The following is a 115,343-nucleotide window of genomic DNA, read 5'->3' as shown; positions in this document are numbered from 1 at the left end:
AATAAGGACTTGCCAAATCGTCTCGGCCGAGCAAGGAAAAAATTTCCAACCTGGCTTGCCAAATCATAAACCTTATCGGTTTTGTCAACATAGATCTGTCCTACCCCTCTTAACTTCGCAAATGAGGATGTGCCAAGAGGCAAGCGTTTCATCAGGTTAGTTTTCATGGAGGTTCCTTACGTTTCACTCCTATTATAAAAGTACGGGGTAAAGCGTACAAAGAAATATTGAGAGGAACAATCAGCGTTGCTCCACACATAGATTACAACCTGACAGCAGAAATAAAGCTGGCACTGTAAAAGATTATGGTCTTCAAAAAAGAAGGGCTGTCCACTGCTGGGCAACCCTATATTTCTACTTAAAAATTAATTACTTTTGTTTTGCCGCGGAATTTCCCGCAATTCTTCCGAAAGTAAAGATATCAGCGATAGCATTTCCGCCAAGACGATTGGTTCCGTGAATACCACCTGTAATTTCTCCGGCGGCATAAAGACCAGGAATTACGTTGCCTTGTCTATCAAGCACTCTAGTTTCCGGATCGATTCTCACACCGCCCATAGTATGGTGAACCGCCATACTGGACAATGCTGCCCAATAAGGAGCCTTTCCAATCTTATGCGTCAAATTTCTAGGAGCTTTTCCGAAGTCAGGATCCTTCTGCTTATCCACCATGGCATTGTATTCAGCCACTGTCTTCTTGAGCTGATCTGCAGGAACATCCATTTTCTTAGCCAGTTCATCCAAAGTATCAGCGGTGAAAGCATCTCCTGTCTTCAGGCCTTTCATTGCATCATCACGAACAATTTGGTTGTAGCTATTAAATCCGTCACTATCGACAATGGCATAGCCGAATTTTTCCGGAAGATTAAGAATGGCATCTCGAAGGACATCTCTGCGGGCATCTTCGGAGACAAATCTCTTACCTCTCTTATCCACGAAAATATAGCGAGCCACGTCAAGATGGAGAGCCTGCCGGGAAGTATGTCCCGGAGGGCAGCCAGGGTTGCACTGGATGTAGTCCAAGCCAAGGAGATAGGCTCCAGCCTCGTTAGCGGCCAGCATCACTTCTCCGGTTGAACAGGCACTATTATTAGTTGTAGTCAACGTTAACATGCGTGGATCATGCAATGCACGAAGTTTTGGATTTGCTGCAAATCCGCCAGCTGCCAATACAATACCTTTAGTTGCTCTGATGTAGAAAGGTTTACCATTTCTTATTGCAAGAACCCCCAGAGCTCTGCCTTCATCAAAGTTTTCACGGATGATCTTTTCTAATTTTGTTCCGGTGAGAATGTCAACGCCAAGAGCTTTGCACTTATCAGAGAGAACGCGAATAAAGCCAGTTCCTTTAGGTTCAGTTGCCAAATGTGAGCGCGGCCAAAGTGCCCCATAAACTTGCATCACGTCTGGACGGAATTTAAGTCCCATTCCTTCGAGCCAATGCAATGTTCCAAGTGCATTGGTACAGAGAATTCTCACTAATTCGGGATCCGCCCTTCCATCGCCGCCAGCCAAAGTCTGCTGAATATGCTTTTCAATGCTATCTTCAATGCCTTGTTTCTTCTGGCGTTCCGGGTCAACAGCATTAAAGTAACCGCTGGAAATCATAGTATTACCGCCAACAAAGGCTAATTTTTCTATGACTGTTACTTTGGCCCCAGCTTCAGCAGCAGAGACTGCAGAAGCTAATCCGGCACCACCTGAACCAACAACCAAAACCTCGGTTGTCAAATCCCACTTTTCAGGCACCAGACCTGTTTTCTTTTCTTGCGCATTTGCACCGGAAACAATCGGAGAAACGGAAAGCACTACACCAGCAGAAAGCAAACCGCGTCTTGAAAGAGTTAACTTACTCATAACATCTCCTTTTTTGAGGTTCATAAAACGGACTTGTTATGAAAATGATAACTAGAGCGGGTTTCCCTCCATATCAGATGAATATCGGATGGTTATTATCGTGCAGCCATTTCACCGGCAATTCTTCCAAATACGAAAGCATCGAGCAGCCCGTTTCCTCCAACTCTGTTGGTCCCATGCACTCCGGTGGTTACCTCTCCTGCCGCATACAGTCCTGGGATCGGATGATTAGAAGTATCTAACACTTGGGCCTGTGGATTGATAGCTATTCCTCCCATGGTGTAGTGAACTGCCATCTTCACCCGAGCAGCATAAAAAGGAGGATTCTGAATCTTTTGTACCAGCATCCAGCTCTCTCTCCCAAAGCTATCCTTTTTAGTATCAACAGCTTCGTTGTAAAGGCGAACTGACTTCAAAAGATTATCAACCGGCACTTTCATTTTTTGTGCTAATTCCTCAAGAGTGCCAGCAGAAAAATGCTCACCTTCTCTTTCGCCCAAGATACCTGCCTGTTGAAATAAAGAACTTAAGTTTTGAAAACCTTCCTTATCCACTACGGAAAAGACCACCTTATCGGGTTGACTGAGTACCGCATCTCTTATGTGATCTCGAGTATCATCCTCCGCCACGAAGCGTTCACCCTGGTTGTTGACGAGAATATGTCTGGTAACGTCCAAATGAAAACCAGACCGATGTACGTATCCGATGTCGGGCCCTAAATTACATTGGATATCCTCAAGTCCGGCTAACTTAGCCCCAGCTTGCTGAGCGATTTTCAGCATTTCTCCCGTTGCACTCGGACTTCCTGTGTATTTCATGCCCGCCAATCTCGGATCTAATGCAGAACACATCTCAAGATTGGCAGTAAAACCTCCGCTTGCAATAATTACGGCCTTCTTTGCAAAGAATGTCTCTTCTTTTCCTTTGTGGAGCGTTTTTACACCTACCACTTTGTCGCCGTCCTTTACTATCTCCGTCACTTGTGCATTAGTAATGATAGGAATGTTTAGTTTCCGACATTCTTCAGAAAGAGCAGCAACGTATCCTCTTCCGTGAGAAATAGAGGGATAGTGACTCCTTGGCCAAAGGCCGCCGTAAACCTGAAAAACTCTCTTTTTAAATTTAACGCCTATGCTTTCCAGCCAATCAAGCGTCGGCTTGGCATTCTGAACAAGAGTCTTTAATAGTTCGGGATCTGATTTATTTTGACCCGCTTGGAGAGACTGTTCATAAAACAGCTCTTCCGAATCCGATATCCCTTGCTTCTTTTGACGCTGGGGATCAGGAGCATTCAAAATTCCGCTGGAGATTAAAGTATTTCCTCCTATTACGGCCATTTTTTCTAGAACTGCGACTCGGGCTCCTTTCTTTGCCGCAAAAATAGCCGCAGTCAAACCAGCAGCTCCCGACCCAATAACGATGACGTCAAAATCTTCTTCCCGAGGGTTTGGTTGATTTTCGGCCTTAGCCACAGAGCTAAACAAGGGAAAAGCGATCAAAAGAAGCAGTCTCTTAAGAAAATCCTTTCTGGAAAACATCATCGTTGATTTCCTTTTAATTTCCTTAAAAAATCAGCTATCTCAACAGCATTTATCAGGTTTAACTTTCGGCAAGCCGACCCTCTGTGCTGCTGAACTGTCTTTTCAGATATTTGAAGAACATCGGCAATATTCTTATTCATCATTCCTTTACCGACGAGTACCACGACATCTTTTTCTCTTTCGGTTAACGAATCAAACCGCTTTTGATCGTAGGCCATTTGGTCGTCTTTGAACTTTAAATCCGAAGACAGGCGCAAAGCTCTTTCGATAACGTCAATCAACTCTTTTTCTTCCGGCGACTTTAATAAGAAATCAAACGCTCCGTCTTTCAATGCATGAACCGCCATCCGAACCTCTCCATGGCCGGTAAGAAAAATCACTGGCAATTTATTTTTTTGTTCCTTTAACTCCGCAAATACTTCCAACCCGTTTTTTTTAGGCATGCGTACGTCTAAAACAATGCAGCCTATCTTATCCAAAGTCGGGTACGTCTCTAAGAATTCTTCAGGATCATTCCAAACTTTGGTTTCATATCCCAAAGATTCGCAAAAGAAAGCCAAGGATTGTGAGGTCATCTCATTATCATCGACGATGTATATACATTCTCCCAAGGTCATTCTCCTCTCTCTTTGATTTCCGAAATTTTAGGGAGTTCTAACTCCATCACGAGACGATTCTCTTCATCAAGAAAAGCTTTAAGGTTTCCGCCATGGGCTTCCGCTAGTCCTCTGCATATAGACAAGCCCAAACCCAACCCATCTGATTTCGTAGAAATTCCCGGAACAAACATGGACTCTACCAGCCCCTGATTTACTCTAGGACCGTTATCAGTAAAGCGAATAAAGACATTCCGGCCTGAGGCTGAAACATTAATATTGATTTGAGGTTCATTCTGATCCTTACACGCTTCCCAGGCATTTTTTAGCAAGTTATAAAAAACCAAATCCAGTTCCATAGCATCGGCTTCAACCAGGTACTCTTCTTTACCCGAAAGCACAATCGGAATTTCTTTTCCTTTAATTTGTTGGAATTTTTGTATGGAAGCTTTTAGCTGAGAAAGGACTCCCAGAATCTTATGTTCACTTTGTCTTTGTTTAGCATAGTTTCTTACTTTGCCCACAATTTTAGCCGCTGTCTCGCTTTGTTCAGTGATTTTAATGAGAGTCTCTCTGAGCACATCTTCCCTGAGATTTCCTCTTTCCTCCCTGATACGCAAACCGCGTGAAAAATTTGTAATAGCATTCAAGGGCTGCTGCAGTTCATGAGCAATAAGGCTTGAGAGCTGGGCCGCTATGCCAGCTCGTTCCATAGATGAAATTTTTTCTTGCTCCGAATTAACTTCCTGCTGTAAATCATGAGCTTTTTTCATAGAAGCAGTTAATTGGGAGGTTCTTTTTCTTACTAACCAAGAAACGTAAAAACTATGGACAAGTATAAGGACAAGAAAACCCAGGAACCCTATAAACCAAGGGAAATACTTTCTCAAAAAATTTTCCCAGTGCTCTTTGCCCTTATTTTGTTCTTCAACATCATTTAGCAGAGTCATGACAACTGAATTATCTGCGGGTTCCGTCCACTCCATTAAGCCCGGAAGCTTGGGGACGGTTTGGAGAGCAGAAGTCACTTGAAGAATTAAGTCTCTTTCTTTTGCGGTTAATAGATTAGACGGCTTTGAAGCCGCTAAAACCCATCCGGGATACAACTCAGTTGAATGTTTGCACTTAAGATCTTTACTGTCTTTCGCACTAATAACCTTTAAGGCTCCTTGAGGAATGTTACCATCTTTCTCCATTCTTTCCAGAAGACAGGCATCAACTATCCCCACATCCCCTTTTCCGGCAATTATTTGATGAATAACTTTTTCAACCGGTGCGCCAGTGTATTTAACATCATTTGGACTAAAAGAGGATCCAAACAATCTTTGAAGCTCTTTTAAGCCTATGAGAGTGCTTAAAGAGGCTGCTTGGGACATTCCTATAATCGTTTTGTCCTTGATGTCCATTAAAGAAGTTATGTCTGAACGCTCCTTTCGCGCAACAAAAGCCGCACCGCTTGTATGGGAGGAATCAATAGCAAGAGGATTTTTCATTGCACCTACAGCCCAGGCTCCATAGTCAATCAAGGACGCAAAAGTAGCAGCATCGGTGATAAAAAAGAAAGCCGGATTATCCTTCCTCCCAATCAACTCCTCTCGGCTAAGATAACGTAATTCAAAGTACTCTTGAGAAATTTCTTCCCGCAAATGGTCTAAGGTCGTTGCAATCGTCTCGACGATACTTTTATCCTCATCGACCACTTGGGCATCTACAGTAACGGCGTTTACTGGACAAACAAAAAACAACAAAAGAAAGGAAACAATAGGCTGCTTCCAAAGACATGCTCTGTCTGTTGTTCTATTTTTACTTGGCATCCCGATAGTATGAGCGCGTAAGGTTGGATTAAGGAATTTGGGTTTGAGTGTTGAGCTTATTGTAACGGTCCTTCGATTGTCAAAAAACAAATAGCTGCTAGGAACCCTTTATTTTTAAGATGACGCACAGACAAGGAGATTGAACCTCCGGCCTCTTGAAAGAAACTCTATAGAAAAAATTGAACCTCAAAAACCAGATCCCTTCGAAAAGTTTTTCATTAGTGAAGAGAAGAGGATTGGTCTGGAGAAAGGTTTCTTGCTAAGAAGAGGAGCTCCATTACTGACTGAAGCCCAAAAAGGCACTAGAAAATCAGAAATGAAAAAGGAATCGAAGTTGCGGTGAAATGTTACGATGAGCATAGTTAATTTTTCTTTTATAAAAGAAAAATTAGTTAACTTTGGATGAAAATTCTTTTATAGAAGAAATTTCAGAGCTTCTGGAGATTCATTCTCAAAGAGGAAAACTCCATCTTCTCGAGACGCTATAGAAACCTAATCAATGGAAAAACGAGCTGGGTTTAATCCAAAGCACACCAGCTAAATCAAATAACCGCCTGTCTTTTTGATAGAGATTTTCGAGATTAACCCGCAAAATTTTTTTAGCGCTTCCCTGTAAAACCTCTCATTCCAAAAAGTTGGCAAAAATGCCATTTTTTTGAATGGCGCATTTAAAAGCAAACTTTATTTATTTGTGTATTAACAATATAGGTAAAAAACTTTGATTGACAAAAGAAGAAACAAGGAAATCACTCTAACCAATTGATTTCCGTAAAACCTACCGGACTCTACGGAATTATTCCAATAAGGCTATATCTGTTCATGGAACCTCCACTACACTTATAGTCATGGACTTAACCACAATTCCCAAGACTAAAATCCGTAGACAACAAGATGCTTCCAGACGCTTTTCTGAGAAAATTGATGTTTTTTGCGGCTGCTATCCTCTGCAGCACTGTCTTGGTCTGTTCTGAAGCTCGCCCTTCTGACGCTGTAAGTAAACAGCATGTCAAAATAGGAGTAGTTCAACTAGAGGATCCTTTCTTCTATTTGGACTGTTTCGGCCCAACCATGGAATACCTGCGCAAAAAACACCCGGAAATTCGATTTTCTACTGAAGAAATTAATCTCAATATTTCACCCGAAGACTTAAACAAAAAGCCATTTGATTTTCTTATATCTCCCAGCGGTTTCTTTGCGGCTCATATGCTTCCAACGGGACTAAGACAAATCGTTACTCGGAAACCGGAGTTTTCTAAGAATCCATCACGTTCCGTCGGCTCTCTTTTTGTGACAACCAAAAACTTTCCAGGAAATGATGTCGGTTCTCTCTTGGGGAGAAAAGCGGTTTCCTATGAGAGTTCTGCTTTAGCCGGTTGGCTCAGCGGCCTTCATGAAATTACTTCCCATGGCTTCAACACAGAAAAGTTCTTTTCAGAGATTCTTTTTACCAATTACAGTTCCCCTGGACCATTGAGTTACTTGTTAAGCCACAAGGCGGATGTCGCTATTATTCCGACCTGCGAATTTGAACAATTGGCAAAGAATCGGCGCATTAATCCTGACAACTTCAAGTTAATAGGACTCAAACCAACGGATTTTGCATGTAAAACATCTACAGAGTTATTTCCGGACGTTGTCTTTTCATCTTTCCCGAAGGCAGAGCCGGAGATAGTAAGAACTCTCACGATCTCACTCCTTACAATGCCGAAAGAATTAACCAAATCAGATTGGAGCATTGCCAGTGACTTTCTTGGCGTTCAAAAGCTGTTTGAAAATTTAAAACTGGGTCCTTACTCCGACAAGGAAGTCTCTCTGCTAGCCTTAGCGAAACGCTTTCAAAAAGAGCTGTTTCTGGTATTTCTGCTTATCTGCGGACTGCTTTTCCATATCATTCGTGTCAACCAATTGGTGTTCAAACGCACGGAAGAACTTCGCACTGCTATTTCCCAGCGTGATGCCATGTCAGAAATTGCCAAGAAACGGCTGAAAAGGTTAACGCAATTAGAGAAAAGAGGCATGGTCTCTCAAATATCTTCAGTTCTTGCTCATGAACTTAAACAGCCCATTTCTTCAGTTGCCAACTACGCTAAAGGTCTCTCAAAATACCTAAGCAAGACCAATAATTCGGATGAGATCCTTCACGAGGCAGTCAGAGAAATAGACCGCGGGATCAGACGCGCTGGAGATATCGTCGAAAAAGTCAGAAGCTACAGCAAGTCCTCGAAAGATCAGCTCTCTGTTATTTCGCTCAAAGATTGCGCCCAAAAAGCAATTGATTCCATCAAGGCTTTTGCACCGAGCCAGCTTAAGATTTCCTCTAATCTCAATTCAAATCCGCAGATCGAAGCCGATCCTTTAGAAATTGAATTACTCATATTCAATCTGCTTAAGAATGCCGCCGAAGCAGCAGAATCATTAGGTGAGAACGGAAGTATCATATGCACCGTCGAAAATTCGGAGACTCAAGCAATCGTATCGGTAAAGGATAACGGTCCTCGAATTTCCTCCGAGCAATTAGAAAAAATGAAATCTGCTCTCCAAGAATCCGTGAAACCGGACGGGCTTGGACTAGGACTCAGCATTATCCTGGCCATCGCTGAAAAATACCGAGCCAGAATCGATTTTGAACAGCTTGAACTTCAAGGCCTTCAGATCTTTATAACTTTTCCCAAGCAACAAAAATGAAAACCTATAAAAAGCTCACACCGTTAATACGTCTTATCGATGATGACGAGATGGTCCTGGGAAGCGAAAGCTTTCTGTTGAGAATGGAAGGCTGGCAAACAGCACAATATCTTTCTGCTGAAGAATTTCTCTCTAAAGATGACTCGGAAAGACCAGGATGCATCATTTTGGATATCCGTATGCCCGGACTCAACGGAATGGAACTTCAGTCATTAATGATGGAAAAGAATATTGATCTGCCGATCATATTCTTAACCGGCCACGGCGATATTGATATGGCGGTATCCGCCTTAAAGAAAGGAGCAGTAGATTTTTTAGTTAAGCCGGCTAATGACGAAAGACTTCAGGAAGCTGTCAAGAATGCAGTTGAGAAGAATATTCTTTCCCGACAAAAGAATATCGAGCATGACAATATGCTGGAACTATACGAACAATTGACAGAACGGGAAAAAGATATAGCTCCGATGGTTGCAAACGGAACAGCCAATAAAGTCATTGCCATTGACTTAGATATTTCTGAGAACTCCGTTAAGAAATACCGTTCTTCCATCTTAGAAAAACTTCAGGTTCGGACTATCGTTGAACTCACCGATTTTTTACGTCAAATCGGAAAGGATTCCGTGAAATGATTAGAAGAAAGTTCCTTTACGCATTAGGCGCAGTCTCTCCCTTCCTTCCCGCTTCTTCCTTTGCCTCTTTCTTCAATAGAACAGAAGAAGCAGGCATCGTCATTGTCGGTGCCGGAGGAGCAGGACTGGCAGCGGCCGCCCGTGCCTCCGAACTTTATAAGGGAAAAATCATTGTTCTGGAAAAGCAGAGCAAAATCGGCGGCAACACCTTAATTAGCGGCGGCTACTTGGGAGTAGTTGATCCGAAAAGACAAACACCTCTTCAGATTATCGACAGTGAGGAAAAACACTTTCAAGACATTTACGTTAAAGGAGATTGTCGAGGAGATCCGGAACTTATCCGAACTCTGGTTAGAAATGCTCCGAGAATGTTGAAATGGATTGAGTCCCAAGGTGTCCAATTTCAGAATTCCGTCATTGAAATCTATGGCTCTCACTTTCCAAGATGTCATATCCCAAGCCTTCCCAACGGACTTGGCTACATCAATACGCTCAGTGAAAAAGCTATGGAACGAGGAGCGGAAATTAGAAAAAACTGTCAAGTAACCGCACTCATTCGCGACAAAAGCGGGAGACTCTCGGGACTGCAGTATCTTGACGCAAACAACAAACTGGTCACTCTTCGGGTCAAGAATGCCGTTATTCTTTCCGGAGGAGGATTCGGCTCTAATCCAGACCTCGTCACAAAATATGACCCACGCCTATCCCATCTAACCCATAACACGGGACCCGGTTCAACAGGAGAGCTTTTATTAGCAGCCGAGAAAGTCGGATGCGAACTCATCCAGATGGAAAATATCCAATGTCTGCCGGGCGTCCATCCGACAGGCAAAATACGAGTCAGATTTCATAATGATGTCTCCCGCTTCATCTTAGTCAATTCCGAAGGCAATCGATTTACTGATGAAGGCGCCAGACGAGATCTCCTTAAAGAAGCTGTGCTCGCGCAACCCGGAAAAATGTGTTTTTCCGTCATCGACAACGATGGTTTTGAATCCTATGACCTTCTGATGAGAAGGGATGCCATTCGAGGAATTGAAACAGGAGACGCCTTTAAAGGTGAAACTCTTGACGAGCTGGCTTTAAAAATGGGTGTTCCCGGGGAAAATCTAAAAAACGCAGTCAACGCCTACAATAAAGCTATTGAAGGTACCGTCAATCACCCGATTATCCAGCCGCCTTTCTGGGCGGCTCGAACCTCCATGTCAATTCATTACACCATGGGCGGCCTGAAAATCAATTCAAGGGCGCAATGTCTTGACGCGCAAGGAGAAGTTATTTCTGGTCTTTATGCGGCAGGAGAATGCACCGGAGGAATTCACGGAAACAATCGAATCGGCGGCAACGGCATTTGTGATGCATTAACTTATGGAATGATCGCAGCAGAATCAGCTATTAGCACAAACTAATTCAAAAATCAATACCACATGAGGTGTCAACGGAAGAAAAGCTATTCTGTAGCATTCTCCTTAAGGTATCAAACCTTCCAAGGAGAAAACAAATGTCAAAATTATCACGCAGAAGTTTTTTAGGAAGCACCGCAGCCGGTCTTCTTACTTCAATTGCTTTGCCCTCTGCTGTTCATGCAGCTGATGCAGCCCCTCAGAAATGGGATCAGACCGCCGACCTTTTAGTTATCGGTGCAGGCGGTGCAGGCTTAGCCACAGCTGTATCCGCATCTCAAAACGGCGTCAAGAACATTCTTATTCTTGAAAAAATGCCGTTCGTAGGAGGCAATACTTCTATTTCCGGCGGCGGTTTCAACTCCGTAGACCCTATTCGTCAGAAGAAACAGAATATTCAGGACAGCCCAGAACTGCATGCCGAACAAACTTTAGCCGGCGGCGACGGACGCGCCAATCCGGAACTCGTTAAGACCATGACCGCAAACTCCTATGACGCCGTTAAGTGGCTTCAGGACATGGGTATGAAGTTCAAAGATGACGTCTACCAAATTTACGGCGGTCTTTATCCACGCTGCCACGCACCTTTCGGTTCTTTAGGCAGTGACTACATCAAAGTTCTCAAACCTCAGTGCGACAAAGCAGGTGTTCAGATCCTTACAAATTCCCGAGTTGTCCGCTTATTCCGTGAAAACCAACTGTCAGGCAAAGTTATCGGCGCAGAATATGTTGACAAAGACGGAAACCACAAGACAGTCAAAGCTAACAAGGCTGTTGTCGTTGCCACCGGAGGTTACGGTGCAAATCCTCAGATGCGTGCCAAATATGATCCTCGCATGCTGAATCTCACAACAACCAACCTGCCATGCTCTACCGGCGATTTGATTCCGTTGATGCAAGATATCGGTGCCGACACCGTTGGTATGGATTTCATCCAGTGCAATCCAGGCTGCCCTCCGGGAAGAAAACAGAGAATCATTCTTCACTTGTATGCAAAGAACTTCATTATGGTTGGTCCGGACGGCAAGAGATTTATTCGTGAAGACGAAAGACGCGACAATATTCGTGACGCCGTTCTCGGCCTTCCGAAACAAACCGGCTATGCCATCGTTGACTCCAGAGGCTTCGGCGATTTGAACCCAGGACACCAAGACATGGCCAAGAAAGGTCTGGAAACGGGCGATGCTTGGACAGCCAATACTATTGAAGAGTTGGCTCAGAAAATGGGCGTAGATCCTAAGGCTTTGAGAGCAACAATTGATGAATTTAATGCCGGTGTCGATGCTCAGAAAGACAAGTTAGGCAAAGCTCCGCGCAACCTGACTAAGATTGAAAAAGCTCCGTTCTGGGCCGGTTATTCAGGCATGAGCGTTCACCATACCATGGGCGGCGTTGTCATCAATCCGCACAGCCAAGTAATTGACAGATACGGCAAACCGATTGACGGCTTATATGCAGTCGGTGAAGTGACCGGCGGCATTCATGGAACCAACCGACTCGGCGGAAATGCTATCTGCGATATCTTCACCTTCGGCAGACTTTGCGGTATTCAGGTTTCTAAACTGTAGTCTCCTAATATAGCCTTACTCAAGAGGTCCTTTGGGACCTCTTGCTGTTTCTTCCTTCGGACTTGAGCTTGGAATAGGATATGTAGCAACGAGCAATAAAGCAACTTCAAATGCTAACTAAAAAAACTTCATTAGGCCGATACTGGCATTTTTGAAAAGCCGTAATTCGTTTGCAAAAAACACAAAGCGATTAAAGGCAAGCGTATTGAATTTGAATGATGAGGTCTCATCTACAAAAATTACCAAATTTGCTTTTTTTACAAGATCTACTCACACCTTTATAATGCCCTCTCTTGTGCAACAGGCTCCTCTTTAAGTCTGTAACTTTTTCTATTTCAGAATTCTGTACCAATAGGATTATACAAATCCAAGAGAATCAACCTGTCATAAAGGAAAATTTTCGTAAAGCTATTTTTATGATGGTTTTACCACTAAAGATAAGTTTATGAACCAAAGCTTAGAATTCATTAGTAAAGCGGTCTTAAGCTTTTTTCTGAGGGAAAACTTCTATTTTTAATACCAAAAACAAGGATTTTTCTAAGGGTTAGTTTTGATAGAAGAGTAAATGATTAAAAGTTAAACTTCCTGCGGGTTAACTCTGTTTATGGTTCATAGTTAACCCGAATTACATTTAACTAGTTAAATCGGAGTGTCTTCAAATGTCCTATAAAAACTTCACCCGACTCACTTTATCCCAAGTGATGTTGGCTGCTTTAACTTTTTTACCCCCCCCCAATAACAGCACAAGCTGCTGAACCAGTCATCGTTGTTGCCGATGAAACAAAAACATTTAATGGTTTTGAGGTAACAAAATTCATCGAGTTCAATACACCCATTGATTATGAACATAATTTCCCTCTCAGAATCGGTGGTGTTTACTCGTTAGGCAAAGCCACAATTAATGGTAATTTATCTATCAACCTCCCAGAAACGACAGAATTTCAAGATTTTGGAGATTTTCTTTTTGGAGCCGGCCCTGGAGGTTCGCTAGAAATCGGCGACAAATCTTCTACGATTAACATCAATGTTTCTTCTCACAATACTCAAGAGCTTGTTGCTTTTTCCTCCCTTGGAGACGGCTCCAAACTCAATCTGAATGCTGGAAATATTACTCTGTCTCTTTATGATCAGAACAGTTCTGGCAATACTCCTGTAGGACTGTGGGCAGAAGCAGATCGAAATGGCACCGAAATCGCTGAAATCAATGTTAATGGGAACTTTTCTTTTATTTCCGGTATTGATCGCGAAGGCAATAATGAAAACGGTAGCTACGGAGCAATAGCATCGAATAGAGGGAAAATAACATTTAATGGCGATACAACAATTACCGCCAATGAAGTTTTCACAACTGCCGGGAACTCGACTATTTTAGTGAATCCGTCAAAAAATAGGACGGTTAAACTAAAAGGCAACATGAGTTTCATGTTCAACGGTAAAGCAAATGGCTCAAATCCTAACGGCAACATTACTGTCTACCTAAGCAACCCTGAGTCTAAGTGGGAGGGAGACTTCGTTATGTCTTATTTTGGCGTGACAAAAGATGAGTTAAAAGATGTCGAGGAAAGTTCTCTGAAAGTCACTGGAGCCCAAATTAATCTTTCAAACGGGGCTACGTTTACCTACAATCCGGCCGATCCATGGCAAGACCAGGAACGTTCCGGAGTGCTGGAGGGAGCATTTCCGATTGCCGTCTCATCCCTCGCTTTGGACAACGGAAACATTGTTATCTCCAATCCTAATGATATGCTTTTGGTCAATAAACTTTCCGGAAAAGGAAAGCTTCAACTTGCAGCTGAACTTCAGGAAGGCAAGCTGACCTCTGCAAGGTTCATCGTAGGAACAAGAAAAGATCCGGCCCTATTGGTCACCCCAGAAGGAGAAAATTCTCTCCGTGCTGTTAGCTCTGAACCCATGGCTCTAGCAAATGATGCTAGTACCGCTGTCACAATCCCGACAGAAAATCATACAGAAAACTATGTTGCCAATCCGGATGGTGCAAAAGGTGCGTTTTTGAACGTTTCATACACTGGAGCAGGAATTAATTCGGATAATATCTCCCCAACGCAGTTTACAGAGTTAGCCAAGGACAGTGTTCAGATACTTGGAGGCACAGCCGAGTTCACCATTGCCGAAGGCTCGGTAAATGATGCTATGGTCCTTGAGATGAACCAGGACGGGCAAACAGGTGATGTTTCATTCGTATCCCCAATTCACTTTGAATCAAATACAGTTAAGGAATCGTTGAAAGATATTTCAGGAATTACCTTCCTTTCTATGCGTTCGACTATGAATGACGTTTCTAAACGTTTGGGTGACCTCCGCTCTTATGAAGGCTTGAATGGATTATGGGCTCGTTATATAGGCGGTCAGCAACGATACGACGGTATAAAATATAAGCACAACGGTTTCCAGATGGGTTTTGACCACCGCATTAACGATTGGTATGTCGGCGCATTGTTCGGATATACGGATGGAAAAGGGAACCTTAACAACGGCAGTTCCAAAAATGATTATTGGAACTTCGGTCTGTACGGCGGCTGGCTTGGATCTAAAGGTCAATTCGTAGACGTTGTTATTAAACGCATGCGTTTTAATAACGACTTCAATCTGCACTACACAGGCGGCGAGAGAATCAAAGGTTCTTATAACAATTGGGCGACTTCTTTCTCCATTGAGGCCGGTTGGAGGCTTTCAAGTAATCGCGGCTACTTCGTTGAACCACAAACGGAGTTCTCCTTCGGTCATCTTGAATCTGGCTCGTTTAGGACCGATAACGGCGTAAGCATCAAACAAAAATCTGCAAACTCCACTGTCGGACGTCTTGGCGTTGCTGTTGGCTATTCCTTCCCGGAAAAGAAGGGAGATGCTTACTTAAAGGCATCTGTACTGCATGACTGGTCTGCCAAAATCAAAGGAACGATGAGTAAAGACTCCAACACCAACACCTTTGAAAAGAAGCTAGACGGAACATGGGGAGAATTTGGAGTTGGAGCAACATACAATCCTACCAAGAACCTGTCTGCTTATGCTGAAGTATCTACTAGCGCAGGCTCTCCGGTTCGTGCGCCTTGGAATGTTTCTGCCGGACTTCGTTACAACTTCTAATTTAAGTACAAGCATTTGTTATGCTGCAATGGGAGAGTTTCCCAACGTCTCTCATTGTCTTTAGAAACATTCCCCTTGAGCATAGAGTTCTTGAAAAAAGAACTCGCTCAGGGGGTTTCTTAATTGTTTCGACTAATACAATTTAGAAGAACAAGAAAAGAGAACTTCATTACGGCTGGAAGGCATAAATCTTCCCTACCGCAGTTTCTGATAGATAATTCGGCTCTTCTTTAAATTGCGTGTTAAAGACTGGGGATTATCCCGAGGAAGCAAACCTCCCGGTTATGGTGCAGGTCTGAACTTTTCCTGTCAAAATCCCCATCTCATCTGTTAAATAGTTCCACGAGTCGATGTCGTCTCCAGACAGGGCGCCTTTAACCTTTAAGAACAAATACTTCATGTCTCGGAAGCCACAGCCAGATCTTTTTATATTCTTTTCTTAATTGTCGCAGTGGCCCTCTCCAAACGTTTGGTTCCAAATCCTTTGAATAAACAGGCCATGACAATCTCTTTAGCTCTTTTAGTTAACATCCTTTTAAACTTATCGGCAGCTGGAAATTTAAATTTCTTTTGGGCCTCATCGAGCAGTCCAGCTACGCCATCAAGCCTATTGGACGCTTCGATCTCATTTTCTGCTTGCCAAATCCCTCTCAATAAATCTGCAATTGGCTGCAGCATAAACAGCAGTTCGTTATCTCTGATTATTTCTTCATAGTATGTTTTACTGTCGGCGTGTTTTAAAAGGGAAGAATCACTAGCCAGAATAAACCAGGATGACTTTCTCAATTGTCTTCTGTAGCCACGGACCAACTTCTGTTGGTGATTTTGGCTAAAGCTGCGGGCGCATGAACTAACAGCAGCTTTGAGGACATCTTGTCCAAAGTGCTGCATAACATGGAAGAGGTCATAGATAACTACCGCCTGCGGCAGATATTCTTTGACTAATGAATGGTAACCGGCATGCATATCCACACAGACCATTTGAATCTGGCCCTCGAGTCCTTTATTGATTAGATGCTCAAAGAAATGACAGACTTTCTCTACTGTGCGTCCTTCGCAGACGTGAATAATTCTTCCGGTTTCTAAATACATAAAAGCAGTGGCATAGGCATGACCTTTCTTAATAAAGAATTCATCAATGGCAAGATAGCGAACTTCTGAAGGTCTATACCGTCAAAGTAATATTCAAGTTGTTGCTTATCTAGATTTTTTATTGTTGTCCAAGGAAGATTGTGTTTCAAGGCCAAGGAGGAATTGGTTGTCCCTGAGACTCTTAACTGAGCCTGCAGATAGATGGCAAAGCGTTTGGTCAGGCAAGTCATGTTTGCAACCCAATCCAACCGCTCTTGCTTTCGGCCTCCGCAATGAGTGCATTTAACTCCGCGGATATCAACATGAACCGTGCTGTAGAGTTGCCCCGGCAGTGGCACTTCCCTTATTGACCGAGGTATCCGTTGATGGACTTTGGAGCATTCTCTTCCAAAATCCGGACAAATCGCCTCCGTTACAGGCTCCAAATAAGTATTGCCTTGCCCTTGAGTACATTCAATGCGTTTTACTGAATAATTCGGATACAGTTGTTGAAAATATTGTTCAACGGCAGGGTGGTTTAGCGATAAAATGGAGCCCATAGCACTGAGTTTTTTCTTTGGTTTCGTAGCTTTTAGATTAAACGAAAGTGCTATTTTTGTTTGTTAGACTCTGTGAAAGTTCTTCTTTCCTTGAGAATCCAACACGCAAATTGATGAAGGACCAAAAGAATTAATAAAGGAATTACCATGACCATTACATTCGCTCCTTTTGATCCTGCTGAATACTTAAAAAGTGACGAAGCAATTCTTGCTTTTCTCTCTGAAGCTTTTTCAAGTCGCGATCCACAGCATATTGCCGATGCAATCGGAATCGCGGCTAAAGCCAAAGGCATGAGCGACATTGCTCGCCAGACCTCTTTAAGTCGAGAAAGCCTGTACCGCTCTTTAAGTGACAAAGGCAATCCCACACTTCAAACAGTTATCGCTGTCCTCAATACTTTAGGAATTGACCTCACGGTCTGCGCTCAGCCGTCTTCTGCCAGCTGAGAGAGATAAGCATCCGTTTTACCGTTTTTGCAGAGTTGAAAAACTTGATCCTTGCAAAAATCACAAGTCGTTCTTCCCCACTTCGCTTTCATAAAGTTGAGTCTTGAACGAAAACGGTGGTGCTTTAGGCACTTCGAAGCCTCGTTGCTACTGCATCCTCAGCATCTAAAATCCTTTCTCGGCCAGAGCATACAGTGGTATATCCCCGCTTCGTCTGCGCAATATTTTCATCGCAGCCCACGTTTCAGCATGCCCTGGCTCTAATAAACAGCGCTAGCAATTGAGAAACAAAAAACTAGCAGGCAGCAAATTCCTTTAACTATTTTTCCGAAGCTGACTGAAATTTTTCGTTTATATTCCACCCCTTATTAGTCTGTAAGCGGGAAAGCCGCTTCTTCTTCGATCAGACGGATTGTCAAAGCCTGCCTTGACGAGATCGATTCATGCTTCGCTATACACTCATCGGACAATGAACTGAGTATAGGGCCGAGCGGTACCGGGACTTTATTCGGTACTTACTTCTTCCCCGATAGTAGAAATACACGGATAAAGCTGTTCAGATAACTTAGTTGAGCTGACAGCGGAGAAAACTCACTTAAATTATTGCCGCACAGACGGTGCAAACTAATGCTTCGTGGGAGGCGGAGCCTCTCACCATCTTTTATGACGAACCCGAATTTTTTAGAACAGCAGAGACAAAACAACCGAAGAACTCAAACTCATCAGTACCACAGGAGAAAGTGGAAAGGATTTTTTCCGCCAAACCAATCCTGTCTTCCGGGTATTACCAGAGGCAAGGACCGTTGGGAAACCATCATCGAAGAACTTTGCTCCTATTACAACTCTTTTCATGCAGTTAAATCTAAGAATTGTTCCGTTTTAACGAGCAAGAAAAGAAAGTCTTTTTATCGCGAGTTCTTTCAGGCGATTAATGAGCAGTTCGGTGCTGATCCAAGGAATCTCAAACCTAAACACATCCACTGGTTTCTTAACGAAAAAATCCAGGCCAGAAAAGAATCAGAAGAACCTCACGGTTCCATCGTGCGCTACGTTGAAAACTCCGTTTCCATGCTGAAATTTTTTGAGTTATGGATCGGCAAAAAAGGAATGGTTAGATCTTCCGGCGCTTATTTAACCTTACTCGCTCCGGATGTCGTCAGAGGCAAACCTCCGATGAGCCGAAATACCGTTATGAATTCGGAGCAAATTTTTGATGTCCTGAAAAGAGCCTTCACCCGTGACTTAATGTTTGGTATTCAACTGCTGGCGATGGCCGCTTTTGGATTACGAGATAAGGAGGTCTGCGGACTTGATCCTCATCATTGTATTCATCTTAAACAATACCTTCATCGAGATCTTGACGCACTCGGGAAAGTGGAAATAAAAGCAAAGTCCGGTTCTAAGGGAGGACGGCCGAGAACCATTCTGCTTCATGAAGAAACACAAGTTATGTGTGCACAGATTATTCAGCAATTTGCTTCCATCAATGAACTCCGCACTCTAAAGTCCAATGAAGATAATCTTGAGACGGCAACACGCAAGCTTATTACCAACGCAAGAAGCTGCGGCATCTGTAATGCAGACTTTAACGGCTCTGTTTACAGTTTTCGGCATTCTTTTGCTCAAACTTTTCTTAGAGCCGTTGCTGAGGCTGACGTCAGCTTCAAAAAACTGTCGGCTGAAGAAATGCACGAAAGCGTTTCTTTAGCATTAGGCCACTACAGAAAAGACGTCACCGGCGTCTATGCCGGAGGATTTGAACCGGTAGGAAAAGAAGCCGCACAAGGACTCGTCAAAAGACTGGCGCATCCCTTGGCAACATTGAGCTCGGCCCCTACTCTTTTACTTTGCTGGCTGAGGGAGTATTTTCAGATTGATTCCAAAGGTGCTGTATTTATGCTGATTTGGTTCCTGAATAAAGACGGCCAAATTCATAATCCCGCTCTGTTGGGATTTCTCAATTATTACGAAATTCAAAAGAAAGCGACGCCATCATCGGATTACCTGATTGAAAGATGTGTAAAGGCTTTTGAACTGAGTCCTGAGCTTTACCGAGACATTCTGGTTAAGTATGAAGGCTGCCTCAAAGAAGAATTCATTGAGAAGCAACTTCTGACACCATATGTCACGAAGCTTTTCTACAAGCATTTTTCATTAAAACAGAAAATAGAGGACGGCACATATAACGCCTCGGCTAAAGAGTAACGGGATTACACCATTTCCTCAAGGTCCCATTACACAGATGCCATCGGCATGAGGACAAAGATTCATCATGCCTTCAACGGATTCGCAGAAAACTTCCAAGAAATCTTTTAATAATCTTTGAGATTCGTTCTCTGTCACTTCTACTTTATGGTAAAAAGCTCGGACGGCCCACTGCAATACTTCTTTCTTCTCCTCTGCAGTTAATGTGTTGGAATTGAGCTTTTCGATGCAATCACGTACGTCTGAAACCACTCGGCGCATATTTTCATATGGAAATAAATTTTGCCCATAAAACTCAAATACCGGCTCGGCGTCAGTCCATGATTCCTGATTAAGCACTTTATCTAGGTGTTTGTCAAAAAGTTCACACAAGCACATCGGGAGAGCTTCTCCGTCAACACACACCTCTCCTCCCCACCAATTATCCAGAATAAAGGTCTCTAAGGAGGAGGTAGGCGAGAAATCCGACTCATTGATGTCTTCATGAACATATGGATAAAGATTGACGGCACCACCAAAGGAATCAATCTCCCAGCTTATGTGATTTACCGGTTTTGTTTTGAGTTGCGAATAAAGGATTGAGCCTTCCCAGTTCCGCTTAAAAAAGACCTCGTACTTTCTCCTTCTTGTTCCGCACCTAAACTCAAAACAGCAATCATTTTCGAATTTAAAGCGATACAAAATTTCGCATTCTTGGTTTTCTTCTGGTTGCGCCCTAAGAGGAAACGTTATTTTACTATGGTCAATATTGACGACCTCCACGTTTTTAAGTGCGTATCACCGCCAACGCTCTCCAAAGATCTCTACAAAGTATTCCTGAGAAAGAGGTGAACATGGAGAGAGGCCGTCTTTAATATCGTCTGGAATGGTGGAACATGCTAAGCGAGCGTACTTTTCCAAATGAGGCAAAAATTCCAACGAAGTCCCGTCCTCAAATTCAAAAATAAATGGTTCCTGAGCTACGAAAGAATTTACCTTCATTCCTTCACCGGGTACTTGTTGCGATTTTTCGATGAAGAAGCTCGGAGTGGCTTCTCCGATAATTCTTACGGATTTGAGCCTTTTGCCAATGACTGCGGATTTTTTTATAGCTTCCAGAACTTCTTCGGAATTCTCATAGATTGGCGCGGACCATCGATACCAACTGAAACGCTTGTCAAAATTATTTGTGCTAGGAACCGGAATCATAAATAAATCTCATGGTAAGAAAATTTTAACTCGCATACGTTCCACTTGAGTCAATCGTTATTCTTTGAGCGGAGGACTGTCAAATGATTATCTGGTTAATGTAAGTTGAATTACGGTTGCTAACCGTCCTATTTGAACAGTCTTTTTTGGCGCTGCTGCACTCCTTACGTCCTTCCTCCGTGTAAACGCACATTGTGAAGGCCGTACCCACTTCGTTCGCAAAACCTTGTCAAGGCGTATCCACGACCCACTGTGAGCTATTGATAATTAAAACATGAAGTTAATCTTTCTCTTGCGAGAAGTATCTGTTTTTCGGTAAATTGAGCCTTGTGCACATTCCAATTGTGCACTCTAGCGACTAATTGCTTCTCTGAAAACTCCTTATTTTGATTCATTAGCAAATCCACTGTTGATAGAATCTCCATGCCTTTAGGAGACTCGAACCCATCAATCAATTGTTTTAATTGGCTCATCTGGCCTTGGAAAGAGTTTCTTAATTCTTGGCCCTCCTCAGAGTCGTCAGTCTTTATAAGAGTTAGACACTTATCTGGAGAATCTCCGGCGTCGGCATATCTTTTAACGTAATTCCCTTCAATTCTATTTAGAACAAATCTTAAATCCTTACAATAAGGCCCGGAGGTACATGCCTCAAAAGTAAATTTAGGTTCTATTCCAAGTCGTGTGGCGAAATAAACCATTTTTTGGAGCTCTAACAAACTTATCATTGGATCCAATAAACCTCTCTGATAAGTTTCCATTAACCACAGAACTAGATTAATAGCCGGCGTAATTTTAAGCCCCTTCCGGGAAATGGTTTCAAAAACTTCTGACTTCGAGGCTGGCTCAAAAATAAGTATTTGGGAATCCAGATTACCTAACCTATTAATAATTTCTTTTTTTACGATATCCCATTCCAGTCCTCCTAATCCACAGCCCAAAGGAGGAACTGCGATGGAGGTGATTTTGAGCTTTTCTATCGCATGGGCCAAATCATCTAGACCTTCGGTTATGTACGAAAGTTTGCTCTTCTCTCTCCAGTGGAGTTTTGTTGGGAAATTGATAATATACTGGGGATTAGACAAAAGATCTTGCCGTTCAAAAACTAATACTTTTCCAGGACTAACCGTTTTATTTTTACAAGCCTCATGATAGAAACTGTAATTTTCGGGGAAGGCGTTCTTGAACTGCAGAGCAATTCCTCTACCCATAACACCTACGCAATTTACCGTATTCACTAATGCCTGAACATCTTGTTCAAGCAAGTTGCCCTTTACAGTCTTAATCATTGTAATACCAATCTTTTCTAATTGTTACTGATAAAGAGGATTGCCTTTTTTCCAGAATGTGCTTTACTTCGTTATATATTTTTTGATTTTTTACTCCGATTTGGGTAAACAACTCAATATCAGTATGGTCTTCAATAAGAAATTCTGCTTGCTTATATTCTCGTCTCGGACCAGCCCAGAAGTTTGACTTAATAATCTCTCAATCAGCAAAATTAAAAATAGACATCCCTTTATCATTTTTTGCCTTCCCGTATTCAAAGATGTCAATGTCGCCGGCATTGCAGTTTTATGGTTGCATCATAGGACACATAGATACACTGTCGACGGTCTTGTGCAACGTTCCAGTCATCGGAAAAGCAAATAATCTGGTCAGTGGAGACTTTTTGATTTCACTTTCGCTTTTAAGAGCTCCGGTGAACATTTTTACCTTCAACCCGCGGAATATTTAGAAAGAAAACTTCACCAAAATTATCTTCAAAATTTTAGAAGTCTATGCCTCGTGCCTGGAGGCACGAATTCAAGGGTTCCTGATTTGATGCTACATCAAAAGCGGACGCTTATGTGTCTGAGACAAAAGAGTTAGAGGGGTATAGTATAAATCTCCAAGAGGTAATTGCCAAAGTCTGAAATGAAAGCGACTGAAACGGAGCCGCAATAAAGAAAGCATAGGGAGCTGTCAAAAAGCTGTTCATAGAAGAATTAGAAAAGAATATTCTTTGGAGCTTTGGCAATCCCGAAACTTGAGAATTCTGTTCACAGTATTTGTGGAAATAGCCAAAACTTAACCTCTTTCATTAGTTCGGGTCTTTTTTCAGGTGCTAAAGGAGATACGAATTTCTTTCCAACTTAAAAAACTATTAAATAAACTAATTTAACGAGGTTGAGTTGTCTAGCAGAGTTCTTCCGAATCTACCACTCCTTCTTATGATGTTTTAAGAAGAAAGGTCCAAGCTGACCTTGCAGACCTTTCCTCGTAAGGGACTAGGTGATCCTGTTTAAGTAGCTTCTTGGAATGCTGCTGGCAAGTTGCAAAACTAAACAGAACTTGTTATTGCTGAGCGACTTCTTTTCCAACAACTTGACCAAAAACCAAAGCATCGGTCAGCATTGCTCCGCCTCTATTGAGGCCGCAAGCAATTTCACCGGCAGCGTATAAACCTTTAATCGGCTTATTATCCCAACCCATGACTTGGTGCTCAGCATTTGTCTTGAGACCTCCCTTGGTATTAGAACCGCCGGCAAATAATGGGATGGCATAAAATTTTTGCCCTTCAAGCGGTTTAAGTGACTTTGGATTTCTTCCAAAATCTTCGTCCTTTCCCGCTGCGCTAATTTCGTTGAAACGCTTTAAGGCATTGCCTAGTTTCTCCGGATTCATTCTGCCTTTATTTTCCGGAGTATCGGCGATCTTTTTGGCTAGGTCCTCTATAGAATCAGCCTGCAAGATCCATCCTTTTTTCAAGGCATCGCTGTTATCGGGAGCTCCGTAATCAACAAATCCGTATCCGACAGTTGAACGGGTCAAATTTGCCAGCGGACGTGATTTGAAGATATTTTCTTCAAATATCTGCCAAGCCGGCATATTGTCATAGGTCATGGTATCCAGATTCTGCTGAGAGGCTTTTTCGTAGACACTGTTATTGGTAATACCGCCCATGATCTTGTTTTCAGCGATAAATCTATCCCCGAGAGCATTAACAACAAATGAACCCGGCGACCCCACTCCGGCTGTTGTGACACCGATTCTCATGCCCTTGTGATAAACGGGAGGAGCCCAAATCATGCGTGCCGCACATGAAGAAACCTTCGATAGCGCTGCGCCGGCTTTCAATCCCATGCGTATACCATCGCCTTCGTTGTAAGGTGTACCGTAGAAAGCAAATCCTTCCACAGATGGTCCCGGTAAGAAAGCTTTTCTCATTTCGGCACTATACTCATATCCACCTGAAGCAAGGATCACTCCTTTTTTCGCTTGAACTCGAATAGGTTTCCCATCTTTTTCGGCGATTACTCCAATCACTCTTCCATCCGGAGCAGTAATGAGCTCGGCTGCCGGTGTGCTGTCCATGATTTTTATCTTTGCTTGTCGATCAGCAATGCCTTTTTCCAAAGCACGCCAAAGAGCTTCTCCTTCTGTCGCTTCGTTCTTAGGTTTGTTATACGATGGAGTTTTTCCTATCCTTTCCGGATACATTAGATGGAAAGAGGCATAGGAGCTAGTTTTAGCGCCCGGGAAATTGACATACTGAGCCGGACCGCTGAATTTCTTTCCTTTCAGTTCTGGGTCAAGAGACTGAAGCCAAGTTACCAGCTCAGGCGTATATTGAACCCAATATTCCGCCATACCGTTAGAAACATCGTCCTCCTCACCAACTGACGGTTTATCATCATATTTTGCAGAAAACAAAGCTCGGAAGTATTTCCTTAGTTCTTCTTTATTTCCATCTTTATCGGGACAGTGAACCCATCCGCCCGACATTCTGGTATTCGAACGCAAAGAAGATAAAGGCTGCTTCTCAAGTATGATTACCGAAGCATTGTTATCAGCAGCTGTGATTGCCGCAGCAGCACCAGCACCTCCTAATCCAACCACAACAACGTCAGCCGAAGCATCAAATTTATCTTCTCCAGATGCTGCCATAGTAGGTAAAGAACAAAGTGCTATTGAAGAACCAACCATAAAATTACGGCGAGATAGAACAGTCATTTTGAACTCCTTGGTTAGTACGTTAATTATTAAATCAAGTTTTGTTAAAGTCAATGTTTTTGAACTTTTTTGTCGAAGAGAAGCTGTGTTTAGGCGGCATCTTCACCCTGCCCTCATTTCGGCTCTACCTGAAAAAGATAACTGAGACTTTTAATGAATAGACTTCAAAAGTTTTATTGACAGCGAAAATTCGAACGGCAGCCTTACATGACTTGTCGTGGACGGCTTTCACCTTGAAGATTTTCTTCAAAACTTTATAGATCAGACAAATTTTCTAATTAAAAAATTGAGGAACGTCGCTTTTATTTGTGTCCTAAAAGAGAAAAATAGAGCGAAATCTCAGCCGAAGGATGTAGGCGCCCTGTGCTACCAAAGACAAATCCAATACCGAAACAAGGGAAATTGTCTGAGATAGTAGAGTAAGAAAAATCTAGAGCCAGGGCCTTTCGTTGGTGAAGTTGTGCGAAAGAGGCTTTGTAGCTGAAAGCTCCAAATTCAACCCCCTTATAATTGAAAAAATCAATACTCAATTCTTCTCTTTCGGAAACTCTTTATTTAAAGGCAAAATGAGGAGATAAGTTCCGAGGTAAAAGAATGCTTATCGCTTTTTCAATTAAAAATTGGAAGTCTTTCAGAGATGAAGTCTGCTTCACCATGGAAGCCGGTAAAGAAAGAAACCATTCCGACACCGTCGCAAAGTTTAATAAATTTGGACTCAATCTTTTACCAATAACGGGAATCTTTGGCCCGAACGCTTCCGGAAAATCTAACTTCGTAAAAGCCCTCTCTTTTCTTCAGAACTTAATTGTTGATCCAAGCAGAAACTTTATGTCATCTGAGCCTGATAGTTTCCGACTGGATCCAGCCACTAAATCAGAACCTACTAAATTTGCAGTAAACCTTATGCTGCAAAACGGTATCTACTCCTATGCCATCCTTTTTAACCGGCAGAAAATTTTGGAAGAAAAACTTTCTTTTCAAAATACAAGAACAGAAAAGATCTTATTTGAGAGAAAAGCTGAAAGATTGACACCAGGAGACTCTTTGAAGAAAGACGTCTCTCTGAAGATGCAATCAAGTTCTTAACTCCTTTTCTTCTTAAGAATTATCCAGCACTAAATCTTCTGGGCGCCGCGAATATTGGCAAAGTAGTATCAGTCTTCAATTGGTTCTCAAATTCGCTGAAAATTATCAGGTCGGACTCTCCTTTCATTTCTAGATTAGAAACAGAGGAAACTTCAGTTAAAGAAAGACTTTACGGGCTTGGCACCGGAATTTGTTCCATTAAAGCCCTCCCATTCTCCCGCCCCCTCTCTAAAAATGTGGAGCGCCTTGCCCAAAGCATAAGCGAGGATTCTTCCATGGTCATCATGGATCCTAAAGAAGGCGCTATGAGGATAAGCAACACATCAAGTGCCGGAATCAAAGCAGAGAAATTATTTCGCCCTTCATAAAAATTGCCGCGGAGAAGAAGAGCTTTTCTCGTTTACTGATGAGTCTGCAGGCACCAAAAGACTCTTCAATTTAATCAATATGTTAGACAAGTCGAATCCTTCTGACGATTCCATCACCTTTGTAATTGATGATATTGATAGAAGTCTTCACACCAAACTCACATCGTCCTTAATCGCTCAATTCTTAGAAGGATGTGATGAACTGTCTCGAAAACAATTAATTTTCACGGCACACGATGTCCAATTAGTTAATGAAGATCTTCTCAGACGCGATGAGTTTTGGATTTGTGACAGAGCATCTGACGGCTCCACGACTCTTTATCCTGTCACTGATTTCAAAGGTCTAGGAGCAGAGAGACCTTCAAAGAAGTTATTTGCAAGGAAGGTTTGGAGGTTTGCCGAATTTAACAGCATCTTGCATCCGACTTAAGGAAAGCTATCTGTATGACTAATTAGTAGAGGGACGTGTCAGAGGACTACCGTTCTGATTAAACCTCTAAACCGCGACCGCTACGCCAACGATATTCAATTTAGAAAAGTGCAAACCTTGTAAAACGACAATAACAATCGACTCATCTTATTCTTGTAACGGATTCTCGGAGAAAATCTCTATTCACGCCAGCTTTACACGTATGACGGCTTTCATTGCATTAAGCAGGCCTTCGACAATTTCGCTCTTATCTGAATCTTTGGGAGTAAAAGAGGAAAAAGGAATTGTCAATGAGCTTCTTAGTTTCTTTCTGACCAGCCCAATAGCCTCATTTCCTGCCAAGGCATCTGTGACATGAATACCTAAACCTTCTGCGGCCATTGATAAGGCCAGGTCAGTATTCGATACCGTTAAAGTTGAGGACGAGCCTTTGATATCCGGCAAAGCATTCAAGCAAAAAGATCCAATTTTTGTGTCGGATGGAAGAAGAATCGGCTTTCGGTCATAGACTTCCTCCGGGGTTATTTCTTCAGTATCTATCCCTTCAAAGATTTCTCTTGTTCCCCAGGCATAAAGACCAATATGAGCCAAAGGTAAAATTTCGAGGTCAGAATGTTGTCCAATCAAACATCCGAACCCTATATCAAAAGGATGGCTCATTTTTGAGAAATAAAAATCCCGATGATTGTGAACATCGAAATGTAAACGACAAGATTCAAAATCAGGATAGGACTTTTTAAATTCTTTAACTAATAGTGGAATTAAAGGCGCTGCGTGTCTGGCCAAAATCGCCACCCTTATTGGTTCTTCTGCTTGATTGTTCGGCGAAAAAGACTCCAATTCTTTCCAAAGACTTAATCCTTCCCTTGCTTTTCTATAAAAGTGCAAACCTGTAAAGTTCGGAACCAAACGCTTTTTGACTCTATTGAAAAGAGAACTGCCTATTTTATCTTCGATGTCGGCAATAACTCGGCTGACCGCGGAAGGAGTCATAGCTACTTTATCTGCCGCAGCAACAATACTCCCAGTTTCAATGACGGCACAAAAGACGGAAAGATGTTTGGGTTTTAGTTCCATTTTGGAATCATATCCTTCAGGAATTGAACTTTATGAATGTTATTTGTCAGTTTAGAGTAAATCATCCTCAATCATTTGGAGATTTACCATGAAATTAAAACTTATCTCTTCCCTTATGTTTTCAATTGCTTTAAGTTCCATGGCTTTCGCAGAAACTCCTTCTTTGCCAACGGCTCAAAGCTCTTCCTCAAACACCATGAGTGTGTTTGACTCAAAAATTTATGAAGGCCTGTTCGGAACAAAGGAAATGAGAGAAATTTATAACGATCAGAGGCTTATTTCTTATTGGTTGAAATTCGAGGCTGCATTAGCAAACGCCCAAGCAAAACACGGATTGATTCCGGAAGAAGCGGCACAAGAAATTTCTAAAGCCTGTGTTTTAGATAACGTAGATATTCAAAAATTAACTGAGGCAACAAGGAAAGTTGGCCGCCCGGTTGACGGGTTAGTCAAACAATTAAGAGCTTTGAATCCGACAGTTAAAGCCTATATTCATTTAGGCAGCACGACTCAGGACGTCATGGATACCGCCACCGTTCTGCAGATGATGGATGCTATTGACGTAATAGAAAAACAGTTAACTAAACTTATTCTGAGGTTGGCGGACCTATCGGAAAAATATAAATCAACTCCGATGGTTTCTAGAACCAACGGTCAAGATGCAATACCCACAACGTTTGGGATGCTTACAGCTTCCTACATGGCGGAATTGAACAGAAATTTAAGCCGGATGCGTGAAGCTAAAGAACGCTCTCGTGTAGGCCAATTAGGATCAGCCGTCGGAACCTTAAGCTCTTTAGGACCAAAGGCCTTGGAGATTCAAAAATCTGCTCTTAAAAATCTCGGACTAAAGGTTCCCGATATGTCATGGAACGCAAGTCGAGATAATTATGCAGAGGTAGTTCAGGTTTTAGCATTGATCAACGGGACATTAGGCAGAGTTGCAACAGATATCAATTTATGGTCGCGCACTGCGGACAACAGCGTCAATGAAGGAGAGGGAGGCGCCAGCTCAACTATGCCTCAGAAGCGTAATCCGAGGGCAAGCGAGTTCTTAGGAGGATTAGCTGCGATGTCTCGGATTCGTGCTTCCGGAGCACTTGAAATGCTTAATCAATCAGAAACACGCCAGGGGGCTCCTTGGATTTCTGAATGGTCAACAATTCCGGAAATGTTTATGACTACAAGTACAGCACTGGATCGAGCAAATCGTTTATTTGACAAAATCATTGTCAAACCGGAAGTTATGAAGGCTCGGTTCAATGACTCTAAACAGTTCGTGATGGCCGAGGCTGTCCAACAGTCTCTGGCTTCAAAAGTAGGATTGGGACAAGCTCATAGTCTTGTAGTCCAAGCTATTAAGAAAGCTCCAAAAGATACAGACTTCCGGACTGTATTAGTTAATGATCCAGAAATCAAAAAATATATGAATGAGAAAGAGATTGAGCATGCCCTCGAACCAACTAATTATTTAGGACAGGCATCAGAACTAGTCAATAGAGCCGTCAGAATTGCGAGAAGTAATACTCTTAAATAAGCCGGTTTCTAGAAATACTTATCTGGTCATCAATGAGGAGAATAATCTGAGAGAGAAGAAATTGTGACCCCAGTTCATCTCCTCTCCTTCTTCCTAAATGATTAATGATAGTTTGGAAATGCCTTAACCATCTTTGGTGTTAAGGCATTTCGTTTTTGGTCAAAGCAGAAAAATATAAAAGGCAAGCTCTTTTCTGTCTCTGAAGATATAACTATTGAAGACAATAAAAATGCCCCATAGTTTGTTGAGTATTCTGATAGAAGCAGGCGACGGAACTATTTTCACGGACTCTTAAAACACAGCCACTTTCTTCGTATTCAAATTTATCGAAACAGTTTTTGAGCTGAGCAAGATGGCGTTCCTAACATTGAGCTACTGGGCACTTCCTAGAGGAGAAGAAGGATCTTTTAGTCAGTGTTGTCTCCGTAGAGCCAAATCATACCTCCCTCTATAATTTTTAGGAATGAGTGAAATAATTAACTGATATGTTAAAAAAATACGTTCTAATGAGCGCGTGTCTTTTGCTATGCACTTCCTGCGCCGCGCCTGATCCGTTTGAAGCTTTCTCTCCCGAAGCTCCTAACGATAAAGCAAGATATTTTCGTAAGGATTTGATGAAGGCCTTGTACGTGAATCCTCCTTGGGGAGCCCCTCATTCAATGCCCCTGCCACCATGCCATGCAGATAATTTTCGACCGAAAGAAATAATCAGATGTTATTCTCTTTCACCCGATTACCTTCACGAGATAATGAAAGTATTTGAAGTTACGCCTTCAAAACTCATCAAAGAAGAAAAGAAAACCACCTATGTTTACGACCTTTCATCAAAAAAATGTCCTTTAGTCATTGTCCGTGAAGAGGAGATGGGAGAAAAATCTTGGATTGAACAGATCATGGATACCTTTCAGCTGAAAAGTTGGGCACCCGTCTCTACTCGCTTTCTTTTTTATAAAGATGCACCGGGAGACTGTTCCGAACTTCAGAGTTTGTTGGGCTATCTCGAACAATCCAGAAGCTTTAAAGAAGATCATCCAGAAGCCAAACAGTGCAAAAGGCCCAAAAATGCCGCAGCAGAGGAATGTCAAGTCGAATGTCGTTACCGCACTAAAGCTCAGGTAAAGAATGCCATCAGTGTAGAAGATGCTTATGCCGACTGGGCGGCATTCCATCGCCGACAAAGGGAGGAGAACTTGGCGAAAGATCCGTTATATGAATTCACAATACAAGACAAGAACGGAAGAACACTTAAATGCGGGCGACCGTCGCCCTACTATCCTGTTAAGTGCGATGAATAAATAATCATTCAAAATACAATTTGATTTAGCCAAGTTCGAAGGAATTTCAACTATTAGAGAATTCCAGATAGTTACTTTTAAAATATACCTTCTGACACCCACCCTACAATTTGGACGCAATCAGAGCAGAAGACCGGAGAAGCAACGTCATATAGATCCTAGCTCCCAGGATGGTGCAACTGAAATTCTGAGAAAGCTCAAAATTAAGCTTCTTGATTGTTTACCAAGTTTCTCTTTAAAGAGAGTTACGGTATAGTTGATTACAGTTCTAGTGAAAATTGTAGTTTTCCTGGGTCAGTTCGCTCCCCGAAGTATCAGGAGAGATAGTTGAGAGCTTCCGTCGGTCTAGGATTTTTGCCTTATACACTTCTTTGTGTATTCGTTAATGATAGATGTCTAAAATGAACTTTTGGCTTTGGATGGCTACATTGGGTGTGGGTGTAGGAGTCTTTCTTGCAATGACCGCTGTGACTATCTACTTCGCCCACAAAAAATAGGTGAATCAGAATACCCAATTAGTGCGGACGCGAAGCGTCCTGAAAGACTTTTAGGGAGATGGACACTCCGCTTAATAAAAGACATATTCCGACGACAAGCGTCCATCCGGGTGCTTGTTGTTTATAAATAAGCGCGTAAATGACCGAGAAGTTCGTCTCGAAAACAATCATCTGACCGCTTAGGGCAACCGGAAGCCGAGCGCTCATCATGTTCCACAGTGCCATTCCTCCCCAGCCACAGGCAAGTCCCGCGATCAACATTACACAGATAAACACAACAGGGTCGGGACCAAAAAATGAAGCTCCATTCATCCAAGAGTCCAAATTAACGGCTGAAAAGCAAAGAACTGCTGCCGGGAAAATTGAACCTCCCTGAGCACAAGTCCAAACCACCGGTGAGACCTTAGGATGCGCAATTAGCCACTGACTATTGCGGATCGGAAACCATGTCCAAAGTGCCATCGCAGTGAAACTACAAAAGAATCCAAGCCAATACTCTTTAGAAGAAGTTTGAGAAGAAATTTCAGAAAATTCGTCAATATTGCCAATCCACAAACCGAGGAGAATCACGAGAAGCGGAAGCCATAGACGGCGCCAAGGAACCACGACACTTGTCCTTGCGCCGGGCCGATTTGTCAAAAGTGCTACATTAAGCGGAATAAGCGCCATCAGCATCCCCGAGGTAGGGACGCCTGCCCAGCGAATACCTTGCGTAAGAAAAATATAGTAGACGGCGTTGCCGAAAAAACCAAGGCAAAATGCTTTCAACCAGTCAGAAGCCTTCAGCGTAGATAACTCTCGTCTATAGTACCAACAAAGAACGAGACTGCATGCACCGTAGACAGCAAAACGTCCCATGGCGATAGTCGTTGGAGAGTAATCCGGGAGCAAAAGCGGAACAATATAGATAAGACCCCATAGCGCACATCCGAGCACACCGAAAAGGACGCCAAGAAACATTTTTAATTATCACCTGTTTTTCACTGCTGCCGGAGGTAAATTTTAATCAATATCAGAGCGTTCGGTTCCGGGAAGAAACTGCCCGGAACGGTTCCACATTTTAGTGCGGCGAAGTCGCCAACTACCGAACCTTGTAACACGCCTCAAAAAAGGATTTTTCAAAACGGCATCCGGAAACAAAAGCTGCGAGCATCTCCTTTCGTGTCGCAGGAGAAGAGCTGTCGGCCAATCGATTCAAAATACTTCCAAATTTTTTAACTTGCTCGTCATAAGCGGTATCTGAGTAACCTGCCAGCCAATCGGAATAAGGATTGTTTTCCGTTGCTTTTTTCATTTCTCTATACCACATTCCTATTTGCCAATACATCCAAAAACATGGATACATGGCCGAAGCTGCCACCGCTAGATCTGAGAAGGCGCAATGAGCCGCTTCAAAATTAACGTAATCGAGAACCGTTTTCTCTGGTTTTGCTAAGACCGGCATATCTTTTTGGTTGACTTTTTGATAAGTCTCTCTACTGTAGGAAATCAAATCAATAGTCACGGACGCGTGATGAGAGAAGAAACGGATTTCATCTTCTGTGGAAAATCTGGAGGCCAGCAGACTCAAAGATCTTGCGTAAGCCTTTAAATAGAACACGTTCTGCTCAAGATAATAATTGAAGCTCGCCTTTGATAAAGTTCCGTTAAAAAGTTCCTTCAGATAAGGCTGACTCACAAGACCGTACACATAATCTTTGAGAGCTGTCTCTGCCTCATCGGTCCATTCTTTAGGATAGGAAGCAAAAACGGACGGGGACACAACACAAGTGCCTAATGCAAATACAAAAGCTCTTCTATCAATCATTTCAGTTGCTCACGAAAAAATGAATTTTACAGTGGCCAAGATTATCTGGCGCAGTCAGCTTTCGAATTCAGATGGTATGCGAAAAAACACCTCAAAAATTTTGTCGTTGCAGGTCTGTCTAAAGGCCTTTAATTTTTATAATTCTTACCGAAAAAGAAAATCCCTTAAAAATTTTAAATTTCAATGAGTTATACGTTTTCATTTCCTTATTTGACATGATTTCATTTCCTTATTTGACATGATTTCGCTTTACCGAAGACGAAATATTGCAAATGAAGAATCATTTCAAAGACGGAAAAACTCACACAAGAACATTCCTTCAGACAGTGCTTATGTCTTTCTCTAAGTTCTATTAAGAAAGATTGCTTCCAAAGAATTTTGGTTTACTTTTGCCATCCGAAAAATTCACATACGGTGTGCCAAGCAACCTTCTGGAGAAATTCTGCTGTTTTCGGATCGACTTTTTCGATTCCGTAATATTTGAGTCCTACCGGAGAACGATGAAACATAGTGGCAAAAGTCACACAAGCTGCTAAATAAGTGCCCTCCGGCGAAGGATGAGTTGTATCTGTGCGATGAAGCTCAACCGAAGAATCTGCCTTGATTGCTTCAGCAAAAGCTAAACCAACAGGAACAACCATGGCATTAGCTTCATTGGCTACTTTCGTCGTAGCCTCGGCAAGCTGTGCGGTCATTTCCGGTTTATTCTTTCTCGCCCAAGTCATCATGATTAGAGGCTGAATGCCAAAACATCTCAAATCATAGGCATGCTGCTTTACGTATATTTTAAGAACTTGTTGCCTTTGAGGTTGAATAAAACCCCGGCTATTGTCCTGGAGAATAACAGCGTCAAATACTTTTTCCTTCGTAAAGTCAAAGTTCTTAATTTTTCCGCCGTCACTATGATCTACATAAGTTGATGCCATTCCTGACGGCCTGACCAGATCCCAAACATTGAACCATCCAAGACCTGCTCCTCCTATTGTCACCATTCGATCGCGCTTAACTTTAATGCCAGCCGCTTCGATTAGACCGTTAATGACTCCATTTAATCCGCCGGAGTAATAAGTGTAGGAGTTGCCAACCAGCATATATGAAGAAGGAGCTTCCATGCTTGTTACCGCAGATTTCACACTGGTTTCAAGAGCTGAAACGGAAGATGCAATTAAAAGAAAAGAGGCCGAAAGAACAGAGAATTGAAAAAGCTTGAACATGTCAACTTCCTTAGTTTTAAAGAGCTAATGAGCATTTGGATGGCACTTCAGATGATTGACTGAGTTCAAGGAGGAAATCCTTTAATGAATGCTTCGCAATCGTATAGGAGCTTTCTTTCCTTTTCCGAACAATCTGATCGTTCACAAGATAAAGCTCAAAGCAGCAAATGTCTGTTTTTTTTTTAAATGATAGCCAAAGATTCATGGTCAGCAACAGTAATCATGGCGGTAATGGCGATAGTAGCGGCAGTTACTAAACTTCACCTACGCCTCTTAGGATAACGTCTGCGGAGGATTCAAATTTTTCTTTTCGAGCGGACAAATTAGAAGACCGCGAACTCAATTTCTTCGAGTAACTTCTAACAAATGAGGAAATAGGAAGATCGAGGTAAGAGTGTAGAAGATACTAGACTTACTTCTAAAAAGTGTTGACCTTGTTTTTCCACAAGGCCGGCAGGAAGAACTCACAAAAACGCCCTTCCCGCCAACCAGTTTTCAAATCTTTCTTCAAGCTCAATTAAGAAAGACTAGTTCTAAGTAATTTCGGTTTACTTCTGCCATCCGAAAAATTCACATACCGTTTGCCAAGCTACCGTCTGGAGGAATTCAGCTGTTTTTGGATCGACTTTTTCGATTCCGTAATATTTGAGTCCTACAGGGGAACGATGGAACATAGTAGAAAAGGTTACGCACGCCTCCAAATAGGTACCTTCCGGCGAAGGATGAGTTTTATCCGCACGATAAAGTTCAAGCGAAGGATCCGCCTTAATAGCCTCGGCAAACGCTAAACCAACAGGAATAACCATGGCATTAGCTTCATTAGCAACTTTCGTCGTCGCATCGGCAAGCTGGGCTGTCATTTCCGGTTTATTCTTTCTAGCCCAAGTCATCATGATGAGAGGCTGAATGCCGAAACATCTCAAATCATAAGCATGCTGCTTGGCGTATTTTTCGAAGACTTCTTTTCTTTGCGGATGGATAGGACCTGTACTGTTGTCCTGAAGAATAACAGCGTCAAAAACTTTTTCCTTAGTGAAGTCAAATTTTTTAATTTTGCCGCCGTCACTATGGTCTACATAAGTTGAAGCCATTCCGGACGGTCTTACCAGCTCCCAAACGTTAAACCATCCAAGATCGGCGGCTCCGATTGTCACCATACGGTTGCGTTTAACTTTAATGCCCGCGGCTTTGATTAATCCATTAATGGCACCGTTCAATCCACTGGAGTAGTAAGTATAGGAATTGCCCACTGTCATATAAGAAGTAGGCGCCTCCATGCTGGTTATCGCTGGTTTAACGCTTGTCTCAAGAGCGCAAACAGAAGAGGCAATAAGAAGGAAAGATGCTGCGAGAGCAGAAAATCGAAAAACTTTGGTCATGTTCACTTCCTCAGGATTAGAGAAATAATGGACATTATGAAGCCAAGGAAGCTAAATGAGTATGCTGATATGGAAAAGCCTTTTTGCAGGATATGCAATCTTTTGAAAATCTAATCTGTGTCAAGCGACTAGTTTAAATCCCCCATAAACAACAAATTTTCGGATCCAGTAAAAATAGAAACTTCGCAATGGTTCTGTTTGGTGAGATGGAGATAGTTGAGGATGTAAATAGTTTTGTGCCTTACATGATTTAAAAATTTTCGCTGGTTTTAAGCGTGCTTTTCTCATAGGAACGTGAACTCTTACCCCTTTAAATACTGGTCCCGCTCTACCCTTCTCAAGGTTCTTTTGTTTTTAATTCCTGCCCTTTTGTCCATTCTAAGAACAGATCTCTAAACCATTTATGAGCAGGATCTCTATGTCTCAGATCGGACCAAATAATGGCCATTTTGGGGCCGTTAAGTTTGAGTCCTTTAGGCAGAGGCAGTGTTGTCAAACCAGGATACAAAGAACAAGCAATATCCGCACTTCCTGTGGTACAAATAAGAAACAAATCACTTTCCGTCATCGCTTTCCAAGCCATGTCCGGCCGGTCGGTTTTAAAGAATATGTTTGAGTTTTTATTTCTTCCTGAAAATATTTCGTCATCCGGAGAGAGCCAGTCTTGTTTTCTTCCGGAAGAAAGAGAAACACGCCGGAACTCTGCTAAGTCGTCAACAGTTAGTACTTCCAATTGATTTTTCTTTACCAAAGGGTGTTGTTTTCTTAAGAGGATGCATCTTTTCCCAGTTCCCAAATCCGAGAAGTGAGCCTGTGGAGGAAGGCCAATGGCTCTTCCAATTAACAAGTCAATTTCTCCTGCCATGAGAACGGATAAAGGATTGTCAGCAATGCTGACATGCTCAATAGAACAGAGAGGAGCTTCCTTCATCATCCTTGGAAGAACATAAGCCATTAATGAGGGAGCAAATCCAGGAGAGCAAGAAAACTTGAAATGTTTTTGGCATCCTGCTAAGTCGAACTCTTTATTCCTAATGTTTTCTGATAAATGAAGAAATTCTTCCAAGCGAGGTTTGATTCTCAAAAAATATGAAGTTGGAAGAAGGACTCCTTTAGATATCACGAAAAGCGGATCCGCGAAGTATTTCCGATATTTCTCCAACAGTCGACTAGCTGCTGATGGAGATAAATCAAACTTTTCACCGCTTTTTGCGATAGCGCCAGTTTCAGAAATTGATAAAAGAAACAATACGTGACGGGAATTAAAAGGATCATCTCTTTTTGACATAGCGACTTAACAAAAAACGCAATTCTGGTCTTGTGACGTTTGCTATTTTCTATTGTAACAATTATTCATACAATTAGATAAAACCTCTCACTCATCCTTTCTAGGAGTCAACTATGACAATTAAAGCCTTGCCCTTATCTTTACTTTCTGCTTCGGTTTTTTTAGCCTTTTGTTCCCTTTCCTATGCTAAGACGTCCTCTCCTGAGGCAGTCGTCTCTGCCTCTCAACAGGTTGAAGCAATCTCAGGCGCAACTCAAAAACGTGAAGCCACTTCCGGAGCATTCGTTCTGACAAAAACTCCTGAAGGCAAGAAGTTATTGGCAGATATGGCCGCGGACTTTCTGTATACAGGACCCAGCACTTTTGACGGAAAGAAGATCAGCGGCGGAAGAAATATGTATGCCATTGCTACATCGTATGGCAACCGTCCTGAAAACATTACGGCTGAATTAACTACCGATTACAACCCAAAGACCGGTAAATTTATTTTCTACGGTACAACTGCAAAAGACAGTGGCAAAATCCTTCGCGCAAGCAAATCAGGTACCGGAGTTTCAGTTGCATGGGTTAAACAACTCAGAGAAAGCGAGATCAAAGATCATGGTTACAACTACTACGATAGCTATGGTGTCCAATTTGATGGTCCTGTTGAAGTCCTTACCTCAAAATCCATAAACACCGGAGATCCTGAGAAAGATGCCGCCGCTCTCAAACGTTTAGAAAACATCATGAGCAAGTCCTTAACAACTATTAAGGAGTGGAACCTGTTATGGCAATTTGATCCAAAACTAAGCCCTAAAGAACTTGCCAAAGCGAAAGAACAAGCTATCAGAGATTTTATGTCTTATGAGGACGTATATGTTGTAGATCCTAAGAAGATGATCATCATCGGCTACTTCTACCGACCATTAATGGTTAATCCAAAGAATGCATTTGTCTATGGCGATTACGGCATTGATTCTTCCAAGCCAGGATTTAAACTTGAAGAAGCTCCCGGATATCAAAAAGCTTTAAGAGATACAAACTGTGCATTCACAGTCAGCCAGCAAGGCCGAGCTGCATATCCTTTCTTAGATGCCAAGCATCCTGCTTCCTCCCCGGACAATTTGATTAACAGGTTAGTTTCTCACAAAAATCAGCAGGTTTTCGGACAGTCTCATCCTCAGCAAGGTGCAAAACCACTTACCTCAGCTTTAGAGAAAATTGAAAAAATGTACAACGGCGGCGGGAAGATGGTCACTAAGGCTGAGGCCGAGAAACTCGCTAAGGAAGCAAACGGCAAACGGCAGGCTATTTACTGGGAAGATCCCAGCAAAGCCGAAAACATGCCAGACAGGTACATGATTACTTACACAGGTGTGGATTCCAACGGGAAAAACTATGTAAGTGTCCAACCCAACTGGAACAGATACTTCATGCTTCAGCCCAATAATATGTGCGGCATTGCAACCCGTCATTCTCTGTACTGGGATTAATTAATATTCGGAGGAAGCATCTAATGACTGCTTCCGCCTGTTATCACGGAGCAAGATTATGAGAAAGATTTTATGGGGAGTATGTTTGCTGCCGGCCATAGCAATTGCCACACCAAGCAACGTACAGATCTATGGTGTTATCGATGCCGCAATTACTTCTTACAAAGCTAAGGGCCAAGATACCATGTTTGACTCCACCTCCGGCTTCTCCATGGGAAACCGAGTGGGTATTAGAGGCAGAGAAGATTTAGGCAACGGCTACTCTATTGGATTTGATCTGGAGCAAGGATTTCTTCTAGACACCGGTGCCCAATTCAATACTTGGAGCAAAGACGGGGTTGTACAAAACGGCGCTTTTAACCGGCAAAGTTACCTAGACATCACGGGACCATTCGGGAAAGTCGCTTTCGGAAGACTTGTCTCCCTTTCCGGAGGTACGGGCGACTTTAACCTTTCGAAGTTCAGTGTGTTTGGCATTGGGTATGGAACCGCTTCTTTCTTAGCTTATACATTCAATCAGAGCCGTCTTAACAACGCTATTGTCTATGTCAGTCCGTCCCTAAGTGGTCTCAAACTTAGTGCAATGTACTCGAATGGAACAACGACGGATGAAGAGAAATGGTCGAAAAACAATCATTACTATGGCATCGGAGGTATGTTCGACCAAGGCAAATTAAATGCAGAAGTGATTTTTGAGGCTATTGACAATAAATCTTCAGCAGCTCTAAAGCCTGCGTACGTTGTAACCGCCGGCGGTTCGTACAACTTCGGCATCACTAAAATTTTTGCCGGCTATCAGTACGGAACTCAGGAAGATAAACGACATCAGCACGTACTTCTTCTTTCTTCTGCGACACCATTAGGCGGGGGCATCTTAAAATTCGGCGGAAAGATACTGTTTGGAAAACTTGACGGAAAAGCCGTAAAGAGCGGTCAAGAGAGTAAGTACAACTCGTGGAATATTAATGCCGCCTATGAATATCCATTGAGCAAACGCACTTATGTTTACGGGATGGCGGGGTATGCTGATGGAGGTAAACTTTTATCTTCATCTGCTTCGCTTAAGGCAAGCGGTCTTCCATTCAAAGCCAATTTGGTAAATGCTTGGCAGGTGGCTTTGGGAGTCAATCATAAGTTTTAATACTGTTCTCATATGAAAAGCCGGAACAAAACACCGAACTACAGTTTGTTTGTATTACTGTCCGGCTTTTTCTCGGCTTGTGTCACCTGCTCTATTAAATTAACTGACGGGACCTTAGAGCTCGGACAAATATTGTTTGTTCGTTATTTTCCGCTTGCTGTACTTTCTTTAGCCTGCCTTTTAATCAAAGGAATTGGACTCAAAACTTCTTGCCCAGCATACTCAAGCGCTCGATCCATTTCCGGCATTCTAGCGGTAGTCTTTTTTACACTAGCCGCGCAAAAAATCCCCGTAGCCACAGCGCAAGCCTTATTCTATTGCTCTCCTCTTTTCACGGCTATTCTCTTTTGCTGGGTTTCCCTTAGAAAAGGGAACCCTGTCGCATTAAGAATCCTGCCGTTAATACCGATCTGCTTAGGAGGAGTATTCCTAATTAATAAACCTCACTTAATATCGTCAGAACTGCCATACATTAGTTTAGGATTTGCGAGTGCTTTTTTTCTCTCCTGTGCCAGCTTATCTCTCAAGAAGCTCGGGGCTCTCAAAGAATCCCCGCTCAGAACGATTTTTTATTTTGCCAGCGCATGCACCTTAACCGGAATTATTATCAACGCTATACAGAAGACAGATCTGCTTGCCGGCTTCTTCTCTCCAATTAGCTGGGCTTTATTTTTGTTCACTCTACTGCAACAATTGACGGTAACCCTGGGCTGGGGACGAGGGTCAACTCTCTTAAATTGTGTTTTTCAATTTTTTGGTGTTCCTTGCGCCATATTCATTGGACTAGTAATTTTCGAAGAAAGTCTTTCCTCTTCTGAACTTACCGGTATAACTATACTTGTGACCACCGAGGCAAGTGCCCTATGGATGATGAGAGAGCGAAAAGATTGATACCTCATTCTGGCAAAAATTTAGTTGCTTTCCTCTTTTGGTTTCCTGATCTTTAGTCCTTTAACAGTTCAAAAGATTAAAAGGATAGCTAACGGACTGGAGGTATCTGGCGAGGAAAGGAAAGTCTGGGCTTTCTTTCCATTCAGTAAGGATAAGAACTCATCTATGTATCAGTGGAGAAATTCTTATGAAAAGCACGAATGAATTTATTTACCAATGCTAAGGTCCTTTGCTCTATCTTTTAACTTCATACAGAGCCACCTTCTTCCAGCTTAGTTTTTGTTAACGAGGCTAGCGTCCTTCCGTGTTTAGTTATTAAATTCTGAGGGAGTTTTTTTCATCAACCGGTATAACAAGGCGTAACTTTTTTATTTCACATTGAGCGTCTTATCGGCCTCTACGGACAGATAAGACGCTTTCAAATACGAACCTTCCGGATTTGACGTCCGGGAGGCATAAGGGTCAGTCCAAAGCCAAGAGAATTTGGATTTTTTAACTTGTTATCTCATTTCTTGGATAGCTGTTTGAGCTGCTTTTTTACCAAATACGATATTGCCGGTCACTGCGTTACCGCCATATCGATCCATACCGTGCCACTCGCCAACAACCTCACCTGCCGCTAGTAAATTGTTTATAGGTTTACCGTTCTTGTCAAGCACATGCATATCGGCATCTGCCTTTAAGCCACCAAGTGTTCCTCCGATGCCCGGTATAACTTCGATGGCGTATAAAGTTCCACGCATATCGCTCATTAATTCCTTTCTGCCAAAATCGGGATCTTTTTGTTCGTCAGCATATTTTCCATAGGTTTCAATAGTCTGAACAAAATCCTTTTCCGGCAACCCTAATTTTTGCGCCATTTCTTTGGCATCAGAAGCTGTATTCACAAAACCCAGTTTGACGTACCCTTCATGGACTTTCTTGCGTTTTTGGACAACTTGATCGTTGTAAATTAAAAACGCAGAACCGCCTTCTTGCTTGAGAATTTCAGGTCCTAATTTATTTCTAGGGGCTTGGTCATCGACAAAGCGTTTTCCTGAACGGTTTACCAGAATACCTCCATTATTTCGAATAGCCTGTGTGATCATGATTGTGGTGCCGGCTGCGGCATTCGGATGGATTTGTACTCTCTCCAAATGATTAACTTGTGCTCCAGCCTTAGAAGCCAATTGAAGGCCGTCACCATGAGAACCAGGCTGAGCTGTAGTGATAATGCCTTTGAACTGAGGCAACTTCTGTGCTATTAGTTCGCCGTTATTGGCGTAACTACCAGTAGCCAGAATTACAGCGTTAGCTTCAATCGCATAAATGCCGTTATGTTTTCCTTTTACCAGAACGCCCTTAACATTTCCATTTGGATCTTGAAGCAGCTTAACCACTTTTGAATTCACTCTGACGTCGGCCCCGGACTGTACGAGAGCCGGCTCAATAATATCAACCATGTATCTGCCGATCCCACCGGTTGGGGTATAAAGCTGACGAGGATAGGTCGTACCGCCGGTTCTACCTTTCTGCAGTTCTAAATGACCACCAAGATCCTTAAACCACTGGTACGCATCTTTGGAATTTTCTCCAAGTATGCGAATTAAGTCTTTGTCGTTAGCACCTTTGCCAATGTGCAGAGAATCCTTCACGAAAGTATCAACATTATCGGCAACACCATTCTTCTCCTGTAAATCTGATCTGACCACATTCATGCCACCTGTAGCCAACAAAGAGGAGCCTCCTAGAATCGGCATTTTCTCGAGAAGGATAACGTTTTTTCCTGCCTTTTGCAGTTCAATCGCAGCCACCATTCCGGCTCCGCCTCCACCGACAATAACTACATCGGTCTTTTCCGTAAGGCTCTGTTCAGAGTAAGTATTGATCTTTGAGTAACGGCAATGGATCCCGTTTAGAGATATTTACCGAAAAACTTCTTTCCTCAACTCCGATAGTAAAAATTTCATTCTTCAGGATCTTAATTTTTTCCATGAAACTCTCTTTGGCAAAGGTCACAAAGTTGTTGTAAACGATGTAGTTGTTGAGATACTTAGTGGCAACCCCTCTAAACCGGATATTTGTCATTGCCTTGAGGGCGGAGTGGTAATAATTAATCAGCTGGATATTGAAGATTCCTTTCTTGTGTTTCTTTGACGGAATTTGAACATGTTTAGCCTTGCAAGATTCGGCTAGCAAGGGGTAACCTCCAAGACTGTCCGTTACAAGAGTGGAACCGGGAAGAATCTTGCACCCTAAAGCAGTTTTGAGATTCGCGGTTGTGGGTTTCCCAAGATTGCAAACCACGCCTGTGCTCTTTCCCTCTAGGTTTACGGCTGTCGGCACGCAAACTTTCTCATCAGACAGGCCTCTTTTCGTGGAACGCATTCCTCTTTTTTTCGGTTCTCTGCCGGCGGGCTGAGCCGAAAATTTTCTTGATCCTTTGTAGCTGATCGAAAAGTAGACCTCGTCAGCTTCGACGACGCCTGTCAGTTTTACCGAGTTGTGTATCTTTTGTAAGCCGTCTAGCAGCCGATGGCGCCACTTGAAAGAGGTATCCAAGGAAATTCCGCACCTTCGTGCGCACTCTCTGAGAGGAAGCCGGTCCATGAAGCACTGGACGTATTTGAACCATTGAGAAATTTCTTTCTTGCAATGGTTGAAAAAGGACCCGCTGCTCCAACCAAAGCTTTTGCTGCAATCTCGACATATAAAGCGTTGAGTCCCACAGTGTCTGCCGTTTTTTACAACTTTTAATGAGCTGCAGTGCGGACAGGCGGGCCGACCTGACCGGCTGACATCGAGCCTCTTGCTTAGAAAGCTTTCGACTCCATCGGAGTTGTTAATGGGTTGGCTATCAACGAGAACTTCCAGAATGCAAGATCTTTCTTCAGCGCTTAAGGCAAAAAACTGCGAAAGGAGCTTATCTACTGCTGTGGTAAACATAGGGTACCTCCTTAACTTAAAAATACCCCTTAAATGGAGGCGCGACAACTAATATCAATACTTACTCTGAACAGAGCCTTCCGTAAAAGCCGGAGCGGCATTGTCATACTGTCCGAGGTCTTCTGGAAGATAAGGAATCTTTTGCCGGCCAAATTTCATCGGCATATCAAATATATGACAGTTATTACAATAGGCGAAGCTTTCCTGATGACCTTGGTGACAGGTTGTGCAGGAAGATATGGATAAATGTCCTTTATGCGCCGATATCGGTTTTCCTCTTTGTGTGTCCTTCTCTCCTAAGGATCTATAACTTCCGTGACAACTTTGACAAGAAACATCAATCTCTCTTTCTGAATCAGTCACTTTGTCTGTCGGGTGGCATGTCGAACAATTTACCCCCATTTTATTTTGATGATAACCGGCTAGGTAAGTTGATTTTTGACCTTGAACGTATTCTTGTTTATTAGCGTTTTCATCCATCGACTGAGCTTGCACAGAACCAAATGCAAGAAGAATTGACAAAGCAACCAACTTAATTTTGTTTTTCATAGAGCTTCTCCTAAGGAGTTTGATTTGAGGCTTTCTAATGAAAACATTCTAAGGTTCAATGACTATTATTAAAATTGATAAAAATCTATAAATACATAAAATTAATTTATGAAACTTGCCTCCTATCTCAAACAACTTAGAGTCTTCTATGCGGTAGCTATTAATGAAAAAATGACTAAAGCCGCAGCAGAACTTTGTTTGACTCAGCCGGCTGTCAGCCACTCCATCAAAGAATTAGAGGATACTTTAGGGTGCTCGTTGTTTCTGAGGGTAAGAAAATCTTTGCAGCTGACAAAACAAGGAGAAATTCTATTCAATAGCTGCAGGAAAATTTTTTCTGAACTCGATCAGGTAGAAAATGAAATTGATCTGAGTAAACAAAATAGTTCGGAAAGCTTTTCCTTTAGTGCCACTCAAACAATTGTTAAATACTTTCTTTTCGACTCTCTCAAATCATTCGTCGAACAAAACCCAAAAACAAAATTAAGGATTCAATCAAGTTCAAAAAAAGAGACTTTAGAGTTAATCAAGAACGGAGAAGTGGATTTTGGATTCATCACTTCTCCCGTCCCAGAGAACCTGGATAATTCACTAGAGTTCATTGAACTTTTTACCTTCACAGATCAGTTTATTGCCGCAGACCGCTTTCCTTTAGATACGACAAAGCCATTAAATTGGCATACTCTTTCTACCCTCCCTATCATCACATTAGGAAAGAATTCCCTAACTCACCGGTATCAGAAAGAATTAATGGCAAAGGCCGGATACGATCTGAAAACCGCACTGGAGTGTGACAATCTTGACCTTGTTGTTGAATTTACTGAACTAGGACTTGGCATTGGTTGGGTTACTGATAAAGTTTTCTCCAGAGTCTGTCAGGAAGGCAAAAGAATTAAGGCTATAAATTTTGAAAGCTCGTTTCCCCTCAGATCCGTTGTTCTAGTAAAAAACAAATATTATCCGGTCAGTAAAGCCGCTGATAGATTTCTTGCTTTTGTGGCAGCCAGAGGCAAGAAAAGTGATTAAAAATTCTTTTTGGCTCCTCGCAGCAGCATTTTTCACATCATGCGTCACCGTCACCACCAGATTAACCGGAGGTCAATACCAATTTTTTGAAATTATGGTGGGGAAGTACCTGTTTATTTCTCTGATTACAGGCTTTCTTCTGATTTACCGAAAAGAATCTTTTTTCCCGCACAATCCGAAACTTTTGATGTTGAGGTGCTTATTTGGTGTCGGCTCTGCTGTCGCCAATACCATTCTTATTCTGAATGTTCCGGCGGCACTTTCTCAAGCCGTTAACTACACATCTTCAGTCTGGATAGTTTTGATTTTAAGTTTAATAACGGTTTCCTTCTCAACAAAAAGCTTTGTCGGTTCTTTCGTCCCGGTAATTATCGGACTTGCAGGAATCTTTATTATCTTCAATCCAAATCTAGATAAGTTCTCAGACGTTAGCATCGGGATTGCAGTTGCATATGGCTTAAGCTCGGCATTAGCTTCAATCTTTTTAAGAGAACTTGGCAAGCACAACGAATCCCCCCGTCTTTAGCCATGTAAATTCTTCTCCAACCCTTGTGAATGCTTAATTGTTCCCACTTTTTATAGAAGACAAATTTAACTTATATTTGATTTATATTATACTTAGTTTTTACTTTTGTGGTATAATTAATAAAAATTAGATTCTGGAGAGGATATGCCTACTATTGCTCTGCAGCACTACAAACGAGGATCGCACTATTACGCCAGCATCATCGAAACCTTTCGAGACCCGGTTACCCGTAAGAACTCTTCTCGGACTTTGGAAGCTTTAGGAGATATTTCTGAAAAAATGAAGGAGGATCCGAACTACCTTCAATCTTTAAAAGACAGAGTCACAGCTCTGCGCTCGGATGCCTCACGTGCAGAACAGCTCCAAGAGGCTGCGGTTCGGCGGATTGCGCCCGCGGTTTTTAATTCTTCGGCAGACGCCTCATCTCCTCGGCTCCATTACGGAATGGCGCCCATACGAAAAGTCTGGGAAAAGCTTGGATTAAACGCGTGGTTCCGTAAGGCCGGATACAACAGAAAACTTTCCTGGGATTTAGATTTAGCCGTGTTCTATCAAGTGGCCAGCCGTATTCTCAGTCCCTTGAGCCGGCGAGGAATGAGGCGTCAATGTCCCCGTCATTTGTTCAAGTTTGACTCTGTCTCACTGGATCATCACTACGAAGCTTTAGACATTCTGGCTGCTTCTAAACCGACTATTATCAAAAAACTTGATGAAGCCGTATGCAAAGAAATTTCGCGGGACTGTTCCTTAGTCTTTTATGACGTAACCACTTTTTACTTTGAGAGCTTTGAACCTGATTGTTTACGTGAAAGAGGCATGAGTAAAGAACACCGGACTCATGAGACACAGGTTCTGCTCGGTTTATTAATTGATCGTTGCGGCATTCCTCTCGACTATGAAATCTACCGCGGCAATACGGCAGAAGTTAAAACTTTAATGAAAGTTGTTGAGTCGTTCCGAGAAAAATGTCCGCAGGGCAAACCCATTGTTGTAGCCGACAGAGGACTCAACAGCAAAGACAATCTCTCCAAACTGATTAAAAACGACTGTGCTTTTATCGTGGCGCACAGTCTTCAGCGGCTCAGCAGCAAAGAGTTGGGAAGCTTGTTTAGCGAGGACGGCTGGAAATATAAATTTGATTCAGAAACAGGAGAGATGTCATGGAAGATGAAGACAATGGACTGTCCTGATGCGGTTAAGCAAGAAGAATCACAAGAAGCTGTTAAACCGCGTTTGATAGTGACTTGGTCGGCTAAGCGGTATGCCCATGACATGAAGGAATTAAATTTGCAATGGGAGCAAGCCAAAAAAATGGTAAGTGCCGGCACCGGCAGAATTGATGCCTCTTTTAAACGAGGCTCGAGACAATTTTTGAAAAGAGTAAAGCAGTCAGATCCAGATGAAAAGGCGCCGGAGGAGCGTTATGAATTAAACCGTGAGCTTTATGAACGAAAAATAAGGTTTGCAGGTTATTACGGTTTGATTACTTGCTGCGAAGACTTGAGTGATGAGGAGATTTACTCGAGACTAAGAGAATTATGGAAGATAGAGAACTGCTTCCGAGTAATGAAATCAGTACTGTGTACGAGACCGATTTATGTAAGAACAGAAGCACATATCCGAGGTCACTTTGTCGTTTGTGTTCTGGCACTGGCTTTGGAGAGGTTCATGGCATTTAAGCTGCGAGAGCAAGGCATAGAGTACTCTGCGGAGATGATGGTTGAACTGCTGATGTCTCCGACAGTCTCTCCGATTGAAGGGGTAAAAAACAAAGTGAAGCTGTACCTTAAAACAGGAGAACAAGAGCTGGAGAAACCGGAAAGCAGCTGCTCGAAGAGCGTGGATCTAAACCAAGAAGCGGAAAAAGTGATGGCTGTCTTTGGAGTTGAGCCGCTTCCAACACTCACCACCGTGGTTGATATTACGAAGCGTCTCGGAGTTAGATTGCCAATATAAGTGACTTTTGTCTGCTTCAAAAATTATATAACTCTCTGAATTAAGAGAGTTTTGTTTTATTTTTACAAGCTAAAGACGGGAAGAACGGTTTCCTTCTCAACAAAAAGCTTTGTCGGTTCTTTCGTCCCGGTAATTATCGGACTTGCAGGAATCTTTATTATCTTCAATCCAAATCTAGATAAGTTCTCAGACGTTAGCATCGGGATTGCAGTTGCATATGGCTTAAGCTCGGCATTAGCTTCAATCTTTTTAAGAGAACTTGGCAAGCACAACGAATCCCCTTTACTGGTTACTTTTTATTTCGGAATATCTTGCTTACTGTTAGGCGCGGGATTTTGCGCAGCATGTAACTCTCAAAACCTTGGCCTGATTTTTTCGGATCCTCTGCTTTATCTCATTGTAATTTTTGCTCTGCTTTATCAAATCACCCGAACAATCGGTTGGGAATTTGGCAATCCTTTCATTAACTCTTGTCTTTTATTCACTGGAGTACCATTTGTCATTGCCTTGGGCTATCTGTTCTTGCAGGAACTTCCCGGCTTAACAGAATTAATAGGAATATGCTTAATAGTGGTATCGGCCCTTTTAAGTTTTAGGTTTCAGAGAAGAAAGTCACACAGTTTCGAATAAATTTCAAGTGGTAGGATTCGTGCCGTCGTTGCGAATCCGTCCCCTCCAAACATGCTGGCAGTGCGGTGGCTGCGTTCAAAGACGGAGAGCCAGGTTATAAAAACTGCTCCTTTTACGAATAGTGAACCTAACAACGCATCTTCTTCCTCTATGTAGGGAAAAAAATTCTCCTCCACTTTGTGTTTGGTCTGGCCTTAGGGCTGCAACGGGCGAACAAAACGTACTGCCGGTTGCTACAAAATTTTAACTATCTTAAGAAATGTTATTTCTTATAGAACACTTGAATGAAAAGGAAAATCGGAATAGTTTTTTCACATAGGCAAGTATTTTTTGTATTTCAAATAAGAAAGAAAAATACTTTCAAGAAATCAATTAGTTATTCAGTTCATTCGTAGTATACTTCCTGTAAAGCGTAACTTTACAGTTAACAGGTATTGCTATGAACGAGAACCAATCTTCTCCGATCCATCCCGGACTATTTATTCGTGAACATTACCTTAATCCGCGAAATCTAACAGTAACGAAAGCAGCTGAAATAATTGGAATAAGCCGACCAAATCTGTCTAACTTTCTAAACGGTAAAATTTCAACCTCTCCTGAGATGGCTGCAAAGTTGGAAGCCGCCTTCGGAGTACCCGCTGCAAAATTGTTGGAATTACAAACTTCGTTTAACATGGCCCGGTTATCACTACAGGCCGTTACCTCAGAGACTCGTCCCTATGTGCCGCCTTTTTTAAAGATTCTGGCAAAGGATATTGTTACTTGGAGCGATACAATTTCTTCCAGAACGCACCTTCCTGTTTTGCTTAGAACGCTAGTTCACTCAACCGGAAAAGGCCTGCAAAAGGTAGATTTTCCAGGAAACGATGATGGAGAAAGACGCGGTAGTGACGGAATTATCGTGGCTGAAGGCTGCACGCCATGGATCCCCGCAGGAACCTCTACTTGGGAATTAGGAACAAAGAAAGACTTCAAAACGAAAGCCGAAGAGGATTTTCAAAAAAGCATTAACGCTTTTCGGCATAAAAGTCCAGAGAATGTAACTTTTGTTTTTGTGACTACTCGCAGGTGGCCCGGAAAAGATGCTTGGGTCGAGGAAAAACAGAAATTAAAACTATGGCGAGATGTCAGAGCCTATGATGCCAGTGATTTAGAGCAGTGGATTGAGCAATCTCCGTCAGCGCAAGTATGGTTCTCGGAAGAAACCTCTCGTCCCTCCGAAAACATTCGAACTTTAGAAAGATGCTGGCACGATTGGGCGGACTCAACAAATCCAGAGCTTGACTCTTCTCTTTTCGATCAGGCAAAAGAAACCTGGAAACAAAAGATAGAAACTTTTTTATCCGATCCTGATAACAAATCACTAAAAGTCTCAGCCGATTCTATCGAAGAGGCTCTAGCCTTTTTACATCAATCAATCTCGTTTTCATCTTTTCAAGAAGCCGCCGATAAAACTTTAGTTTTTGATAAGACAGGCACTCTTCCAAGGCTAGCTCAAGCAAATCTCGATTTCATTGCTGTGACCTATCATAAAGAAGTCGAACTGGAAGTTGCGCCGTTCTCTTCAAAACTTAAGCACATTGGCATCTATACCAAAAATGCGGTTCATACTAAAGCCGATATCATCCTACATCCTCTTACTTCTGGGAGACTCTCCAAATCTTTAAAGAAGATGGGCATTGAAGAAGACGAGATTAAAAGACTCGAGAAAAAAAGCGGTCACTCTTTAACTGTCCTCCGCCGTCAGCTCTCTCCAAATATTGCCCTTCGATACCCTCAGTGGGCACGTGAGATAAATCCTTCTTCCCCCATCATTCCTCTTACTTTAATCGGCGTCTGGTGCACTGAAGACGAAAATGACAAAAGGCTGTTAACAAAATTATGTAAATGCTCTTATGAAGAGCTAGAGAAACAAATCAGAGCCTATATGTTTCTCAGTGATTCGCCCATCTGGTCGATCGGAGAATACCAAGGAATGGTTTCTGTGTTTGATGCCCTTTTTGCCATTGCTCCTTTTATTACAAAATCAGAACTTTTCAACTTTCTCGATGTGGCGTTTGAAGTTCTCTCGGAAGACGACCCAAGCCTTGACCTTCCAGTTGATAAGAGATGGCTCGCTTCCAGCCATGGCAAAACACGGCATTGCTCCAGTGCAATGCGAAAAAGCATTGCCGAGTCGCTTATTTTGATTTCCGTTTATGGAAACGAGCTTTTCAGCCATCTTGCATATTTTGATGCTGAATTTGAAGTCGCTAGAATTATTTGCAAAATACTGAATCCCTTGACACTCAGAAAACTTGAGGCCCAAGCCGATTGTTTAAGCTACTATGCAGAAGCAGCTCCAAGAGCTTTTATTAAAATAATTAAGGATGACCTTGAGCAAGAAAAGCCGGCGGTTTTTGAATTATTCAAACCCCGCCCCACTACGCTCTTTTCTCCTTGCTATTCTTCTGGCCTTCTCTCCGCACTAGAAATCCTTGCTTGGAATCCAGATATTTTTCCAACCATAATCCAGCTCCTTGCAAAACTGTCTGTGTCAGTGATGGGCAACGGCTCGTCTTCCCCTCTGCATTCTCTTTGCTCAATTCTAAAACCGTGGATGCCCCAGACAAGTGCAGATTTAAAGTTAAGAGTCTCTACTATTGGAAGACTTTTCAAAGATAATCCGGAAGCTGCATGGAAGGTATTTTGTCAATTGATTGAGTACCTCCATCAAGAAGTTGGGAACTTCACACGAAAACCCCTATGGCGAACAGACGCTGTCGGTTACGGGAATCCTCTTGAAGACATCATCCCAGCAAATAACTTCAGGAGACATTTAATTGATTTAGCATTATCTCAATCTAGCTATAACTCTCAAATGTTTTGCGACTTAATTTGGCGTCTCCCGAGATTCTCTGAAGAACAGCAAAGCAATTTTTGGTCTGTATTAGATAAATGGGTAAAGGAGAAACCAACTCAAGATGAGCTCGCCAAAGTCAGGGAGGAGATCCGACTAAGGTTTTTTAATTCTCACGGATTCGTCCACCGCATTCATGACGTGGGATTCTCTTATTCCAAAGAACAAGCGAGAATCTTTTATAAAAAACTTCAACCCACTGACATTTACCAAACACACATGTGGTTATTTAATTTTGGCTTGGTTGACATTTCCTCTGAGAGTGACAAGCCAGAAGAGTGGGATCTACTAGACCAAGGAGAGAAACTTCTTCAGTTTCGTGTCGAAGCTCTCTCTGAAATCACGTCTTGCTATGGACTTGAGGGAATTTTTCATTTTGCAAAAATAGCTAAATGTCAAAGTTTAATTGGTGAGATCGCAATCAAGAGTGTAGTCAAATCCGAGGAGCTTGAAGATTTTTTCATTTATTGTCTTAAAAATCAGGAATTCCTTGAGTTAGCCAGAGGTGCTTCATACAACTTTAATGACGACCAAAAATGTTCATTATTTAAGCGTATAGCTCCGAAAATTGAAGAAACACTTGCAGTGGATTTATTGCTGCTTTTCCCATACCGCCAAAAAACTTGGAATTTATTAAATTCTCTTTCAGATAAAGCGTCTGACCGCTATTGGAAAAATGTGTCTTGTCTCCCACTCTTGAAAACTCAAGAAGAGGCCGTAGAGAGCATCAACAAACTGATCAGTGTAAAAAGGGCAAAAGCGGCTTTCCTTTCAGTTCAATTCCAACTCCAAAAAATTGATACAAAAGTTCTTCTGAAGATTATGAGAGCTATGTTGGAAGAAGAAGTAGGAACGTTGAATGAAGGCCCTTTGGTTCCCGATAACGTTGTTGAAGCATTAGCGTTGATTTCTTCGGACTCCACAATTCCTCTTGAAGAAAGAGCCATACTTGAATTTCAATATATAGAATTTCTTACCAAACTACCTCGCTGGCAAAAAGAACCACAGCTTCCAAGTCTAGAACAATATGTATGGGCTCATCCAGAAATCTTCGTTGAGGCCGTAGTTGGTGTCTTTAAAAGAAAGCACGGAGGAGAAGATCCTCCGGAAATAATGCAACGACCAAAAAATCCAAACATTGCCAGAAAATATTACCTATTATTGGAACATTTACATGGAGTACCTGAAAAAAACAATGGTAAAAGGAACCTGCTGTATCAATATCTAATGGGATGGATAAGCACTATAAGGGAGCAATCCAGAACACTTGATAGGATTGGGGTAACAGACGAAAAACTGGGAGAATTATTTGCTTCAGCTTTGTTGTATCAAAGTTCCGATATAAAAACAACCCTGCTAGACATAATGGAAGAATTACATTCCGAAAAAATCAGTATAGGAGTAAGAACCGGACTTTTCAATTCCAGAGGTGTGTACTCCAGGGAGCCGGGAGGAATTCAAGAAAGAGAACTTGCAGAACGGTATCAATATCAAGGAGAATTGATAAAAGAGAGCTATCCTTTCGTCGCCGATTCTGTCTATATGACGTTAAGCCGAGAGTACCAAAAAGATGCGGTTTGGGAAGCGGAGAGGGACAAGATTGAAGACCGAATAGGACTAATTTACCTCTAACAACAATTAGCACTTCTTTCCCTGGGATGACGATGGTTATCTTATACTTGGCTCCAGAAAACATTACGTATTGATCGTCAAACGCAAAAAGAGAAGTGTCTGGAATTTTGTGTCTGCCCTAATTTCATAGCGTAGTTTGTTTTCCCCGGAGAGGCCGTCGATTGCGGTGTTTATCGGAGTAGGAAAAGTAAAATGAGTTCCGTATTTTCCCTCCATCGGGCTGTTTCTGTATCTTTTTATGTACGGTTTGTTTACTTTTCAATTTCTTTTGGTTAGCATATCAGTAACAACATCCCGCAAGCTTAGCTCTTCAGTTCATCTGAGGATGATGCTCACTCCGCGGGATTTCTTTTTCTTACAACACCAAGATGAAGTCTAAGCCAGAAAAGAAATTTAATAAGCCTCACACAACATTTGCTGAGCAAGTTGACAAACTCAGGGAAAGAGGTCTCACAGTTTTAGATACAACTAAAGCGGAAAAACAACTGGAGACGATTGGATACTACCGACTAAGCTCCTATTTCTTTTTTCTAGAAGAAAAGAATTCAGATGGTTCAAGGAGCCACAAATTCTGTAAAGGCGCAACATTCGATGACGCTATGAGATTTTATGTTTTCGATCAAAAATTAAGATTGCTTGTTATGGAGGCTATAGAACGAATCGAGGTGTCTTTACGATCTTCATGAGCTCACAAAATGTCTGAGTTTAATGGATCCCATGCTCACATGGACTGGACACTGTTTGAAGATTTCAACTAATATCAAGAAAGTCTCAATTTATTAATTAAGGAAGTATCACCCACACGAACTTCGTCTACTGAAATCAAGCATTATTTTGATAACTATTCGACTCCGCCTATTCCACCAATTTGGATGGTCACATCTTGTATGAATTTCGGCGAACTTCTACGCTGGATTAAGAACACAAAGAGTACCCCCGTAAAACTCCGTAGGGGTGCCGAACATTGATCTTTTTAAAGGGATCATGCGCAACTTTCAGACATTAAGAAATATATGCGCCCACCACAATCGTCTTTGGGATCGAAAATTTAATACAAGACTCCCCCTCATAGAGAAACATTTAACCTCTCCTATGGTTAAGAACCCGAAAGGAAAAAACGAAGCTGACAACAGGATTTATAACGAACTTCTGATTTTATCCCACATAATGAGCACGTTAAATCCAACATCCACCTGGAAACTAAGAGTTAAAGAACTCGTTCTAGATTTTCTAAACCAAAAAGAACAATCAGAGCTTGGTTTCCCTTTGAACTGGGAAAGCGAAAAGATCTGGCTTAGCTAATTATCTGTGGTTTTCTGCGCAGGATCTCCCTTCCTCGCAGAATCCTGTTAAACACCTCCGATTCCGCCTCTACATAAAGTTCTCCACAGCCGCCGATGACTCTTTTCACTGACAAATCCCGCGGACAAGCTTCCCAAGGGGCCAAAATGAAAACGTATCTAACGATGGCACCGAACTAGTGGCGATACCACCATGAATTGGAAGGAGATCGACTTTCACATCAGAAATTCAGTGATTAGACGCTTCTCCTTCTAAGAAATTCTTCCAATTTTTTAAACCTCTTATCTTCCCGAATGTTAGGTAGATGAACAGAGATCTGGTCTAAGCATTCTGTTAAGTCACCGATATCCAAAAATCGATACTGATTTGGCTTTTCGGAGATCATAGTGTCCAACATGGATAAACTCTCATCTGGGAATTGTTCGCAAAGGGTAGATTCTCGAAGCATATTTATCACAACCGATATCTCCTCAATACTCGAGATCCAAGGATGCACGATCCTTAAGGACTCAGGAAATCTTTTACCACTAGCTAAAGCAACTTTCGCAAAATCCTTGGCTATCCGGGGAGAAACTAAGTCCTTTGATTTAGGCCAAATCTTTTGAATAAAAGGCCGAACTCGTGATCGCCAGTAAATTTCTTTTTTAGCATCCGTACTTTGAAATGCTTGAAGTAGCGCTTGAGAGGCTTTTTCCAAGTCCTCTTTTTTGAATTCTCTGAAAGCATTAATCAAGTTCCTGTTTGTAACCCCTTCAGGCAGCATCAACGCTAGATACGTGAGAAACGTCGCATATTGCTCCCTATACCTTCCTAGCTGTTCAATATGTTTTGCCGTTTCAAACCATTGTTCTTTTACAGGAGAAAACAGAGGAATGTAAAGACGAGGAGACCATAAAAAACCTTGCCAGACGCAACTAGCTTCCCTTGGATTCTCCCAATCAAAAAATGGGATCAAATGCTTTTTAGTCCATTCCGGATCAATTCTAAATAGGTTAATCGTGTTCGAGGCAAGAATGACCCTGGCTGGGGCAAACAAAGAAAATTTGCGGTTGCAGAACATATCTAAAAATTCTCTGTACTCGAGGGGAATACATTCTTTATCACTAAACTTTCTTTTGTTGATTTGGTTAATAATCGAAGAAGCTAAATTTCCTGCGGGTTTGGTGATTGCTGAAGTAACTGCATCTTCAGACTCATAAATATTCTTTAATAAAGAATCGACCTTGGAGTTTTGTAAGGTTTCGAGAAGTATTCGGCAACAGTCAAGGATTTCTTTTTCTGGAACAACAGAAATTTGAGAGCTGGACTCAAGCCACGAACTGAATGAAGGAAGAAGAGCCTCAGGGATAATTACCTCTTTCGAAATTACGATAGGAGCCAGATCTTTCCAAGATTTCTCTGCGATTCCTTTTTGGCTCCATGTCTGTAAAGCCGCCTGCCATGCACCTTCAGGCCATTTATTTTGGCGAGCTAGGGAAATTAATGCCTGCATACAAACTTCATAAGAACTTCGGCAAACCTCTATCCACTTACTTCGGAAGAATAATCTTTGGACGTTCTTGTTTCTTCTTAGCCACTCAATAAGATCATTCAAATTTGCAGGAGGGACTTCAAGTGCAGAAAACTCCTTAAAGCCTGGATCTCCTGGGAAAGATAACCACCGTGTGAATTCCTCTCTTTCCATTTGATATGTCGTCCATTCTGGATGACTTTCAGAAATTTTTTCAAGACGTGAAGCGGCTTTCTTACTTAAAGGAAGACCTGAAAGTTTTAGTTTAATGAGGCGCAGCCAAATTTCATGTTCTTTTATTTCATTCCACCGTGCAGGTTGAAGACTCTCAGAATACATATCTCTCGGAGGCCCTTGTAAAATTTCAGACTCTAATTGTCGTTGAGTTCGTAACTTTAATTGGCTACCCTGAAGGACTAATAATCGACATGTCTCCCTTTGTGTTTCTACCGCCCACAAACAGAAAGCGCCATTTGCCAATAACCACGCAACCCAAATTTTTGGAGGAATGTCTTTATTTTTACTTCCAGCGAAAAGCGCTAAGCGTTTAAAAGTAATTTGAGATTGTTCAAACCAGTCTAATACCCGCTGAGTGGCTCGGGCCACGTCAATATCAAGAAGTCTCAGCCAACAATCTCTTAGCAGTTGAACAAGAAGAGTCCAACCGTCGAATCTCGGGTTCTGTGGATGTTCCTCAACAGAAGGAAGATCAAGATAAGAAATATCTGGCCACGGGTCATAATCGTTGAGTTCAAGAAATAAATCTAAGGCATCTTTTAGGACTAGTTCTAACTCAGAAACTAGCAACAACAAATCTTCTTTTGTAATATTCGAAAGAGCATTTTTTATTGTTTTTATTGCTTCAGTATCCTTCAGAGTAAGCTCACACCTCACCCAGTCGCGTTTATCGGGAGTATTCTCTGCGCTGAAAGTTTTACGTAAAACTACAACCGGTGATAGTCTTCTTCGAAGATCAACTCGGGCTATCGAACTCATTCCTTTTATTTTTAAACTATTGGGCCAATAATCTTCACGTAGACTTCTCATCCGTCCTGTGAGAAGTGCTCGCCAGAGTTTTTCCATCCGTGAACTGGGAATTGAAAATGGATGCTCCTTTTTAAAATTCTCAGCTTGAGTTTTCGAAAAGGAGCTGTATCGATTTAATGTATATGTAAACAAAAAGTTAAGTCGAGGAGAGATACAACCTCCCTGCGCTGAGAACCACAATATTAACCGAGGGTCATTTAAGTAGAAAGTTAGCCAGTGAGCCAATTCGTAGAACACGTTATCCCATTTAGTAACTGGGAAACCGGTAAGATTCATCCATGCGCCAAACTCATAGGACGCAGGTCTATTAAACATACTGAACTTAAGTGATGAATCTTTCTCGTTTCGGGAGGTTATTCCAAATCTGGGAAGGTCTTTGCTAGAAAAATTATTCTGAGTAAATACATCAAAAAACCAGTCGAGAGGGGGAGTAGGCTTTGACTCGGCGAAACGTTTTGCCGGCAATCCAGAAGGATCAGATAGAGCCCATAGCATTCTACCGACGAAGTCATCCTGGGGTGTACTGTTTTGAGGATGCGCTAAACTTAGCTGAAGAACAAGGCTCTCTTTAGCTCCAATTCCGCTTGTATAAGCAGCCGCCCAGGCTTGCAAGGACTTATGCAGTCCAATATGTTTATCTCCTCTTGTCCCCGAATAGTAAAGAATTGGTCTTACCCCTTTGGCTTCCCATTTACTTTTCTCCTCATCTTCTTTTCCCGGAGAGTAGCCAGCAAATACCCAAGCTTGAGGAGTCCTCTCTCCCAATCTCCTATCGGCAGCCAGTGCATCCATCATATAGCGCATAACAGGGTCATTAATACCGTATCCTACAAAGATGACAACCCAATTTCGAAAAAGTTCGGTTACGAACCGAGCAGCCCAACGTTCAGTTAAGTAGGCTAATCCAAAATCCCCACTTGTCATTACTAAACTGTTCAAGTCTGAGTTTTGTATAACATCTTTAGGCAACACACCGTGAAGAAAGACCAATCCGTCCCAACGACTCGTTTTAGGGATCGGTAAGGATGGAGCCCCATACTCTTTTAACGGCATCTTTATTTTTTTAGCCGCTAAATGAAACAGACGATCGTAATTTGTGGTTACCAACCTTAAATGACCGTCACGGGACAGACCTAGCTGTAAAAGAGCCTGGTGGGTTTTGGTCGCCCCTCTTTTACTAGGAGTAGGGGTCAAGATCTCTGGAATAACCTCTCTTAGTTTTTCCCTGCCCCCAGTAAGCCGACGTTCAAATTGATCAAGGGTGATGTCGAATTGCTTGGTCTTAAATGCCTCTTCCTCACTTTTAGATTTAATTTCTCCATTCAATTCATAGATTTTTTCTACAAACGCCTCGAAGCCGGGTAAGCCCGCTGGAATCGAAATGCCAGCACCACAAAAAAACACGACACTGCCTTCTTCATGAGCCTGCAGAAGTTCATTCGGAATATCCGGACCATTTTTAATAAATTGCATATTTATCTTCCTTGTATTTCGACTCAGATGACTCGTTGCTCAGCCGTTAGGCAGAAACCAGTGCTCAAGCAAGAGCTTTAGACAGGGCGCTAATTCGAGGCTTGTTCTCAATCCGATCTGTTTCATACTGTCCAAGATGCGTGCTATTTTTTCTTATGTTTAGGGCTCTCAGAACTAACAAACCAGGTTACTACGAAGATATATTACAGCTTGGAACTCTTCTAAGGATGAAAGGAAGATTTTTCTTGAAAAGTTCAACCGAAGGCCACGGAGGTAGAAGAAAGCCTCCGAGAATAACCACCACGAATCATTGTCCTACAGTTCAATGCAAGACCTTAATAAAAATCTTTAGAAAAAATTTTATCAACCAATAGAATCCGTCTGTTGCCAATAATGAAAAGTGTCGTAATCGTGAGATAAATAACAAGGGAAACCGAAAGTTCGCAAGGGTTCTAACTTCCTGGAATAAAATAAAAAATAACTTTAAGATTTAGTATAAAAACCTCTTATGAGCCAAGATAAAAAAAGTAGACCCTATATCAAATTAGTAAAGATTAAAAATTTTAGAAAATTTAAAGCCTTTACTTTCACTCCTAATGAAAAAACGAATATTATTGCTGGCTCCAATGAGTCTGGAAAATCGTCTCTTCTTGAAGCCATTGACCTCGTAATTAACGGGAACGTCAAAAGAATCGAGGCCCTCGGTTTAGAAAAGATATTCTGCAAGGAGACAATAGATAGCCGGAATCTTACAAATCACCCAAGCATTGCTCAACTTCCTCAATTAGAAGTGGATTTATTCTTAGCAAACATTGATTCTGAAGAATTTAAAGGGACTAACAATCTTCTAAAACAAAATGACTTTGGTATACGGTTACTTATCGATCCAAATCCTGAGCTCTTTTCGGAGCTTCAGCAGATTTTAAACGAGGGGTTAACTGTCTTTCCTTTCGAATATTATCGAGTTCGATTTACTACATTTGCAGACCAACAACTCTCCCCTTTTAAGAAAAAAGTCAGCTCTATTCTGATTGACAACTCAAACATTAGCAGTCTTTCCGCAAACAGGGACTTTATTAACCGAATATATTTAGCCAGTCTCGGAGAAAACCATCTCCAAACAAAAGCCAGACACTCCCAAGAATACAGAAAAATCAGAGAAGAGTTCTCAAATAAGAATTTGCACTCACTTACAGCGCCGATAGCCGGTGCCACCATGACCGTAACAGATATGAGATTAAGTCTCTCAACAAAATCTCAGAAAGAGTTTGAGAATGATTTAATGGTATATAAAAAAGATATTCCACTTGATGAACATGGAATGGGTCTTCAATCGTTCATCAAAACTGAATTTGCCTTATCTAAATCAAAAGAAAACTTTAATCTAATTTTAATAGAGGAGCCAGAAAATCATTTAGCTCCGGACTTATTAAAAAAACTAATAAGCAACCTTTCTCAGAATATAGACTCTCAACTTTTTATAACAACCCACAGCAGCCAAATAGCTACTGGGCTTGCTTTAAATAATATGCATCTTTTGCCCTCTTCTGGAAAAGAACAACCAGTGAAATTAGAAGAACTAGCTGAAGAGGAAACCGCAGATTTTTTCAAGAAGGCCCCGTCTAACAATCTTATTGAATTTGCGTTGGCGAAGAAAGTAATCCTGGTTGAAGGACCTTCTGAGTACTTACTCCTTCCTTTATTTTATAAAAAAGTCAGAGGTTCTTCTCCGGATAATGATCAAGTCATCATCATCAGCGTTGGTGGAATCTGCTTCAAAAGGTATCTTGACATAGCATTGAAACTAAAATCCAAAGTTGCCGTGATTACCGATAATGATGGGGATATTCAGACCAATTGCGAAGAACGGTATGAAAAATACACTGAGAACAAAGACATTTGTGTTTTTTGTGGAGATACTAAAGAGGACTTTACTTTTGAAGTAACTGTCTATAAGGCAAATGAAGAATTATGTAATAACTGCTTCACGACGCATCATAATACATTAGATTACATGCTTAAAAACAAAACCGAAGCCGCATACCGTTTATTAACCTCTCATGGTGAAGAACTCCGGACACCTTCCTACATAGTACGTGCCATTAACTGGATCTCTGCAGAATAAAGCCCAACGGCTTCGATAGAGCTTTCCTTTCGTATCTTTCATCATTCTCGTTATTAAGCCAACTGGAGAAGCATAAGAATACTATGGAAAAAAAATAATTTTTGCCGTTGCCGGATCAGGAAAAACAACCCATATTATTAATTCGTTAAGTAAAGAAAAACGCTCCTTAATTTTGACGTATACCGAGGAAAATTATCAAAATCTTTTCTCAAGGATTAGTCAAAAATTTGGAGGCACCTTTCCCTCCAACGTTACTTTGTTGACCTATTTCCGTTTTCTTTATTCCTTCTGCTATAGGCCTTTTTTAGGAGACAAATACAAAGACACCGGCTTGTTTTTTGATCAGCAAGAATCCCGCTCCGCACAGTCCGAAAAAGCACCTTCACTGACTTTCAATAATTCTGGTATGGATACATTGATTTCGTACTATATGACTAAAAACAGAAAACTAAAGGCGAATTTGTTAGCTAAGTTACTCATTTCTTTTGATGAAGTTCACAACCTAGTCCATCAAAGAATTCAAGAATTTTATGACAACCTCTTCATTGACGAAATACAGGACTTTGGAGGCTTTGATTACGATTTCATCATAGATATTGCAGAAACAATCGATTGTTGCTATGTAGGAGACTTTTACCAACACACTTATGACACAAGCAGGGTTGGTAATAAAAACAAGAATCTTCATAAGAACATTGACAACTATGTAATGCGTTTTAAGAAACAAGGATTTCAAATAGATAGAGAAACATTATCAGGAAGTTATCGTTGCCCCCCACATATTTGTCAATTTATTCAGGATAAGTTAGGTATCAAAATTTCCTCTCTTTGTCCTAACTCTAGAAACGGGATGATAGGACTCGTAACAGAACACGAAAAAATTTCCAGGCTATTGGCAGATCCCCTCATCGTAAAGCTTATGTACAAGGACAGCCATCAATTTGGGGATAAGTTTAAGAATTGGGGTGAAGTAAAAGGAGTTGATAATTTTAATGACGTTTGTATCATTTTGACTACTTCCGCATCTAACTCTCTAAAGGCCAAAGATAATTTCTTAGGCTTATCTGCCACGACTCTTCATAAGCTATACGTCGCCATATCCAGAAGTCGGAGAAATTGTTTTTTAATAACTCAGAAAGATTTCAAAGAACATGTACCGCAGGAATATACTAACTCCATAAACGCCGGAGCTGAAAATCCAAAGAAGATGGAGCAACTTTTCTTAGATTTATGTTAGTGAGATTAGAGTATTTTTGAATTTAAGGATGTAAATAATTTTAGGTCTTGTCTGATTTAACAGATCGTTTAGGGCATAGTTAAACTTCTAAGCAATTTATAGGAAAATCGAAGATCGATATTTGTCAGCTAACTATCCCGAAAGTTTGAGTTAAGTAACGATAAATCCGAGCTCCTTTAAATGGGAAACTTTCACCCGCCTCCATTACTTCACGGCAGTGCTGAAAACTCTCCAATACGTGGCCTGAAAACTCTTTAGAATCTCTTCTTAAACTTCTGAGGCGGTGAATCTCTCTGCCCGCAGTCAAGTACCGTTACCTTTACTGAGGGTCTGCTCTATACCTTTCGACTCATGACTTAAACACTTAACATGAGGAAAACTTGAGTACTGTTACCACCGAAAAGTTCTCTTAATTAATCTAGAGGAAGTATTTTGACAGCCTCTGTAATTCAAAGCCTCTAAAGCTATAGAACACACTTTAGAGGCTTAAATCTTTTAGAACCTCTCTAAAAATTACTTCAAAGAAGCAGCTGCATTTTCACCGGCAATCTTTCCGTATGTCAAACCAATAATCGCGGCAAAACCAACCTCGTTAGCATAAGCTTCATGTCCTGACGCGGCTCCAGCGGCATACAACCCAGGAATAACCTTTCCTTTTTGATCCAATACTTCTGCCTTTGTATTAGTCTTAAGTCCTCCATAAGTTGACTGCATGGAAGGAGTAACCAATGCAGCATAGTATGGCGGCTTAATCATTGGATATTGGATCTTTCTGTTGAATTCTTTGTCGTTCTTAAGGCCAGCCTTGCAATCTGCTATATATTTATCGACTGTAGAGATGAACTGTTCCTGATTGACATCGAGTTTCTTTGCCAATTCAGGGATGGTATCGGCTTTTACAAAATACCCTGCTTCCACATAGTTTCTCATCAACTTCAAATTATCCATTGCAGTTTGATCTACAACAGCATATGCAATATGCTCCGGCTGCTTCATCATAGCTTTACTCTTGAAGTTGATAGACGCATGATTCTCATCGACAAATCTTTTTCCGTCTTTGTTAACCAATATAGTGTAAGGAGTGATAGCCGTAAGGGAAACACCGTCCTTAGCAGTAAGCGGATGACAAAGGTAATTCACCTTGATTTGTTCCATTGATGCGGTCGCTGCTCCTAACTTCTGAGCCATTTTGACTCCGTCGCCGGTCAATGAAGCGGCACCGGTTGTCGGACGGTTCATCCACTCCGGAGCATAACGCTTCAATAATTCAGGGCTGGCTGAGAAGCCACCGGTAGCAACAATGGCAGCCTTGGCTAGAACATTATAGTCACCGTCGGGAGTAGAGACCTTAACGCCGGATGCTCTGCCGTTATCAGACAAAATTTCCACAACTTTGCTGTTAAGGCGATAAGGAATATTGTCCTTCTTTACCTCCTTACTAAGTGCCTTGATAATGTGAGGCCCAGGAGCACTGCCGTCCTTGATGATATGGAAATATTTATCTTCTTGGAATCTTCCAAACGGAACTCCGAGATCCATCAACCAGTCGATAACTTCTCCACCTCTCCGAGCGTAAGTTTCAACATTTTCCTTATTAATAGGAACGTTTTTATCCTTAGCCTGCTTCATCAGCAAATCTACGTAATCTTGTGTAGTTTTTCCTTGAATTCCTTTTTCTTTAATTAATTTCGTGCCTCCAGCTGTGATCCCGGTAGAAATATTCATGGAATCGCCGGCCCCGAGCATTCCTTGTTTTTCCAAGACAAGGACCTTAGCACCTCCTTCATGCGCAGCTATCGCCGATGTCAGCCCAGCAATGCCCGAACCAATTACGACAACATCCACTTTTTCGTCTTTTGGTTTTTGGGAGTTCTTGGCTACTGCAGGAGCAACTAAAAGCGGAGAGATATCCTTAGAAGCCTTGCTCAACGCATCTTTACAGGCATTGATTAAACCTTGGCTGCTGAAAGTTGCTCCTGAAATGTTGTCTACCTTAAGGGTTTGGTTAGATATTATTTCATTTGGAATTTTTTCCATCGGAGCATCTGACAATCCGGCAGACTCTTTATGACTTATGACTTTGACGGCTGAAATTTTATGATTGTCTACCGTTACTTCTACCTTAATCGGACCATTTCTTCCAGTGGCTACCCCTTCATAGGTCCCGGGGTTAAAGGCAACTTCCGATGCGGAAGCAAAACCAAACGAGGCCGCGCATACGCACAGTGCCAGCATTTTAGGATGAATTTTTAACATGGCAGTCTCCTTGTTAATACGACTTGAGATATTCATAATTTAAGAAATTCAGTACTTAAGTAGCAAAACTCTTAGACTTTGTTATAAAGAAGAGGTGTGCATGTTAAGAATCGTCATCTTTTTGTTGGCTACCTTCTGTTTTTCATTGACTTGGGCAAATGAAAAAGTCGTTCTTGCCGTCAGCCTGGACCCACCTCAGGACAACAACGTCAAGATCATTGAACCAACAATTCAAGCATTGAAGAATACTTTCGGTAAAGATAATCTAGAGATTCTTAGACTTCCGCTTCCTGCCTTAGAAGAATGTCTTGAAAGTGGTAAAGCTGACCTTTTTCTCTCTACTTCCGGCCTTTCTAGGAGAATGACTCAGAAAGGTGCCAAAGAATTGACCACAATGGTTTCAGATCGCCTTCCCGATCCTAATAAAGCATATGGCACGTTGTTTATTACGCGGGCCGACAGCTCTATCCTCACCGTCGAAGATATGAGAAACAAATCAGTAGCGATCAACTTAAAAGGAGGGTTCTACGGACATCAAATTGGTTTAGGAGAACTGGCAGACAGAGGCTACGACCCACATCATTTCTTTGGCAGAACGGAGTTCGTCGGGCGAGATCTAAGAAATGTCGTAAAGGCCGTGATTTCCGGGAAAACCGATATTGGTCTTCTTTCGACATGCTTTTTAGAAGATACTTATCCGAAGGGAGATAAGGTCTGGCAACAAATTAAGCCAATAGGATTAAAACCAGAGTCGACCGTCTGCATGTCTTCTACAAAGCTGTATCCCAACTGGTCATTTTCCTCCATGCCGGGGGCATCTCCGGAAGTAGCCAAAAAAGCAATACTCGCACTTTTAACGATGCCAAGAGTACCCGGCGGATACAGTTGGAGCATAGGCACAGACTCAACCAGATCCGACGAATTATTTAAGTCACTTCAATTGGGCCCTTTCGGCTTCTTAAACGAATGGTTTTCTCAAGAGCTTTGGAACCATTATTCCTCTTGGATCGCTTTGGTCCTTCTTCTCCTTGTCTTGTTTGCCGGAACTTCTTTTGTTTTAAGCAAACTTGTGAAAAGAAGAACCAAATCCCTCAGCGACTCTCTCGAAAAACAGAAAATACTTCAACGGAAGGCCCAAAAAGCACTGGAAAGGGCTGCGTCACTCGAAAAACTTGGAATTGTTGAACAAATGAGCTCAATTCTTGCCCACGAGCTTCGTCAGCCGTTCACAACCATCAAAGCATTTATATTCGGTGCCCAAAGAAAAGCTCAAAAAAATGCTTTATCGAACGAACAGTTTCTAGAAATTCTTCAAAAGATACAAAAACAGACTGACAAACTTGAAGGCATTGTGGATCATGTGCGCTCCTACGCAAAGCGTAAACAACCCGAGCTGAAGATCTTTGATTTGGGAGAAGCCGCTAAAGCTGCCATAGAAAATTTTGTGGACTGCGGTAATTTCCATGGAGAATTAAAAAAAGAAATCCAGCATGGTCTTAAAGTCAACGGCTCGGCCTTAGAAATAGAATTACTTCTCAATAATCTTCTAAAAAATGCTGCCGAATCAATCACAGCAACAAGCGCAAGCCATCCAAAAATTGATATAAAGCTCGAACAAATTGGTGATAATGCGGTTCTTTCCGTCTCGGATAACGGAAATTTTTCTCCTAAGCAAGCTGATGAAAGCACCCTCCTCACCAGTTCTAAGGAAGAAGGTCTTGGACTTGGGCTGCTAATAGTGAAATCAATCGCGAGAAAACACGGCGGAACATTTAAACTCGAGGCGCGAAAAGCCGGCAATGGAGCAATCGCAACCCTTTCTCTCCCTTTAATCCATGAAAACAAACAAAACTGAAAAACCTACAGTCAGAATTATCGATGACGATCTCGATCTTCTTGAAGGGTTAGCCTATATGCTCGAAGAAGAAGGATGGCAGGTTAAAACCTATCCAAATGCCGACTCATTTCTAACCCTAGATGATCCGGAAGTTCCCGGCTGCCTTATCCTTGACTACCTAATGCCAAAAGTGAATGGAGTGGAACTTCAGAAACAATTAAAAGACAAAGGTTTTTCTCAGCCCGTAATATTTCTGACTGCTCATGCAGACTTGGATATGGCAATTTCCGTCTTTACCAAAGGGGCCTTTCACTTATTGAAGAAACCAGTTGATCCTCTCACGCTTCTTCAAACCATAGAAGAAGCCACCGCAAAAGATAAAAATGCGAGAAGCGAGAGCCGTTATTCCAACTTCGATAATAGATGGAGCTTATTGTCTCAAAGAGAAAGACAAGTTATCGAGTTAGCCATGCAAGGATTAATGAATTATCAGATTGCTGAAAGGTTAAATCTAAGCGAAAGAACAATCGAAAGCCACAGATTCAATGCTTATAAAAAGTTAGGCATTTCTGCCATAGAAGATATAAAACGACTAAGAAATGACTGAAACACTCTTCTACCAAGGTCCCAATGGCGGGAGAGCAGACACTGGCCACCGAAGAGCAAACTAAGTTGGATGAACTAACTTTTATCTATTCTCCGAACCCAGAGGTAGAAAAGAATAAGGCTTCAGCACCATTTCTTTCAGAACACACTGGACCAGACGAGTACCATGAAGAAAAGTCCAATCGAGAAGATGTGCGACCATCGCAACAAAATGATCACTAAGGGTAAAGCGAAAAGAATTTACAGAAGAAGCTAAGGGTAAGCCTAAGTCATTTACCGGGAAGATACCTCCAAACAGAAAACATCCCAACCGTTAAAAGATTATTTACCGCCGGTTTTGACTTCAGCGGCAGAAATAATGTCAGCATTGGCCGAATTAGAATCGGAATTTCGTGCTATATGTGCAGCATTACCAAACGTCATTCTTTCGATTGTAAGCCAATGACCTGCAAGACAGAATGCCGTAGCTTTACCGCAAAAATGTCTAATCAGCCTCTGCGGTCCGATTAAACATATGTAAAAAAAATGGGACTTATTGAATCTATATCTGCCAAGAGAACTCAACTCAACCAACTGATTTAAAAAGAAGAATGCTAGTTCTCTGATGGTCTGCTATTTACTTTTTTCTGAAAAAAGCAAATCAGCCATTTCCTCAAAAAATGCCAGACTTTTTTGACCTCGGGCTTCATTAGCATTGTAGATATCTAAAGCAAATGAATTAATCAGGCAGATCAGCGGCGAAAGACCGTCTGTGAACCTGTGATAAGTGATAGGTACTATCAACGAAACACCGGCATGTTTTAATAACGGCGAAAATTCACTATGGGTTACTAAAATGATTTTGCATTGCTGTTTTTCCAAAAGCGTCAAAAGATCTAAAGAGAGCTTCGGATATCGGGGCATTCCAAAAAACAATGTTACATCATCTTCCCCTAAGGTTTGGAGCCGCCCTACCGCATCCAAAGAGCTCAAGCTCATATACTCTACATTCGGCCTAATCTTGCCTAGGGAATAAGCACCGTACAAAGCGACCGGTTCGCTAGCTTGCTGCCCGACGATAATAATCTTTCTTGCATTTAAAAGAAAAGCCAACGCCTGCGTATAGTCTTTTTTACCTATCGACTTAACGGCCTTAGCAAGCTGTTCTGCCTCTTTATTAAAAACTAAATCTAAGGTGTCTTCTTCGACAGGTGTTTGTTGTACTCGGTCCACAGCAGTCAACTCTGACTGTAAAACTTCCTGAAAAACACTCTGAAAATCTGAGTATCCCTTGAATCCTAATGAAACACAGAAACGGTTAATCGTTGTATTGCTAACGCCGCTCTTCAAAGATAACTCTGTAGTAGTCATAAAAGCCACGGCTTTGTAATTCTCAAGAATGTACGAAGCAAGCTTCCTCTGCTGGCTGGAATACGACTTCAGATTTTCACGGATATTTTCGAGCAAAACCATAAAACACTTGCAAAATTCAAATCAATGGAGGAAAATTTTCGTTGTTACTTATTTATGAAAAATATTTTCCATTATCTCAAGGAGGAGACATGTCAGAAATGTTCTTCATGCAGGTTATTGTAGTCGCAATTGCTATCGTAATCGGTGCAAAACTTGGCGGAGCCGGATTAGGAATAGCCGGCGGCGCTGGCTTGTTCGTTTTAACTTTTGTGTTTGGACTGAAACCTGCCGCGCCCCCGATTGATGTCATGCTGATCATCACCGCAGTTGTGACTGCCGCCGCAACACTTCAAGCCGGAGGCGGACTAGATCTTTTAGTCAATTTAGCTGAGAAGCTTTTAAGAAAGCACCCAAAACACATCACCTTTCTAGCGCCTATTGTTACTTATCTCAGCACTATCTTCTGCGGAACCGGGTATGTCAGTCTTTGTCTGTATCCTGTTATCGCCGAAGTTGCAACAGAAGCAGGCATTCGTCCTGAAAGACCAATGTCGATTGCTCTAGTAGCCAATCAACAAGCTATCACCGCAAGCCCTCTTTCGGCAGCCGTTGCGGCCATGCTTGTTGTAATGGCACCATTCGGAATAACGTTAGGAACTATCCTCTCCGTAACTTTACCCGCCACTATCATCGGCTGCTTTATCGGAGCATTGTCTGTTTACAACAAAGGAAAAGAACTTTTAGACGATCCTGAATATCAGAAGAAAGTTGCCAACGGCGAAATTCAAAAAATTGAACCCGGAAAATTCACCGAAAGAAAAATCACGAAGAGCGCTAAATTATCCGTCATCATTTTCTGTTTCTTCATCGCTGCTATTGTTCTTTTCGGTTCCTTCAGAGACCTTTCTCCTTCTTGGATGATTGACGGCAAGAAAGTCTCTCTCAGCATCCCGGAAATTCTTGAAATTCTCATGCTCTTGGCTTCCTGCATCATGGTTTTATGCTGCAAAATTTCTCCGGCAAATGTAATCAAGAACTCGGTATTCCAATCCGGCATGATGGGCGTGGTCTCAGTTTTCGGTATTGCCTGGATGATGGATACATTCTTTACTGCCAACAGACAGTTGTTTATTGATGCCCTTTCCGGAGTCGTTGCTCAGTACCCCTTCTTATTTGCGGCAGTGCTTTTCTTCTTCTCTTCAATTTTCTTCAGTCACGGTGCAACAGTTCGCGCCATTATGCCTCTTGGCTTAACACTTGGAATTTCTCCGAACAACCTTATAGCCATGCTGACAGCAACCAGCGGCTACTTCTTTATTCCAACCGGAGGATTAACTATTGCTTGTGTTGCCTTTGACCGCACAGGAACTACCAAGATCGGCAACTACATCCTTAATCACAGCTTTATGCGTCCGGGCCTCATCACATTGGTGACTTCTTTAATTATTGCCTTCGGCATGATCCAGATCGTTATGTAATCGGAGAAAAATAAATGAGACAAGATTCAGACTTAATTGGTTCAATGGAAATCCCAGATGATCTCTATTATGGTATTCATACGATGAGAGCCCTACCGGTAGGTGATGTTAGCTCCGTCAAACTAAATCACTATCCGGAGATCATCAAAACAATGGCCAAAATAAAGAAGGCCTGTGCAAAAGCTAACGAGCAAATCCATGCTCTAGATGCCAAAGCAGCCGCCGCCATTGTTCAAGCCGCTGAAGAAATGGAACAGGGAAAGTTCAATGACCAAATATTTGTGGATATGTACAACGGGGGCGGAGCCATTGCCATCAACATGGTTGTCAATGAAATTATTGCCAACCGAGCTAACGAGATTCTCACAGGTCATAAAGGCTACGACAAAGTACACCCAAATACACACGTCAACATGTGTCAATCTACGAATGACGTCGTGCCTAGCGCCATGAAGATCGTATCCTATGAGGCAGCAAAGGGATTAATCAGTGCCGTCAAAGAACTTGAAAAGGCTTTAGAAAAGAAGGCTGCGGAATTTAAGGGAAAGATTAAGCTCGGGCGCACTTGCTTGAATGACGCATTGCCTATGACTTTTGAGCAAGAATTTTCAGGTTATCAGAAAGGAATTGAAAGACAGAGAGTACGCTTGGAAAAAGCCTTGGAAGACTGGCTTAGTCTTACTCTTGGGGGCACCGCCATAGGCACAGGCGTAGGCACAATGCCAGGCTACACAGAAAAACTGTACGAGATCCTAAAACAAGATGTGAATCCGCTTATCCGCCAGGAAGCCAATCTGTTTGACGGTATGCAGAATGCCGATTCCTATTTGTATCTCTCGGGCATTGTGAAATGTCTGGCAGTTGTTCTCAGTAAAATCTGCTACGACCTTAAACTCATGGGCTCCGGTCCTTTTGCCGGCTTTGGTGAACTTATCCTACCAACAGTCCAAGCGGGATCTTCCATCATGCCGGGAAAAGTTAATCCGGCAGTTCCTGAGTTAATGGTTCAGATTGCTCAACAGATTTGCGGCAACGACACTACTATCACAATGGCTGTGGAAAAAGGCGAATTGGAACTGAATATCGCTGATCAAATTCTTCTTAAGACGCTTCTTGATTCCATTAATCTTTTGCGCCGAGGCATTCCCATCCTCATTCACCATTGCATTAACGGGCTTAAGGTTAATGAAGAAAAAACGAAACATGACGCGGAAAGGTCTACAGCTCTGGTTACGTCATACAGCATGCTTCATGGCTACAAACAGGCCTTGAAGCTTGCGTTGGAGTCAATTGAGAAAAATCAAACGGTAAAAGAAACAGCTATTAAAAGCGGGAGACTCACGGAAGAAGAAGCCGAAAAATTATTTGATCCTCTTCTTCTTACTGACGTCAATTTGCTGCATGATTTAATACAAAAGTTCAAGAGCCAGAGAGATATTTAACACAACTTCTAAGCTTGTTTTCAAACTAGCGTAAAGCTTAATCCTCTCATGTCTTATCCTGTGGGCTGGGAGGATTTTTTGCTCTTCATGAATTGTCCTGCTAGGGTGTCCTAAAGCCTGGCTTATAGAATACGCTACCATTTCCCGTAGTACGTAAAAAGCCATATAAAAGAACTTTGTGAGAAAAGATATCCGGAAATCGTCTGGGGAAAGTGGGTGTGGACCAATGGAAAATCAAGAAACTGTTTTAAAGAATTAATCCGTTACATCAGCATAAGTTTATGTGCCATAGATGGAACCGATTTCATGAAACAGATTATCAAAATGCGAGAGCCTCCAAGAACAATTTAAGTTAGTGGGTAGTTTATTAGTTACAAACTAAGTTGTTCTTGTACACTTATCAGCCTCTATGGGCTGATAAGACGCGTTAGATAGTGAGCTTACTTTTTGAATATCTTTTCTCTATGGTATTTGAGAAAATTTTTACTTTCTTCTTGTAGTCCGTTTAATTTAAGTCCAGACTGTATTCCGAACTTATCTTTTATTTTACTGGAAGTTATAATTGTACCGTCATCATTAAAAGATATATACCCCTTATCAAAAAGAAAGTCATAATTAAAAGCAAGTAAAAGCACATTATTTAGATTTAGCCGATTCTCGGGGCCAAGTCTCCACGGTACAATGTGAGAACAAACAAGAAGTTCGCTGTTGCTTTCACCGCTTATTTGGCATTTACCGTTATGAAGAGAGATTAATTTTTCTCTTAACCACTTCTGACCAATTCTTTGAGTTGTTTTTCGGATTGTCTCTGTATCTAAGTGGAGTAGTTCAAGTTTTTTTTCAAGTTCAGAAATTTTTTTTGTAATATCTTCAGTATTGTATCTAGCGTCAAGCTCTTGATAAAGTCGACAGGCTTCAACTTGGTACTTTTTATTGATTGCCTTAGAGCCTTGTTGTGCAAAATTATTTAATTTTTCAAACCGTTGGATAATTTCTTCCACGCTTACAAGCGGAGAATTAAGGTTCAAGTAAATTAAATTGAGTTCCGCGAATTTCGTTTTGAGATCTTCCGTTACTAAATCCAGTCGATATTTTTTTATTTCTTCTTTATCAGGAATATGAATTTTGTCGCGTGCAAACTTTCCAAAGCCAATAATTCCTTGAATATAGTTTTTTTGGGTGCTGTACAAAAGAAAATTCTGACCCCTTTTGATTTGATTACAATTTATTTTCCAGTACCCATGCTTCTCTTTTTGAAATCGCTCTAATAATTCTTTCGGATATTCTTCCTCTTTCCAATTTAATCTGATGATATCCATATTCATTTCCTTAAGTAAGGTATATAAGGATAGAAGATAATTCAGAGGGAGAGGCATAGGTTGTCATAATACTTTCCCGAGAGAAATTATAGGAAAGAAACATGGATAAAATATCTTGGAGATACTGAAGTACTTCAAAACGTTTTGGCGGGTAAATTGTCTTTTTTTTCTTACCCTCCCCCATTTCCGTTTTTGAGAAGTCGAAAAAAACTTGTTCCTCGCGAAAATCATAGTAAGCATTAAGTTTGGATGAGCACTCCAGGAAGAAAGCGAATTAACAAAGTAAGAGAAGATTCGCCTACCACGGCCAATAGCACCCTCCCCTTCTGACAAGGACAATCCCTACGAATGAGATTTGGTGAAGCATCGAACAAATCTTGAATACAACAATTCTAACAGCCTGGACGCAAAGGATATTAACACTAAAAGTTCTCCCCTTAAGATAAAAAAATAGTTAAATATAATAATTTTTATACGTATCGAGTGATTTTTTCTCTTAACTGGTATAATAATTTCAAAAGACAATGAGGCCATAAGATGTTAATTGCCATTTCTATTAAAAATTGGAAATCTTTCAAAAACCAAGTCTCTTTCACAATGGAAGCTGGCAGAGAGAAGAATCACTCTGAAACAGTTGTTAAATTAAAAAAATTTAGATTAAACCTTTTACCCATCGCTGCCATCTTCGGACCAAATGCTTCGGGTAAATCGAACTTCGTCAAAGCCTTCTCTTTTCTTCAGAATCTCATTGTCGACCCAAACAGAGTCTTCTTGTCGACTGAACCATTTGGATTCCGCCTTGACCCTGAAACCAAAAATCAACCTACTGAATTAGGTGTTGATTTATGGCTTAATGATAGTGTTTACAGTTATTCTTTAGTGCTAAATAAGCAAAAGATATTAAACGAGAGGCTTTCGTTCAAAAACACAAGCTCTGAGAAGATTTTGTTTCAAAGAGAAGGTGCAGAATTAACCCCCGGCAAACTCTTAAAAAAAGAGGTTTCTACCGACTCTATCAAATTCATAACTCCTTTTTTGCAGAAAAACTATACTGCCTTAAGTCTTCTAGGAGAGGCAAAGATAAAAAAAATTCTTCCTGTTTATAACTGGTTTAGGGACTCACTACGAATAATTACCCCCGACTCCATCTCCATAACAAAATTTGAAAAGAATGCAGAGGATGATCTTTCAGACCTTGGAACAGGAATTTGTTCGATAAAAGCCACTCCTTTCTCTGAAGAACTTCCGGAAGACATTAGACGTCTCAGTTCGGACTTACCTTCCGGTTCTGTTTTAAATGTCAGAGATCCTAGGTTGGGCGCCTTAAGAATTAGTCGCGAGGATGAAAACAGAGGGATAAAAGTTGAGAAGCTCATGGCTGTCCACAAGAATACTCAAGGAGACGAGGAGCTTTTCTCTTTTACGGATGAATCCGATGGTTCTTTGAGGCTCTTTGATCTAAAACCAGCATTTGATAAATTGAATTCTGCTAATGAGACCTTAACGTATGTCATAGACGAACTTGACAGAAGTTTACATACTAAGCTCACGAGTCATCTTATTGCTAGATACACGGAGGAATGCAATGAAGACTCTCGGAAGCAACTAATTTTTACCACCCACGATGTCCAATTAATCGATCAAGGACTCTTTAGAAGAGACGAACTATGGATTTGCGAAAGAGCTGAGGACGGGTCATCGGAACTCTATGCTATTACAGACTTTAAAGACTTGCGAGTAGACAAAGATATTCAAAAAAGTTACCTGCAAGGGATAATGGGAGGACTGCCTAGACTCTTGGCCTCACGTGCTGAGCATAATGAAAATTTTTTAGAGCCTGTGTTTCCGAAGACCATTTCTTGCTCTTTGATTTCCTTCACAAATCTCAGAGAAGTAGAGCAAACTCCTTGTCAGACTCCGATTAAATTTTTTCTCTCTGAGTTATAACGATGCTAAGCCAAAGAAGAAGAAAGCGACCCGGGAGAACCTTAAAGCCTATCATCTCGATCGTATGTGAGGGAAAGACAGAGCGGGCTTACTTCTGCGCTATTAAAGGGTTATGTTCAAATTGGCATATCGAAGTTGAATGCAGCAACAACAAAAGTGATCCGATTTCACTGCTCGGAAAAGCTACAGATCGGCTTAAGAAGTTTCCTCACGGCAGTCTTGTAGCAATTGTCTGCGATAAAGATAACTGGAATGAGAAACAACTGAAACCTTTACTTGAATTTCAGGAAAAGGACAGGTGCCTTCTGATATTCAGTGCTCCTCAGTTTGAATATTGGCTCGTACTGCATAAAGGAGTCGGAGCAAGGATTCAAACTTCAACGGAATGCATGGATAAAATGAATAAACTTTTTCCTAACTATAAAAAACCAATCATCCCGAAGGAAATCTTAAATATTGACTCTATACACCACGCTATCTCGGAAGCTAAAAAAGATAATGTCCCAGAATTCTTAAATGAGCTTCCCGAGAAAGGTACCAACTGTTATGCCCTGCTTGAACGAATTCTCAACCCCCGCAAATGATGGAAATGGTCTCTTGAGTTATCTTTTTCTTAAAGAAGAGATGACCTTTTTTAGCCAAAGAAAATCGGGACTTTTAACAGAAGTTAAAAAGACAACCAAAAGAACGGATATTCGAAGAATAGAGCTCGTTATCGATAGCTTTTCTTTCGATATTGCGAGCGCTATCCAAACCATTAAATATTTGAAATCGCTTCACATTAGTTATAACTTATGGATTCGTTCTAAAGCAGGAAGTCTAGCAACCGTGTTAGCCCTTGGCGCCGAACAAGTCTACATCTCACCCTACGGGTCTTTAGCTGCTATCGATCCTACTTTTTATATGCATGGATTTCCTTTAGTGGTCCACAACGGACAACCGTGGCACTTGAACCCCTATGAGTTTCAGCCTTGGGTGAAATTCGTCAACAAGATTTTCGAAAATAGTTCCCAAGCAGTAAAAGAGTTTATTGAACATTTGCAAATTCAAGCATTTTCTTTGGAATCAAGGGAAAAGGCGAAGAAACACCTTGCTTTCTTAAGACAAGAATTGCTTTTAATTACAAACCCCACATACAAGGCTTGTGAGCAGTTGCCTGACTACTTTTTAAAAGAATTAGGAAGTTTTGATTCTTGCGCTTATTTCACAGATCTCAAAAAAGTCGGACTTTCGATAAATCTCATCACTAAGGAACAAAGCAGCGAGCTTAGAAAATTAGAGAAAAAGAGCAATCAATTATGAAGGAAGAAAAAAATCCTCAGAACATCATCGATCCTCTTCTCATAGAAGTGAGAAAGGAAATTGAAGAAACGGAAGAAAGCCTCGGAATGCCGATCATCGCCCTTTTCTCCCCTTCTTCTGATGAACTGTCCGGAGAAATAAGCTATCCAGCGGAATATTTTATTGCGGAACAACTCAAAAAAATCAAAGAAGGAAAAGGTCTTTCTAATGAAGAAAAGATTTCCCAATTAGGCATCCTTCTTTCTAGCAAGGGAGGAAACTTTCCAACAGTTTTGAATATTGTCAAGTTGATTAAAGAAAACTGTGAGCGCTTTTCTATTATTGTTCCCGGCAAAGCTCTCAGTGCTGCATCCTTGTTGGCTTTAATGGGTGACGAGTTAATTGGCTCTAAGGATTCTGTCTTTAGCCCATTTGATCCCAGAGTTAATAACTTTACAAACCCAAAAACACCAACAGTGTCTGTTTCGGACATTATTGCTATTCTTTCTCAAAATTGTTCGTATGAGGAGAAGGCCGCTTCTCTACTCTCCCTCTATAAAAACACTGACCCTATAGTCATGGCCCAAGCTCTAAGAGCAAGAAATCAAATAAAAAGTGCACTCTTAGAAAGACTTAAGAAAAAAAAGTTGTCTGAAAAGACGATAGAAAATCTTCTCACTCTCTTCTTAGAAAATGACTTACCCCATAACAGTTTATTGACAATAAGCGATATCAAAGAAAGCGGGATGAAAGTTACAGAGCTCTCCGAAATAGACTCTAACAAGCTAAAGAGAATTATTGACCTCCTAGCCGACTACTCTCTTCCTGTTCGGGGCCAACAGCTTCTGGATTTCTATAAAAAAGGCAATTCTTGCTTCTTAAATTTTAGTCTTCTCCCTCTTCTTACTTTTTCTGCAGATGGAGGGCTCAAATCCATTAGACGTGATGTCATATCCACCTACTGCGGAGACCGGGAAAAAGTTTCACTTCCAGCAATTTCCATTCAGCTCTCCATGCCATTTGATTATTCCGTCAAACCATAGGAAAGAAACAGAAAATGACCCAACCTCTTACTCTTAATCAACATCATTACAGAAAAAGCGACGGGGCCCTTTTAATCAATTGCTTGAGAAGTGAAGAAGCTGAGTTAGGAACGACTTCTATGCCTTACCCTCCTTCGAGAGAAATTGGAGATTGGCCTTTTTTTGATGAAAGTACCAAGCAATGGACAATAGTCCCTAGGCGCAGAGTTACTCCAAGTTATCAAGTGGTGTGCATGTTTCACCCAACTTCAAGGTTCCATTCGAGACCGCTGGTATTGCCAGATTATGTTAAAAATGAGGAGCCTTGGATAAGCGCAGTTTGTCCATTAATACTAGCAGTAAGAGAAAAAACCGAGAAGGACCCGAGTCAAATTGGAACAGGGATGATGGCGTTGCTGGAGCTTAAAAGTTTGAATTTAGATCTTCAACTTTTTTATCTATCTCACGACCGGCTCCCGAAAAAGGAGAATGACCCAAACTCTTTCACCTCTCCCTTTCATCTGATCCACCACCAAGCTCTGGCCAGAAAAATCATTGCCACTATGCGAAGAATTCTTTTAATTCTTCTTGTTCCTTACCTTGAAATTGAACTCAAACTTAACCAGTACGAAATTGAAGATTTCGGGACGGTGATAGACTCGAAAAAAGACTCTTCCTTTGAATTTCTTCCTCCTATTGGAAGATACTTAAATTTTTTAAATCTTATCAGGGATCTAGACAATTGTTTTAAACATGAGAGAGGGGAATGGCGTCTTCCTCCTGAGACTCTTATTCAGCCGGGCATTTCGCTTTCTAAGCTCAACAATCGAAAACATTATGAACTTTGGAGAATTCCTCCCAAAGATTGCCCCTATATAGACTATTCTCGGCAAGAGTTTTGGCATTACAGTATCGAATTCGATGCTCTTGTCACATTGTTCTCTAGTTTTTTATCTGAACTTTTAGCACTTCCGGATTCTCAAACAAAAAACGCACCGCCGGTCTTTTTTCAAGTAACGGAAGCTTGGTCTTTAGCTGACACTTTGCCGGAGGACAAAAGAACTTTACAAAAAGAATTGACAGACAAGATTCTGAGGTCAATTACAAGAAAAATGAAGACAAATGGTTCAACTCCTTAACTTTATCGTGGAACTCCTGCCGGTGTTGTCATTTTTTCCAAACAAATCGCCACTTGAATTTTTCCCAGGCTTCTTCGGAAGCCAGTCAAAAGTATCCTAGCAACGATAAATAGGCAGTAAATCTTTCGGAAACCATGTACACGTCTTATCCGCCCATAGAGGGTGATAAGACGCGTACAAAGATCTTTTGTCTTTTAATTTCTCTCGGGAAAGTATTATGACAACCTGTGATCGTAAAGGCTAACCCTCTTGGTCTCGCTCTAGCAGTGCCAAGCGAGAGGATAGAGTTTTTGGAGCGAGGTACCCTCATTATCAACTTCTAAAGAATGACAGAATGCTGAGAATAACCCTTTCTATTTAGCCGGGCGTGATCTCAAGTAATAAACCGCCCCTGAGTCATTTGCAATTATTTTTGCCGCTTTTAATGAATCAAAGGTTATACACATGAGATGGTGAAACGAAAGTACCTTATCTTGGAGAGTGTTGTCATCTTCCAGGAGTTTTATTGTAAGCCCACAAGATGCTGCCCTATCTGCATTGATGTGACGAGCGTGCGCTTTTGAATTCTTTTGTTGTCCTAACAAATCAGATATTTTTTTTATCTTTGTTTTTTGCTCCTGGGAATCTGAATTTTTAAGCATACCTCTCTTGAGGTTTGTCTCTAAAATTTCTTGTGACCATTCCACAGCTCGTTTGCATCTAATAATATCTGTAGGCCCTAATTTCTCTAAAATTGGCTTCCAGATAGAGATCTTAGCAGGATCCTGTTTTATTTCCTTATATATCATCTCAAATTCGTCTAACAAGCCAATAGCAGCTAATGGACCGAACTGAGGATCTACCGGACCAATAGACGATTGTCTACCCATCCATATTTCTTTGCAAGCCGTAGCAATAAGGGTCCCCCCAGACATAGCAATTTGTGGAACAAAGGCCCTAATGTCGCCATTATAAAATGAATGAAGGTAGTCAATGATAGATTCGGTCGCAGCCAAATCTCCTCCAGGAGTGTGGAGGATAAGATCTAAGCCTTTAGCCTTATCAACCCCCTTACAACAGTTCATGAGTCCTGTTTTGTCACTATCATTAATAGAGACAAAATACGGGGAAAGCTCTGGCACCTGTAACCATCCAGAATAAAAAGAAATAACATTCCTTTTTGTATGAGAAGCGATAGCCTTTAGATACTTCTTCCTTAAAAAATCTAATCTCGACTCACTCTCACCATTTACTTCTTTCAAAACTTCCGACCAGCTTGCCATACCCTATCCCTTATTTGTCAAAGAAGTTTCCGCTCTAAAAGTAAATTCTTGTTTTTTTTGCATGCAAGGTTTAAATGAATCAATAATGCCACTAGGGAATTGTCCAGACCGATCTGTCTTTTTAGTTGTGATCGAGTTTTTCTCAAAAAAGCCATTCACCTTTTCATCAAAAGCACTATCATATTTAAAAAAATGGTTTTCAGGAGTCTCCCGCATAATTCTCTCCTAAGTTAGATGGGGACGATTTTAACCTAGACAATCAAAATTAGTAAATATACATCTTCCCGTAAGTAGCAAACATCACAACTCCCTATCTCATTTACGGCAAGTCTTCCATCGAGATTTCACATTTCCGAAAGTCAAGCATAAGGTGCCCCAAAATGATAAGTCTCTAAATGTCTTAGACTGAACTAAGGAGTCGGAGATATGAAAAGCAATGCCGGTGTAAAGAAATAATTTAGTCCTCCGGAAGCTAGAAGTGTCGGCGATGAAATGAAATGTTGGTGTAGGTAGAAAAGGTTGTCGGAGTTATGAGAAAAAAGCTAAAAACTAGAGCCGTTCTGTGATGAAGAATATTTTAGCCGAACTTGAAAAAACGTTCAGTTTTTTAGTTCCGACACACTCCTGAAATAGCCGCAAGTTCTCAAAAGTAATGTCGTCAACGCCGGCCGCACCCTTATTTCTTATCACTTCCTGGGCCGTTTCTTCGAGAACTAAACTTACAATCTCGTTTAGGGGAGTTCCTTTAGGTTCTACTTTCGTCCATTGTGATTTCGCCATAACCAAAACCTCTTGCTTCGGCTGTCTACCGCACCTCGCTGGTCTGCTCGCCATATATTGAAGCAGGCTCTCTGAGAGCGCTGGCATGAGTTCCTGCGATAGTCATGAAATTAGTCACCTCTACTTACATCGTTAATGTTCGATCCCTCGAGTTACCTCTACTATGACCTAGGCTGACTTCTAATTTAACTTCCGGTCTCTTTTCCGCCTGTCCAGCGGATATACGTCTTAGGGTCCTGTATGAGTATTGGGCGTTGGATATACCACCCCTTCCCAAAAAACGCTTAGACCGCCACATATCCGCTTCCTGCTCGTTGAACATGCATTCTGCTACCAGGTTCCTTCAGACTTAACGTCGCGGTTAAACCTTTGCCGAATCTCTAACCCTTCCCCTCACCGGACAGATTCGAGATTTGTTCCCTATAAAAAAGTACCCTGCAGGGCGTACCATAAAAAAGCTGACGAAGCAAGCTAGCAAAATCATAGAGATGTTTTCAACTTGTAATATTCTTAATGTTTTTCAAGAAGTCTTTGGTATCTAAAAAGTAATTTGGATATGCTCTTTTTATATCTTTTAGTGCACCTGCCGACATTAAAACCACATCAATATTTTGATTGTCTTTTGTTTCTTGTTCCTTGATTGAGTAAAAACTTTCTGCGTCAGACAAGTCATCAAATGCGATAAGACGAACTTTGCCAACATCAGCAAAGAGCTGAATAACATGATATCCAGAAAACTTTGGATTTACTGTTTGTATATGTTTAGCCGAAACAGCTATACCTTCAAGTTTTCTTAAAATCGAAAGTTCTTTTTCAAGAGCTTTAAACTTTTCAACTAGTTTTTCTTTGCTGAAGTTTTCTAACTCTTCTACTATTGGACTATTTTCTTGCATAGAAAATAGAGCGCTGGCTATCTTAAAAAAAGTCTTTACTTTTTCATCGCCTTCGCCGCTTTTTAGGGAACATTTTTCTAACATTCCAAGAGTTTCAACAGCAGTGGCCCAAGAGTGTTGTAGCTTTGTTCTGATTTGAATCTCAATACGAAGATCATCAAACTTTGGCTGTTTCAAATTTTTATATTTAACAACTTGATGAAGACTTCTATAACCATCCGGTTTGGGACTCTTAATATAATCATTTGGGGGCAATACTAATTGATGTTTAAAATTACTACTATTAAGTTCATTGTAGAGTTTGTTGACATCTTGGATAGTATTTACTATTACTCTGATCCCTCCAATATCTTGCATTCTGTCAAGGTCCATTGAAGGAAATCTTGTGAGTTTGCTAATTATTGAAGGAGTCCTTTTTAGTCTTTGAGCGACGATAGGTGAGGAGAATTTTAAGCTCTTCAGTTTAGTTCTCAAAAAGGATTGTAGAGTGTTTATTGGAACTGCATGAACAGCTCTCCAATTACTTAAAATTTTAAGTGCTTCCTCTTTGTCTTTGTAATCGGAGCTCTGAACCAAGGCTTTTCCAGCTTTTCGTACAGAGTTCCGCGAAGGCACTATATAGCTACCGACGTCCATCGCTTTCTCCAGTCTCCTTCTATTCCTCTATTTAAACTTGTTTAAATAACAAGCCAATGGCTAAGGAACAACAGATAAGTTAACCAACCAAGTTCTGGCGGCATTCACATATAGCAAAAGATTCTTAAGAATTTCTTACATGATTTTTCCTTGTGACTATTTTAGTTTGATTTAGTCGGGTTTAGTTGATTTTGAGTTTCCCTGTCTTTCCAGGGCGCAACAACTTAATAATCAAAGAGGGATGAAAATTGTCGAGAAAGGTATGCGTCTTTTCACGTAGTATCTAAATAACGGTCCACTAGCAAAATGAAGTCTCCAGAAAATCAACGAGGACTTTTAAACCCATGATTCTTGGAGTCAGCCGCCATTGCAAAAAGCCGTCCAAAATACAAAAATTCGCATTTAAGAATTACGGCTGCAACGTCAGCCGTGAACACATTGCCTGTACCCTGCTAGAAAGCTCGGGCCTTAAGAAAGCAAAAACCAATCGCTTTGTTAACTAATTTCTTCCCTACGTTCATCCATGCCCAGATACAGTTAAGGTCCTGGAGCTTGATCCTTGCGATGATGATTTGAAGAGCATCTGCACCGAAACCTGTTCCGTTACGGTTTCCGTAGGAGGAACTATGGTAGAGCTCCAGTCAGAACACTTGGCCGACAAGATTACTTCAAGAAGCTGGTTTTCAATTATGAGAATTAATTTTAAGACTATCGGAGCACCCTTATTGTAACTCCGACGGAATTGCGTTGCGGCTGTTCCCGGTTCTGTGCTATTGCACAGGAAAAACTTAACATTAATATCTATCGGGGAGGGGACATTGTGTTGTTCATCTCTAAGAGTTCTGCTATTTGCAAATTGGTGTGCGCAGATGCCAAAGGAACTTCGATGCTGACCAGGACTCTGCTCGCTGGAAGATTTGAAAAGATGTTATAAGAAGAGATGAAGATGGGAAAATTAATTTGAGGCTAAAGGAGTTAGTGTCATTTTTAAATGACGAGAAAATATTTGAAAACAGATCTAATTTCTATCCGAGAAAATAAAACATAAAACATTCATCTCTTAGTTTTAGTAGCCGTTGAGGCCATTTTTCATAGCTTAAAAAACCTTGATACTCACGGCTTAAATACGATAATTAAAATAATAAAATTATCATTTTAAAAACAATAGGATTAGAGGCCAAGGCGCTTTGATTTGCTTTCGTTCATTGTGGGACAGTAACTTTTTTTGCATTTCACTTATTTAGACTAACTTTAATAAAATTCCACTAGAATTCCAATCATGGATTTTAAGTCTCTAACTCATCGAGGGAATTTAAATGTTTGTATATAGAGTGGGCAGCCCAGGGTGGAAGTTAGCTACCCGAGCCGGCTGTTTGCTCAAACCCAAAGTGGAAGTCATGTACGACAAGGAAGCACAGGTCTATGAAGCTACTTGTGAGGATTTCCTTCCCTTTTTGGGGATTGCCACGGAAGCAGAAACACCCGAGCAACTAAAAGAAAAACTAGCCGGTCTCTTTGCTGAAGCTCTCGAGGAAGCTTTCAAAAAGAAAGAGACTAATACCGTTATTCCAAGTTTTGACTTGGTTACTCTTCAATGAGAGGCATTTACAAGTTCCACATTGCCACAATCAAAGGAAACGGAGTTTTTCGTCCGGCAAGCGAAAGGCGATCATGAAATCTGGTCCTGCAACGGTATTCAAGAAACTGTATATCGCGGCATAACTTCCCGATACTTGGCAAACAAAATATTGAAAACTTTAAAAATTGACGATCGCCTGTAAGGTATATCTTCAACTCATTCATCCTGAATTCCGGACCTCTCAGGTGATAAATCTAGGAGGTTCCATAGGTTGTCATAATACTTTCCCCAGAGAAATTATGGGAAAGAAATATGGATAAAAGATCTTGGAGATACTGAAGTACTTCAAGACGTTTTGGTAGGTAAATTGTCTTGTTTCGTACGCGTCTTATCAGCCCATAGAGGCTGATAAGGATCCCCTATAAAATTCAGATTGTGGTTAGATTACAGAGAAGATTGAGGTAGCATACCTTTCAAAGTCGAAGCCGGCTACAAGATTTTCTTCGGTTAGTGCACAGCTCTTATCTGCCGAGGAACCGACTTTGTTCTCTTTTCTAATCCTCTTCTTTAATAATTCGGTTTTGTCGTCAGGATTATTGGCTTTGCTAGCCAGGTACAGTGCATTCTCCAGCATGTGCTTGTATAACTTGGTGCTGTAAATCCTAAGCCAGTTGGCTGGGTCTTCAATTCCATTGGCCGAGAGCGTGGCATATACACTCATGATGATGCACATCGATTGAGTGTACTCCGCAGAGTGCTTATATGGGCAAGTCTTGCGATAACTGGCGATTGCACGGATGAGCCTTTCTACCGGATTTGTATCTATCGGGATTACCGGGTCCAATAAGAAGGTCCTGAGAAATTCTTTGTTGTTGAGATAGTAGACGCGTGCCTTTGCGATGAGGTCTCCTATTGGACTGGTTTGTTTGGCGCCCTTTTCAATCAACCGGTCTTTAGCTGCGTTCTTTATTTCAGCATCGATAATGTCAAAGAGTTGATTCTGAAGTTGGTGAAGTTCAAAGTAGTCTGTCGACCCTGGTGCCTTCTGTTTTTTGAGATGCTCACAAGTGAAGATTTTTGACAGAGCGTAAAGAGAAGTAGTTAGCTGGGTTGCCGGGTTTAGTGACTTGAGGGCTGAGAGGATTCGCTCTTCAATGGCTTCTTCACTGAGTTCTGCGCTTTCCTTTACGAACTTATCGAGTCTGACCGCTTCGAGCAAGATTCTTCTGAAGTGAACCAGACAGTTCTGCAGTTTTGCATTCGGATGCTGCTTCATCACAGTTTGGTAAGCAGAATAAGCGTCCGTTATCAGAACGTCGAATTCAAAATCAGAGCGAATAACCGAGGAGATATTTTCAGCAGAGCGGGTCTTGAGGTAGTGGTAAAGGTTGACCTTATGCTGGCAGGCTCCGGCAGTGCCCAGCGAGAGGATAAAGTTTTTGGAGCGGCCTTCGGAGCTCTTAGCTGCCTTGGCCATCTTTCCTCTGCCTTGATCTTGAAGACAGTTCCACGTGGTCTCGTCGCTGTAAATCATGGACTGCTTCTTCAAGGTGCTCATAAGCGCGTTGTAAAGCTGCTTTAGATAAGTCTGCGTGTACTGATGAACACTGTAGCTGACGGTGTTGGAGCCCAGCTTTGCCAACCTCTCGAAGTTCTTTGCTGCTCTGTCAATTGGTAAGCCTAATACCATCATTTGAGTTAAATCGATGACAGTGTTGGTACTGATTTCTCTGCCCGGATAAATTGGCTGGTCGTCTCCTTCATGGAAGTGAGCAACAAACTTTCCGCACTGGGGACAGAAGTCTATCTGATGGCCATGTTTTTTCACTACGGTCTGAACAGCTTTATCTATACACAGATACATTGCCGTCTTTATCTCTTCGCTTTTGTCTCCCAGACTGACTAGGTTGGTGCCATGGCATTGAGGACATTCAGAAGCAACTGGCCCATGAATTGGGGCTACGCGTCGTTTCGACAGTTCAGATTTGTTATTGACTTTGCCTCGGTGAGTCGGTTTCTTGGCTTCAGAATTACTTTCGTAACGTTTGATTTTCTTCGTAACATCGGCCAGAGACTTCAGAAGCTCGTCTTTGTCAAGAGAGCCTTTCAGCCCAAGTCTGTCAAAGGCTGTATATAGGCGCCGAAGCTCTTTGTTTCCAGGTTTGTTCCTCGGCATAAATTGTTAAGATCATCGGCAGCTTCTTGGGCTTTATCGGGATCAATTTTTTCATTACCTTCAACAAAGAGCATGCCTTGCAGTTTAGCTTTAGTGCCGATAAGACGCTGGACCTCAGCCATAAAATTCAAGAATGCCTCATAAGCTTCGTTGGCTGCACCGTCTAAGTTAGAGAAGTAACGGCAGAAATTTCCTTTTGGAGCACCTCAGCGTTTTCTAACGCTTTAGGAACCAACTTAAATACAGCCACAAACGCTTTTTCGGTATTAACTAGTTTTTCCTCCGCCTCCTGTCTTTTGGCTTTTTCTGCCGATAAATTTCCCTCAGCTGCAGTTCTTTTATTTTTTTCAGTTTGAAAATTATCTTCGGCTTTTAATCGTTTATTTTGTTCTTCTTTTATTTTGCTTTCAGCAGATTTTCTTTTAAGTTTTTCTTCTTCCAGTAATGCCCTGAGAAACCGTATCTCTTCGTCTTTGTCGAGGTAATTTTCAGGCATCTTTCTTCTCTTAATTTAAGTTTTATCATGTGTTTTATTATATCCCAGGAAAGTATTTTTATATTGTTTTTTTATAATAATTTAATAATTTTATTATTTTAACTATCATATTTAATCCTTGAGAATCAATGTTTTTAAAGCCATAAAAATGGTCTTAACGGCCACTAAAACTAAGAGATGAATGTTTTATGTTTTGTTTTCTCGGATAGAAATTAGATCTTTTTTCAAATATTTTCTCGCCATTTAAAAATGACTCTAATTCCTTTAGCGTTAAATTAATTTTCCCATCTTCATCTCTTTTTACCAGCATCTTTTCAAATCTTCCGGCGTGCAGAGTCCTGGTCAGCATCGAAGTTCCTTTGGCATCTGCGCACACCAATTTGCAAATAGCAGAACTCTTGGAGATAAACACCACAATGTCCTCTCCCCGATAGACATTGATGTTAAGTTTTTCCTGTGCAATAGCACAGAGCCGGGAACAGCCGCAGCGCAAATCCGTCGCAGTCACAATAAGAGTGACCCGATAGTCTTGAAAATTAATTCTCATAATTGAACCCCAGCTTCTTGAAGCAAATAAACTATCTTGTCAGCTAAGTGTTCTGACTGGAGCTCTACCGTAGTTCCTCCTACGGAAACCGTGATGGAACCGGTTTCAGTACAGATACCCCCAAAAAAAATCATCATCGCAGAGATCAAGCTCGAAGACATTAACTATATCCGGGCATGGATGAACACGGGGAAGAAAGTAGTGAACAAAGCGATTGGTTTTTGCTTTCCTAAGGCCAGTGCTTTCCAGCAGGGTAGAGGCAATGTGTTCCCGGCTGACGTTGTAGCGTAAGGTTCCCATGACTGTGATGAATATTTTCTAGCGAAGGTGAAAAATTGGCTTATTGAACAACCGAGAGGAGTTTTACATGAGCCAAGCCGACTACGTTCTTTCCTTTCCTTCCGTTACAGTGGAAGCCAATCCGAGCCCAACAGTTGTTCACAACGAACTTGAGGCAGCCGAGCAAGATATGCAAGAAGACGAAGTTGAGATATTTGAAATCGAGCCGGCCGCAGTGGAAAAGCCGGCAGAATTAAGTCCAGCCTCGAAGCAAATTACCGTTTCTGTAAGATCGGAGGTTACTGTCAGCTATGAAACGGCGGATCCTAGTCTTGAAGTCAGAGGTTTGATAAAGATGCTTCTCGGAGTGGAGCCATGAGTTTTCTGAACTTTAAAGGCTGCAAGATTACGGTCGTCACCACTGCCACTGATCTACGAGCCGGTTACTTTAGACTAGAAGCCTTTGCTAGAAGCACTCTTAATATAGACATCTGCTCGGGCCATCATTGTGTTGTGTTTTTATCTCGTACACGGGCGCTGGCCAAGATTATCGCAGCTGATCAGTCGGGAATGACTTTGATAACCAGACGGCTGCATCACGGGAGTTTCCAACAGCTAATGAGTTTTCTTGACAGCCCGGCTAAAAGAAGCCTAACAGCTGAACAGCTCGTATCCTTTTTAAATGGAAAACGCATTGAAGGAGCCCGCAAAAACTACTTTAAGGAACAATAAGTTGTAACACTTTGTTTGATAACCAGCGTTAAAAAAATCCATCCTATAAACCTTGATCACCAAGACTTTTAGCCATGGTATTTGAGAGCTTTGGAGGGGACTGCTAAGGCCGATTTTAATCTGCTTTCAGTTGCTTCATAATGAACAGTGTTCGGCATTCCCAACCGGAGAGCAAAGTGTTCAACAAGAAGCAGCTCAAAAATTTGTCACAAGAAGAACTCATTGAGCTTGTGCTTAAAACGGAAAAAGAAAAAAAAGAAATACAGGCACGATTTCGCGGGCTCTCCACAATTGTCATCAACGCATTTCACAACTGTAAAGAAGTAGCCTTATTAGCCGACAACTATCTGATTGCCGAAGATAAATGGATGGAGCTAGCCATTGAACAGCAGATCAGCCATATGCTTGAATCGCTCAGAGTCTTGGCTGAAAATAGTTCGAGTCAATTTCAAGCTTTACTGGGAAAAGGATCGGAAAAAATTGGCAGGGCTGAGGTTGATAAAGAACTCAAAGAAAACAAAGGCTCGTGGGTTAACGGCAGCAAAGAACTCATAGAGGCCACACGCATCGTCGATCAAGTCGTTAAATCGTTGCCGGAAAACACTCCGTTAGCCGGAGAATTTAAAAGCATCGTCAATGAGCCTGCTGCTTCGATTGCCGCTTTAGAAAAGAAACCGAGCCTTGGGCGCCAAAAGGTAAATCCAAAGGTAAGGGAGCGCACCGTTGTTCCTGCTTCCGACAAAGTTCCTCACTGTAAAGGCTGCACGGAAGAGATGATAAAGCTCTCTAGCTTTGTAGAAACAATAAGAAGAAAGGCACTGCCGAAACTGGACAATCTTGAGGCGCTCTCTCAGCGGCAAGATGTTTATGTATGTCCCAAATGCGGACAAGCACATGTCAGGCTCCCGGTCGATGCAGAGCATCCGGTTAACTGCGCACGCACAGTCGGTACATCGATGCTAGTTGAGCTAGCTATGGGACTTTACAGCGGAATACCGCTGCACAGACAGATTAAGGAGCTGCAGCAAAAGCTTTTCTTGGGCCATGACACCGTCTCGTACAACTTGCATGATTTAGCCCGCTTTTACCTGCATCCTCTTGCTCTGCTTTATGAATCCTCTTTAAAGAAAGCCGATGTACTAATCGCAGATGAAACTGTATTTCCGGTGCTTGAAGCTCAGGGAAGAGGAAAGTGTGCCAAGGAGTGCATGAATGAGTCTAAGCTGCGCAAACAGAATTATCTTCTGGCTCTGACAACAGCAGCTTCAGCGCCTGAACAAATATTTATCCTTAAGTATTTACCAAGCCGAAGCGCTCAAGCAATTGGCTCACAAATCACATCAGACTTCCAGTTCAATACTTTAGTAACCGATGGCTATAGCGCCTATGAAACAGTTCTTCAGGCACTAGGCGGGGAAAGAAAGCATCAAAGCTGTTTAATCCACTACCGGCGCAAACTTCTCAGTGCTCTGTTAAGCAGCAGTCTTTTAAAAGAACTTCATCAATCAGCGCTCGGTGAAAAAGAAAAGCTCAAGCAGATGAAGACAAGAGTCCAACAGGCTGAGCCGGGCAGCTGCGTGCTTATCTGTGTTGAGGCACTATCAAAGCTGTATAACCTGCAAGAGGCAATATCGAAGGAAGTCTCGCAGAGGAAGCAGGAGGAATACCGCAGGCGCCAGGACTCTTTATTAACGGCGGTAGACAAAATAATGTCCTATCAAGCCGACAAAATCTGTATAAAAACTCAATCGGGTTTATATAAGAAAGGAGTCGGAGGCGGGTTGTACTCAGCGGCATGCGCTTACTATATGAATTTGCGCAATGAATTTAAGGTCTTTATCGATGACTTCAAAGTACCGGCTGACTCTAATCTGGTAGAAAGCCGCTTGAGGCCGGTGACAGTTCTGAGGAAAAACATTTGGTATAAACAATCGGTTGAGTATGCGGTGGATATGTGCGACATCTACTCTATCTTTAAGACGTTCGAACTCAACGGCATAGCCCCAGTGGAATATTTGAAAAAGTACTGTCGGAGCGTCTATGGTCACGTCCTCGATAAGGCTTGGACGGAAGCGTTAAAAGACGGACACGATAAAACCAAGAAGATAGGTTCCTTGGACTTCAAGCACGGACTGGAAGATTACGACCTCAAGCCATGGCTTCCGTCTACCTACAAACAATTGCAAGCAGAGAGCTAATGCCGGAAAATCCACAGCTCTTATCGAGCCATGGGAAGCTTACGTTGTAGCCGTAATTTTTAAATACGAATTTTTGTATTTGAGACGGCTTTTTGCAACGGCGGCTGGCTTCAAGAATCATGAGTTTAAGCACATCTGACATAAAAGTCTCCGTTGATTATCTGGAGACTTCATTTCGCTAGTGCGACCGTTATTTAGATACTACGTGAAAAGACGCGTACCTTACTTCTCAGAAGGATTCTCTGGAATATTTTTTGACTCTACATTACCATCTCCCGTAGGATTTAGGACTACGTCTTCATTCGCACGAAGGTCGACTAACCCGAGCCCCGGTTCTCTCCATCGAGCTCGAACCAATGATTCGAAATTGCACGCATTGAGTTCTAGGTGATCTGCATGCTCGGTAATAATTATTTGGGGTTCATAGCCAGTAAATTTCAAAGTATTCTTATTAAATATTACTATCTGATTAAAAAAATTTTTTACTTCTTCCAGATCGTCTTTTCTCCTGTTCTCCTTCACCTCAGAATCTTGAACTTTTGTATTAGGGTTTTCTTCTTCTTGAATCCCCTCAAAATTGGATTTCTCGTCAGAAGAAGGAAAGTAGACCTGGCTTGGTTGATCTAAAAATAAAATGGGAGGTATAAGCGCTGACTTTATATGATAAGAAAAAAATCTAGTAAAAGCCATGAACAAACTCAAGTGACAATACAACCAATTTGCGCCACTTCCCATTTGCCTGACTTGCACCCTTTCATCTTGAACCTTAGTTAAAAGCTCGAATTTTTTGAGATCAAACTTAAAATTTAATGGTTTATATGATTCTTCAAAATCCAACTTATTGGCAATTTCATTAATTTGATCACTAATGTATTCTGAGGCCTTTTCCATCTCCTTCTCCAAAGGGTAATTCGAAATTAACTCCTCTTCTAGTTTTTTTATTTGATTGGTCAACTCCTTCAGGGATTTCTTAAAATCTTCACCATTATTTTCAAGCTCTTCTGAAACAATTTGGAGTTTAAAAAGAAGGCGGTAAGCTTGATCGTTTAAAGAATAATTTTTTCTTAAATTATCGGAAACCGCTAAAATTTTTTGCTTCTCAGATTGGAGAATCTTTAGTTTTTTACGATGTTCTATTAATTCTTCTTTTAATTCATGAAGCTCTTTGTCAAAAGAATCTTCTAATGCTGGGATTGAACTTAGCTCTTGATTCAGATAAGCAATAGCCTCTGCCAATTTGTTAGCCTGGCGGAGAACCCCGTCTGTAACATTCGAACAAAATGGACACTTACTCTTATATACTGGATAATCTTGACCTGAAACTTTAGCGGGTGCAAAGTTCTCCTCTATTTTTTTCGGGATTAATTTGGTTTTTTCTATATCATTTATTTTTTGTTGTCTATCCCTGATTTCAGCATTTTCTAAATTTATTTTCCTGTCTATATCATTTAATTCTTTGATCGATCTCTGAGCCTCATCTTCGATTGAAGTTAATAATGGCTCTTTTCTAGAAACAATCTCCTCTGCTGTACTTAGAAACTCTGTAGAATTGTTCAATTCAACCGTTTGCCCCGTCAACAATTCATATTGTCGCGAGAGAGATTCCAAAAGTGACCTTTTTGCAACAGCTCTTTCTTCGAGATACTTTTTTTTGCCAATCAAAAGCTTTTGTTCTTTTTTTAATTTATTAATTTCCTGCAGTTTATAAAAATATTCTTGGTCCACAAACCCAGATACGATACTGAATTGTTCAATCGTCAGGTCCTTTTTAATTGAATCTTGAAAACCATAAAAAAGAGAATCTTTTGACGCCACCAGAGTTTGATTTTGAATCATATATGGTAGAAATAATCTCACAGACGGTGGGTTTTTTCTCTTTCTAAAATTTAAGGCTTCTAGGTTCTCTTCAACATCTTTGACTTTTAATCCAAAATTTTTTGCCAAATTTTGCTTAAAGACTTTTAGAGGAGTGAATAACTCAAGAGGGAAATCTTCAACTCTAAGATCATCTGTTTCTTTATCAGTTCTTTGAAGAAAAGCTTTTGATTGGTCGGGATACCTACCCAATAAGAGACAAAAATCTTCGAACTGAAAAACAACAAAATAAAGTTGAGCGTTTTCTTTTATTACTCCGACGGGAACGTTGTTTTGAGAACTACCAAAGCAATAATTGAATATTTCAATTAGAGCACTTTTTCCAGTTGAAGATCTTCCAGTAACTATATTGACTCCCTGTTCAAAGCTGACTGAGTGTTCAATATTGGCTTTGCTAATTAAGCCAATTTTTTTACAAACGCTTTCATAAACCTTTAACCCCTAAAAAACGGAAAATATCAACGACTCGGTATTTAGACAGGAGTTTCCCTAGGTTCGCAGACACTTTTGCGGAATCCTTTATTGAGGAGTTCCGACTTGGGGGAGGCACATTCTTTCCTACTGTAAGGCTCAGCCCATTCAAAACTAAAAAATCATTATCCAGACTATATTGAATACAATGATTGGTTAATTCTCTGTATTCAGTTAAGCGAGAATTCAATCGAAAAATTAGAACGTTATTGTTTTCTTGCAATTTATTTAACGTGCTTCTCGAATTTATATGCCCTAGAACGGCTTTCCCCTCCTTAGGTAACGAAAGAGGAAGCACCAGATAAGATAGAAGGAAATTATCCTCTCTTCCAGTGTAATTCTGAAAGAAAGAAACTAAGACAGGTGTCAGCAAAAATGGATTGTTAAAAACAAAGTAACTATTCTTTATGTATTCATGCATTCACACACCAACCACCTTAAATCATGCTCATCGGAATCAGTCAACTCATGCAGCGTACCATTGCGAAAATACATAGGAGTGTCTGGCCAATCAACTGAAATCTTTGAGCTTGGAACCGTAGTAGTCATCTCAGAGTAAAAATCTTGGGACAAATCTATAGGGTTCTCCCTATCCAGCCGCCGTACCTTACTTCTATATTTTCTCCTAAATAATTGTAATAGTTCGTTTGAATAAGTGCTCAAATCATCCGGGGAACATGAATAATGTTGAAAAAATTGGGTTATTGCTTCGTTTGTCTTTAGGTAATCTTTGATCGCGTCCAGTATCTCTTCTTCACATTCAATTTCTCTAATTTTCTTTACAAAATTACGCTCTTCAAAATTCGCTGGTTCAGGATCCGAGATTTCAATATTTGGAAATTGAAAATTCTTTGGACAATACGTTTGAGTAAGATTACCTAAAACCTCAGCAAAGTCCTTATATGTGATTACCCATCCATCCCCAGGCCTGTCATTTTTAGAGCATACGTATCCAAAAAGAGCATCAGCGACTACTTTTTTATTTTTGTCCGGAATCGACATAAGCCTAGTAGCGAGAATATGGTTATAAAGATCTTTTGAAGAAGGCGCACGCGACAGAATTTGAAACTTCCCAAGAACCAAAAGCAATTTCTTTTCTTTATCCTCAGCTAGTACCTCCTTTATCAGTCGTAAAATACTTTCACTTTTCCCTTTACTTTTATAGTCGCCCCCGGCCGCCTTGAGAATTGCTAGTTTTTGGTGAGGAGATTTTTCATTCCATTCGGCCAAGCTACTTTTTTTTGAGATCTTTTGAGTTATTAGCAAAAACAATGAGTTGTAATGACCAACCTCAAATTTTTCTTGTAACCAGTTATTCAGAGTTTTCCAAAGATTTTCACTTTTCTCAGTTAGATTACCCGCCGTTGTCTTTACTTCTGTTTGAGAATCATGAGATACAGTTACATCCCCAAAGCGTTCTATGTAAATTTCTTCATCTGGGGCCAGATCGAAACATGCATTCAGAGCCGCTAAAAATTGGTAAATAATTCCTTCTGTTGAGCGCGAAGCATTGTTTTTTAAATTTGTCATTAGAAGATCCTCCTCTCAGGAGAAAAAATCATAGGCAGCTCTCTTCATCATCAAAATTTTAATAACCCTACGCTATCCCGCACATTATTAAGGCTATCTTATAACTTATATTTTATTAAAATAAGTTCAGGGCCTACGCATGAAAATTATTTAATTGCAGTCGGCAATACTTCTAAGGCCTTATCTAAAACCGAGAACTTTTCCATAAAGCGCTTAACTGTTATTGGCTCTTTTCCGGTTAGTTCAATTTCATGTTCTTGGGCATTCCTAATTATTGCCAAAGTTGTCTTATTAAGCAGCGTTCTATTTTGAATATAGTTGGCATTTTTACATTGAGTACGATCTTGATTGAAATCGACGCATATGTTGTCATAATACTTTCTCTAGAGAAATTAAAATAAAGAACATGGATAAAAGATCTTGGAGGATACTGAAGTACTTCAAAACGTTTTGGTGGGTAAATTGTCTTGTCTCTTCAAAAACCTCTATTTCCCTTATCAGTCCAAAGCAAACGCCGGAGACAACCGTGTTAAGTGTCCGAACTCCATTTGCCAATGATTAGCAATCCACTCTCCCAAAGTCTTTCCCGAAGGAAGGCTTACTGGTTTAGTCTCGGATAGATAGTACGAAAGACCGACCGTCTCAAATGGATGCAACAAGCGGATTAAATCTCCGCGGCTTAAAGCATCGCGACAAAGAATTAATGGAACGCCCCAGCCAATACCAATTCCTTCCAATGCAGCTTGCAGGCAGCTCTGAGAACAGTCAACGCAAAAGAAATGCTGCGCTTTAACCGATATGGTCGCTCCGTCAGGTCCGTACAAGCACCTGAGAGACGTATTCCAGTTGAAGCAAGAAATCAGACAATGCGAATCAAGGTCCCCCGGCGAAATGATTTTTTGGTGAGTTTCCAAGTATTTTGGTGAGGCAACAAGAAAGGTAGGAACGTCACCAAGCCTCTCTATTGGGCCCGGCGGCTTTTGGTTGAGATTACAAAAGACTGCCACATCAAAACCCATCTGAGACCCTAAATCAATTGATTTGTTGTCCGTTAATTCAATATCAAAGTCAGGGAACTCTTCTCTAAAAGCTTTGAACCAGCGAATAAAGACAGGAATTGTTCCATTTGGCACCTTAATTTTGAGGGTACGCTTTATCGAATCTGATGAAGTAGAAAATTTTTGCAAGCACCTCTCAAATTGGTCTAGCAAAGGAGAAATTTCTGTGAGCATGGCGGTGCCTCTTGCAGTAAGCGCGACGCTATGTGGGTTACGGCGAAAAATCTCAAAACCAAGTTCTGCTTCCAAAGCTCGGATCTTTGAGCTAATCCTTCCTACGTCCAATCCGGCATCAGCTGCGGTTTTGTTCATAGAGCCTAGCTGAGCAACGCGCCTGACTAAATGCCAAGTGTCCAGCCGAAGCGCATGAAGTGGAGAAGAAGAATTTGGATTCATAGGGTTAACCCAGGTTTGCTAAAAACGCCTTGATGACTTATTCCGTGACGCTTAGAATTATAGCCGTTGATGTACATTTTCATTTAAGGAGTGTTCAAATGAGATTTAAAGCCGCTTGGTCTGCCGTTTTAGTAGCCGCAGCTGTTGGTACGATGAGTCCTGCGAATGCCTGCTTCACTATTATCGTGGGTAAAAACGTCAGTGCCGATGGAAACATTATTGTTGGCCATAACGAGGATAACGACGGCCGGGTAATGAGTAATCAGTACTGGGTCCCTCCGGCTGTACACAAAACAGGAGAGATGCTTCAGTATGAACCCAATACCGCTCAAATACCTCAGGTAGAAAAAACTCTAGGCTTCTGGTGGCAACAAACATTACACCCGGACGGTTACGCTTTTTCCGACGGTTTTTACAATGAAGCCGGAGTTCTCATAACTTCTAACAACTGTGATCTGACCATTGAAAAGGATGAAAAAGTCAAGGACGGAGGTATTGGTTACGGTATTCGTCGATTGCTCGCTGAACGCGCTACATCAGCCAGAGACGGCGTCAAGATTGCTATTGATTTGGTAACTAAGTACGGTTACCGCCATCAAGGAAGAACTTATACCATTGCTGACTCAAAAGAGGCTTGGCAGCTTGCTTTATTAAAGGGCGGCCGTTATTTAGCCAGACGCGTCGGCGACAATGAAATGACCGTAATGAGCAATGCCTTTTCGCTTGGTCAGGTCGATTTGAAAGACAAAGAAAATGTCATCGCCTCTCCTGATTTAGTACAGCATGCTATAGAGAAGGGTACTTATAAGCCAGCAAAAGCCGGAGATTATTCAGACTTTAATTTCCGCGAGGCCTATCAACTTCGGGCTCGAATCGACAGACCCGCTAACACTGAGCGAGTACGCGCCGTCCTTTATCGACTCACCGGCAAAGACATGGTACAGCCATACAATTATCCCGAGTCTATGAGTATCAAACCGGAAAGAAAGATGTCGGTTGCGGACGTCCGCGGACTTCTAAGACAAAACAATCCTTGGTACACCAACAAGTCCGGTTGGAAGCATGAGATGTTCAACGAAACCTCTAATTCGGGCACTTTTGACAGCGCAGTGTACGTTCTGACCAAGAATCCTCTGATATCTTACAGTTGGAGAACCTCCGGGCGTCCCGATTCCCAGTTTTCTTATCCGCAATTCATGCTTGGAAAACCAGCGGACATTCAGTCTTATTTAACGCCGGAGCAAGCCACAAAGGCACAGTTTAGAAGTGTACCGAATGACTTTGACTACTCTCCTGACCGAACGGTTTTCACGTTTATTAATCATCAAAACTTCTTAGATTGGGATAATCTGGCATTCAGAAAATTTGCGGACAAACAAAAAGTCTTCGAGGCACAAGCAGAACAGGATTTTGCAATAGCTTACGAGCGAGCCCTTCAGCTCTCCACGGTAAGCAAAGAAAAAACAGTAGACCATATGCATCAGTTCAACGTTGAAAGCTTCGATAAAGTTCTGGGAGCAACGGCATCCGAAGTAGCGCAGAACTACAAGGCTACGATTGCGATTGGTGCAAGCAAGCTTTCTATCAATGACAAAGGCAATGTCACTGTCACTCTTTTCTCTTCCAAAGATATCAACGCTGAAGGAATTGATCCAAAGCAAACTTTCTTTGGGGACGGATATCCCGATGGAAGCTTGAATCGGAACTTGCAACTGACTAACCCGACATCTGTTGAATTCAAAGATGTTAACGGGGACGGGAAAAAGGATGCGATCCTTTCTTTCCCTGTTAAAGCTGCTGTGGCTCAAACTTTCCCTGGTGTAATGACTCAGTTGTATCTGTGGACGAAAATTGAGGGTGAACCAGTGATAGCCATGGATACCGTTAAGATAGAAAAGTAGTTAAACACCGTCTGTAAGCAAGGCAAGGCTGCTCTGAAAATTTTGGGGCAGCCTTTTGCTTCGAGCTCAAGATGCAATTATTGTAAGATAGGTCTTCTATTTCATTGCATACAAATACTATTTAAGCATTTTTGCTTGGGGACGCTCCGTGCCCCGTCTCCTAGGCATTCAGCTCCACTTGGCTTGAGAGTCTTTTCCAACTCGTTCTCCATAGCCAAAGAACCAAAGCGTATGTCTCATGACTTTTATGTAAAGTGTTCTCGACTTTAATGCCGCTGCGGTCCGTTACTACTTACACCTTCCACACTTGCCATAAAGTCATTTCGACAGATCATGACGTCTGAGACAGAGGATTTTTTTAGGATCCAGAAACCTGTTCCGGCTACCTGAACTTCATAAGTTTCCCTGAAATCCATCTTGAAGGTTATTCTTGCGAACTTGCGGAATAATGATTTCCCATCTTCTCAAGATTTCTACGTCTCTGCACAGTATCTATTATCAGGAGCAACCATGTGAATGCCTCGATGAAGAGGCTAAAGGAAAAAGCCAATGTATTTTAAGATCCTAAACAAAGGTTCAGAATACAGGTTATCGTTACTGGCTCTGAGGCAATGGTGAGAGTTTTATACTCCGAAACCCTTAACCAAAGAGCTCCCATGGCTGTTCTAATCTTAGAGTTATCAAGGCGCAGAGCCTCATATAATAAATGGCAAATCTATCGCTGAGCGCAATATTTCAGGCCTTATTTAATGACCTGAAAGAACTTAGTGCAGTGACCATTGAATCCGGATATACGGGCAGCAACCGGAAAACGTAGACCTCCGCCTCTACAGATAGGACTCTCCGGACAGAAAGGCCTGTTTTGGGGAAAGAACAACATGATAGCGAAAACCGATAAAATCAACCTCTTGAATTTGCTTTGAAATTATTTTGAACAGCAGAGGCAAAAGAAAGATATTTCGGTAATTTTTATAAGGGTTGTTGCTCATTCATTTTTTTACATATTGTTTTAAAGTGTAAAGGTCTTTTATGAAGACCGCTGACTGTTAATTGAGGAACGACGTTAGCGAACTTAGATTTCTCTTTCTCAAAGAAAATGGAGAATTTCAATGAATAAAATCTTTAAAGCAATATGGAACGATGTTACTCAGACATTTGTTACCACAAGCGAGTTGCAAACATCACGCGGCAAAAGGACTAAATCAGTAGCAGCTGTTGCTCTGACTGGACTTATCCTGCTGACAACAGGGGGGGGGTAATTCAGTTGCTGCGTATGTTGAACCCGGAGTAATTGGCGATAAAGCTTCCTGGGAGACCACAGAATATAACTACAATTGGGGCTTAGGAGCAATGAATGCCTCTTCTGCCTACGCCCTTGGCTATTTCGGCCAAAACACAATGACCGGTGTAATGGATTCTGCTGCTTGGCTCGGAAATCCTGATTTGAATACACCGCGTATCACGGTTACACATGTAACAGGTACTTACGGTTCAAGCGGAAACCGCTATCCTCAAAGCATTTACTCAAAAATTACTAAAGGTCAAACTCCGACCCCTGGAGCAGGTCAACCCTTTACAGAAGGGGAAGAATTTGACGTTACAGGCAATTACACAATTCCAATTAATGATGCACATGGAACACAGGTAACTGGTGTTATTGGCGCCGAAAGAAATGGAGAATGGGGCCATGGTGTTGCATTTAAAGCTGATGTCATTGTTGGGAATACAGGAGCAAACGACAACAATAATTACGGTCCTTTCCAAGACTACACCTTCTATAACAAAGGTTATAAGGCACTTGCCGATGCAATTATCGACGCCAACGGAGCTTATCGCGGCGGCATGATCAATAACTCGTACGGCACTAATACGAAGATTTACAGTTCAGGCGGTTATATCTTAACTCCGGATGAAATGCAGGACCTTTTAGATGGTAAAGGGACTTACGACACCGCCGCCGCTGCCTATGCAGTTACTTTCTCCGGTGACTATAGTTTCTTAGGGTTAAATGACGTCCCCGGTGCTGATCAATACTCAAAGAACCCGTCTGCATTTGAATGGGAATACATGTATTTCAAATTGAAATATGGTGACAAACCCAGTTTCTTAGACGGCGCATATGATGCAGTAAAAGGCACTAACGTTATTCTCTCTTGGGCCGCTGGTAACCAAGATAGAGGAACACCTTATCTTAAGGGTCTTTACCCATACTTCCATCCGGAAGCCGAAAAGAATTGGTTAAATGCAGTCGGCGTCATGCAGACTCGCGGAGATAATGACCAATATATGCAGGCAACATACTGTAAAGCCGGTTTGGCCAAGTGGTGGTCGATGTCCGGTCCAACCGCATACCCTGGAATCGGAACTACTTATGTCACCACTCAGCTCGCAGACGGTCGTCTGACTACAACAGGATTTAATGGTACTTCCGCATCAGATCCTCAAATCTCCGGTGCTTTTACTGTTTTGCAGTCTCGTTATCCAAGCATGACAGCCATCCAGGTAAAAGATGTCATGTACACGACAGCGAGCCATGTTGGACCGAATGGTCAACCGTTTACAAACTGGACTGCTGCTGAAGGCACTCCCGATGTGATCTACGGTTGGGGTATGCCTGATCTAGAAAAAGGCATGTACGGTCCCGGTCAGTTCTTGGATCACTTTGAGTATCGTCTTAATGAGCCACTAGACGTTTGGAGCAATGACATCATCGAGGCTGGTTTACAGCAGAGAGAAAAGGAAGATCTTGCTTGGATGGAAGCAACCAAGAATGGCACAGATCCAGCTGCAGGAGGTGCTTACACTCTTGGAGACGACTTAGTAGTTTTGGATGGAAACTTAGATTTCTATGACAATGCTGTTTCTCCAGAACAAGCTGAACAGTGGCGTAAAGAATACTATGCCGCTCGTGCTGCGTACATCCAGAATAAGATTGATAATGGCTTATATAAAGGCGCATTAATCAAATCAGGATCCGGTACTTTGGTGATGACAGGCAACAATAGTTACACCGGCGGAACAACTGTTAAAGAAGGTGCCCTTTACGGTTTCACGGAATCCTTTGGAACCGGTACAGTTAATGTAAACGGAGGCACATTCGGTGTGCTTGAAAGCTACAACGATACCTTCACACAAAAAGGTCTGTTAAATACGGCTGCAGGAGTGACTAGAGCTGCCGTCAATAAAGCAAATGTTGTTGTTAATAACGGCGGCACATATGCTATTGTTGCAGATCAAAATGTTCAGGTTGGAAACCTGACGTTTAACCCGGGTGCACAGATCGGTGTTGATTCTTTGACAAAGAATGTTTTCGAAGAAGCGTATAACGGGAACCCTCAGACCGGTACCGTTACGGCCGAAAACATTGAAGGCTTTAACAATGCTATCGTTTCTCCTGATTATGCGTTAGTAAATCATACCGTTACATTGAATGGAAACACCATTACCGGTACATTGGAAAAAGGCGATAAGACTCTTGCCGATTATGCTCTCAATGCAAACGGAAAATCAGTAGCTAACGCACTTACAGCTGATTCAACACTGCTGGCTGGTCTAACCAGTGCTACAAAAGAAGAGGCTAGAAACACCATAGCTTCTTTGGCTAATGACATCCATGCTACAGCTAATGCGATGACGATTGCCAACGGGCAATCGCTCATCCGCTCGGTCAAAGATCAAGCAATCGGTATCGACGGCGCCGCCAGAGTTGCAGATGTTGACGAAGGTCGCGCACGTCTTTGGATGTCTGCCGTAGGCAACTGGTCCAAGATGGATCGCACTGCCTCTTCAAAGATGGATGCTGACTTCTATACCGGTTTGGTAGGTTTAGAGGCTGACATCAACCTCAACAATAAAGTTGGTGTATTCTTTGGAGCCGGCAAGACTAAATTTAAAGCTCACAGCGATGGAAAGATTGACTCCAACGATCTACACTTCGGTATCTATGGCCAGTCAAAACTTAATCCGGTTCGCTTGAACTATGGATTTGCCTACACTCATCAGGATAGAGACTCAGCTAGAAGCTTAATCTATAAGAACCAAACATTTGGTTCTTCCCCGAGCTACAACGCCAGCGTTGCACAAATCTTTGCAGAAGCTGCTTACACCGGTTTGAACCTTGGCTCTGTCGAAGTTGAACCTTATGTCGGTTTGGCATGGATGCATCTGTCTGCCGACGGATTCAGCGAAAACTATGCAGGCGGTCAAGTTAAAACAGACTTTGACAAGCAAAACTTAGCCGTCTCCAATGTAGGAGTTAGAGCTAAAGTTCCTTTTGATGTTGGGTCAGCCAAGTTTAAAGCGGTTGCAGATGTGAACTGGACCCAATTCATGGGCGACACCAGAGGAAAATCTACTCTGAAATTTGGTAACGGCGCCACTGCTAAGATCCAGAGTGAAAAACTCTCTGCAGTTGCTTCAGTTGGTCTGGGTGTTGAAGCTCAGTTGGGCAAACGAGTCGCCTTAGGAGTCTCTTATTATGGAGCCTACGGCAGCAAAATTAAATCTAATGGGGTCGGCGCAACTTTGAAGATTGCTTTTTAATCGATTTGAAAGATCTTTAAAAGTTGACGAGTAGGATTCAATGCTTGAGGCCTACTCTAAGGCAGAGAACAATATCTTTATTGTTCTCTGCACATTACCCTCACAAAAGAACTTATAAATTTCAAACGAGCTATTACCTCTAGTTAATAGCTTTGGAGGTTATATGGACTTCATAGTCGCATTACAAATAGTTGTGCTGTTAGGTGCAATCTTTGTCGGTGTCAGATTAGGCGGCATCGGCATCGGATATGCCGGTGGCGCCGGCGTTCTTATTTTAGGTTTATGTTTAGGCATGAAACCAGGCAATATTCCTTGGGACGTAATCCTGATCATTGCCTCGGTCATTGCAGCAATTTCTGCCATGCAATTAGCCGGAGGACTGGATTATTTGGTTTACATTGCAGAAAAGATTCTGTACAAGAACCCCAAATATATTAACTATCTCGCTCCGTTAGTTACTTATGTTTTAACGATTTTTGCTGGTACAGGCCATACCGCTTTCTCTATGATTCCGGTTATCGTGGAAGTGGCTAAAGGCGAAAACATTCGTCCTTCCGTTCCGCTTTCTATCGCGGTAGTCGCTTCCCAGATCGCTATCACCGCCTCTCCGGTTTCTGCCGCAGTTATTTACATGACCGGTGTTCTCGAACCGTTTGGCTGGAGTTATCCGACACTATTAGGCGTATGGCTGCTAACAACGTTTGCCGGGTGCATGATTACAGCGTTCATAATGACTCTTATCAGCAAGATGGATTTAGCTACCGATCCAATCTATCAAGAACGCTTGAAAGAAGGTTTGGTTAAACCACCTGTCGGTTTGAAGGAAATGAAAATTACACCAGCTGCTAAGCGTTCTGTCTGGGTTTTCTTAATCGGAGTTGTTTGCGTTGTACTCTACGCATCTGCCATTTCTCCAGCTGTGGGCCTTATCAAACAAGTTGTCGTTCCTCGTGATGCTGCCATCATCAGCTTGATGTTGTTGGTCGGTGCTTTAATTACAACACTCTGCAATGTTAAGCTCGGAGATATTGCTTCCACTTCTGTTTTTAAATCAGGTATGGTTGCTTGCATTTGTGTGCTCGGCGTGGCTTGGCTGGGTGATACTTTTGTGTCAGGTCACACTAAAGAAATCAAAGATTTTGCATCTCAGACCATCAGTCAGTACCCTGCCCTTCTTGCTGTCGTTTTCTTCCTAGCCGCTATGCTGCTTTATTCGCAGGCCGCTACTGCTAAAGCTATCACTCCGACAGTGGTCGCCGCATTAGGAATCTCCGCTGCAAATCCGGATAATGCGTATATGCTAGTCGCTTCCTTTGCAGCTGTTTCAGCCCTGTTCGTGCTTCCGACATACCCGACACTTTTAGGTGCTGTTCAGATGGACGATACCGGTACAACACGCATTGGCAAATGGGTATTTAATCACTCGTTCTTTATTCCAGGCGTATTAGCAATTGTATTTTCCGTTGCTTTAGGGTTTGCCGTCTGCGGAATCTTTTAAAACCATAACAAACTAGCTCTATCAATGTTATCCAAGGAGGAGAGGGTTCCAGGCTTTCCTCCAATATAAACCACGCAGTTTTAAGGAGTAATGTTCATGACTCTTATCGCTTTAGCTTTTAAAGTAGGCTGCGTGGTTTATCTTTTTTCCCGACTTTGACACCAGATTCATCAAGAAATCTGCGGGAACCTAGGCTCCATCGAGGTTCCCAGACTTTATAAAAATTACGTCTGTGTAGCTAAAGTTTTTGCAATCGGCAAATGTAATTTCCTTCTTAGAGAAGACGGAGTTTCCACTCGATTGAGAGCGTCCAGCCCAAATACGGTGGACATTCGGTCGAACAACCCAGCCTCATACAGTCTTAAATAAAGAGGCACCTGAGGGTTAATATCATCGTAAACAACACTGGCGGTTTTGATGCTCTCAAGCATCTTGTCGTGTGTGATTTCTTCTTTGCCTAACTCCCTTTTAAGCATGAAGAGCATGTATTTTTCAATGACCAGGCTTATAAAACAACTAAGGAAGTGTCCATAAATGTGAGGATCCGTCCACACGAAGCACTGACGTGTTTCCAGATGAGTTTTTGAGACTCTAAAACAATCTTCAATTTGCCAGAGTTTTCGATAAATACTGGTTGCTTCATGAGGCGAAATTTCAAGATTCGTACAAATAACGTAATAACCGTCCCACTTGGCCTGTTCTTCAATTTTGTCCCAATTTATACGAGGAGAACCGGTCCCTTTAGGGATCGTAATAAGGGATTTATACCCGCAGCTTCGAAGTCTGTTTGGATCATCGACCGCCTTCTTTGCCTTCTCAATGGCTCTGTCTCTATCGGCCTTATCTTTAGCCGCTCTTGCCGGGCTGTAAGAGACGATCCAATTTAGTTCCATGGTGCCTAGAACCTTTGGGCCCCGGTACCGGCGATGAGTAGTCGGACTTTCTTTCCTCTCGTGCAGTTCCTGAGTCACATTCAGTGTTTTATATTGACACTTAACCTCTCCGTCGTCTTTGCAAATATACTCCTCCCAGTTGTCGGGATCCAGAATTTGAGTCTTTATTTGCGCCGCAGAGTTTTTAAACTTCTGAGCAATAACGAAGTCGCAGCCAATTTCTTTGAGAGCAAATAGGTTCTCAGCACAATTCAAGCCACGGTCAGCAACCACAATCAGCTGTTTGAGATGATAGGTATTTTTTATTTTCTTAATCAACGGCACCATCGTCCCGAATTCACTGGTGTTGCCTGCAAGGAGTTCATAGTCAATGGGGATGCCGTTCTCATCCATAACAAGTCCAAGCACGACCTGAACCTCGTTAACCTTATGATCTTTGCTTAGACCGAAATCCTTGTATTCAGAGACACTGTGGCTCTCAAAACTGTAGGTGGTCACATCGTAAAAGGCAGCCGTGACAGTCCTTTTTGTTCTTTTCTGGATTTCTTTATTTAAATGTCTGACGATGGTTTTCTTATCTTCTTGAAGCACATCGAGAACTTTATACAAATCTTCAAGATGATCGACTTGGCCGTGATCAATGATGCTATGAGCACGGTTATTAAAGCTTTTCAACTTACTTGAGGGATTTAAGAACCTCTGCTCAGTCAGAAGGTAAGCAGTCTGGTCATAGGGATATTGGATTTTTCTGCCTTTTTGAAGATGGCGGAACATCTCCGGCATTTTTAAATCTAACCACACCTTCCTTATAAGAGCCGAGCCAACATTGAGGCTCTTGAAATTGCCCGGTTTCTCGTTAAGACCTTTAGCAGAATCAGCCAACTTATCCATTCTTCTTTTGGCTTGATTTTCAAGTTCCAGAGATTTGTTCTGAGCTTCTAGAGCATTCTCCTTAGCAATGCGTTCTTTGAGTCTTTCCACATACTGAGGATCTTTTTCTAAAGCGGCATCAAGTCTGCCGTGGTTTTCAATTATTCGAGAACGAGGTTGTCCTTTTTCATTTCGATAACTCGAATAGACACGGATGTATTGATGATTTTTAACTTTAACCACTGAAACATGCAAAGGCATTTTTCCGACTCCGACTACTGTAAGGATATTATACCTGAATTTTTTAAAACACGCTACTTTTACGCTACAAAGACGGTAAATTTTTTTGCAGAGGAACCCAGAGCGCGTCTGGTCTCATCTGCAAAAATAGGTGTCAAACTCGGGTGACTCTTATCGCTTTAGCTTTTAAAGTAGGCTGCGTGGTTTATCTTTTTTCTCTCGCACTGCTGACAGTTTTGTTCTTAGTTATCTCAGTTTATCGAGTGATTGAAGCAGAATTCCCTCGTTTCCTCGAGCGTATCGTAAAGACATTCCGATAACTCTATCCCATCTTTCAATCTATAGAAGAGACACAACTTGTTGATTTCTTTTGAAATTTTAGCTACAGACATATTACACTCTGGATTGTCACCTTCTTAATAGAGGGATAAGGATTAGGAGTCCATCCATAGGTGGTCATAATACTTTCCCGAAAGAAATTAAAGGAAAAGAACATGAACAAACATCTAAAACGTTGCTGGACCAAATGGTCCACGATCATGTAACTCAACAGTTTTATTCAGAGCTGTCCAAAGTCGAGTAAATGAAAAGTTTTCTCCAACCTAAGGATTTTTAAAGCACATTGAGCTATTTCCGGAAGCGAATTGGAGTTTCTCCTTTTCTCAATAACTTTTCAAACAGGGCTTATTTATTGAAGAAAGTAGTACGACAAAGTTTGGCTTCCGGGTGAGCCTGGTTGTATTGAAAAAACTTGCCTTTGGTAAGTCCCGATATATGGTACTCACTAATAATCTGTTTCCAAGGGTGACGAGACATTACTTTTTCCTCTAAATTGACATAGAGAAATTCTGAGCCACCTGGGCTTTTGGCTCATCTATGTCTTGGAACTTTTACTTTGAAAAGGACTTTGACTACGCTATAAATTTTCTTATAGACTTATTGGTCATATAGGTCAGAACAAGCCTTGAGTAGGTTTCATTCAGATCGTTTTGTTCTTTAAATTTTTGTTCACTATTCACGCACCCGGAACTTAATACCTTTTTGATATGGCATTCTTAATATTGAGAAGGGGGTAAAATTAGCAATTTTCTAGGTTTTCTTTATTTTTATTTTCTTATGGTCTTTTTTTCTTCTTAACCCAATGATTTTAAAATTAAAAATAATCCAGGAAGGGTAGGAATGATTTCCCTGTTTGAAGGGATTGTGACCCTGTTATATTCGGTAAACCCGCTTCGATGTAGACAGAATAGCTTTCCTGCTCTGAAGGGATTAAGACTTCTTAAAGATAGAAGTCTTTACTTCCGCGTCGGAATGATTCCCCTGTTTTGAAGGGATTGAGACTGCCTCTGCACGTCTTCGTCATCGAATATCGAAGTAGGAATGACTTCCCTGCTTTGAAGAGATATATGAGTCTTGTCAGCCCAATGGGCTGACAAGACGGATACGGAGAGAAACCGAACCCGACTATTTTAACAGATTTAGAGGCATGCCAGGAACTTAGCTATTTTTTCGCCCTTTTCTCGTTCTTGTCCACAATCTCCTTGCGGGAGCCTTTGCAGATTCCAGAGGCTCTCGGGAAAAGCACCCCTGACGAAGGTTCATAAACCCCCAACAGCAACATCAGCAAGAACCCCACAGTAACTGAAAACTCCCCAGAATACTTTACTGTTACAACAGCTACCTACCCTACATAAAGTTCTCCACCGCAAGTGCCAGCTCTTTTACGTTTGAGACTCCAAGTTTTCTATATGCCGTTTGCCTATGGGTCTCTACAGTCCGTTTACTTAAGTCGAGTGCCTCAGCAATTTCTCTATTGCTTAACTCTTTTAAGGCTAAAGAAAGAATTTGTTTTTCTCTGTTAGTAAGACTGTCGAACCTTCTTTTGGCCTCCGGATAAGGAATTTTTAACTCTCTTTCAGAGACATCTCTAGCAACCAGAATTTCTATCAAATCTAGTAACTTCTCCGGATCTAAAGGTTTCTGCAAAAAATCGCATGCCCCTGACTTCATCGCTTCAACCGCCATCGGAACGTCTCCGTGGGCGGTTAAGAAAATCACGGGTACCGAAGAACCTCTAACGACCAACTCTCTTTGAACCTCCAATCCACTCATCCCCTCCATTTGAATGTCCAAGATAATGCAACCGGGAACCGAGGAGGCCTCATCAATCAAAAACTGCTCACCGCTGGAATAAACTTGAACCTTCCAGTCCTCATTCTCTAGCAAAAAACGAATAGCTTTTTGGACATCTTCGTCATCGTCAACAACTCTAATAACCGCGATATCTCTGATTTTTGTGTTCATGCTTATCTCTTAACTCTTCTTTGCAATAGGTAATGTGAAGGTTACCAACAATCCGCCCAAATCACTTCTCGATAAAGCTAAATTTCCTCCCGATTTCTCAACAAACGTCCTAACAATTGAAAGACCTAAGCCGAGTCCATCCGCTTTCGTAGATTTAAACCCCTGCTCAAAAGTTTGAAACTTATCATCCGGTATCCACGGGCCGTTGTCCCAGACCTTAATTTCTAAGAAGCCTGACGATTGAGGCTGAGCTGATATAAAAACGGCAGGAATCTGTGTTGGACTTACCGCCTCATAAGCATTTTTTATTAAGTTCGAAAAAATCAATTCGACTTCTAAAGGTTCACCATAGAGTTCAGTATCTTGAACCTCCGTCAGATCGAATTTGCATTCTTTATGGGAAATTTCAAAAATTTTAATCGTATGAACAAGCAAAGGTTTCAAATGAAAGAGCTGGGGGCAAGAAGTTTTATTTTTTACATAGTCTCTAACTTTCTGAATAATATCGTCAGCTCTGATTACTTGCTCCGTAATTTCCTTCAGTCCTCTTTGAAATTTTTCCGGATCCACTTTTTCTTTTTTGATCAACCGGCTCAAGCTGAAGGTATAGCACCTGATTGCATTCAAAGGCTGACGTAGTTCATGCGCGAATAGACTGCTCATCTGACTAATTGTTCCCAGCCTCTGCAGCTTTCCTAACTTCTCTTCCGTTAGTACCGCTTGTTTCTTCAGCTGTTCTTGCTTTTTAAGAGAAGCTGTAAGCTGGGCAGTGCGTTTTTGCACTAAATGTTCGGATCGAACCGAATGCAGAAGAAGGCCAATTACAAGACCTAGTGCTCCTAAAAAGACAAACCAATATTCGGCTAAAACCCTTGAGAAGGACCACTTCCGATCAGACGCATTTGCATCTCTGTCAATTAACCTAAGAACCTTATCTATTTGAGAAAAATCAGAGGCCGTTCCCCACAACATTCCTTGCTTGGTCGGAGGCAGACTCAAAAGAATAATACTCAGCTGCCGAGACAAACTAGCAGACACTGAAGGTAAGGTACCAATCGTAATATTCGGATAGAGGGCTGTGGAGTGAACACATCGAAAATTTGAGTGGATCTTGGGAAGAAGAACGTCTATCTCTAATGAGGAAATGGGTAATTTTTCCGATTCGGTTTCTAATTGGCAACCCGGAAGAATCACTGCGTCCCAATCTCCAAGGAGAAGTCCTTCGATTTGCCTGTCAAGACTAATGTCTTTTTTTAATTAAGCCTTTCTTGAATATCTCATATTCTTCGGCTAAGTTGTTTTTCTTTTCCCCGAATTCTCCGAATAACAGGAAGAGATTTTCTTCTCCATAGTTAGGATTGAAGAAAACTTTTCTTTCCTTCAGATCTTTCAAATGAGAAAGATTGCTGCCTTTGGCTCTGATGAACACCGCAGTACTTTTACCATAATTCGGATCTAAAGCCCTGTCCGACACCGCCGTAGCCAAATCTTTAACTCCGCTTTTGCCCATTGAAGAAAAGAAGGAGGCTGATGAAATGAATAAATCTACTTCATTGTTTTCTACAGCCGTCTTCAAGTTTTCAGTTGAAAAGACATTGACAATAATCTCTCTTTCCAACCTCTTGTTCAAAGCCGCAACCGTTTCTTTTACGAGAGTTTCCTCTCTTCCAAGAAGAATCGATTCTTCAATGCCTAGCCGTAAACTATTCATGGCCATGGCATGAACTGTCAGGAAAAAGTAAAGAAATAGAAAGAAAAGTGTCTTCTTCATGGCTGAATCAATGAATAGGCAGTTTCACCAGCAACTCTTCCAAAAGCTAAAGCTTTTCCGAATCCGCATCCCGGAGTGAAATTTTCTCCGTGGACACCTCCCATGATTTCACCAGCGGCCAAAACATTAGGGATGATTTGTCCATCGCTCCTTAATAATTGAGTCTTATCATTTACTTTCAAGCCGCAATAAGTTCCCATAATTCCAGAGGATGCGGGCATGACATAAAAAGGAGGTCTTTCAATTTTTACCGGCTTCCCGAAACCTCCGGATAAAGACTTACGACCAAAGGGCAGTCCCTCTCCTTTTTCTACCATTTCGTTGTAGTCGCGTATCGTTTTTTCCGTATTAATAGGATGAAGCCCGGCTCTGCGAGCCGCCTCTGCAATTGTGTCAGCAAAAAAAACATATGAAGAATGCTTATTTAAATTTTCCCAAAGCTTAGCTTCCGGAGGTCGGCTTTCTAACTGTCTTATGCGAATATTTTCATCAAAGACAATGAAACTTCTTCCATTAGTCTGCTGTAAGGCTATCAGGCCGATGTCCTTATACGAAATAGATTCATTCACGAATCTATGGCCGTCCTGATTGAGAATTACAGCGCCTCCATAGAAGATCATGGTGAAGTCATTCGGATCGGCGGCATTTTTGATGAATCCGTAAGAAGGTTTAATAAATTCCGTATCTATAAGTTGACCGCCCAATTCCAAACCGATCTTATGACCGTCACCGGTATTGCCGTTTCCGGAGAAGACTTGAATGTTCTCTAGATCGTTTAGATACTCCTGAAGCATCTTCCGATTATTTGCGAAACCGCCCGATGCCAACACTGTCACTGCCGTCCTGACTTCTAATCTTTGTCCCAAATACTCTAAGGTGACAGTCATTTTTTGAGAAACAGGACTTAATTCAATTTCCACAGCTCTTACGGAAGGAACAATTCGGACGTTTGCGTTACGGGCCTTATCTAATAGGAAGAAAACAATTTCATGCGGATTAAAAACGTGTCCTCTCGGAATATCGGAGCCTCCGGAAGCCCACAAACTCATCGGCTTAATATTGTTCTTATAAAGAAAGTCAAATTGCGCCCTTCCCGCCTCTACGAATTTCTGCACCAAGCTTGGATCATTTTTACCTCCGCCGGCTTGGATCAAATCTCTATAGAAAAGTTCCGGACTATCTGTTACATGATTAAGTCTCTGATACTCAGTGTCGGCTACGGAAAAATGTCCTCCGCACATCTTGCTTGAACCTCCTATGAGAGGTTCTTTTTCTACAAGCAAAATAGATTTGACGCCGAGTTCGGCTGCTCGGACAGCACACGATAACCCGGCAGCTCCGGAGCCAATTATTAGTAACTCCACTTCCCCGGGAAGCTGAGAAGTTTCTTTCTTTATGAATTCCGAAGCATCAGCTGAGGATAACAACCTGTCAGCCGAGGTCGGGCTTAAGAATAAGCATGGTAAGGCGAGAACAGTTCTTCTCAGCATCTGGATTTTTCCTTGGAAGTCTTTTTAAATTTTTATCAGATTAAGAAAGGATAGCCTCATCACGTCCTTTAAAACAACCCAATGTATTTTCCGTGCAAAAGTTTGATCTAGATCAACATACTTACGTATTTCGCTTTCTAGACTGAATCTTACTTAGAGAGGTAAGAAAACAACGAGTTATCTTCTCTGAGCTCCATTTAAGCTGAACAAGGAGAACCTTATGACACTATCTCGCAGAAATCTTTTGAAGACAGTCGGCTTAGGCACTTTAGCCACCCTTCCTTCTGTGCAGGCTAATGCAGCCGGCTTTGACAAAGAATATGACGTAGTCATCGTTGGAGGCGGCGGTGCGGGTCTCTCAGCAGCATGCAGAGCCGGCGAATTAGGTTTGAAAGCCATCGTATTGGAAAAGACCGGCTTGCTCGGCGGTTCAAGCCTCTTATGCGGCGGTCAGTTCTCTACTTTCGGAACAGATCTTCAAAAAGCCAAAGGCAAAACTGATACGGCCGATATTTTCTACAACGACATGATTAAGACCGGCAAAGGCAAGAACGATCCGAAAGTCGTCCGAGCTTTTGTGAATATGTCAAAGATTCAATATGACTTTTTAACTAAGACGTTAGACGTTCATCCTAGAGGCGTCATGGCCGCCTCCGGCATGAGTGTTCCACGCTCCCATACTTTCAACCCTCCGGAAGTTATCAAAGCTTTGACCAAGTATGCAAAAGATCGAGGAGTTGAAATTGTTCTTAACGCTAAAGCCAACCGCTTAGTTACTGAATGCGGAACCGGAAGAGTAATCGGAGTCAAGGCCACCATTAACAAGAAAGATGTGGTTCTCGGCGCTACCAAAGGGGTTGTTCTTGCTGCAGGCGGATTTTCCAGAAATCCGGAATTGCTTGCTAAATTTAATCCTATCATGGCTAAGGCCGATGCGATTTCAGGCGGCGGCACTCAAGGCGACGGCATCTTAATGGCTCAGGCAATCGGTGCGGATACGCTTGATACTACCTACATTAAAGCCTCTTACGGATTCAAGCTCAAACCTACAATCATTCAAGATATGAGCCTTATTACCTATAGCGGCGCCATCATGATTAACAAGGAAGGCAAACGCTTTACTGATGAATCTCAATCCTACAAGCTTCAAGGGGATGCTTCCTTAGCGCAGACCGACGGGTACTCATATCAGGTGTTTGATAAGAACATTCTTGATTATGACCTCAAGAATGATACGCAAGGCGTTGAAATGATGACAGCCTTAACCAACGATCCTGCCGGTCAGAAATGGGTTTATTTCGGCGAAACTATTGAAGAGGCTGCAAAGAAAGCCGGTTTAGATCCGAAACAGGTTAAAGAAACCGTTGAAAAGTACAACAAAGGCATCAAGGAAGGTAAAGATGAATTCGGCCGCACTTCACTGACCAGCGGTTTTGGGAAACCGGTTCCGTTAGAAAAAGGACCGTTCTACATCATGCCGACTACTGCCGCTTTGATCGGGACGTACTGTGGTCTGAAGATTAATGAAAAGGCTCAGGTCATTAATGTATTCGGTGAAGTCATACCTGCTTTGCATGCAGCCGGCGAATTGACCGGAGGCGTGCACGGTGCTGCATACATGACCGGAACAGCGTTCGGAAAAGCTATTTGCTTTGGCCGCATTGCCATCGACAGTATTGCAGGCAAGTAACTCGGTGCAGTAAAGAATTCTTTTGTTCAGGCAGATAATGACCTGAATGAAAGACAGAGACGGGAGACGCTGGTTTAAAGCTACCTCCCGAATTTGTTTAGGTTAGTTAAACACGAATTTAAGGTTTTCAGAGGTGATGTTGTATATGCCTTTGGGTTAAGCAGTAAAGTTTTCGGCCAATTTTAAAACCCTTCCGACAGCCTGATCCATATCGTAGTATTTGTAATCTCCCAAACGGCCAAGGAACGTGACATTTTCTAATTTGTCTGCAAGGGCCAGATACTTGGCATATAAGGCCTTGTTTTCTTCATTGATGATCGGGTAGTAACGTTCATTCTTTCCTAAAACAAACGGTTCCGGATATTCGTAAGAAACAACGGTAGAGTTACTCTGTGTTCCCAAGAAATACTTGTATTCACCAATACGAGTGAAGTCGTAGTTGCACGGGTAGTTAACCACTGAGTTACTTTGAAAATATGGACGATCGAATGTCAGGAAATCAAACTTTAAACTTCTATACGGTAATTCCCCATACTGATAGTCAAAGAACTCATCAATTGCGCCGGTAAAGAAACAATGGTCGAAATCTTTAAGCATTGATTTATCAAATGGCGTGTTGAGCCGGACTTCAATGTTGGGATGATCCAACATTTTTTCAAACATCGCCGTATAGCCATGAAGTGGAATTCCCTGATACTTAGCTTGGAAGTACCGATTATCACGACCGACAAATACCGGTACGCGTCCAGTCACTAAAGGATCCAAATCCTCTGGCTTAACTCCCCATTGCTTGACAGTGTAGTGCAGGAAAACTTTTTCGTATACGTACTCTGCTAAGAATTGCAAATCTTTATCCTTGCTTTCTCTTAACTTAAGAATTGGAACTTTCTTGTTGAATGGAAACTCGTTCAGCAAAGCCTCGATAAGAGACTGAGCCATTTTTTGAGGAAACAACTGCTCAATTGAATTAAAGTTAAAAGGAACGGGAACAAGCTGGCCATCAATGAGTGCTTTTACCTCATGTTGATAAGGATACCACTGAGTAAATTGAGACAAAAATTTCCATACTTCTTCGTTTTCTGTATGAAAGATATGCGTGCCATATTTATGGATATCTATTCCATTTTGATCCCAGAAGTCGTAACAATTCCCACCTAGCTCCGCTCGCTGGTCAATTACCACGACAGAATTTCCAGCCTCTGCCATCTTCCGAGCAAGTGCGATATTCGAAATCCCTGCTCCTACTAATAAAAATTTCATTACCAATCCTTTTTTAATATGTTTTTATGAATTATCAAAATGCTCTCAAAAGCGGTTGACTTCTGAACAAATCAGAACCATCCCAAAAAACGACTAGACATTTTGCTCAATGTAATTCAAGATATTTTCTGATGGTCTTCCTTTCCCGAGAAGAATCTTTCTAAGCTTTTCTCTCTCTTCAAATAAAGGGTCTTTACCATCCACCAAAATTGTTCGAATAACCGTTTGTAGGGAAGGTAAATTTTCAATAGATAAGCGATAACTACCGGACGCGACCTTTGCACCCAAAGTAGTAAACTCCATATGATGATTTGAATCCAACCAAACAATTGGCTTATGCGTAACTAAATAAGAAGCCAAAAAGCTTATTCCGTCTGTTAGTAAGAGATCGCTAGCATCAAAATCATAATGCGGAGAAGAATGTGTTGAAAAAGAAAAGTTTGGCAACTCTTTAAATCTATTCATAACACTTTCATATTGTTCATTTGTCATCTTTCCACTTGAAACAAGATTTGTCTTGAACAAGGGATGTGGACGAAAAATGATATTGAATGTGTCCTTATTCTCTTCCAAAAATTTTAATATTTCGTTGTGTGTTTCGATAAAGGTAGCAAAACCCAACCAGTTCTTGTCAAAGCTATGGTGAGGAGCCCAAAGAATCGTCTTAATATTCTTTTCTGGTCTTGACGAAGCACTGAGCTGGCCAGTCAGATGCTCGTATTTAGGAAGCCCGGTCGGAACAATATTTATTCCTCTCATTAAAGAAGAATTTTTAAAATTATCAAAAACTTCGGTAGCATCTTCCACAAAAATTGCCCATGCTTTTCTATGAAACTCTTGATCACAGTGGTAGTCGACCGGATCTTCAGGAGTAAAATGTCTTAAAAATTGAATTCCGTAGTAAGGAGCATAGCAAACCTTGCTAAATCTCAACCTCTCAATACTGAATTCTTCATCTATGTCTCGTTCCCAAGGAGATTGTCTAAAGATAACGTCTGGATATATAGATTTTAAATAATCCAGACCTTCTCCTGGATTTAGCTTTTCGAAACGCAAATGCTCGATTCCTAGACTTTGAAGGGCGATATGCTGACTTTCAACATTAGTCTGAGAGGACGAGAATTTGTTTCTGATAGCAATAACAACTACCCGATGCTCCCTTCTTTGAGCTTCATAAATAATTGGAAGAATTGCATCTATAGCTGCAACGTTATGAATGAGAAATACAATTCTTTTCCGTTCTGCGGGAACCGAAACTCTTTGAAAAAGACAGGACAGAGAGTTTTCTAACCTCTGAACTTGAGAAGAGACGTGGGAGGAAATTTGGAAAGAAACGTTTTTTAAATTCTCAACCTCAGCCTCTTCTCTACGTCTCCTCTCCTTCTCTAACTCTTGTTGCGTTCTATCTAATTTTTCCTCTAAAATTCGGAATTCATCTGAGAGTGAATCTAATTTACCAACCATTTGAAAAAAATCAGCTCTCAATTTATCATTTTCGGCTATCACATTTTGATGAGATAGAAGCAATTCTTCTTTAATGATTCGGCTAAGAACTGTTTCTATTTTTTCAATTCGAAGAAACTTCTTTAAGGTTGAATTCATTTGTACTTAACAAGATTTGAGATTTTGTCTTTTAAAGTTAGTGTGAGAATTCGACTTAAATTTAGCTTACTAAAAGCTTTAGCTACTAAAAATATCGAAATTCAATAAAATAAATGGCTCGTCAAATTCTTTATTAATAATTGAAATACAAAGGACAAATCTCTGAGGGGACTCCATCCATTTTGATTTTACCATGCTCGAGCCAAATTACCCTAGTACAGCATCTCTCAATCAAAGCTCGAGAGTGACTTGCAATTACAAGTATATTGGTCCGTTGGATGAGTTTGTTAAGTCTTTCTTCTGCCCTTGCTTGGAAATTGTTATCTCCAACGGAAAGCCATTCATCCATCAATAATATTTCGGGAGATATCATTGTAGATACCGCAAAAGCGAGGCGTAAATGCATACCCGTAGAATAAGTCCGAACGGGCATATTGATAAAATCTCCTAACTCTGTAAATTCAATTAAAGATTGTAAGTCGCGATCTACCTGTTTTTTAGGCACTCCTAGAAGGGCAGCACGAAGATATATGTTTTCAATTCCAGTAGCTTCTCCATCTATACCTAGAGAAATATCGATAAGAGAACCTATTTTTCCATCTATTTTAATTTCTCCGCTAGATGGAGCATAGACCTTACCAAGAACTCTTAAAAGAGTACTTTTCCCAGAACCATTATGACCAATAATTCCCACTCTTTCCAATGGAGCAATCTGCAAATCAATGTTGTCTAATGAACGAATAACGGTTTTTCCCGCTTCCGTCAATCCTATTCTTCCACCAGTAGCGATCCCCATCATTGTTTTTTTTAGAGATCTTCCCTGCGAATTGTAGACAGGAATATCTACACACACTTTCTTCAATATAATCTTTCCCATCATTTACAACCAATACGCAATTCGAGAGCGATACTTATCAAAAAGAATTCCTGCAAAAACCCAACCCACAATAGTTATTAAAAGAGTGATGCCCCAATTCAAGGAAGTCGGCGATTCTCCTAGTAGCGGACACCTAAGTATCTGCATGAAATGATAAAACGGATTTGGATCCAAAACCATCAGACTTGCACGCGCAGGCAAAGCTGAAGGCATCCAAATAATTGGTGTTACATAAAAGAAAATTTGGAGAATGCTTGTCATAATCTGTGTCAGATCGCGATAGCGCGAACAAATGATTCCAATGCTCAGAGACGCCCAAAGCAGATTTAGCAATAAAATTGCTAAGCCTGGAATTAAATACAAAGACTCCCAAGTTAAAGGACGTTGAACACAAATTAAAACTATTGGGAAAATGATCAAATTATGCAAAAAGATATAAAAGTTTCTCGCCACCATTCTTATTACATGCGTAAACAGTGGGATAGGAAGCTGTTTAATGATTGGCTCTGAGCTAGAAAAAACCGTAGTCGCCTCAGTTAAGGTTGATGAAATGAATCCCCATAAAATTAATCCAGCCGATAAGAAGGGCAAGAAATCGTATAAGGGAGTTTTAAAAATCGTTCCAAAAATACTCCCAAGACAGGCAATCATAACTCCTGTAGAAATAGTAATCCAAAAAGGACCCAAAGTAGATCTTCTGTACCTCTGACGAATATCGGATTTCGCCAAATAAAGAGGCAAATAGATGTTCTTGATGGCAGCCAAAATATCTATTTTGCCCTCTCGGTTAGCAT

General features: G+C 41.6%; 90 protein-coding genes and 1 pseudogene (2 of these 91 only partly in view). 43 read left to right on the top strand and 48 right to left on the bottom strand.

Annotated features, from left to right (window positions below; genetic code table 11):
- The 5 genes from ADH67_RS02630 to ADH67_RS02610 form a co-directional block, all read right to left on the bottom strand.
- A protein-coding gene (locus ADH67_RS02630; RefSeq protein WP_236578608.1) for an AAA family ATPase crosses the window boundary here: on the bottom strand, positions 1 to 152 show its 5' end (the start). Its footprint begins 1,021 nt before the window's first position; 152 of the gene's 1,173 nt are visible here — the first part of the coding sequence; the start codon lies at positions 150 to 152; its stop codon lies beyond the left edge, outside the window.
- 217 nt (positions 153 to 369) lie between these two features.
- Positions 370 to 1,857, bottom strand: a complete 1,488-nt coding sequence (locus ADH67_RS02625) for an FAD-dependent oxidoreductase (protein ID WP_066591358.1) — start codon at positions 1,855 to 1,857, stop codon at positions 370 to 372.
- A gap of 95 nt (positions 1,858 to 1,952) precedes the next feature.
- Positions 1,953 to 3,398, bottom strand: coding sequence for an FAD-dependent oxidoreductase (locus ADH67_RS02620; protein WP_066591356.1), 1,446 nt, complete (start codon positions 3,396 to 3,398; stop codon positions 1,953 to 1,955).
- On the bottom strand, positions 3,395 to 4,015 hold the full coding sequence (locus tag ADH67_RS02615; RefSeq protein ID WP_066591352.1) for a response regulator transcription factor: 621 nt from the start codon (positions 4,013 to 4,015) through the stop codon (positions 3,395 to 3,397). The genes ADH67_RS02620 and ADH67_RS02615 overlap by 4 nt, the downstream gene beginning before the upstream one ends.
- A complete protein-coding gene (locus tag ADH67_RS02610) occupies positions 4,012 to 5,808 on the bottom strand; it encodes an ATP-binding protein (protein ID WP_084081426.1) in 1,797 nt (598 codons plus the stop codon). The genes ADH67_RS02615 and ADH67_RS02610 overlap by 4 nt, the downstream gene beginning before the upstream one ends.
- Positions 5,809 to 6,699: 891 nt before the next feature.
- On the opposite strand from ADH67_RS02610, the gene ADH67_RS02600 reads away from it, so the two are divergent.
- From ADH67_RS02600 to ADH67_RS02580, 5 genes are all read left to right on the top strand, one after another.
- A complete protein-coding gene (locus tag ADH67_RS02600) occupies positions 6,700 to 8,493 on the top strand; it encodes a sensor histidine kinase (protein ID WP_066591346.1) in 1,794 nt (597 codons plus the stop codon).
- Positions 8,490 to 9,122: a response regulator transcription factor gene (locus tag ADH67_RS02595; RefSeq protein ID WP_066591345.1), complete on the top strand. Its 633-nt coding sequence runs from the start codon at positions 8,490 to 8,492 to the stop codon at positions 9,120 to 9,122. The genes ADH67_RS02600 and ADH67_RS02595 overlap by 4 nt, the downstream gene beginning before the upstream one ends.
- Positions 9,119 to 10,531 (top strand): FAD-dependent oxidoreductase, encoded by a 1,413-nt coding sequence (locus ADH67_RS02590; RefSeq protein ID WP_066591344.1) that lies wholly within the window; start codon positions 9,119 to 9,121, stop codon positions 10,529 to 10,531. Before ADH67_RS02595 ends, ADH67_RS02590 begins: the two co-directional genes overlap by 4 nt.
- Before the next feature lie 92 nt (positions 10,532 to 10,623).
- Positions 10,624 to 12,093, top strand: a complete 1,470-nt coding sequence (locus ADH67_RS02585) for an FAD-dependent oxidoreductase (protein WP_066591343.1) — start codon at positions 10,624 to 10,626, stop codon at positions 12,091 to 12,093.
- A 1,413-nt stretch (positions 12,094 to 13,506) separates the two neighbouring features.
- Positions 13,507 to 15,198 carry an autotransporter outer membrane beta-barrel domain-containing protein gene (locus ADH67_RS02580; RefSeq protein ID WP_066591342.1) on the top strand — a complete coding sequence of 564 codons (1,692 nt, stop codon included), beginning with the start codon at positions 13,507 to 13,509 and terminating at the stop codon, positions 15,196 to 15,198.
- 426 nt (positions 15,199 to 15,624) lie between these two features.
- Here the strand turns inward: ADH67_RS02580 and ADH67_RS02575 are convergent, their stop codons facing one another.
- Positions 15,625 to 16,290, bottom strand: coding sequence for a transposase (locus tag ADH67_RS02575; RefSeq protein WP_066591340.1), 666 nt, complete (start codon positions 16,288 to 16,290; stop codon positions 15,625 to 15,627).
- Positions 16,281 to 16,829: a transposase gene (locus ADH67_RS02570; RefSeq protein ID WP_066591335.1), complete on the bottom strand. Its 549-nt coding sequence runs from the start codon at positions 16,827 to 16,829 to the stop codon at positions 16,281 to 16,283. The genes ADH67_RS02575 and ADH67_RS02570 overlap by 10 nt, the downstream gene beginning before the upstream one ends.
- Positions 16,830 to 16,976: 147 nt before the next feature.
- Between ADH67_RS02570 and ADH67_RS02565 the strand changes: the two genes are divergently transcribed.
- Positions 16,977 to 17,276, top strand: a complete 300-nt coding sequence (locus ADH67_RS02565) for an addiction module antidote protein (protein WP_066591333.1) — start codon at positions 16,977 to 16,979, stop codon at positions 17,274 to 17,276.
- A gap of 663 nt (positions 17,277 to 17,939) precedes the next feature.
- Positions 17,940 to 19,481 (top strand): site-specific integrase, encoded by a 1,542-nt coding sequence (locus ADH67_RS02560; RefSeq protein WP_066591331.1) that lies wholly within the window; start codon positions 17,940 to 17,942, stop codon positions 19,479 to 19,481.
- Positions 19,482 to 19,499: 18 nt separating this feature from the next.
- Here ADH67_RS02560 and ADH67_RS02555 read toward each other — a convergent pair whose 3' ends face one another.
- The 5 genes from ADH67_RS02555 to ADH67_RS02535 form a co-directional block, all read right to left on the bottom strand.
- Positions 19,500 to 20,162: a hypothetical protein gene (locus tag ADH67_RS02555; RefSeq protein ID WP_143597714.1), complete on the bottom strand. Its 663-nt coding sequence runs from the start codon at positions 20,160 to 20,162 to the stop codon at positions 19,500 to 19,502.
- Positions 20,163 to 20,258: 96 nt separating this feature from the next.
- Positions 20,259 to 20,669 carry a hypothetical protein gene (locus tag ADH67_RS02550; RefSeq protein WP_066591327.1) on the bottom strand — a complete coding sequence of 137 codons (411 nt, stop codon included), beginning with the start codon at positions 20,667 to 20,669 and terminating at the stop codon, positions 20,259 to 20,261.
- Positions 20,670 to 20,926: 257 nt separating this feature from the next.
- Complete coding sequence (gene darG, locus ADH67_RS02545; protein WP_066591325.1) at positions 20,927 to 21,955, bottom strand: type II toxin-antitoxin system antitoxin DNA ADP-ribosyl glycohydrolase DarG; 1,029 nt, start codon at positions 21,953 to 21,955, stop codon at positions 20,927 to 20,929.
- Positions 21,948 to 22,148 carry a DarT ssDNA thymidine ADP-ribosyltransferase family protein gene (locus ADH67_RS13740; protein WP_353937606.1) on the bottom strand — a complete coding sequence of 67 codons (201 nt, stop codon included), beginning with the start codon at positions 22,146 to 22,148 and terminating at the stop codon, positions 21,948 to 21,950. Before ADH67_RS13740 ends, darG begins: the two co-directional genes overlap by 8 nt.
- Positions 22,149 to 23,003: 855 nt before the next feature.
- Positions 23,004 to 24,662: an FAD-dependent oxidoreductase gene (locus ADH67_RS02535; protein WP_066591323.1), complete on the bottom strand. Its 1,659-nt coding sequence runs from the start codon at positions 24,660 to 24,662 to the stop codon at positions 23,004 to 23,006.
- A gap of 594 nt (positions 24,663 to 25,256) precedes the next feature.
- Between ADH67_RS02535 and ADH67_RS02530 the strand changes: the two genes are divergently transcribed.
- Both ADH67_RS02530 and ADH67_RS02525 read left to right on the top strand, forming a co-directional pair.
- Complete coding sequence (locus ADH67_RS02530; protein WP_066591321.1) at positions 25,257 to 25,748, top strand: AAA family ATPase; 492 nt, start codon at positions 25,257 to 25,259, stop codon at positions 25,746 to 25,748.
- Positions 25,749 to 26,075: 327 nt separating this feature from the next.
- Complete coding sequence (locus ADH67_RS02525) at positions 26,076 to 26,546, top strand: AAA family ATPase (RefSeq protein ID WP_066591319.1); 471 nt, start codon at positions 26,076 to 26,078, stop codon at positions 26,544 to 26,546.
- A 183-nt stretch (positions 26,547 to 26,729) separates the two neighbouring features.
- Here ADH67_RS02525 and ADH67_RS02520 read toward each other — a convergent pair whose 3' ends face one another.
- On the bottom strand, positions 26,730 to 27,623 hold the full coding sequence (locus tag ADH67_RS02520) for a LysR family transcriptional regulator (protein ID WP_066591317.1): 894 nt from the start codon (positions 27,621 to 27,623) through the stop codon (positions 26,730 to 26,732).
- Between the two features lie 88 nt (positions 27,624 to 27,711).
- Here ADH67_RS02520 and ADH67_RS02515 point away from each other — a divergent pair, with 88 nt between their 5' ends.
- Both ADH67_RS02515 and ADH67_RS02510 read left to right on the top strand, forming a co-directional pair.
- Positions 27,712 to 29,160 carry a class-II fumarase/aspartase family protein gene (locus ADH67_RS02515; RefSeq protein ID WP_084081422.1) on the top strand — a complete coding sequence of 483 codons (1,449 nt, stop codon included), beginning with the start codon at positions 27,712 to 27,714 and terminating at the stop codon, positions 29,158 to 29,160.
- 506 nt (positions 29,161 to 29,666) lie between these two features.
- Positions 29,667 to 30,455 (top strand): hypothetical protein, encoded by a 789-nt coding sequence (locus tag ADH67_RS02510; RefSeq protein WP_143597712.1) that lies wholly within the window; start codon positions 29,667 to 29,669, stop codon positions 30,453 to 30,455.
- Positions 30,456 to 30,970: 515 nt separating this feature from the next.
- Here the strand turns inward: ADH67_RS02510 and ADH67_RS02505 are convergent.
- The 5 genes from ADH67_RS02505 to ADH67_RS02485 all read right to left on the bottom strand — a co-directional run bounded on the left by ADH67_RS02505 (position 30,971) and on the right by ADH67_RS02485 (position 36,640).
- On the bottom strand, positions 30,971 to 31,912 hold the full coding sequence (locus ADH67_RS02505) for a DMT family transporter (RefSeq protein ID WP_066591313.1): 942 nt from the start codon (positions 31,910 to 31,912) through the stop codon (positions 30,971 to 30,973).
- 121 nt (positions 31,913 to 32,033) lie between these two features.
- On the bottom strand, positions 32,034 to 32,759 hold the full coding sequence (locus tag ADH67_RS02500; protein ID WP_084081421.1) for a TenA family protein: 726 nt from the start codon (positions 32,757 to 32,759) through the stop codon (positions 32,034 to 32,036).
- Positions 32,760 to 33,142: 383 nt separating this feature from the next.
- Complete coding sequence (locus ADH67_RS02495) at positions 33,143 to 33,973, bottom strand: DUF4886 domain-containing protein (RefSeq protein WP_084081420.1); 831 nt, start codon at positions 33,971 to 33,973, stop codon at positions 33,143 to 33,145.
- A gap of 548 nt (positions 33,974 to 34,521) precedes the next feature.
- Positions 34,522 to 35,352 (bottom strand): SGNH/GDSL hydrolase family protein, encoded by an 831-nt coding sequence (locus ADH67_RS02490; RefSeq protein WP_236578454.1) that lies wholly within the window; start codon positions 35,350 to 35,352, stop codon positions 34,522 to 34,524.
- Positions 35,353 to 35,689: 337 nt separating this feature from the next.
- On the bottom strand, positions 35,690 to 36,640 hold the full coding sequence (locus tag ADH67_RS02485) for a LysR family transcriptional regulator (RefSeq protein WP_066591305.1): 951 nt from the start codon (positions 36,638 to 36,640) through the stop codon (positions 35,690 to 35,692).
- 113 nt (positions 36,641 to 36,753) lie between these two features.
- On the opposite strand from ADH67_RS02485, the gene ADH67_RS02480 reads away from it, so the two are divergent.
- The 3 genes from ADH67_RS02480 to ADH67_RS02470 all read left to right on the top strand — a co-directional run bounded on the left by ADH67_RS02480 (position 36,754) and on the right by ADH67_RS02470 (position 40,147).
- The gene (locus ADH67_RS02480; protein ID WP_066591303.1) at positions 36,754 to 38,115 is read left to right on the top strand and encodes a hypothetical protein; all 1,362 of its coding nucleotides are present in this window, start codon (positions 36,754 to 36,756) and stop codon (positions 38,113 to 38,115) included.
- Between the two features lie 58 nt (positions 38,116 to 38,173).
- Positions 38,174 to 39,256 (top strand): porin, encoded by a 1,083-nt coding sequence (locus tag ADH67_RS02475; protein ID WP_066591300.1) that lies wholly within the window; start codon positions 38,174 to 38,176, stop codon positions 39,254 to 39,256.
- 132 nt (positions 39,257 to 39,388) lie between these two features.
- Positions 39,389 to 40,147: a DMT family transporter gene (locus ADH67_RS02470; protein WP_143597710.1), complete on the top strand. Its 759-nt coding sequence runs from the start codon at positions 39,389 to 39,391 to the stop codon at positions 40,145 to 40,147.
- A gap of 500 nt (positions 40,148 to 40,647) precedes the next feature.
- Here the strand turns inward: ADH67_RS02470 and ADH67_RS02465 are convergent, their stop codons facing one another.
- The 3 genes from ADH67_RS02465 to ADH67_RS02455 are packed head-to-tail and all read right to left on the bottom strand — an operon-like array spanning position 40,648 to position 43,621.
- Entirely contained in the window at positions 40,648 to 42,015 is a 1,368-nt protein-coding gene (locus ADH67_RS02465) for a flavocytochrome c (RefSeq protein ID WP_272893856.1), read from the bottom strand.
- Positions 41,999 to 43,072, bottom strand: a complete 1,074-nt coding sequence (locus ADH67_RS02460; protein WP_066591293.1) for an IS1595-like element ISBuba1 family transposase — start codon at positions 43,070 to 43,072, stop codon at positions 41,999 to 42,001. The genes ADH67_RS02465 and ADH67_RS02460 overlap by 17 nt, the downstream gene beginning before the upstream one ends.
- 54 nt (positions 43,073 to 43,126) lie before the next feature.
- A complete protein-coding gene (locus ADH67_RS02455) occupies positions 43,127 to 43,621 on the bottom strand; it encodes a cytochrome c3 family protein (protein WP_066591292.1) in 495 nt (164 codons plus the stop codon).
- A gap of 108 nt (positions 43,622 to 43,729) precedes the next feature.
- Here ADH67_RS02455 and ADH67_RS02450 point away from each other — a divergent pair, with 108 nt between their 5' ends.
- The 7 genes and pseudogenes from ADH67_RS02450 (at position 43,730) to ADH67_RS02415 (ending at position 53,592) form a co-directional block, all read left to right on the top strand.
- Positions 43,730 to 44,647 (top strand): LysR family transcriptional regulator, encoded by a 918-nt coding sequence (locus tag ADH67_RS02450; protein ID WP_066591291.1) that lies wholly within the window; start codon positions 43,730 to 43,732, stop codon positions 44,645 to 44,647.
- The gene (locus ADH67_RS02445) at positions 44,640 to 45,173 is read left to right on the top strand and encodes a hypothetical protein (RefSeq protein WP_066591290.1); all 534 of its coding nucleotides are present in this window, start codon (positions 44,640 to 44,642) and stop codon (positions 45,171 to 45,173) included. The genes ADH67_RS02450 and ADH67_RS02445 overlap by 8 nt, the downstream gene beginning before the upstream one ends.
- 144 nt (positions 45,174 to 45,317) lie before the next feature.
- A complete protein-coding gene (locus tag ADH67_RS02440) occupies positions 45,318 to 47,129 on the top strand; it encodes an IS1634 family transposase (protein WP_066591289.1) in 1,812 nt (603 codons plus the stop codon).
- A 51-nt stretch (positions 47,130 to 47,180) separates the two neighbouring features.
- Complete coding sequence (locus ADH67_RS02435) at positions 47,181 to 47,759, top strand: DMT family transporter (protein WP_066591287.1); 579 nt, start codon at positions 47,181 to 47,183, stop codon at positions 47,757 to 47,759.
- 439 nt (positions 47,760 to 48,198) lie between these two features.
- Positions 48,199 to 52,290 carry a HigA family addiction module antitoxin gene (locus ADH67_RS02430; RefSeq protein ID WP_066591285.1) on the top strand — a complete coding sequence of 1,364 codons (4,092 nt, stop codon included), beginning with the start codon at positions 48,199 to 48,201 and terminating at the stop codon, positions 52,288 to 52,290.
- 368 nt (positions 52,291 to 52,658) lie between these two features.
- Positions 52,659 to 53,258, top strand: a pseudogene (locus tag ADH67_RS13735) (Abi family protein).
- Positions 53,245 to 53,592, top strand: coding sequence for an Abi family protein (locus ADH67_RS02415; RefSeq protein WP_336580985.1), 348 nt, complete (start codon positions 53,245 to 53,247; stop codon positions 53,590 to 53,592). The pseudogene ADH67_RS13735 and the gene ADH67_RS02415 overlap by 14 nt, the downstream one beginning before the upstream one ends.
- A gap of 235 nt (positions 53,593 to 53,827) precedes the next feature.
- Here ADH67_RS02415 and dsr1 read toward each other — a convergent pair whose 3' ends face one another.
- Positions 53,828 to 57,622 (bottom strand): anti-phage defense-associated sirtuin Dsr1, encoded by a 3,795-nt coding sequence (dsr1, locus tag ADH67_RS02410; protein WP_066591281.1) that lies wholly within the window; start codon positions 57,620 to 57,622, stop codon positions 53,828 to 53,830.
- 508 nt (positions 57,623 to 58,130) lie between these two features.
- Between dsr1 and ADH67_RS02405 the strand changes: the two genes are divergently transcribed.
- Positions 58,131 to 59,747: an ATP-dependent nuclease gene (locus ADH67_RS02405; RefSeq protein ID WP_066591280.1), complete on the top strand. Its 1,617-nt coding sequence runs from the start codon at positions 58,131 to 58,133 to the stop codon at positions 59,745 to 59,747.
- A 331-nt stretch (positions 59,748 to 60,078) separates the two neighbouring features.
- Positions 60,079 to 60,984 (top strand): hypothetical protein, encoded by a 906-nt coding sequence (locus tag ADH67_RS02400; RefSeq protein ID WP_066591278.1) that lies wholly within the window; start codon positions 60,079 to 60,081, stop codon positions 60,982 to 60,984.
- Between the two features lie 513 nt (positions 60,985 to 61,497).
- On the opposite strand, the gene ADH67_RS02395 is transcribed toward ADH67_RS02400, so the two are convergent.
- The gene (locus tag ADH67_RS02395; RefSeq protein WP_084081417.1) at positions 61,498 to 63,240 is read right to left on the bottom strand and encodes a flavocytochrome c; all 1,743 of its coding nucleotides are present in this window, start codon (positions 63,238 to 63,240) and stop codon (positions 61,498 to 61,500) included.
- A gap of 100 nt (positions 63,241 to 63,340) precedes the next feature.
- On the opposite strand from ADH67_RS02395, the gene ADH67_RS02390 reads away from it, so the two are divergent.
- Positions 63,341 to 65,095 (top strand): sensor histidine kinase, encoded by a 1,755-nt coding sequence (locus ADH67_RS02390; protein WP_066591276.1) that lies wholly within the window; start codon positions 63,341 to 63,343, stop codon positions 65,093 to 65,095.
- Positions 65,076 to 65,684 (top strand): response regulator transcription factor, encoded by a 609-nt coding sequence (locus ADH67_RS02385; protein ID WP_066591274.1) that lies wholly within the window; start codon positions 65,076 to 65,078, stop codon positions 65,682 to 65,684. The genes ADH67_RS02390 and ADH67_RS02385 overlap by 20 nt, the downstream gene beginning before the upstream one ends.
- 611 nt (positions 65,685 to 66,295) lie before the next feature.
- Here the strand turns inward: ADH67_RS02385 and ADH67_RS02370 are convergent.
- Positions 66,296 to 67,135, bottom strand: coding sequence for a MurR/RpiR family transcriptional regulator (locus ADH67_RS02370; protein WP_066591266.1), 840 nt, complete (start codon positions 67,133 to 67,135; stop codon positions 66,296 to 66,298).
- Positions 67,136 to 67,224: 89 nt separating this feature from the next.
- Here ADH67_RS02370 and ADH67_RS02365 point away from each other — a divergent pair, with 89 nt between their 5' ends.
- Together ADH67_RS02365 and ADH67_RS02360 are read left to right on the top strand one after the other, a co-directional pair.
- Positions 67,225 to 68,553, top strand: coding sequence for an anaerobic C4-dicarboxylate transporter family protein (locus tag ADH67_RS02365; protein ID WP_236578453.1), 1,329 nt, complete (start codon positions 67,225 to 67,227; stop codon positions 68,551 to 68,553).
- A 14-nt stretch (positions 68,554 to 68,567) separates the two neighbouring features.
- Complete coding sequence (locus tag ADH67_RS02360) at positions 68,568 to 69,995, top strand: aspartate ammonia-lyase (protein WP_066591265.1); 1,428 nt, start codon at positions 68,568 to 68,570, stop codon at positions 69,993 to 69,995.
- A gap of 440 nt (positions 69,996 to 70,435) precedes the next feature.
- Here the strand turns inward: ADH67_RS02360 and ADH67_RS02355 are convergent, their stop codons facing one another.
- Positions 70,436 to 71,314, bottom strand: coding sequence for an HNH endonuclease (locus tag ADH67_RS02355; protein ID WP_066591264.1), 879 nt, complete (start codon positions 71,312 to 71,314; stop codon positions 70,436 to 70,438).
- A gap of 537 nt (positions 71,315 to 71,851) precedes the next feature.
- Here ADH67_RS02355 and ADH67_RS02350 point away from each other — a divergent pair.
- Genes ADH67_RS02350 through ADH67_RS02330 form a run of 5 tightly spaced genes read left to right on the top strand, consistent with a single transcriptional unit; the run spans position 71,852 to position 76,703 of the window.
- A complete protein-coding gene (locus ADH67_RS02350) occupies positions 71,852 to 73,261 on the top strand; it encodes an AAA family ATPase (RefSeq protein ID WP_066591263.1) in 1,410 nt (469 codons plus the stop codon).
- A 2-nt stretch (positions 73,262 to 73,263) separates the two neighbouring features.
- Complete coding sequence (locus ADH67_RS02345) at positions 73,264 to 73,845, top strand: RloB family protein (protein WP_066591261.1); 582 nt, start codon at positions 73,264 to 73,266, stop codon at positions 73,843 to 73,845.
- 13 nt (positions 73,846 to 73,858) lie between these two features.
- On the top strand, positions 73,859 to 74,563 hold the full coding sequence (locus tag ADH67_RS02340) for a hypothetical protein (protein WP_066591259.1): 705 nt from the start codon (positions 73,859 to 73,861) through the stop codon (positions 74,561 to 74,563).
- Positions 74,560 to 75,585 carry an SDH family Clp fold serine proteinase gene (locus ADH67_RS02335; protein WP_066591257.1) on the top strand — a complete coding sequence of 342 codons (1,026 nt, stop codon included), beginning with the start codon at positions 74,560 to 74,562 and terminating at the stop codon, positions 75,583 to 75,585. Before ADH67_RS02340 ends, ADH67_RS02335 begins: the two co-directional genes overlap by 4 nt.
- A gap of 14 nt (positions 75,586 to 75,599) precedes the next feature.
- The gene (locus ADH67_RS02330; protein WP_066591253.1) at positions 75,600 to 76,703 is read left to right on the top strand and encodes a hypothetical protein; all 1,104 of its coding nucleotides are present in this window, start codon (positions 75,600 to 75,602) and stop codon (positions 76,701 to 76,703) included.
- A gap of 353 nt (positions 76,704 to 77,056) precedes the next feature.
- Here the strand turns inward: ADH67_RS02330 and ADH67_RS02325 are convergent, their stop codons facing one another.
- The 4 genes from ADH67_RS02325 to ADH67_RS02310 all read right to left on the bottom strand — a co-directional run bounded on the left by ADH67_RS02325 (position 77,057) and on the right by ADH67_RS02310 (position 80,274).
- On the bottom strand, positions 77,057 to 77,965 hold the full coding sequence (locus ADH67_RS02325; RefSeq protein WP_066591251.1) for an SDH family Clp fold serine proteinase: 909 nt from the start codon (positions 77,963 to 77,965) through the stop codon (positions 77,057 to 77,059).
- A 3-nt stretch (positions 77,966 to 77,968) separates the two neighbouring features.
- Positions 77,969 to 78,181 carry a hypothetical protein gene (locus tag ADH67_RS02320; protein ID WP_066591249.1) on the bottom strand — a complete coding sequence of 71 codons (213 nt, stop codon included), beginning with the start codon at positions 78,179 to 78,181 and terminating at the stop codon, positions 77,969 to 77,971.
- Positions 78,182 to 78,514: 333 nt separating this feature from the next.
- The gene (locus ADH67_RS02315) at positions 78,515 to 78,745 is read right to left on the bottom strand and encodes a hypothetical protein (protein WP_143597707.1); all 231 of its coding nucleotides are present in this window, start codon (positions 78,743 to 78,745) and stop codon (positions 78,515 to 78,517) included.
- A gap of 494 nt (positions 78,746 to 79,239) precedes the next feature.
- Positions 79,240 to 80,274 (bottom strand): RelA/SpoT domain-containing protein, encoded by a 1,035-nt coding sequence (locus ADH67_RS02310; RefSeq protein ID WP_066591245.1) that lies wholly within the window; start codon positions 80,272 to 80,274, stop codon positions 79,240 to 79,242.
- Positions 80,275 to 80,998: 724 nt separating this feature from the next.
- Between ADH67_RS02310 and tnpB (ADH67_RS13730) the strand changes: the two genes are divergently transcribed.
- The gene (gene tnpB, locus ADH67_RS13730) at positions 80,999 to 81,208 is read left to right on the top strand and encodes an IS66 family insertion sequence element accessory protein TnpB (RefSeq protein WP_084081415.1); all 210 of its coding nucleotides are present in this window, start codon (positions 80,999 to 81,001) and stop codon (positions 81,206 to 81,208) included.
- 382 nt (positions 81,209 to 81,590) lie between these two features.
- Positions 81,591 to 81,872 carry a DUF1902 domain-containing protein gene (locus ADH67_RS02300; protein ID WP_066591243.1) on the top strand — a complete coding sequence of 94 codons (282 nt, stop codon included), beginning with the start codon at positions 81,591 to 81,593 and terminating at the stop codon, positions 81,870 to 81,872.
- Positions 81,873 to 82,292: 420 nt separating this feature from the next.
- Here the strand turns inward: ADH67_RS02300 and ADH67_RS02295 are convergent, their stop codons facing one another.
- The 4 genes from ADH67_RS02295 to tnpB (ADH67_RS02285) all read right to left on the bottom strand — a co-directional run bounded on the left by ADH67_RS02295 (position 82,293) and on the right by tnpB (ADH67_RS02285) (position 85,072).
- Positions 82,293 to 84,029, bottom strand: coding sequence for an IS66 family transposase (locus ADH67_RS02295; RefSeq protein WP_084081414.1), 1,737 nt, complete (start codon positions 84,027 to 84,029; stop codon positions 82,293 to 82,295).
- The gene (locus ADH67_RS13175; RefSeq protein ID WP_066591240.1) at positions 83,960 to 84,160 is read right to left on the bottom strand and encodes a hypothetical protein; all 201 of its coding nucleotides are present in this window, start codon (positions 84,158 to 84,160) and stop codon (positions 83,960 to 83,962) included. The genes ADH67_RS02295 and ADH67_RS13175 overlap by 70 nt, the downstream gene beginning before the upstream one ends.
- 32 nt (positions 84,161 to 84,192) lie before the next feature.
- The gene (locus tag ADH67_RS02290; RefSeq protein ID WP_066591239.1) at positions 84,193 to 84,525 is read right to left on the bottom strand and encodes a hypothetical protein; all 333 of its coding nucleotides are present in this window, start codon (positions 84,523 to 84,525) and stop codon (positions 84,193 to 84,195) included.
- A 154-nt stretch (positions 84,526 to 84,679) separates the two neighbouring features.
- Positions 84,680 to 85,072 carry an IS66 family insertion sequence element accessory protein TnpB gene (gene tnpB / locus ADH67_RS02285; RefSeq protein ID WP_066591235.1) on the bottom strand — a complete coding sequence of 131 codons (393 nt, stop codon included), beginning with the start codon at positions 85,070 to 85,072 and terminating at the stop codon, positions 84,680 to 84,682.
- A gap of 36 nt (positions 85,073 to 85,108) precedes the next feature.
- On the opposite strand from tnpB (ADH67_RS02285), the gene ADH67_RS02280 reads away from it, so the two are divergent.
- The 4 genes from ADH67_RS02280 (at position 85,109) to ADH67_RS02265 (ending at position 88,281) form a co-directional block, all read left to right on the top strand.
- The gene (locus ADH67_RS02280; protein WP_143597705.1) at positions 85,109 to 85,363 is read left to right on the top strand and encodes a hypothetical protein; all 255 of its coding nucleotides are present in this window, start codon (positions 85,109 to 85,111) and stop codon (positions 85,361 to 85,363) included.
- 76 nt (positions 85,364 to 85,439) lie between these two features.
- The gene (locus tag ADH67_RS02275) at positions 85,440 to 85,730 is read left to right on the top strand and encodes a hypothetical protein (RefSeq protein ID WP_066591231.1); all 291 of its coding nucleotides are present in this window, start codon (positions 85,440 to 85,442) and stop codon (positions 85,728 to 85,730) included.
- Positions 85,727 to 86,083, top strand: a complete 357-nt coding sequence (gene tnpB / locus ADH67_RS02270; RefSeq protein ID WP_066591229.1) for an IS66 family insertion sequence element accessory protein TnpB — start codon at positions 85,727 to 85,729, stop codon at positions 86,081 to 86,083. Before ADH67_RS02275 ends, tnpB (ADH67_RS02270) begins: the two co-directional genes overlap by 4 nt.
- 176 nt (positions 86,084 to 86,259) lie before the next feature.
- Complete coding sequence (locus ADH67_RS02265; protein ID WP_066591227.1) at positions 86,260 to 88,281, top strand: IS66 family transposase; 2,022 nt, start codon at positions 86,260 to 86,262, stop codon at positions 88,279 to 88,281.
- Here ADH67_RS02265 and ADH67_RS13230 read toward each other — a convergent pair.
- The 5 genes from ADH67_RS13230 to ADH67_RS02245 all read right to left on the bottom strand — a co-directional run bounded on the left by ADH67_RS13230 (position 88,250) and on the right by ADH67_RS02245 (position 93,611).
- A complete protein-coding gene (locus tag ADH67_RS13230; RefSeq protein ID WP_157108089.1) occupies positions 88,250 to 88,423 on the bottom strand; it encodes a hypothetical protein in 174 nt (57 codons plus the stop codon). The two genes, ADH67_RS02265 and ADH67_RS13230, sit on opposite strands and share 32 nt — an antisense overlap.
- A gap of 80 nt (positions 88,424 to 88,503) precedes the next feature.
- On the bottom strand, positions 88,504 to 90,348 hold the full coding sequence (locus ADH67_RS02260; RefSeq protein ID WP_066591225.1) for a DUF3732 domain-containing protein: 1,845 nt from the start codon (positions 90,346 to 90,348) through the stop codon (positions 88,504 to 88,506).
- 232 nt (positions 90,349 to 90,580) lie between these two features.
- Positions 90,581 to 91,048, bottom strand: coding sequence for a three component ABC system middle component (locus tag ADH67_RS13725; RefSeq protein ID WP_066591223.1), 468 nt, complete (start codon positions 91,046 to 91,048; stop codon positions 90,581 to 90,583).
- The gene (locus ADH67_RS02250; protein ID WP_066591221.1) at positions 91,033 to 92,157 is read right to left on the bottom strand and encodes a hypothetical protein; all 1,125 of its coding nucleotides are present in this window, start codon (positions 92,155 to 92,157) and stop codon (positions 91,033 to 91,035) included. Before ADH67_RS02250 ends, ADH67_RS13725 begins: the two co-directional genes overlap by 16 nt.
- A gap of 497 nt (positions 92,158 to 92,654) precedes the next feature.
- Positions 92,655 to 93,611, bottom strand: coding sequence for a LysR family transcriptional regulator (locus tag ADH67_RS02245; protein ID WP_066591219.1), 957 nt, complete (start codon positions 93,609 to 93,611; stop codon positions 92,655 to 92,657).
- Between the two features lie 98 nt (positions 93,612 to 93,709).
- Between ADH67_RS02245 and ADH67_RS02240 the strand changes: the two genes are divergently transcribed.
- From ADH67_RS02240 to ADH67_RS02230, 4 genes are all read left to right on the top strand, one after another.
- Positions 93,710 to 95,512: a C69 family dipeptidase gene (locus ADH67_RS02240; RefSeq protein WP_089275693.1), complete on the top strand. Its 1,803-nt coding sequence runs from the start codon at positions 93,710 to 93,712 to the stop codon at positions 95,510 to 95,512.
- A 1,109-nt stretch (positions 95,513 to 96,621) separates the two neighbouring features.
- Positions 96,622 to 96,771 carry an ESPR domain-containing protein gene (locus ADH67_RS13390; protein ID WP_236578451.1) on the top strand — a complete coding sequence of 50 codons (150 nt, stop codon included), beginning with the start codon at positions 96,622 to 96,624 and terminating at the stop codon, positions 96,769 to 96,771.
- 91 nt (positions 96,772 to 96,862) lie between these two features.
- Complete coding sequence (locus tag ADH67_RS02235) at positions 96,863 to 100,054, top strand: autotransporter domain-containing protein (protein ID WP_236578450.1); 3,192 nt, start codon at positions 96,863 to 96,865, stop codon at positions 100,052 to 100,054.
- 163 nt (positions 100,055 to 100,217) lie between these two features.
- Entirely contained in the window at positions 100,218 to 101,552 is a 1,335-nt protein-coding gene (locus ADH67_RS02230) for an anaerobic C4-dicarboxylate transporter (protein ID WP_066591216.1), read from the top strand.
- A gap of 224 nt (positions 101,553 to 101,776) precedes the next feature.
- On the opposite strand, the gene ADH67_RS02225 is transcribed toward ADH67_RS02230, so the two are convergent.
- From ADH67_RS02225 to ADH67_RS02205, 6 genes are all read right to left on the bottom strand, one after another.
- Positions 101,777 to 103,576 (bottom strand): IS1634 family transposase, encoded by a 1,800-nt coding sequence (locus ADH67_RS02225; protein WP_089275692.1) that lies wholly within the window; start codon positions 103,574 to 103,576, stop codon positions 101,777 to 101,779.
- Between the two features lie 663 nt (positions 103,577 to 104,239).
- Complete coding sequence (locus ADH67_RS13600) at positions 104,240 to 104,371, bottom strand: hypothetical protein (RefSeq protein WP_255202397.1); 132 nt, start codon at positions 104,369 to 104,371, stop codon at positions 104,240 to 104,242.
- 870 nt (positions 104,372 to 105,241) lie between these two features.
- A complete protein-coding gene (locus ADH67_RS02220) occupies positions 105,242 to 105,859 on the bottom strand; it encodes a response regulator transcription factor (RefSeq protein ID WP_066591210.1) in 618 nt (205 codons plus the stop codon).
- Between the two features lie 9 nt (positions 105,860 to 105,868).
- Positions 105,869 to 107,053, bottom strand: coding sequence for a sensor histidine kinase (locus ADH67_RS02215; protein ID WP_066591207.1), 1,185 nt, complete (start codon positions 107,051 to 107,053; stop codon positions 105,869 to 105,871).
- A gap of 46 nt (positions 107,054 to 107,099) precedes the next feature.
- On the bottom strand, positions 107,100 to 107,630 hold the full coding sequence (locus ADH67_RS02210; RefSeq protein ID WP_066591206.1) for a type 2 periplasmic-binding domain-containing protein: 531 nt from the start codon (positions 107,628 to 107,630) through the stop codon (positions 107,100 to 107,102).
- Positions 107,627 to 109,120, bottom strand: a complete 1,494-nt coding sequence (locus ADH67_RS02205; protein ID WP_066591205.1) for an FAD-dependent oxidoreductase — start codon at positions 109,118 to 109,120, stop codon at positions 107,627 to 107,629. Before ADH67_RS02205 ends, ADH67_RS02210 begins: the two co-directional genes overlap by 4 nt.
- A gap of 220 nt (positions 109,121 to 109,340) precedes the next feature.
- On the opposite strand from ADH67_RS02205, the gene ADH67_RS02200 reads away from it, so the two are divergent.
- Entirely contained in the window at positions 109,341 to 110,810 is a 1,470-nt protein-coding gene (locus tag ADH67_RS02200; protein WP_084081412.1) for an FAD-dependent oxidoreductase, read from the top strand.
- Positions 110,811 to 110,966: 156 nt separating this feature from the next.
- Here ADH67_RS02200 and glf read toward each other — a convergent pair whose 3' ends face one another.
- From glf to ADH67_RS02180, 4 genes are all read right to left on the bottom strand, one after another.
- Positions 110,967 to 112,070, bottom strand: coding sequence for a UDP-galactopyranose mutase (glf, locus tag ADH67_RS02195; protein ID WP_084081411.1), 1,104 nt, complete (start codon positions 112,068 to 112,070; stop codon positions 110,967 to 110,969).
- A 93-nt stretch (positions 112,071 to 112,163) separates the two neighbouring features.
- A complete protein-coding gene (locus tag ADH67_RS02190) occupies positions 112,164 to 113,672 on the bottom strand; it encodes a hypothetical protein (RefSeq protein WP_066591202.1) in 1,509 nt (502 codons plus the stop codon).
- A gap of 133 nt (positions 113,673 to 113,805) precedes the next feature.
- Positions 113,806 to 114,549 carry an ABC transporter ATP-binding protein gene (locus ADH67_RS02185; RefSeq protein ID WP_066595614.1) on the bottom strand — a complete coding sequence of 248 codons (744 nt, stop codon included), beginning with the start codon at positions 114,547 to 114,549 and terminating at the stop codon, positions 113,806 to 113,808.
- A gap of 3 nt (positions 114,550 to 114,552) precedes the next feature.
- Positions 114,553 to 115,343, bottom strand: the 3' portion of a protein-coding gene (locus tag ADH67_RS02180; protein ID WP_084081410.1) for an ABC transporter permease. 13 nt of this gene lie beyond the right edge of the window; the window shows 791 of its 804 coding nt (coding positions 14-804); the start codon falls outside the window, past its right edge; its stop codon occupies positions 114,553 to 114,555.

Origin of the sequence: Turicimonas muris, assembly GCF_002221595.1 — a bacterium.
GTDB lineage: Bacteria > Pseudomonadota > Gammaproteobacteria > Burkholderiales > Burkholderiaceae_F > Turicimonas > Turicimonas muris.
The sequence above is the reverse complement of the archived record's forward strand: the minus strand, read 5'-3'. Positions and strand labels throughout refer to the sequence as shown.

Excerpts from the sequence above, each read along its gene's own strand:
- ADH67_RS02625 (WP_066591358.1), bottom strand. The coding sequence starts at position 1,857 with ATGAGTAAGTTAACTCTTTCAAGACGCGGTTTGCTTTCTGCTGGTGTA.
- ADH67_RS02620 (WP_066591356.1), bottom strand. The coding sequence starts at position 3,398 with ATGATGTTTTCCAGAAAGGATTTTCTTAAGAGACTGCTTCTTTTGATC.
- ADH67_RS02615 (WP_066591352.1), bottom strand. The coding sequence starts at position 4,015 with ATGACCTTGGGAGAATGTATATACATCGTCGATGATAATGAGATGACC.
- ADH67_RS02610 (WP_084081426.1), bottom strand. The coding sequence starts at position 5,808 with ATGCCAAGTAAAAATAGAACAACAGACAGAGCATGTCTTTGGAAGCAG.
- ADH67_RS02600 (WP_066591346.1), top strand. The coding sequence starts at position 6,700 with ATGCTTCCAGACGCTTTTCTGAGAAAATTGATGTTTTTTGCGGCTGCT.
- ADH67_RS02595 (WP_066591345.1), top strand. The coding sequence starts at position 8,490 with ATGAAAACCTATAAAAAGCTCACACCGTTAATACGTCTTATCGATGAT.
- ADH67_RS02590 (WP_066591344.1), top strand. The coding sequence starts at position 9,119 with ATGATTAGAAGAAAGTTCCTTTACGCATTAGGCGCAGTCTCTCCCTTC.
- ADH67_RS02585 (WP_066591343.1), top strand. The coding sequence starts at position 10,624 with ATGTCAAAATTATCACGCAGAAGTTTTTTAGGAAGCACCGCAGCCGGT.
- ADH67_RS02580 (WP_066591342.1), top strand. The coding sequence starts at position 13,507 with ATGAGTTTCATGTTCAACGGTAAAGCAAATGGCTCAAATCCTAACGGC.
- ADH67_RS02575 (WP_066591340.1), bottom strand. The coding sequence starts at position 16,290 with ATGTATTTAGAAACCGGAAGAATTATTCACGTCTGCGAAGGACGCACA.
- ADH67_RS02570 (WP_066591335.1), bottom strand. The coding sequence starts at position 16,829 with ATGGGCTCCATTTTATCGCTAAACCACCCTGCCGTTGAACAATATTTT.
- ADH67_RS02565 (WP_066591333.1), top strand. The coding sequence starts at position 16,977 with ATGACCATTACATTCGCTCCTTTTGATCCTGCTGAATACTTAAAAAGT.
- ADH67_RS02560 (WP_066591331.1), top strand. The coding sequence starts at position 17,940 with ATGACGAACCCGAATTTTTTAGAACAGCAGAGACAAAACAACCGAAGA.
- ADH67_RS02550 (WP_066591327.1), bottom strand. The coding sequence starts at position 20,669 with ATGATTCCGGTTCCTAGCACAAATAATTTTGACAAGCGTTTCAGTTGG.
- darG (WP_066591325.1), bottom strand. The coding sequence starts at position 21,955 with ATGATTAAGACTGTAAAGGGCAACTTGCTTGAACAAGATGTTCAGGCA.
- ADH67_RS02535 (WP_066591323.1), bottom strand. The coding sequence starts at position 24,662 with ATGACTGTTCTATCTCGCCGTAATTTTATGGTTGGTTCTTCAATAGCA.
- ADH67_RS02530 (WP_066591321.1), top strand. The coding sequence starts at position 25,257 with ATGCTTATCGCTTTTTCAATTAAAAATTGGAAGTCTTTCAGAGATGAA.
- ADH67_RS02520 (WP_066591317.1), bottom strand. The coding sequence starts at position 27,623 with ATGGAACTAAAACCCAAACATCTTTCCGTCTTTTGTGCCGTCATTGAA.
- ADH67_RS02515 (WP_084081422.1), top strand. The coding sequence starts at position 27,712 with ATGAAATTAAAACTTATCTCTTCCCTTATGTTTTCAATTGCTTTAAGT.
- ADH67_RS02510 (WP_143597712.1), top strand. The coding sequence starts at position 29,667 with ATGAGCGCGTGTCTTTTGCTATGCACTTCCTGCGCCGCGCCTGATCCG.
- ADH67_RS02505 (WP_066591313.1), bottom strand. The coding sequence starts at position 31,912 with ATGTTTCTTGGCGTCCTTTTCGGTGTGCTCGGATGTGCGCTATGGGGT.
- ADH67_RS02500 (WP_084081421.1), bottom strand. The coding sequence starts at position 32,759 with ATGATTGATAGAAGAGCTTTTGTATTTGCATTAGGCACTTGTGTTGTG.
- ADH67_RS02495 (WP_084081420.1), bottom strand. The coding sequence starts at position 33,973 with ATGTTCAAGCTTTTTCAATTCTCTGTTCTTTCGGCCTCTTTTCTTTTA.
- ADH67_RS02490 (WP_236578454.1), bottom strand. The coding sequence starts at position 35,352 with ATGACCAAAGTTTTTCGATTTTCTGCTCTCGCAGCATCTTTCCTTCTT.
- ADH67_RS02485 (WP_066591305.1), bottom strand. The coding sequence starts at position 36,640 with ATGTCAAAAAGAGATGATCCTTTTAATTCCCGTCACGTATTGTTTCTT.
- ADH67_RS02480 (WP_066591303.1), top strand. The coding sequence starts at position 36,754 with ATGACAATTAAAGCCTTGCCCTTATCTTTACTTTCTGCTTCGGTTTTT.
- ADH67_RS02475 (WP_066591300.1), top strand. The coding sequence starts at position 38,174 with ATGAGAAAGATTTTATGGGGAGTATGTTTGCTGCCGGCCATAGCAATT.
- ADH67_RS02460 (WP_066591293.1), bottom strand. The coding sequence starts at position 43,072 with ATGTTTACCACAGCAGTAGATAAGCTCCTTTCGCAGTTTTTTGCCTTA.
- ADH67_RS02455 (WP_066591292.1), bottom strand. The coding sequence starts at position 43,621 with ATGAAAAACAAAATTAAGTTGGTTGCTTTGTCAATTCTTCTTGCATTT.
- ADH67_RS02450 (WP_066591291.1), top strand. The coding sequence starts at position 43,730 with ATGAAACTTGCCTCCTATCTCAAACAACTTAGAGTCTTCTATGCGGTA.
- ADH67_RS02440 (WP_066591289.1), top strand. The coding sequence starts at position 45,318 with ATGCCTACTATTGCTCTGCAGCACTACAAACGAGGATCGCACTATTAC.
- ADH67_RS02430 (WP_066591285.1), top strand. The coding sequence starts at position 48,199 with ATGAACGAGAACCAATCTTCTCCGATCCATCCCGGACTATTTATTCGT.
- dsr1 (WP_066591281.1), bottom strand. The coding sequence starts at position 57,622 with ATGCAATTTATTAAAAATGGTCCGGATATTCCGAATGAACTTCTGCAG.
- ADH67_RS02405 (WP_066591280.1), top strand. The coding sequence starts at position 58,131 with ATGAGCCAAGATAAAAAAAGTAGACCCTATATCAAATTAGTAAAGATT.
- ADH67_RS02395 (WP_084081417.1), bottom strand. The coding sequence starts at position 63,240 with ATGTTAAAAATTCATCCTAAAATGCTGGCACTGTGCGTATGCGCGGCC.
- ADH67_RS02390 (WP_066591276.1), top strand. The coding sequence starts at position 63,341 with ATGTTAAGAATCGTCATCTTTTTGTTGGCTACCTTCTGTTTTTCATTG.
- ADH67_RS02385 (WP_066591274.1), top strand. The coding sequence starts at position 65,076 with ATGAAAACAAACAAAACTGAAAAACCTACAGTCAGAATTATCGATGAC.
- ADH67_RS02370 (WP_066591266.1), bottom strand. The coding sequence starts at position 67,135 with ATGGTTTTGCTCGAAAATATCCGTGAAAATCTGAAGTCGTATTCCAGC.
- ADH67_RS02365 (WP_236578453.1), top strand. The coding sequence starts at position 67,225 with ATGTCAGAAATGTTCTTCATGCAGGTTATTGTAGTCGCAATTGCTATC.
- ADH67_RS02360 (WP_066591265.1), top strand. The coding sequence starts at position 68,568 with ATGAGACAAGATTCAGACTTAATTGGTTCAATGGAAATCCCAGATGAT.
- ADH67_RS02355 (WP_066591264.1), bottom strand. The coding sequence starts at position 71,314 with ATGGATATCATCAGATTAAATTGGAAAGAGGAAGAATATCCGAAAGAA.
- ADH67_RS02350 (WP_066591263.1), top strand. The coding sequence starts at position 71,852 with ATGTTAATTGCCATTTCTATTAAAAATTGGAAATCTTTCAAAAACCAA.
- ADH67_RS02345 (WP_066591261.1), top strand. The coding sequence starts at position 73,264 with ATGCTAAGCCAAAGAAGAAGAAAGCGACCCGGGAGAACCTTAAAGCCT.
- ADH67_RS02335 (WP_066591257.1), top strand. The coding sequence starts at position 74,560 with ATGAAGGAAGAAAAAAATCCTCAGAACATCATCGATCCTCTTCTCATA.
- ADH67_RS02330 (WP_066591253.1), top strand. The coding sequence starts at position 75,600 with ATGACCCAACCTCTTACTCTTAATCAACATCATTACAGAAAAAGCGAC.
- ADH67_RS02325 (WP_066591251.1), bottom strand. The coding sequence starts at position 77,965 with ATGGCAAGCTGGTCGGAAGTTTTGAAAGAAGTAAATGGTGAGAGTGAG.
- ADH67_RS02320 (WP_066591249.1), bottom strand. The coding sequence starts at position 78,181 with ATGCGGGAGACTCCTGAAAACCATTTTTTTAAATATGATAGTGCTTTT.
- ADH67_RS02315 (WP_143597707.1), bottom strand. The coding sequence starts at position 78,745 with ATGGCGAAATCACAATGGACGAAAGTAGAACCTAAAGGAACTCCCCTA.
- ADH67_RS02310 (WP_066591245.1), bottom strand. The coding sequence starts at position 80,274 with ATGGACGTCGGTAGCTATATAGTGCCTTCGCGGAACTCTGTACGAAAA.
- ADH67_RS02300 (WP_066591243.1), top strand. The coding sequence starts at position 81,591 with ATGTTTGTATATAGAGTGGGCAGCCCAGGGTGGAAGTTAGCTACCCGA.
- ADH67_RS02295 (WP_084081414.1), bottom strand. The coding sequence starts at position 84,029 with ATGCCGAGGAACAAACCTGGAAACAAAGAGCTTCGGCGCCTATATACA.
- ADH67_RS02290 (WP_066591239.1), bottom strand. The coding sequence starts at position 84,525 with ATGCCTGAAAATTACCTCGACAAAGACGAAGAGATACGGTTTCTCAGG.
- tnpB (WP_066591235.1), bottom strand. The coding sequence starts at position 85,072 with ATGAGAATTAATTTTCAAGACTATCGGGTCACTCTTATTGTGACTGCG.
- ADH67_RS02275 (WP_066591231.1), top strand. The coding sequence starts at position 85,440 with ATGAGCCAAGCCGACTACGTTCTTTCCTTTCCTTCCGTTACAGTGGAA.
- tnpB (WP_066591229.1), top strand. The coding sequence starts at position 85,727 with ATGAGTTTTCTGAACTTTAAAGGCTGCAAGATTACGGTCGTCACCACT.
- ADH67_RS13230 (WP_157108089.1), bottom strand. The coding sequence starts at position 88,423 with ATGTCAGATGTGCTTAAACTCATGATTCTTGAAGCCAGCCGCCGTTGC.
- ADH67_RS13725 (WP_066591223.1), bottom strand. The coding sequence starts at position 91,048 with ATGCATGAATACATAAAGAATAGTTACTTTGTTTTTAACAATCCATTT.
- ADH67_RS02250 (WP_066591221.1), bottom strand. The coding sequence starts at position 92,157 with ATGACAAATTTAAAAAACAATGCTTCGCGCTCAACAGAAGGAATTATT.
- ADH67_RS02245 (WP_066591219.1), bottom strand. The coding sequence starts at position 93,611 with ATGAATCCAAATTCTTCTTCTCCACTTCATGCGCTTCGGCTGGACACT.
- ADH67_RS02240 (WP_089275693.1), top strand. The coding sequence starts at position 93,710 with ATGAGATTTAAAGCCGCTTGGTCTGCCGTTTTAGTAGCCGCAGCTGTT.
- ADH67_RS13390 (WP_236578451.1), top strand. The coding sequence starts at position 96,622 with ATGAATAAAATCTTTAAAGCAATATGGAACGATGTTACTCAGACATTT.
- ADH67_RS02235 (WP_236578450.1), top strand. The coding sequence starts at position 96,863 with ATGAATGCCTCTTCTGCCTACGCCCTTGGCTATTTCGGCCAAAACACA.
- ADH67_RS02230 (WP_066591216.1), top strand. The coding sequence starts at position 100,218 with ATGGACTTCATAGTCGCATTACAAATAGTTGTGCTGTTAGGTGCAATC.
- ADH67_RS02225 (WP_089275692.1), bottom strand. The coding sequence starts at position 103,576 with ATGCCTTTGCATGTTTCAGTGGTTAAAGTTAAAAATCATCAATACATC.
- ADH67_RS13600 (WP_255202397.1), bottom strand. The coding sequence starts at position 104,371 with ATGTCTCGTCACCCTTGGAAACAGATTATTAGTGAGTACCATATATCG.
- ADH67_RS02220 (WP_066591210.1), bottom strand. The coding sequence starts at position 105,859 with ATGAACACAAAAATCAGAGATATCGCGGTTATTAGAGTTGTTGACGAT.
- ADH67_RS02210 (WP_066591206.1), bottom strand. The coding sequence starts at position 107,630 with ATGAAGAAGACACTTTTCTTTCTATTTCTTTACTTTTTCCTGACAGTT.
- ADH67_RS02205 (WP_066591205.1), bottom strand. The coding sequence starts at position 109,120 with ATGCTGAGAAGAACTGTTCTCGCCTTACCATGCTTATTCTTAAGCCCG.
- ADH67_RS02200 (WP_084081412.1), top strand. The coding sequence starts at position 109,341 with ATGACACTATCTCGCAGAAATCTTTTGAAGACAGTCGGCTTAGGCACT.
- glf (WP_084081411.1), bottom strand. The coding sequence starts at position 112,070 with ATGAAATTTTTATTAGTAGGAGCAGGGATTTCGAATATCGCACTTGCT.
- ADH67_RS02190 (WP_066591202.1), bottom strand. The coding sequence starts at position 113,672 with ATGAATTCAACCTTAAAGAAGTTTCTTCGAATTGAAAAAATAGAAACA.
- ADH67_RS02185 (WP_066595614.1), bottom strand. The coding sequence starts at position 114,549 with ATGGGAAAGATTATATTGAAGAAAGTGTGTGTAGATATTCCTGTCTAC.